Source organism: Nakamurella sp. GG22 (genome assembly GCF_052976845.2).
On record NZ_JBRIIO020000006.1, the window covers coordinates 57,422 to 172,764 of the forward strand.

90 protein-coding genes, 1 tRNA gene and 1 pseudogene (2 of these 92 running past the window's edge) are annotated in these 115,343 nt (G+C 68.8%); 52 read left to right on the forward strand and 40 right to left on the reverse strand.

Annotated features, from left to right (window positions below; translation table 11 throughout):
• The 4 genes and pseudogenes from clpB to ACVBEQ_RS08770 all read right to left on the reverse strand — a co-directional run.
• On the reverse strand, positions 1-93 hold the 5' portion of the coding sequence (clpB, locus tag ACVBEQ_RS08755; protein WP_447152695.1) for an ATP-dependent chaperone ClpB. It extends 2,544 nt beyond the left edge of the window; 93 of the gene's 2,637 nt are visible here — the first part of the coding sequence; it begins with the start codon at positions 91-93; its stop codon lies off the left edge, out of view.
• Between the two features lie 405 nt (positions 94-498).
• Positions 499-1,530 (reverse strand): Gfo/Idh/MocA family protein, encoded by a 1,032-nt coding sequence (locus tag ACVBEQ_RS08760; protein WP_447152549.1) that lies wholly within the window; start codon positions 1,528-1,530, stop codon positions 499-501.
• Positions 1,531-1,587: 57 nt separating this feature from the next.
• Positions 1,588-2,610: pseudogene (locus ACVBEQ_RS08765) on the reverse strand (Gfo/Idh/MocA family oxidoreductase).
• Positions 2,607-3,785, reverse strand: coding sequence for a Gfo/Idh/MocA family protein (locus ACVBEQ_RS08770; protein WP_447152550.1), 1,179 nt, complete (start codon positions 3,783-3,785; stop codon positions 2,607-2,609). Before ACVBEQ_RS08770 ends, ACVBEQ_RS08765 begins: the two are co-directional and overlap by 4 nt.
• Positions 3,786-4,013: 228 nt before the next feature.
• On the opposite strand from ACVBEQ_RS08770, the gene ACVBEQ_RS08775 reads away from it, so the two are divergent.
• From ACVBEQ_RS08775 to ACVBEQ_RS08800, 6 genes are all read left to right on the forward strand, one after another.
• Positions 4,014-5,039: a LacI family DNA-binding transcriptional regulator gene (locus ACVBEQ_RS08775; RefSeq protein ID WP_447152551.1), complete on the forward strand. Its 1,026-nt coding sequence runs from the start codon at positions 4,014-4,016 to the stop codon at positions 5,037-5,039.
• Between the two features lie 255 nt (positions 5,040-5,294).
• The gene (locus tag ACVBEQ_RS08780) at positions 5,295-6,944 is read left to right on the forward strand and encodes a CYTH and CHAD domain-containing protein (RefSeq protein WP_447152552.1); all 1,650 of its coding nucleotides are present in this window, start codon (positions 5,295-5,297) and stop codon (positions 6,942-6,944) included.
• 370 nt (positions 6,945-7,314) lie between these two features.
• Positions 7,315-8,061, forward strand: coding sequence for a (Fe-S)-binding protein (locus ACVBEQ_RS08785; protein ID WP_447152553.1), 747 nt, complete (start codon positions 7,315-7,317; stop codon positions 8,059-8,061).
• A complete protein-coding gene (locus tag ACVBEQ_RS08790; protein ID WP_447152554.1) occupies positions 8,058-9,575 on the forward strand; it encodes a LutB/LldF family L-lactate oxidation iron-sulfur protein in 1,518 nt (505 codons plus the stop codon). The genes ACVBEQ_RS08785 and ACVBEQ_RS08790 overlap by 4 nt, the downstream gene beginning before the upstream one ends.
• On the forward strand, positions 9,572-10,210 hold the full coding sequence (locus tag ACVBEQ_RS08795) for a LutC/YkgG family protein (RefSeq protein ID WP_447152555.1): 639 nt from the start codon (positions 9,572-9,574) through the stop codon (positions 10,208-10,210). Before ACVBEQ_RS08790 ends, ACVBEQ_RS08795 begins: the two co-directional genes overlap by 4 nt.
• 135 nt (positions 10,211-10,345) lie before the next feature.
• Positions 10,346-11,353 (forward strand): aldo/keto reductase, encoded by a 1,008-nt coding sequence (locus ACVBEQ_RS08800; protein WP_447152696.1) that lies wholly within the window; start codon positions 10,346-10,348, stop codon positions 11,351-11,353.
• On the opposite strand, the gene ACVBEQ_RS08805 is transcribed toward ACVBEQ_RS08800, so the two are convergent.
• Both ACVBEQ_RS08805 and ACVBEQ_RS08810 read right to left on the reverse strand, forming a co-directional pair.
• The gene (locus tag ACVBEQ_RS08805; RefSeq protein ID WP_447152556.1) at positions 11,276-12,628 is read right to left on the reverse strand and encodes an MATE family efflux transporter; all 1,353 of its coding nucleotides are present in this window, start codon (positions 12,626-12,628) and stop codon (positions 11,276-11,278) included. The two genes, ACVBEQ_RS08800 and ACVBEQ_RS08805, sit on opposite strands and share 78 nt — an antisense overlap.
• Complete coding sequence (locus ACVBEQ_RS08810; RefSeq protein WP_447152557.1) at positions 12,625-13,875, reverse strand: glycosyltransferase; 1,251 nt, start codon at positions 13,873-13,875, stop codon at positions 12,625-12,627. Before ACVBEQ_RS08810 ends, ACVBEQ_RS08805 begins: the two co-directional genes overlap by 4 nt.
• 668 nt (positions 13,876-14,543) lie before the next feature.
• Here ACVBEQ_RS08810 and ACVBEQ_RS08815 point away from each other — a divergent pair.
• The 5 genes from ACVBEQ_RS08815 to ACVBEQ_RS08835 all read left to right on the forward strand — a co-directional run bounded on the left by ACVBEQ_RS08815 (position 14,544) and on the right by ACVBEQ_RS08835 (position 21,175).
• Positions 14,544-17,885 (forward strand): DMT family transporter, encoded by a 3,342-nt coding sequence (locus tag ACVBEQ_RS08815; RefSeq protein ID WP_447152558.1) that lies wholly within the window; start codon positions 14,544-14,546, stop codon positions 17,883-17,885.
• On the forward strand, positions 17,882-19,060 hold the full coding sequence (locus ACVBEQ_RS08820; RefSeq protein WP_447152559.1) for a polysaccharide pyruvyl transferase family protein: 1,179 nt from the start codon (positions 17,882-17,884) through the stop codon (positions 19,058-19,060). The genes ACVBEQ_RS08815 and ACVBEQ_RS08820 overlap by 4 nt, the downstream gene beginning before the upstream one ends.
• A gap of 201 nt (positions 19,061-19,261) precedes the next feature.
• A complete protein-coding gene (locus ACVBEQ_RS08825; protein WP_447152560.1) occupies positions 19,262-19,888 on the forward strand; it encodes a ClpP family protease in 627 nt (208 codons plus the stop codon).
• Between the two features lie 3 nt (positions 19,889-19,891).
• Complete coding sequence (locus ACVBEQ_RS08830) at positions 19,892-20,518, forward strand: ClpP family protease (protein WP_447152561.1); 627 nt, start codon at positions 19,892-19,894, stop codon at positions 20,516-20,518.
• Between the two features lie 69 nt (positions 20,519-20,587).
• The gene (locus ACVBEQ_RS08835) at positions 20,588-21,175 is read left to right on the forward strand and encodes a VOC family protein (protein WP_447152562.1); all 588 of its coding nucleotides are present in this window, start codon (positions 20,588-20,590) and stop codon (positions 21,173-21,175) included.
• Positions 21,176-21,461: 286 nt separating this feature from the next.
• Here the strand turns inward: ACVBEQ_RS08835 and ACVBEQ_RS08840 are convergent, their stop codons facing one another.
• Complete coding sequence (locus ACVBEQ_RS08840) at positions 21,462-22,130, reverse strand: TetR/AcrR family transcriptional regulator (RefSeq protein WP_447152563.1); 669 nt, start codon at positions 22,128-22,130, stop codon at positions 21,462-21,464.
• Between the two features lie 63 nt (positions 22,131-22,193).
• On the opposite strand from ACVBEQ_RS08840, the gene ACVBEQ_RS08845 reads away from it, so the two are divergent.
• The 3 genes from ACVBEQ_RS08845 to ACVBEQ_RS08855 all read left to right on the forward strand — a co-directional run bounded on the left by ACVBEQ_RS08845 (position 22,194) and on the right by ACVBEQ_RS08855 (position 24,907).
• Positions 22,194-22,499: a hypothetical protein gene (locus tag ACVBEQ_RS08845; RefSeq protein WP_447152564.1), complete on the forward strand. Its 306-nt coding sequence runs from the start codon at positions 22,194-22,196 to the stop codon at positions 22,497-22,499.
• Between the two features lie 233 nt (positions 22,500-22,732).
• Positions 22,733-23,200 (forward strand): hypothetical protein, encoded by a 468-nt coding sequence (locus ACVBEQ_RS08850; protein WP_447152565.1) that lies wholly within the window; start codon positions 22,733-22,735, stop codon positions 23,198-23,200.
• 15 nt (positions 23,201-23,215) lie between these two features.
• Complete coding sequence (locus ACVBEQ_RS08855) at positions 23,216-24,907, forward strand: hypothetical protein (protein WP_473163171.1); 1,692 nt, start codon at positions 23,216-23,218, stop codon at positions 24,905-24,907.
• 45 nt (positions 24,908-24,952) lie between these two features.
• Here the strand turns inward: ACVBEQ_RS08855 and ACVBEQ_RS08860 are convergent, their stop codons facing one another.
• The 6 genes from ACVBEQ_RS08860 to dnaK all read right to left on the reverse strand — a co-directional run bounded on the left by ACVBEQ_RS08860 (position 24,953) and on the right by dnaK (position 31,793).
• The gene (locus ACVBEQ_RS08860) at positions 24,953-25,387 is read right to left on the reverse strand and encodes a helix-turn-helix domain-containing protein (RefSeq protein WP_447152567.1); all 435 of its coding nucleotides are present in this window, start codon (positions 25,385-25,387) and stop codon (positions 24,953-24,955) included.
• 124 nt (positions 25,388-25,511) lie between these two features.
• Positions 25,512-27,020, reverse strand: a complete 1,509-nt coding sequence (locus tag ACVBEQ_RS08865; RefSeq protein ID WP_447152568.1) for a polysaccharide deacetylase family protein — start codon at positions 27,018-27,020, stop codon at positions 25,512-25,514.
• Between the two features lie 138 nt (positions 27,021-27,158).
• Complete coding sequence (locus tag ACVBEQ_RS08870; RefSeq protein WP_447152697.1) at positions 27,159-27,581, reverse strand: heat shock protein transcriptional repressor HspR; 423 nt, start codon at positions 27,579-27,581, stop codon at positions 27,159-27,161.
• A gap of 221 nt (positions 27,582-27,802) precedes the next feature.
• On the reverse strand, positions 27,803-29,014 hold the full coding sequence (gene dnaJ / locus ACVBEQ_RS08875; protein WP_447152569.1) for a molecular chaperone DnaJ: 1,212 nt from the start codon (positions 29,012-29,014) through the stop codon (positions 27,803-27,805).
• Positions 29,015-29,214: 200 nt separating this feature from the next.
• Positions 29,215-29,940, reverse strand: coding sequence for a nucleotide exchange factor GrpE (gene grpE, locus ACVBEQ_RS08880; RefSeq protein ID WP_447152570.1), 726 nt, complete (start codon positions 29,938-29,940; stop codon positions 29,215-29,217).
• On the reverse strand, positions 29,937-31,793 hold the full coding sequence (gene dnaK, locus ACVBEQ_RS08885) for a molecular chaperone DnaK (RefSeq protein WP_447152571.1): 1,857 nt from the start codon (positions 31,791-31,793) through the stop codon (positions 29,937-29,939). The genes grpE and dnaK overlap by 4 nt, the downstream gene beginning before the upstream one ends.
• Positions 31,794-32,200: 407 nt before the next feature.
• On the opposite strand from dnaK, the gene ACVBEQ_RS08890 reads away from it, so the two are divergent.
• From ACVBEQ_RS08890 to budA, 8 genes are all read left to right on the forward strand, one after another.
• Complete coding sequence (locus ACVBEQ_RS08890; protein WP_447152572.1) at positions 32,201-34,273, forward strand: hypothetical protein; 2,073 nt, start codon at positions 32,201-32,203, stop codon at positions 34,271-34,273.
• Between the two features lie 198 nt (positions 34,274-34,471).
• Positions 34,472-36,424 carry a glycoside hydrolase family 15 protein gene (locus ACVBEQ_RS08895; protein WP_447152698.1) on the forward strand — a complete coding sequence of 651 codons (1,953 nt, stop codon included), beginning with the start codon at positions 34,472-34,474 and terminating at the stop codon, positions 36,422-36,424.
• A gap of 111 nt (positions 36,425-36,535) precedes the next feature.
• A complete protein-coding gene (locus ACVBEQ_RS08900; protein WP_447152573.1) occupies positions 36,536-38,683 on the forward strand; it encodes a TPM domain-containing protein in 2,148 nt (715 codons plus the stop codon).
• Between the two features lie 94 nt (positions 38,684-38,777).
• The gene (locus ACVBEQ_RS08905) at positions 38,778-40,100 is read left to right on the forward strand and encodes a diacylglycerol/lipid kinase family protein (protein WP_447152574.1); all 1,323 of its coding nucleotides are present in this window, start codon (positions 38,778-38,780) and stop codon (positions 40,098-40,100) included.
• A 179-nt stretch (positions 40,101-40,279) separates the two neighbouring features.
• Positions 40,280-40,654: an amphi-Trp domain-containing protein gene (locus ACVBEQ_RS08910; RefSeq protein WP_447152575.1), complete on the forward strand. Its 375-nt coding sequence runs from the start codon at positions 40,280-40,282 to the stop codon at positions 40,652-40,654.
• 390 nt (positions 40,655-41,044) lie between these two features.
• On the forward strand, positions 41,045-41,266 hold the full coding sequence (locus tag ACVBEQ_RS08915; RefSeq protein WP_447152576.1) for a hypothetical protein: 222 nt from the start codon (positions 41,045-41,047) through the stop codon (positions 41,264-41,266).
• Entirely contained in the window at positions 41,263-41,745 is a 483-nt protein-coding gene (locus tag ACVBEQ_RS08920; protein WP_447152577.1) for a hypothetical protein, read from the forward strand. Before ACVBEQ_RS08915 ends, ACVBEQ_RS08920 begins: the two co-directional genes overlap by 4 nt.
• Positions 41,746-41,883: 138 nt before the next feature.
• Entirely contained in the window at positions 41,884-42,636 is a 753-nt protein-coding gene (gene budA / locus ACVBEQ_RS08925) for an acetolactate decarboxylase (protein WP_447152699.1), read from the forward strand.
• Between the two features lie 73 nt (positions 42,637-42,709).
• Here the strand turns inward: budA and ACVBEQ_RS08930 are convergent, their stop codons facing one another.
• Positions 42,710-43,906 (reverse strand): cation:proton antiporter, encoded by a 1,197-nt coding sequence (locus tag ACVBEQ_RS08930; RefSeq protein ID WP_447152578.1) that lies wholly within the window; start codon positions 43,904-43,906, stop codon positions 42,710-42,712.
• A 94-nt stretch (positions 43,907-44,000) separates the two neighbouring features.
• On the opposite strand from ACVBEQ_RS08930, the gene ACVBEQ_RS08935 reads away from it, so the two are divergent.
• From ACVBEQ_RS08935 to ACVBEQ_RS08945, 3 genes are all read left to right on the forward strand, one after another.
• Entirely contained in the window at positions 44,001-44,477 is a 477-nt protein-coding gene (locus tag ACVBEQ_RS08935; RefSeq protein ID WP_447152579.1) for a putative immunity protein, read from the forward strand.
• A 131-nt stretch (positions 44,478-44,608) separates the two neighbouring features.
• Positions 44,609-45,586 carry an ATP-binding cassette domain-containing protein gene (locus ACVBEQ_RS08940; protein WP_447152580.1) on the forward strand — a complete coding sequence of 326 codons (978 nt, stop codon included), beginning with the start codon at positions 44,609-44,611 and terminating at the stop codon, positions 45,584-45,586.
• Positions 45,583-46,428, forward strand: a complete 846-nt coding sequence (locus ACVBEQ_RS08945; protein WP_447152581.1) for an ABC transporter permease — start codon at positions 45,583-45,585, stop codon at positions 46,426-46,428. Before ACVBEQ_RS08940 ends, ACVBEQ_RS08945 begins: the two co-directional genes overlap by 4 nt.
• Before the next feature lie 61 nt (positions 46,429-46,489).
• Here the strand turns inward: ACVBEQ_RS08945 and ACVBEQ_RS08950 are convergent, their stop codons facing one another.
• On the reverse strand, positions 46,490-47,539 hold the full coding sequence (locus ACVBEQ_RS08950) for an ABC transporter permease (RefSeq protein WP_447152582.1): 1,050 nt from the start codon (positions 47,537-47,539) through the stop codon (positions 46,490-46,492).
• A gap of 96 nt (positions 47,540-47,635) precedes the next feature.
• Here ACVBEQ_RS08950 and ACVBEQ_RS08955 point away from each other — a divergent pair, with 96 nt between their 5' ends.
• A complete protein-coding gene (locus ACVBEQ_RS08955; RefSeq protein ID WP_447152583.1) occupies positions 47,636-48,247 on the forward strand; it encodes a TetR/AcrR family transcriptional regulator in 612 nt (203 codons plus the stop codon).
• A gap of 3 nt (positions 48,248-48,250) precedes the next feature.
• Here the strand turns inward: ACVBEQ_RS08955 and ACVBEQ_RS08960 are convergent, their stop codons facing one another.
• Together ACVBEQ_RS08960 and ACVBEQ_RS08965 are read right to left on the reverse strand one after the other, a co-directional pair.
• On the reverse strand, positions 48,251-51,511 hold the full coding sequence (locus ACVBEQ_RS08960; protein WP_447152584.1) for a BTAD domain-containing putative transcriptional regulator: 3,261 nt from the start codon (positions 51,509-51,511) through the stop codon (positions 48,251-48,253).
• Positions 51,512-51,583: 72 nt separating this feature from the next.
• A complete protein-coding gene (locus tag ACVBEQ_RS08965; RefSeq protein ID WP_447152585.1) occupies positions 51,584-53,524 on the reverse strand; it encodes an ABC transporter ATP-binding protein in 1,941 nt (646 codons plus the stop codon).
• Between the two features lie 100 nt (positions 53,525-53,624).
• Here ACVBEQ_RS08965 and ACVBEQ_RS08970 point away from each other — a divergent pair, with 100 nt between their 5' ends.
• Entirely contained in the window at positions 53,625-54,221 is a 597-nt protein-coding gene (locus tag ACVBEQ_RS08970) for a MarR family winged helix-turn-helix transcriptional regulator (RefSeq protein ID WP_447152586.1), read from the forward strand.
• Here the strand turns inward: ACVBEQ_RS08970 and ACVBEQ_RS08975 are convergent.
• The 3 genes from ACVBEQ_RS08975 to arsM all read right to left on the reverse strand — a co-directional run bounded on the left by ACVBEQ_RS08975 (position 54,206) and on the right by arsM (position 58,077).
• Positions 54,206-56,734, reverse strand: a complete 2,529-nt coding sequence (locus ACVBEQ_RS08975) for a S8 family serine peptidase (protein ID WP_447152587.1) — start codon at positions 56,732-56,734, stop codon at positions 54,206-54,208. The genes ACVBEQ_RS08970 and ACVBEQ_RS08975 overlap by 16 nt on opposite strands.
• Positions 56,735-56,831: 97 nt before the next feature.
• Positions 56,832-57,218: a thiol-disulfide oxidoreductase DCC family protein gene (locus ACVBEQ_RS08980; protein ID WP_447152588.1), complete on the reverse strand. Its 387-nt coding sequence runs from the start codon at positions 57,216-57,218 to the stop codon at positions 56,832-56,834.
• A gap of 49 nt (positions 57,219-57,267) precedes the next feature.
• Positions 57,268-58,077 carry an arsenite methyltransferase gene (gene arsM, locus ACVBEQ_RS08985; protein WP_447152589.1) on the reverse strand — a complete coding sequence of 270 codons (810 nt, stop codon included), beginning with the start codon at positions 58,075-58,077 and terminating at the stop codon, positions 57,268-57,270.
• Positions 58,078-58,168: 91 nt separating this feature from the next.
• On the opposite strand from arsM, the gene ACVBEQ_RS08990 reads away from it, so the two are divergent.
• A complete protein-coding gene (locus tag ACVBEQ_RS08990; RefSeq protein WP_447152590.1) occupies positions 58,169-58,546 on the forward strand; it encodes a metalloregulator ArsR/SmtB family transcription factor in 378 nt (125 codons plus the stop codon).
• Positions 58,547-58,582: 36 nt separating this feature from the next.
• Here ACVBEQ_RS08990 and ACVBEQ_RS08995 read toward each other — a convergent pair whose 3' ends face one another.
• Positions 58,583-60,808 (reverse strand): (Fe-S)-binding protein, encoded by a 2,226-nt coding sequence (locus ACVBEQ_RS08995; RefSeq protein ID WP_447152591.1) that lies wholly within the window; start codon positions 60,806-60,808, stop codon positions 58,583-58,585.
• Between the two features lie 369 nt (positions 60,809-61,177).
• On the opposite strand from ACVBEQ_RS08995, the gene ACVBEQ_RS09000 reads away from it, so the two are divergent.
• Positions 61,178-62,842 (forward strand): glycoside hydrolase family 32 protein, encoded by a 1,665-nt coding sequence (locus ACVBEQ_RS09000; RefSeq protein ID WP_447152592.1) that lies wholly within the window; start codon positions 61,178-61,180, stop codon positions 62,840-62,842.
• A gap of 27 nt (positions 62,843-62,869) precedes the next feature.
• Here the strand turns inward: ACVBEQ_RS09000 and dcd are convergent, their stop codons facing one another.
• Positions 62,870-63,451, reverse strand: a complete 582-nt coding sequence (gene dcd, locus ACVBEQ_RS09005; RefSeq protein ID WP_447152593.1) for a dCTP deaminase — start codon at positions 63,449-63,451, stop codon at positions 62,870-62,872.
• A 472-nt stretch (positions 63,452-63,923) separates the two neighbouring features.
• On the opposite strand from dcd, the gene ACVBEQ_RS09010 reads away from it, so the two are divergent.
• From ACVBEQ_RS09010 to ACVBEQ_RS09035, 6 genes are all read left to right on the forward strand, one after another.
• A complete protein-coding gene (locus ACVBEQ_RS09010; RefSeq protein ID WP_447152594.1) occupies positions 63,924-64,223 on the forward strand; it encodes a hypothetical protein in 300 nt (99 codons plus the stop codon).
• 101 nt (positions 64,224-64,324) lie between these two features.
• Positions 64,325-64,395 (forward strand) — tRNA-Gly (locus ACVBEQ_RS09015).
• A 55-nt stretch (positions 64,396-64,450) separates the two neighbouring features.
• The gene (locus ACVBEQ_RS09020) at positions 64,451-65,149 is read left to right on the forward strand and encodes a class I SAM-dependent methyltransferase (protein WP_447152700.1); all 699 of its coding nucleotides are present in this window, start codon (positions 64,451-64,453) and stop codon (positions 65,147-65,149) included.
• Between the two features lie 330 nt (positions 65,150-65,479).
• Positions 65,480-68,428, forward strand: a complete 2,949-nt coding sequence (locus ACVBEQ_RS09025; protein WP_447152595.1) for an ATP-binding protein — start codon at positions 65,480-65,482, stop codon at positions 68,426-68,428.
• An 82-nt stretch (positions 68,429-68,510) separates the two neighbouring features.
• Positions 68,511-69,902: an FAD-binding oxidoreductase gene (locus tag ACVBEQ_RS09030; protein WP_447152596.1), complete on the forward strand. Its 1,392-nt coding sequence runs from the start codon at positions 68,511-68,513 to the stop codon at positions 69,900-69,902.
• Positions 69,899-70,816: an NmrA family NAD(P)-binding protein gene (locus ACVBEQ_RS09035; protein WP_447152597.1), complete on the forward strand. Its 918-nt coding sequence runs from the start codon at positions 69,899-69,901 to the stop codon at positions 70,814-70,816. The genes ACVBEQ_RS09030 and ACVBEQ_RS09035 overlap by 4 nt, the downstream gene beginning before the upstream one ends.
• 389 nt (positions 70,817-71,205) lie before the next feature.
• Here ACVBEQ_RS09035 and ACVBEQ_RS09040 read toward each other — a convergent pair whose 3' ends face one another.
• The 3 genes from ACVBEQ_RS09040 to ACVBEQ_RS09050 form a co-directional block, all read right to left on the reverse strand.
• Positions 71,206-71,679: a TIGR03668 family PPOX class F420-dependent oxidoreductase gene (locus tag ACVBEQ_RS09040; protein WP_447152598.1), complete on the reverse strand. Its 474-nt coding sequence runs from the start codon at positions 71,677-71,679 to the stop codon at positions 71,206-71,208.
• 75 nt (positions 71,680-71,754) lie between these two features.
• Entirely contained in the window at positions 71,755-73,365 is a 1,611-nt protein-coding gene (locus ACVBEQ_RS09045; protein WP_447152701.1) for a bifunctional 3'-5' exonuclease/DNA polymerase, read from the reverse strand.
• Positions 73,366-73,412: 47 nt separating this feature from the next.
• The gene (locus ACVBEQ_RS09050) at positions 73,413-73,829 is read right to left on the reverse strand and encodes a hypothetical protein (protein ID WP_447152599.1); all 417 of its coding nucleotides are present in this window, start codon (positions 73,827-73,829) and stop codon (positions 73,413-73,415) included.
• 533 nt (positions 73,830-74,362) lie between these two features.
• Between ACVBEQ_RS09050 and ACVBEQ_RS09055 the strand changes: the two genes are divergently transcribed.
• From ACVBEQ_RS09055 to ACVBEQ_RS09085, 7 genes are all read left to right on the forward strand, one after another.
• Positions 74,363-75,259: an FAD binding domain-containing protein gene (locus tag ACVBEQ_RS09055; RefSeq protein ID WP_447152600.1), complete on the forward strand. Its 897-nt coding sequence runs from the start codon at positions 74,363-74,365 to the stop codon at positions 75,257-75,259.
• 1 nt (position 75,260) lies between these two features.
• Positions 75,261-75,806 (forward strand): (2Fe-2S)-binding protein, encoded by a 546-nt coding sequence (locus tag ACVBEQ_RS09060; protein WP_447152601.1) that lies wholly within the window; start codon positions 75,261-75,263, stop codon positions 75,804-75,806.
• The gene (locus ACVBEQ_RS09065) at positions 75,803-78,232 is read left to right on the forward strand and encodes an aerobic carbon-monoxide dehydrogenase large subunit (RefSeq protein WP_447152602.1); all 2,430 of its coding nucleotides are present in this window, start codon (positions 75,803-75,805) and stop codon (positions 78,230-78,232) included. The genes ACVBEQ_RS09060 and ACVBEQ_RS09065 overlap by 4 nt, the downstream gene beginning before the upstream one ends.
• Positions 78,233-78,284: 52 nt before the next feature.
• Entirely contained in the window at positions 78,285-79,232 is a 948-nt protein-coding gene (locus tag ACVBEQ_RS09070) for an XdhC family protein (protein WP_447152603.1), read from the forward strand.
• A complete protein-coding gene (locus ACVBEQ_RS09075) occupies positions 79,229-80,125 on the forward strand; it encodes an AAA family ATPase (protein WP_447152604.1) in 897 nt (298 codons plus the stop codon). The genes ACVBEQ_RS09070 and ACVBEQ_RS09075 overlap by 4 nt, the downstream gene beginning before the upstream one ends.
• Positions 80,118-81,377 (forward strand): vWA domain-containing protein, encoded by a 1,260-nt coding sequence (locus tag ACVBEQ_RS09080; RefSeq protein WP_447152605.1) that lies wholly within the window; start codon positions 80,118-80,120, stop codon positions 81,375-81,377. Before ACVBEQ_RS09075 ends, ACVBEQ_RS09080 begins: the two co-directional genes overlap by 8 nt.
• Positions 81,378-81,456: 79 nt before the next feature.
• Positions 81,457-82,314 carry an ATP-grasp domain-containing protein gene (locus tag ACVBEQ_RS09085; RefSeq protein ID WP_447152606.1) on the forward strand — a complete coding sequence of 286 codons (858 nt, stop codon included), beginning with the start codon at positions 81,457-81,459 and terminating at the stop codon, positions 82,312-82,314.
• A 263-nt stretch (positions 82,315-82,577) separates the two neighbouring features.
• Here ACVBEQ_RS09085 and ACVBEQ_RS09090 read toward each other — a convergent pair whose 3' ends face one another.
• Entirely contained in the window at positions 82,578-84,287 is a 1,710-nt protein-coding gene (locus ACVBEQ_RS09090; protein ID WP_447152607.1) for a calcium-binding protein, read from the reverse strand.
• Positions 84,288-84,398: 111 nt separating this feature from the next.
• Positions 84,399-85,607: a mannosyltransferase family protein gene (locus ACVBEQ_RS09095; RefSeq protein ID WP_447152608.1), complete on the reverse strand. Its 1,209-nt coding sequence runs from the start codon at positions 85,605-85,607 to the stop codon at positions 84,399-84,401.
• A gap of 416 nt (positions 85,608-86,023) precedes the next feature.
• On the opposite strand from ACVBEQ_RS09095, the gene ACVBEQ_RS09100 reads away from it, so the two are divergent.
• Positions 86,024-86,662, forward strand: coding sequence for an SAP domain-containing protein (locus tag ACVBEQ_RS09100; RefSeq protein WP_447152609.1), 639 nt, complete (start codon positions 86,024-86,026; stop codon positions 86,660-86,662).
• Positions 86,663-86,839: 177 nt separating this feature from the next.
• Entirely contained in the window at positions 86,840-87,664 is an 825-nt protein-coding gene (locus ACVBEQ_RS09105; RefSeq protein WP_447152610.1) for an alpha/beta fold hydrolase, read from the forward strand.
• Here the strand turns inward: ACVBEQ_RS09105 and ACVBEQ_RS09110 are convergent.
• On the reverse strand, positions 87,654-88,604 hold the full coding sequence (locus ACVBEQ_RS09110; RefSeq protein ID WP_447152611.1) for an EamA family transporter: 951 nt from the start codon (positions 88,602-88,604) through the stop codon (positions 87,654-87,656). The genes ACVBEQ_RS09105 and ACVBEQ_RS09110 overlap by 11 nt on opposite strands.
• A 100-nt stretch (positions 88,605-88,704) precedes the next feature.
• On the opposite strand from ACVBEQ_RS09110, the gene ACVBEQ_RS09115 reads away from it, so the two are divergent.
• From ACVBEQ_RS09115 to ACVBEQ_RS09130, 4 genes are all read left to right on the forward strand, one after another.
• Entirely contained in the window at positions 88,705-89,295 is a 591-nt protein-coding gene (locus ACVBEQ_RS09115) for a CGNR zinc finger domain-containing protein (RefSeq protein WP_447152612.1), read from the forward strand.
• An 80-nt stretch (positions 89,296-89,375) separates the two neighbouring features.
• Positions 89,376-91,070: a long-chain-fatty-acid--CoA ligase gene (locus ACVBEQ_RS09120; RefSeq protein WP_447152613.1), complete on the forward strand. Its 1,695-nt coding sequence runs from the start codon at positions 89,376-89,378 to the stop codon at positions 91,068-91,070.
• A 307-nt stretch (positions 91,071-91,377) separates the two neighbouring features.
• Positions 91,378-93,231, forward strand: a complete 1,854-nt coding sequence (locus ACVBEQ_RS09125; protein ID WP_447152614.1) for an acyl-CoA dehydrogenase — start codon at positions 91,378-91,380, stop codon at positions 93,229-93,231.
• A gap of 16 nt (positions 93,232-93,247) precedes the next feature.
• Positions 93,248-94,000: a uracil-DNA glycosylase gene (locus ACVBEQ_RS09130; RefSeq protein ID WP_447152615.1), complete on the forward strand. Its 753-nt coding sequence runs from the start codon at positions 93,248-93,250 to the stop codon at positions 93,998-94,000.
• A 76-nt stretch (positions 94,001-94,076) separates the two neighbouring features.
• Here the strand turns inward: ACVBEQ_RS09130 and glpK (ACVBEQ_RS09135) are convergent, their stop codons facing one another.
• The 3 genes from glpK (ACVBEQ_RS09135) to ACVBEQ_RS09145 all read right to left on the reverse strand — a co-directional run bounded on the left by glpK (ACVBEQ_RS09135) (position 94,077) and on the right by ACVBEQ_RS09145 (position 98,407).
• A complete protein-coding gene (gene glpK, locus ACVBEQ_RS09135; protein WP_447152616.1) occupies positions 94,077-95,606 on the reverse strand; it encodes a glycerol kinase GlpK in 1,530 nt (509 codons plus the stop codon).
• A gap of 146 nt (positions 95,607-95,752) precedes the next feature.
• Positions 95,753-96,547, reverse strand: a complete 795-nt coding sequence (locus ACVBEQ_RS09140) for an MIP/aquaporin family protein (RefSeq protein WP_447152617.1) — start codon at positions 96,545-96,547, stop codon at positions 95,753-95,755.
• 141 nt (positions 96,548-96,688) lie between these two features.
• Complete coding sequence (locus ACVBEQ_RS09145) at positions 96,689-98,407, reverse strand: glycerol-3-phosphate dehydrogenase/oxidase (RefSeq protein WP_447152618.1); 1,719 nt, start codon at positions 98,405-98,407, stop codon at positions 96,689-96,691.
• Between the two features lie 379 nt (positions 98,408-98,786).
• Here ACVBEQ_RS09145 and ACVBEQ_RS09150 point away from each other — a divergent pair, with 379 nt between their 5' ends.
• A complete protein-coding gene (locus ACVBEQ_RS09150; protein WP_447152619.1) occupies positions 98,787-99,557 on the forward strand; it encodes an IclR family transcriptional regulator in 771 nt (256 codons plus the stop codon).
• Positions 99,554-101,104: a glycerol kinase GlpK gene (gene glpK, locus ACVBEQ_RS09155; RefSeq protein WP_447152620.1), complete on the forward strand. Its 1,551-nt coding sequence runs from the start codon at positions 99,554-99,556 to the stop codon at positions 101,102-101,104. Before ACVBEQ_RS09150 ends, glpK (ACVBEQ_RS09155) begins: the two co-directional genes overlap by 4 nt.
• 144 nt (positions 101,105-101,248) lie before the next feature.
• Here the strand turns inward: glpK (ACVBEQ_RS09155) and ACVBEQ_RS09160 are convergent, their stop codons facing one another.
• Complete coding sequence (locus ACVBEQ_RS09160) at positions 101,249-103,837, reverse strand: putative bifunctional diguanylate cyclase/phosphodiesterase (protein WP_447152621.1); 2,589 nt, start codon at positions 103,835-103,837, stop codon at positions 101,249-101,251.
• 649 nt (positions 103,838-104,486) lie between these two features.
• On the opposite strand from ACVBEQ_RS09160, the gene ACVBEQ_RS09165 reads away from it, so the two are divergent.
• On the forward strand, positions 104,487-105,389 hold the full coding sequence (locus ACVBEQ_RS09165) for a bile acid:sodium symporter family protein (RefSeq protein WP_447152622.1): 903 nt from the start codon (positions 104,487-104,489) through the stop codon (positions 105,387-105,389).
• A gap of 49 nt (positions 105,390-105,438) precedes the next feature.
• On the opposite strand, the gene ACVBEQ_RS09170 is transcribed toward ACVBEQ_RS09165, so the two are convergent.
• From ACVBEQ_RS09170 to ACVBEQ_RS09190, 5 genes are all read right to left on the reverse strand, one after another.
• Positions 105,439-106,782, reverse strand: coding sequence for an amidase (locus tag ACVBEQ_RS09170; protein WP_447152623.1), 1,344 nt, complete (start codon positions 106,780-106,782; stop codon positions 105,439-105,441).
• Positions 106,783-106,828: 46 nt separating this feature from the next.
• Positions 106,829-108,262, reverse strand: coding sequence for a Si-specific NAD(P)(+) transhydrogenase (gene sthA / locus ACVBEQ_RS09175; protein ID WP_447152624.1), 1,434 nt, complete (start codon positions 108,260-108,262; stop codon positions 106,829-106,831).
• Positions 108,263-108,280: 18 nt separating this feature from the next.
• Complete coding sequence (locus tag ACVBEQ_RS09180; protein WP_447152625.1) at positions 108,281-108,601, reverse strand: GroES family chaperonin; 321 nt, start codon at positions 108,599-108,601, stop codon at positions 108,281-108,283.
• Positions 108,602-108,891: 290 nt separating this feature from the next.
• Complete coding sequence (locus tag ACVBEQ_RS09185) at positions 108,892-109,146, reverse strand: hypothetical protein (RefSeq protein WP_447152626.1); 255 nt, start codon at positions 109,144-109,146, stop codon at positions 108,892-108,894.
• Positions 109,147-109,224: 78 nt separating this feature from the next.
• Complete coding sequence (locus tag ACVBEQ_RS09190; RefSeq protein ID WP_447152627.1) at positions 109,225-111,108, reverse strand: alpha-amylase family glycosyl hydrolase; 1,884 nt, start codon at positions 111,106-111,108, stop codon at positions 109,225-109,227.
• Between the two features lie 223 nt (positions 111,109-111,331).
• Between ACVBEQ_RS09190 and ACVBEQ_RS09195 the strand changes: the two genes are divergently transcribed.
• A complete protein-coding gene (locus tag ACVBEQ_RS09195; RefSeq protein WP_447152628.1) occupies positions 111,332-112,297 on the forward strand; it encodes a PfkB family carbohydrate kinase in 966 nt (321 codons plus the stop codon).
• Between the two features lie 102 nt (positions 112,298-112,399).
• Here ACVBEQ_RS09195 and ACVBEQ_RS09200 read toward each other — a convergent pair whose 3' ends face one another.
• The 3 genes from ACVBEQ_RS09200 to pdhA form a co-directional block, all read right to left on the reverse strand.
• Complete coding sequence (locus ACVBEQ_RS09200; RefSeq protein WP_447152629.1) at positions 112,400-113,824, reverse strand: dihydrolipoamide acetyltransferase family protein; 1,425 nt, start codon at positions 113,822-113,824, stop codon at positions 112,400-112,402.
• A 72-nt stretch (positions 113,825-113,896) separates the two neighbouring features.
• Positions 113,897-114,970, reverse strand: coding sequence for an alpha-ketoacid dehydrogenase subunit beta (locus tag ACVBEQ_RS09205; protein ID WP_447152630.1), 1,074 nt, complete (start codon positions 114,968-114,970; stop codon positions 113,897-113,899).
• Positions 114,967-115,343, reverse strand: the end of a protein-coding gene (gene pdhA / locus ACVBEQ_RS09210) for a pyruvate dehydrogenase (acetyl-transferring) E1 component subunit alpha (protein WP_447152702.1). The gene runs 811 nt beyond the window's last position; 377 of the gene's 1,188 nt are visible here — the last part of the coding sequence; the start codon falls outside the window, past its right edge; the stop codon is at positions 114,967-114,969. Before pdhA ends, ACVBEQ_RS09205 begins: the two co-directional genes overlap by 4 nt.

The following is a 115,343-nucleotide window of genomic DNA, read 5'->3' on the forward strand; positions in this document are numbered from 1 at the left end:
GGGCTCGACCGAGGAATGACCCGCCGTGGTCGCGGCGGAAATGGCCGCGGCGAGGACCTCGCGGCTCTTGGTGGTCAGCTTCTCCAGGTTCACGGCGGTGGGATGCCTTTCTGAGCGGGCGAATGCAAAGGAGTCCACGTCGGGATGACGAGCCTACGCGGGTGTCTGCATGGTGCAACGCACTAAAGTTGAGTGTATTCCGCTCAAGTCTCAGTTTCTACGGGCAAGACGTGCTGTCGCCGGACCCGCGCCGCCCTGGCCCCGCTGATCCAGGACGGCGCGGCGAGCCTCACTCGCCCCGCCTACGCCTTGCTCACCCTGCAGCGAGAGCAACCCGTACCCGCCCAGAGCAACGCGCGGCGCCGAGAGCAACGCGCAGAATCGTGAGCAACGCCCCGCACCCGAGAAGCGTCCGCACCGAGAAACGCCCCGCACCCGCCGAGAGCAGCGCCCCGCGCCGAGAACTACCCCCAGCACCCGCGGCGCACGTGCACGGAGCTAGACCTCCTCGTCGAACACGATCCCCAGCTGCCGCCGGACCTCATCGATGATCCGCAGCGTGCAGATGCTCTCGGCGTGGGTCCGCAGCGGTGACTCCAACGCACCGGCGCCGATCAGCCGGGCCATCGCCGCCGCTTCGAAGTGCAGGGCGTCATGCGACACGGCCGGCTCGGTGTAGCTCAGCACGGTGCCGCCTGCGGACGTGAGCGTCATGTCGCCCGGCTGGTAGAACGGTCCGCCGATGCTCAGCGTCGCTTCGGTGCCGGCGATCACGCCGGTGGTCGGCGTGCTGCTGAAGACCGTCGTGTTGAGGACCGCCTGGTTGCCGTCGTCGTCGGACAGGATTGCGCTCACCTGGCCGTTCACCCCGGCGGGATGTGCTCGGCCCGCAGCCTGCACGGCCGCCGGCTGGCCGAGCACCCACCCAGCGAACGAGACCGGGTAGGTGCCGAGGTCCAGCAACGGCCCGCCGGCCAAATCGGGCGGCAGGATTCGGTGGCCGTCGGCGAAGTACTCGCCGTGATCGGCCAGGACGGTGCGGACGTCACCCAGCACCCCATCGGCGAGCAACTGGCGGATGACGTCGAACTTCGGCAGGAACATCGTCCACAGCGCCTCGACCAGCAGGACTCCCTGCGATGCAGCGAGGGCGGACAACGCCGACGCCTGGCCGGCGTTCAGCGCCATCGGCTTCTCCACCAGCGTGTGCTTACCCGCCTCGAGAGCCATTGCCGCAAGCGGGAAATGGGCGTTGTGCGGGGTGGCGATGTAGACGACGTCGATCGCGGGGTCGTTCACCAGCTGCTCGTACGATCCGTTTGCCTGCCCGATGCCGTGCGTCGCCGCGAAGGCGCTCGCTCTGTCCAGGTCTCGCGATGCCACCGCCGTCACCTGCTGACGGGTGTGCCGCTGGACAGACCGGACGAACCGCTCCGCGATCCACCCCGGTCCCAGGACGCCCCAGCGCAATACCGGCGCGAGCATCGAATCGGAGGTACGGGGCACCGGCAAGGCGCTCGGGAAGCGCATCAGGAATCTCCTCGGGAGAGGGTGTTGAGACGGCGGGGTGGCGGGAGGGACGGAACGTCACCGACGAGCCGCAGAGCCTGCCGTCGTGACCGCGACCACGGCCCCACCGGAGCGCATCGAGCCCAGGACTGCTTCCGCGACCCGACCTGCCTGCAGGCCGTCATGGGCGGTGGCCATGACGGGATCCATGCCGCCGGAAAGTCCGTTCACCCAGGCCTGCAGCTCGGCTCGGTAGGCGTCGGCGAATCGTGGTCGCCAATCGGCGGGGTACCCGACCGTCCGGCCGCGGGACAGGTCGATCACCGTTCGCGCCGGCTCGGTCAATGCGACAGTGCCGAGCTCACCGACGATCTCGCACCGAACGTCGTAGCCGTAGGTTGCGTTGAGGAAGACCTCGACGGTGCTCAGCACACCGTCGCGGGTCCGCAGCAGCAGCACCTGCGGATCGTGCAGATCGACACCTGCCGAAGATGTCGACCGGGGCGCGTGCCAGCTCACCTCGCTGATCGGTGAGCCGAGAAGCCATGGCAGCACATCGAATTCGTGGATGGCCGAACCCGTCACGCTCGATTCACTCGTCGCGCCGGGGGCTGCGGCGACGCCGCGGCTGATGCAGTGCACCACCAGCGGCCGGCCGATCGCGCCGTCCGACACAGCCCGACCCAGCTGCTGGTAGCCGGGGTCGTACCGGCGCATGAAGCCGAGCGAGACCAGCGGCTGACCGGTTGCCGCGACCGCGGCCTACTCGGCCTCCACCACCCGCTCGCATTCGGCGACGGTGGGCGCCAGGGGCTTCTCGCAGAGCACCGGTTTGCCCGCGCGGACCGAGGCGATGACGAGGTCCGCGTGGGTGGCGTCGCTGGACGCGACCACCACGGCGTCGACCTCGTCGTCGGCGATGACCGCGAACGGGTCCCCGGTGACCCGTGCGCCGGGTATACCGGCAACGGCCGCCGCGGCACGGTCCGCATCCACGTCGGCGGCCATCGTGACGACGGCACCGGACACCGAGCGGTCCAGGGTCGCGATGTGATCGGCCCCCATGATGCCCGCGCCGATGACGCCGACCCTGACGGTCATCGCAATGACACCCAGGTCCCGGCGGACACCGACTCGGTCATCGCGTCGAGCGCCTCGGCACTGTGCACGGCGTCGGAGATGGTGCTGCCCTGCGGCTGCCCGGTCTCGATCGAGCGGAGGAAGTTGTATGCCTCGATGACCTTGAGATCGTCGTATCCCATGCTGTTCGCCGAGCCGGGTTGGAATGCGCCATAGGCGCCGTGCCGGGGCCCGACGAAGACGGTGCTGAGCGATTGGTCCTGGTAGGCGGTGCCATGACCGACCCGTAGTTCGTTCATCCGGCGGAAGTCCCAGGAGACGGCACCCTTCGTCCCGTGGATGTCGAAGCCGTAGTGGTTCTGCTCGCCGACGGCCACCCGACTGGCTTCCAGCGTCCCGCGTGCACCGGACGCGAACCGCAACAGCGCGGAGGCGTAGTCCTCGTTCTCGACCGGCCCTGGCACGCCGCCGGTCGCCAGTCCATGTCCGCTGGTCGCGCCGGTGGGCCTGGCCCGCTCGGTGATGAAGGTTGCGGTGTCCGCCACCAGCGCATCGATCTCGCCGAGCAGATGACGGGCCAGGTCGACCCCGTGCGAGGCGAGGTCGCCCAGCACACCGCTTCCGCCGCGCTCCCGCTCGTACCGCCAGGTCAGCGCCCCCTCCGGGTGCGCCGCGTAGTCGCTCAACATCTTGATGTTGACGTGGGTGATCGCCCCGAGCTCGCCGGAGGCGATCAACTCACCGGCCGCCACCACGGCCGGGGCGTTGCGGTAGTTGAACCCCACCGTCGACTGCACCCCGGCGGCGCGGACCGCATCGGCGACCGCTGTGGCGTCGGCGGTGGTGAGGCCGACGGGCTTCTCGATCCAGATGTGTTTGCCCGCCTCCGCCATCGCGACACCGATCTCCCGGTGCAGGAAGTTCGGTGCCGCGATGCTGACGGCCTGCACGTCGGGGTGCGTGGCGATGTCACGCCAGTCCCGGGTGGCTGTCGTGAAGCCGAACTGGGCCGCAGCCTCGGCCGCCCGGCCGGGTACCTCATCGGCAACGGCCACCATGGTGGGGCTGAGCGTCAGGCCCGGGAAGTGATGCAGCAGCCGTGAATAGGCCTGACTGTGCACGCGGCCCATCCACCCGAAGCCGGCCACCGCGACCCCGATGGGCCGGCGTCCGGACGACTCGGCGGAGCCGGTCACGGGGCGACCGGTACAGCGGCGTTGAGAACGGCAGTGGTCTGCACGGCGGAGCTCCTTCTATGGAATCGAGCAGTTTGATGGACCGGTCCAACAACGTCGATACTCGCGACCGAGCTCCCGCTTGTCAAGACTTCCGGCGTGAGTAGCGACTGTCGGGCCCATCGGCCACCCGGCGGCTAGGATGTACCGGTCCAACAACACAAGAATTACCCCGCGCGAAAGGATGCCATGGAGGGACCGGCCGCTCGTCCAGCCACCATCCGCACGGTCGCGGAGCGGGCCGGCGTGTCCAAATCCTTGGTATCACTGGTTCTTCGGGGCTCCCCCAAGGTCAGCGAGGAACGGCGGCGGGCTGTCGAGAACGCCATCAGCGAACTGGGATACCGGCCCAACGTCATCGCCCGGCAACTCACCGAGCGACGCACGAACACGATCGGCGTTCTGTTGAACGACCTGCGCAACCCGTGGTTCGTCGACTGCCTCGAGGGTCTGACATCGGTGCTGCGCGACGACGGCCTGCGCACCGTGCTGGCCGACGGCCGACGCGACCGCGGCACCAGTGACGACCTGCTCCGCGGATTCGTCGACATGCAGGTGGACGGTCTGGTCCTCGTGGGGAGCATGGCGGCGTCACCGGTGTTCACCGAGGTGGCGTCCCGGGTCCCGACGGTGGCCGCGGCCAGCCGGGACATCACCCTTCCGGACGTCGACGTGGTCGCCAATGACGACGAGGCCGGCACCCGCCTCGCGGTGGAACACCTGATCCATCTCGGGCACCGGGACATCGCCCACCTCGGCGGCTCGATCGGTGCGGTCGCGCTGCTGCGCAGGCAGAGCTACCTGCGGACCATGCACGACCACGAACTCGGGGATCGCGCCCTGGTGGAGACCTGCGACCTGACCGAGGAGGGTGGCTACCGCGCCGCCATCCGACTGTTGAGCGGTGTGAAACGACCGACCGCCGTCTTCGCCGTCAACGACATCGCCGGCATCGGGGCGATGTCCGCCGCCCAGCAACTCGGCCTGCGCATCCCCGACGACCTGTCCGTCGTCGGCTACGACAACACCTCGTTGGCGCAGATCCGGCACGTCTGGCTGACGAGCGTGGACAACGCCAGCATCGAGGTCGGCCGACAGGCCGCGGAGGCGCTGCTCCGCAGGATCGTCGATCCGACCACACCTGCCACCCTCCAGCTGATCGAGCCCGGCCTGCGGGTACGGGGATCCACCGCGCCTCCCCCGGGCGTCGGCTGAACCCCTGCCTCCCCGCGAGCGGCGTTTCGCCCGGCCGGCGCCAGGTAGCGGTTCGCTCAACGCGACCACACCGACCCGGCGCACCCGCCCTTGCCGCATCCCGGCGCACCCGCGACCACACCAACCCGGCGCACCGCACCGACCGGCACCGGTCCCAATCCGGGCATCGGCGGTCCAAGCGCTCAAGAAGATTGACAGCCACCCCGCGGCGAGCCCGACTGGCCAGGACCGTCGCCACCGGGTAACAACAACGCCATGGCCGCCCGTCAGAAGAAGAACGCCCAGCAGACCGCCGCCGGATCGGCCGCGGAACTGGTGGGCGCGATCTCCGTCGGGCTCACCGGCGGCGGCGCGGACGGCACCGCCGGATCCGCGACCAGGCAGGCCGAGATCGAGACGAAGCTCGAGATCGGGCCGGATGTGCCACTGCCGGCACTCGCCGGTCGGCGCCGCCTGACGACCGTCGGCATCATCAGCGCCACCGAACCGCGCACATTTCACCTCGACGCCACGTACTACGACACGGTGTGCCTGGATCTGCTGCGGTCGAAACTGACCCTGCGCCGGCGCACCGGCGGTCCGGACGCCGGCTGGCACCTCAAGCTTCCGGCCCCCATCGATACCGGACAGGACGCCAGGACGGAGGTCCAGCTGCCGCTGGCGGCGGGCGAGCCGGGTGACGTACCGGCGGAGCTGGCGACGATCGTGCGGGGTACCGCCCGCGGTCGCGACCTGATTCCGGTGGCCCGGGTCGAGAACGACCGCACGGTGCGGCATCTGCTCGACGACGACGGCAAGACCCTGGTCGAAGTGGCCGACGACCACGTCACCGCGACCCGCCTGATCGACGGCCCGGCAGAGCCTACTGCCTGGCGCGAACTGGAAGCCGAGATCATCGAGGGCACCCGCGAGCAGCTCGCCGCCACCGTGGACGTGTTGATATCGGCCGGCGCGGGTCGCGCGTCGTCGCCGTCGAAGTTGGCACGAGCGGTGGGATACGTCCCGGCCGCTTCCCGGCGGAGCAAGACGGCGGGCGCGGTCGTGATCGGCTCGCTGGGCCGTCAGCTCGATCAGTTGGTCACCGCCGACCGCGGTCTGCGGGACGGCACGTCACGCGCGCCGGACGCGCTGCATGACGCACGATCCGCGGCCCGCCGGATTCGCGCCATCCTCACGGTCTACGCGCCGCTGCTCGAGGGGGAATCCATCCCTGCCCTGCGGACGGCGTTGCGCTCGTTCGGGTCGGTGCTGAGCACCGCGCGGGACATCGACGTCGCCCGCCGCCGGCTCATCGCCCAGCTGATCGAGGAACCCGAGGACTACGCGGCCGCTGCGCGGGTCCGGCTGGCCGACGCGTGCGACCGGAGGCTGACGGCCGCCGCCACCGAGGTGAAGATCTACATCGACACCCCCGAGTACCTGCAGATGCTGCGCGATCTCGACGGCGTGGCGATGGACCCGCCGCTGTCCCGCCGGGGTGGTCGGCAGGCGTCCACCGAACTCCCGGCGCTGATCGGAGCCGCCTGGCTCGGCCTGCGCGAGCAGGCCGACGGTGCACTGAGCGACCCGGACAACGTCACGGCCATCCACGACGTGCGCAAGTCCGCGAAGACCCTCCGGTACGCCACCGAGGCCGCGATCGAGGCGCTCGGTTCGGACGCGGTGGTGTTCGCGTCGGCCCTGGAGGAGATCCAGGAGACGCTCGGCGAATTCCAGGACGCCCGGTTCGCGACCGCCTTGCTCGCGTCGCTGGCTCTCGAGGACGAGACGGACGGTGTGGCGGGCTTCATCTTCGGCCGGCTGCATGCGTTCGAACAGGCGATGGCGCACGGTGCCTTCGACGAGTTCTCCGATGTCTGGGATCGCATCGAGGACGGCGATCTGGTGGCGTCGCTGGAGCGGTGACCGCACCGACCCACGACGAACAGGTGGAACCGCACCGGCTGAGCTCTGCGGCCCGGCCGGTGCGGTGGTCATGGAGCCCGATGACGGCACGCTCCCGGCGCCCCCGAGCAGTCGCCGGCGCGTGTGTCGATCGGGTGGGTGTTTCCCATGGGGGAACAGGGCAGCGAATAAATTCTTCGACAGCTCCGCGGCAATCGTTCGGCGGCGGGGCTGTTCCCTGCAGGCTGGGTGCTCAGCAACCTCAGCCAACTCCGTGGCCGCCGAGGTGTCAAGCATGCCGCCGATGGGCCATCCGGGGACGGGTCGAGCGACGATGCCCTGCAGGCCGCACAATGGCGTCCGCGCCCGGCGCCGAATGATGGGAGGCCACATGCGAATCGCACTCATCGCCACCTGCCTCGGTGACGCGCTCTTCCCCGACGTCCCGAAAGCGACGGTCGCACTGCTGGAGCGGCTCGGCCATGAGGTCGTCTTTCCGCCGGCGCAGGTCTGCTGCGGCCAGATGCACGTCAACACCGGCTATCTGAACGAGGCCGTCGGTGTCGTCCGGCACCACGTCGACGCCTTCTCGGATGTCGACTTCGACGTCGCGGTGGCCCCATCGGGCTCGTGCGTCGGGTCGATCCGCCACCAGCAGGCGATGGTCGCCCGACGGGTCGGCGACACCGCCCTCGCCGACCGGGCGACGGCGCTGTCGGACCGCACGTACGAGCTCTCGGAATTGCTCGTCGACGTGCTGGGGTTGACCGATGTCGGTGCCCATTACCCCCACCGGGTCACCTACCACCCGACCTGCCACTCGCTGCGGATGCTGCGGGTCGGTGACAAACCGCTGTCGCTGCTGCGTGCGGTCGACGGCATCGATCTGGTCGAGCTGCCACAGGCCGACACCTGTTGCGGCTTCGGCGGCACCTTTGCGCTCAAGAACAGCGGGACGTCGTCGGCCATGCTCGCCGACAAGATCACCAACGTGCTCTCCACCGGCGCGGAGGTGTGCTCGGCCGGTGACTCGTCATGCCTGATGCACATCAACGGCGGGCTCACCCGGGCCGACAGCCCCGCCCGCACAGTGCACCTCGCCACCATCCTGGCGTCGACCAAGGAGAACCCGGCATGACGACCTTCCTCGGCGTGCCCCGGCGGGGCCACGGTCCCGCTGAATCACCACTTCGCGGGACCGAGTCGTTCCCCAAGGCCGCCCGTCGGGAGCTGGCCAACGATCAACTGCGCCGCAACCTGGCCCACGCCACGTCCACCATCCGCGCCAAGCGGGCACTGGTGGTCAACGAGATGCCGGACTGGGAAGCGTTGCGGGACGCCGGATCCGCGATCAAGGCTGACGTGATGGCCCGGATGCCGGAGTTGCTCGAACAGCTCGAGGCGAACGTGACGGCACGGGGCGGGGTGGTGCACTGGGCCGCCGACGCGGAGGAGGCCAACCGCATCGTCACCGAACTCGTGCAGGCCACCGGTGCCACCGAGATCGTCAAGGTCAAGTCGATGGCGACGCAGGAGATCGGGCTCAACGAGTACCTGGAGGAGCGCGGCATCGCCGCGGTGGAGACTGACCTCGCCGAGTTGATCGTCCAGCTCGGTCACGACAAGCCCTCGCACATCCTGGTTCCGGCGATCCACAAGAACCGCACCCAGGTCCGTGACATCTTTCTCGCCGAGATGGACGATGTGCCCAGGGATCTCACCGACGACCCGCGTCGGCTCGCGATGGCGGCGCGCGAGCATCTGCGGCGGAAGTTCCTCACCGCCCGGGTTGCGGTGTCCGGCGCCAACTTCGGGATCGCCGACACCGGAACACTCTGCGTCCTGGAGTCCGAGGGTAACGGCCGGATGTGCCTGACCCTGCCGCAGACGCTGATCACCGTCATGGGTATCGAGAAACTGCTGCCCACCTTCACCGACCTCGAGGTGTTCCTGCAGCTGCTGCCGAGATCGTCGACCGGCGAGCGGATGAACCCCTACACGTCGCTGTGGACGGGCGTGCACCCCGGTGACGGCCCGCAGGAGTTCCACCTCGTCCTGCTCGACAACGGCCGCACGAAGGCGCTCGCCGACGAGGTGGGACGGGCTGCGCTGCACTGCATCCGGTGTTCGGCGTGCCTGAACGTCTGCCCGGTGTACGAGCGCACCGGCGGACACGCCTACGGGTCGGTCTACCCCGGCCCGATCGGCGCCATCCTCACCCCGCAGCTGACCGGCATGGAAGGGCACGGCGACCCCAATTCGTCGCTGCCGTACGCGTCCTCGTTGTGTGGGGCCTGCTACGACGTCTGCCCGGTGAAGATCGACATCCCCAGCCTGCTGGTGGAGCTCCGCGGCAGGGCCGTGGACAACGACCGCGACCGGACCATCCCCGGCGGGTGGGACGCGGCCATGAAGGCGGCCGCCTGGGTGATGAGCGACGAGAAGCGTTTTGCCGCAGCCGAAAAGGGCCTGGCACTGGGCCGGGTGCTCGGCGGCCGCAAGAAGCGGATCCGGCATCTGCCGCCGCCGCTGTCCGCCTGGACCACCAGCCGGGACCTCCCGGCGCCGCCGGCGCAGACCTTCCGCGACTGGTGGAAGAACGACCACACCGACCCTGCCGCACCGACCACACCGACGGCGGATCAGACATGAGCGGCCGTGACGTCGTGCTGGGCCGCATCCGGGCCGCGCTCGCCGACGACGCGGAACCTCCCCCGCCGGTTCCCCGCGAGTACCTCCGCAGCGGTACCCGTGCGGCCGGTAGCGAGCAGGCACTGGAGCTGCTGACCGACCGGTTGGTCGATTACAAGGCGCTGGTCGACCGGGTCGACCCCGCGGGGCTCCCCGATGCCGTCGACACCGCCCTGCGGGGTATGGACGCGATCGTCATCGGCCCAGGGCTGGACCCGCGGATCGCCGACGCCTGCGGACGCAGCGGGCGCCGCGTGATCACCGATTCCGAGCCGGACACCCTGACGCCGCAGGAACTGGACGCTGTCGACGCGGTTGTCACCACCGCGCGGGTGGCCATCGCGATGAGCGGGACGATCATCCTCGACGGCGGTCCCGGGCAGGGTCGTAGGGCGATCACCCTGGTGCCGGACCGGCACATCATCGTGCTGACCGCCGACCAGGTCGTCGAAACCGTCGCAGAGGCCATCGGCATCCTGGAGCCGACGGCCCCGTTGACGATGATCGCCGGCCCGTCTGCCACCAGCGACATCGAGCTGGAGCGGGTCGAGGGTGTGCACGGGCCGCGCACATTGCACGTCATCATCGTTCGGTGAGTGGATCGGTTCGGTGAGGACATCGGTTCGGTGAGGACATCGGTTCGGTGAGGACATCGGGAAGAGCTCCGCGCGGGGTGTGAGCGCTTTCCCGGTGGGTACGGTGCAGGCGTGACTCTCCCGAAAAATGCCGACCTGGAGCAGCGCTCCTTCCCCCGCCTGGCCCGTTCCGGCGCCGCCCACTCCTCCGCCTCGGTGGTCGGATTGGGCTGCTGGCAGCTCGGAGCGGATTGGGGAGAAGTGACCGAGAACGACGCCCTCGCGGTCCTGCAGGGCGCCGCGGATGCCGGTGTCCGTTTCTTCGATACCGCCGACGTCTACGGCGACGGGCGTAGCGAGCAGCTGATCGGCCGGTTCCTCAACGCCATCGGCTCGGACGCCGACGACATCATGGTGGCCACCAAGATCGGCCGTCGGGCGGACCCGTTCGCGCCCGAGACGTTCACCGAGCAGAACCTGCGCGGCTGGGTCGACCGTTCGCGCCGCAACCTCGGCGTCGACACCCTCGATTTGGTGCAGTTGCACTGCCCGCCCACCGCGACCTACTCCGACGACGCCGTCTTCGACGTCCTCGACGCCCTGCACAGTGAGGGAGCCCTTGCCGGGTACGGGGTCTCGGTCGAGACCTGTGCCGAGGCGCTCACCGCGATCGCCCGGCCCGGCGTTGTCAGTGTGCAGATCATCCTCAACGCGTTCCGCCTCAAGCCGCTCGACGAGGTGTTGCCGGCCGCCGCCGAGGCCGGTGTCGGGATCATCGCCCGGGTGCCGCTCGCCAGCGGGCTGCTGTCCGGCAAGTATTCGTCCAGCACGACGTTCGCCGCCGACGATCACCGCAACTACAACCGGTCCGGGTCCGCGTTCGACGTCGGCGAGACCTTCTCCGGCGTTGACTTCGAGACCGGCCTGGCGGCGGTCGCCGAGCTGACCGCGACGCTGCCCGACGGCGTCCCGCTCCCGCAGGCGGCCGTCCGGTGGATCATCGAGCAGCCGGGGGTCACCACCGTCATCCCCGGTGCCCGCAACCCCTCGCAGGCGCGCTCCAACGCCGACGCGGGCCGGTCGGAGCTACCGCAGGGCTTCGCCGACGCGGTCCGCACCGTCTACGACCAGCGGTTGCGCGCGGACATCCACCCTCGCTGGTAGCAGGTGGCTGGCGACCACCGCGATCAGCAGCAGGCTCATCGCCAGCAACTGCGCGGCGATCAACTGAGCAATGGAGCCGTGCATCATCAGCAGCAGGGAGGTTTGCAGGACCGCGCCCGCCAGAATCACCCAACACTCGCGGAGCCGATGGGCGGCCAGGTGGTGGCTCGCGATCAGGTTGGCCACCGCGAACAGGGTGGTCGCCAGCGCGTACACCGCAAGCGGGACGCTGAGACCGGCGTACTCCGGACCCAGCACCATACCGAGCACCGGGCCGCCGACGAACAGCGCTCCGAGCGTGCAGGCGGCGCCCAGACCGACGACGGCCAGCACTCCCCCGGCCAGGATCCGTTGTCCGCTCTCGCCTTTCGCATGCCGCGAGGCCACCACCGGGAACACCACCGTCGCCACCGACCACGACAGGAAGAAGACCGCACGCCCGACGAGCGCCACGGCGGAGTAGAGGCCCGCCTCGGTCGGAGCCAGGAAGATCTTGGAGATCAGCACGTCGCCGTTGTTGATGATGATTTGACCGGTCAGCAGGACCGAGACGAACAGGGCGTACTTCCGGACGCCGGTGGTGTCCGCGATCCCGTCCGATGAACCCTTCGCGCTGTTACGGCTCAGCACCGTGACCGATCCCCAGGCCACCAGCAGCGAGAGGGACACCGCAGCGGTGGCGCCGTTGACGCCGAATCCCACTGCCACCAGGGCGGTTCCGAGGCCCAGACGGACGGCCATCTCGACCATGTAGGTCACAGCGAGCGGGCGGAACCTGAAGCGTCCCTGCATCACCCCGCGACCGACCGCACAGCGGAAGTAGAACGGCATGCCGCACGCCAGGATGACGAACGGCAGCGCGGAGCCGGTGCGGAACAGGTTGCTCCACAGCGGTGCACCGCCGGCCATGACGACGGCGATACCCAGGCCCGCGATGAGCGCCCACCGGCGGAACGTCCGCGCCAGTCGTTCCGCGTCGTCGTACCGGCCGGCCGCATCCCGAGTCCCGATGAACCGGGCGGAAACCAGCACCAGACACACGGATATGGACGTGAAGGTCAGCATCAGCGTGACCATCAGGTTCGCGTCCGAGAATTCGGCCGGCGTCAGCCACCGGCCGAGCAGCAGGTTCAGCAGATAGTTGCCGGCGTTGGTCACCAGGATGGCAAGCACCAGCAGGCTGCCGCCCGCGACCAGCTGGCGTGATCCAGACCCGGGTCCGTCCGACCGGACGTGCGCCTGCACATCCTCCGGGCCGGTGTCCACGGCCGTCATCGCCGCGCCGCAACTCGATTGGATGTGCGACCCAGAACCCGGCGAATGTGCACGAGGTGCCAGTGCACCACCTCCGACAGCGGTATCCCCGCGGCGGCGGCGAAGTTCTGCCGGCCCAGCTCCACCTGCAGCCCCGGATCATCCAGCAGCTTCGCGAGCGCATCGGCCAGGCTGGCCGGGTCACCCGGCTCGAAGTAGATCCCGCGGAATCCCTCTTCCTCGATGATGTCCACCAGGTCACCGATCCGAGGCAGGACGGCGGCCCGCCCGTACTCGCCGGCTTGGTGCAACACACCGGAGCTGCCCGTCGTCGAGGTGTAGGGGAAGGCGACGACCGTCGACGACCTGAACAGCGGTGCCACCCCGGCCTCTTCGACGTAGCCGGTCAGCACAAGGCCGGGCAGGCCGCGATGCTGCTCTGCGACACCGGCCATGTAACCGACGGAGTTGGGACTGTCGCTACCGGCCAGCACCAATTCGAGATCGGAGTATCCGCGATCGATCAGCTGCCGGTAGGCGGTGATCAGCATGTCGACGGTTTTGTACGTCCCCCATTTGCCGAACGCCATGATCCGTCGCGGCCCTGGGGGCACGGCGAACGAGGGCACCGCCACCTCCTCGAAGCTGCCGTGCGGGGCGAGGACCGCGTTGGTGACGCCGTAGCTCTGCTCGAGGTACTCGACGTACCGCGGGATGGTCACGGCGACCAGGTCCGCCGTCAGCAGCACCCGGGTCAGCACCCGGCCGGCCATGGTCATCAGTCGTGCGGTCATCGCGGAGCCGGCAAAGCCGGCGTCCTGCATGTCCACGTTGTCGGCGAGATTGTGCAGGATCACCACCGACGGCACCCGCATCATCTTGAGCAGCAGCGGAAGCAGCAGGCCGAGGGCTCCGGCCACCCGCCGGTCCCCGAAGGTGGCGAACTGGAGGTTCAGGAGCACGGCATCGGGCCGTGCACTCCGGACGGCCCGGCCGATCCGCAGCAGGTTACCGATGCTGTTGAACTTCCAGCACGGGACGACGCGGACCTTGGCCATGGGCGCCGGGGGTCCGGCCTCGGTCTGGTCGGCCAGCAGGATGACCTCCTGCACCTCCGGCTCGTTGGCCAGGTGCCTGACGAGGTGGAATCCGAATTCGTTGAGGCTGTTGCGGCCCGGCGGGAAGGCCGTGACCACTGCCACCCGCAATGGTGTTTCGCCGGTGCCAATTGCTGCTTGGGCATAGCGCGCTGTCATCTTCGTGACCACTTTCGGGAGTGTGGGAGTCTTTGCGGTCATATCGCCTCGATCAGCCGGCGCGACCACTGCCTTTGACATGTTCCGACGCTGACAAACAGTGACGAGACCGACTCGACAGAGTGGTGATCCGTCGAATTCCGGTCCCATGGAGGAGCTGCTCTTGCTCTCGGTACCTGCCCACTGCAATCACCCGGCGGACGGTGACACGATTTCCGGACGCATCGATACTTGGACGATTGACGATGTCAGGGAAGGGATAACGGCCGCGTGTCATACTGCAAAGTGTCGGCGCGGCGCCTCAAGTTCCGTGTGGTGCACCATCAAGCTTTGGTCAAGCCGAGGGGTGAAACGGCTCCGACAGCAACGTGGTCCGGGTGACGCCATGGAACCGACCGGCGGGGGATCTTGACCCGATCTTGAGCCTGGTCAGAGCGGATCTTGGCACCTGCCGAGTTGACTGCGGTCACGAACCGTCCGGCGGGTACGCGCCTCGCCGGTGGACATGCATGACGGGGGACAGTTTGGCGAGCGGGCTCGGTGCGTGCGTTGCCCGCCGGCGCCACCTGCCGCGTCGGACGATCATCGAGCGGGAGGGTTGGGTTTGCCGTGACTGGCCTGACTGAAGCCGTCGTGGCGTCGACACCCTGTCCACCCCAGGCGGTTTCGCGGTGATCAGCATGGTGCGCGGTCGGACATCGCCGGCGCGCAACGGCGAACCCGGCGACGCCACCTCGGCGGCCGAACCAGCGCCGACCCGGCCCGCAGGGGGCGCGGGCCTTTCCGCCAGAACGATCGCGCTCGTGGTCGGGGCCGTGTTCTATATCGGGTCACTGATCATCTTCCGACACGTTCTCACGGCGATCCCGTCTGTCCTGCGCGGTGACGCCGTGATCGCCGGCGACGAACTCGTGCCGTTCTTCAACCCGCACAGCCAGCTGCTCGACCAAGCGGAAGGCCAATTCAACGAGCTGGTCAACGGCTACGAATTTCGCGTCAGGTACGCATTCCTGACGACGTGGCTGCGGTACTACAAGGTGTTGCCGTTCGCGATTCTGCTCGTGATCCCGTCCCTTTTCTGGGCCGTGTACCTGACCGTCGCACGGTTCATGGACAAGGTCTTCACATCACTGTCAACGCAGGCGATCTATCTCGCCGTGGCTTTCCCCGTCACGCTGATCTACCTGATCATGACGTACTCGAAGGTCACGCACTTCTACACGCTCATCCTGGGCCTCGTGCTGATGACCATCTCGTCGTTGTGGATGCTGTATGCGCTGCTGTTCGCCGGTCGGAAGTGGAAGCGATACATGCTGCTGGCCAGCGTCGCGACCCTGCTCAATCCGGCCATTCACTACCTGATCCTGTTCAGCCTGTTTTTCGGCATCACCATCGTCACGCTGCTGGTCGGCGAGATCGGCAGGTGGATCCGCAGAGGCGGCCCGGCCCGGCTCCGACTGCTGCCCGGGCGGGTCCGGCGCCTGGTCGTCGAGTCGGGACGCCTGCGCAGGGCACGCGGTGCCGTCGGTCAGGCGGCCGGCACGGTCGTCGGCAGGTGCTTCCTCGCCGGTGTGCTGTACGTGCTGGTGACGCTCATCCCCTACGCGCTGTTCGTCAAGTACGTGGCACTGGCGGGCGTGACGAACCTCAGCGACACCGTCCCCGGTGACTTCTATTTCATCCAGGACGCCTCGGTGTCCTGGCTGCATCTCATCTCATGGGATCTCGCCGGCATCACCGACAAGATCCTGTTCGGCGACTACCTGGCGAAGGTACCCAGGTATCCCGGTGCCGTGTACACCGTGCTGATCTTCATCCCGCTGCTCGTCCCGCCCATCCGCCGGCGGCTGTTCCCGACCCGGCCGCACCGGCAACTCCTCGGTGTGATGTACGTGGCGATCGCCTTCGCACTCTGGGCGACGATCGGCTACGCCCAGCCGCTGTGGTTTCCCACCTTCCACCGCACCCTTGCCAACCTGGCCATCGCCGCCAACGCCAGCCACTCGTCGATCGGCAACCTCGTCGTCACGGCGGCGGGCACCGTGGTCCAGGTATTGCGATTCCCGCACCGGTTCCAGCTCATCCTGTTCATGCTCGCGCCGATGGTGATGTCGCTGACCCTGGCCTACTTCATCGACACCGTCGGTGGCCGGTGGGCGCGAACAGCGGCCCGTCCATCGAAAGGGAAAATCCGGTCCGGGGCAGACGCCGCCCCTGCGTCCCCGCCGCAGCCGCGGAATCCGGCACGGGCGACGGCGCGCAGTGGACTCCTCCTGCGACTGCTCGCCACCGCCTGCGTTGCGGCAGTGTTCTTCACGCCGTTCTGGTCGAGCAATCCGTACAGAACTGTTTTCGCGTCCGGAGACATGGCGGGCTTTCTCGCGCCCTTCCCGCTCGGCGACCTGAAAGAACTCAAGCAGGCGCTGAACAAATTGCCTGAGGGCAAAACCGTTGTCCTGCCGCCGACCGAGACCGCAAAACTCGTCGGCGACGAGAACGGTGTCGACCACAAGTTCATCGACAAATTCTTCATCTACTACCTCGACAAGCCGAGCTACTACTACGGTCTCACCGGCGACGTGAAGAACAAGTTCGAGTTCTTCCTCATCCTCCGCGGGCTCTACTACCAACAGGACTGGTGGATCAACGAGGCACGCGACATCAGCGTGCGGTACATCGTCGTCAACCGGAAGATCCACAACAACGGCGGTGTCGGCGCGGAATACCTGCCGAACGTCGAAAGCTACGTCGAGCCGGGGCTCAAGCGGCTCGAGGACGACATCGCACTTCGCTTCGAGAACGACAGCTACGCCCTCTACGAGATCACCGACCAACCGAAGCCCAACCGGCCGACGCTGCTGGTCGACTCGAGTTGGCAGAGCTATCTCAACCTGGTTTTCCACCGCCGGAATCTGAGTCGCTGCTACAAGTTCGAATACACGCCGTATTATGACGCCGCGAAAGCTGAACCCGGCGCGCCGATCCAGTTGCTCACCGACGACCCGCACACCTCGGCCATCGACCTGTACCTGCTGGATCATCCGACGGCGATCTCCCCGCCCGACACGCGGATGTTCGCCTTCAACCCGAACATCGTGGCGTCCAGCTATTACCTGTCGCCGATGTTCCGGTCCTTCCTGCTCTTCTCGAACACCAAGTGGAACCGCACCAACATGATCACGCCCGGGGTCTTCGGGACGCTGCGCGGCTCCTTCATCGGCGTGCCGCGCGCGACGCAGTTCAACCTGCCCGTCAAGGTGAAGACCGCCGGCCGGTACCGCCTGCTGATGCGCACCGCGGACACCGCGAACACGGTCCACGTCACCTCACCAACGCTTTCCTACGACAAGACGTTCGAGCTGCGTTCGCCCGCCTCGAACGTGCAGTTCTTCAACACCGCCGAGGTGTACAACGCGGACCGCAAACCCGTAGACACGGCAGCGATGTCGGTGCCGCAGCTCGAAGCGGCAATTCCGGACACGCTGGTCCCGGTCAACTTCGGATACTCCTACCAGGACCTGGGCGTCATCGACGCGCCCGCCGGAGCCCATACGTTCTCCGTCGACAAGACCGACGACAACCCCATGCTCGTCGAGGGAATGATGCTGATTCCCGAGGACACCTACGACACGCTGGCACTGCCGTCGAACGTCACCCCGATCACCGACCCCGACACGCTGGGCTGCTCGGAACACACCGAGACGGCCGGGACCACCGACGGGTACGTCGATCCCGCCGCCAACCCGGAGCACGCGAACCTGACCCAGGACGAGTTGCTCAACCTCGCCGCCGCGGACGTCTCGGACCTGACACCCGGCCCTGGTGGTGTCGTCGGCCCGACCTGGCTCGGCCTGGCAGCCACCGGCCTGCTGCTGTTCCTCAGCGGCCTGCTGGTGCGCTGGCGCGCGCGACGCGCGACCGATGACGACGACCCGGGCGACCTCGATCTGACCAAGGGTCCAGCCCAAGACGACCGAACCGACGACGCCCCACAGAACCCACCCATGGAAGCAGGACGATGACCACCACCCCGCGCAGGATCGTGTTCCTCGGGACTCACGGGCAGTACAACATCGGCGACGAGTTGCTGCTCGAAACGTTTCTCACGCAGCTCGGCGCCGAGCACCATTACGTCGTCAACAGTTACGACCCGGCGTTCACCCGGGATCAACTGGCCGGCCGGTTCGACGTCGAGGTGATCGACACGACCAGGGACCGGCTGCGACTGGGGCGCGAACTGCTGCGCTGCGAGGCGCTCTGCTTCGGCGGGGGCAGCATCATCAAGGAGCTGTACGCATCGACCGGCCGCCACCGCTACGCGACCCTGGTGATGATCCTGGCCATCGTCACCTTCACCCACTGGATCGCACGGAAGCCGATCGCGATGTTCAACGTCGGTGTCGGCCCACTCCGCAGCAGCGGTGGCAATCGGCTGGCCAAGCTGATCCTGTCGCAGGTCGACGAACTGACCGTGCGAGACGAGAAGTCGCACGCCACCTGCCGCGCCCTCGGGCTCGATCCGTTGCTGGCGACCGACGCCGTCTTCTCGAGCGACCGTGGCTGGCTGCTCGGCGAGGCCGATCCTGCGGAGCGGCCGTCGGGGGGCACCGTCACCGGGCCGCTGCGCGTGGCGCTGAACCTGAACTACGACATCGAGAACCCCGACAACTGGGAGCTCTTTCTCGAGCGCCTCGCGGCCGGACTCACCCAGGTCCATGCGACCCGTCCCATCGAGCTGCACGCGCTGCCGATGCAGGTCGGCTTCAAAACGCACGACGACGGCGAGATCCTCGAGTCCTTCGCCGCCAAGGTGCCGTCGATCCCGTTGCACCGCCACGCATTGCGAACGCATGTCGACGCCGCCCGGCTGATCGAGAGCTGCGACCTGGTGGTCAGCGAGCGTCTCCATGCGATCGTGATGGCCTCGATCCTGGGAGTGCCGTCCTACGTCCTGGCGTACGACGTCAAGGTGCGTGAGCTCGCCGGGATGCTCGGCCTGTCCCGCTGGAGCACAGACATCAACGAGCCATTTACGGCGGCGGCGTTCGCCGATCGGCTCGGTGAGCTGATCGAGCAGCGCCAGGAGATCGCCGCGCAGGTACGCGACCGCAGTGCCGAACTCGGCGAGGAGGCGCGGCGCAACTTCGGCGCCGCCCGCGAGTGGGTCAGCGGATCCAGGGCGGCCGCGACCGTCTGACCGCGGCCTGGAGCTGGTATCGGACGGTGATCCATCAACCGCACGCAGATCACGCTGGGCCGGAGCGGGCAGGGCCGGATCAACTGGGAGCAGATCAACTCGGGGCAGATCCACTGCAGGCAGAAAATCTGGGACGCCGCGCATCTCCCGGCGCATGGTCGAGGTGTGCCCAGTCGGGCACTTCGACCAGAGGGGAGCGCCATGCGCACCAGCGAGCTGCGGGCAGAAGCACCGCAGGGCGGACCGTTCGACGACCAGCTGGCCACCAGGCTGTTGCACCAGCGGATCGTCGTGCTCGGCCAGGAGGTCGACGACCCGGTGGCGAACCGGATCTGCGCCCAACTGCTGCTGCTGTCCGCCGAGGACCAGCGACGTGACATCAGTCTGTACATCAACTCTCCCGGCGGATCGGTGTCCGCCGGGCTTGCCATCTACGACACGATGCGACTGATTCCCAACGATGTCAGCACGCTCGCGATGGGGATCGCGGCGAGCATGGGACAGTTTCTGCTGTCCGCGGGCACCAAGGGCAAACGGTTCGCGCTGCCGAACGCGCGAATCCTCATGCACCAGGGGTCGGCCGGCATCCGCGGCACCGCTGTCGACATCGAGATCCAGGCCGAGAACCTGGAATACACCAAAGCTCTCATGACGCGACTGATTGCCGAGCACACCGGCCAGAGCCTCGAAACGATCGCCCGTGACGCCGACCGGGACAGGTGGTTCACCGCGCCCCAGGCACTGGACTACGGGTTCATCGACGGCGTGCTGGAGTCGGTGGCGGACGTCCGCCCGGCCGGCGACCGGCAGCGGATCGGGTTGGGCTGACCGATGGGCCATTACACCGTGCCGACCGTGGTCGAGAAGACTCCCTCCGGCGAACGGGTGGTCGACGTCTACAGCCGCCTGCTGTCCGACCGGATCATCTATCTGGGCACCGAGATCGACGACGACGTCGCCAATGTCATCGTCGCCCAATTGCTCTTCCTGGAATCCGACGACGCGGATCGCGAGATCGGGCTGTACATCAACTCCCCGGGCGGCTCCATGTCGGCGATGACCGCGATCTACGACACCATGCAGTTCGTCAGGGCGCCGGTGGCCACCACCTGTGTCGGACAGGCAGCGTCGGCCGCGGCGGTGATCCTGGCGGCCGGCGCTGCCGGACGCCGCGGGCTGCTCCCGCACACGAGGGTGCTGCTGCATCAGCCCTCGACCGGCGGCCAGGGCACCATCTCGGATCTCTCCCTGCAGGCCAAAGAGATCCTCAGGGTCCGGGCGGAGATGGAGGAGGTGTTGAGCCTGCACACCGGCCAGGACGTGGCGACGCTCCGGGCCGACACCGACCGGGACAAGATCTTCACCGCGCAGCAGGCGATCGAGTACGGCCTGGCCGACCACATCATCAGCAACCGGGTTCCGGTCGTCGCGCGACCGACGAGGGCGATCGCCGGGTGATGGCGGACACCGACCAGACGACCGAATGGCGGATGGCCAACGGGCCCGGCGGGCAGCACTGTCCATGGCATGAACCAGCTCGATCATCTGATCGTGTTCCTGCCCGGCCCGGAGCTGATCGGCGATCTGTTCCCCGGCCCGGGCGGGCTGGAACTCGACCAGGGCCGCCGGCACGATGGTCAGGGCACCCGCAATCGGCGGGCGATCTTCGCGAACTGCTACCTGGAACTTCTCTGGGTCGATGACGTCGCAGCCGCCCGGAGAAGCGGTCTGCGGTTCGAGCAGCGGTGCACCGGGGGCGGTTGCCCTTTCGGTGTGGTGTACCGGGGTGAGCAGCCGACCCGGAACGGCTTCACGAAATACACGGTGCCCGGAGGTCCGGTGCTGCAGGTGCTCGATGACCCTCAATTGCCGTTCCTGGCGGTCGATGTCGCCGATGAGCTCTCCCCCGGGCGAACACATCGTCAGATCCAGCCCGAGGCCACCACACGCCTGGCCGGCGCGGTGATCAGCTGCTCCACCACGCCCAGCCAGATCTCTGTTTCCATGGTCTCGTTCGTCGCGGGCCATCCACAGATCACGCTCGAACTGACGGGCCGAGCACCTCTGGCGCTCCGCCAGACCGCCACCGCCGGCCCACGATGGGATTGGGTCTGAGCGGCACACGAGCCGACCCACCTTGGGTGCACGCCTGGCCGGAGTCCCGGAGAGAGGCCAGCCAGGCGTGCGGCAGCTCCACCTTGGGGGGTGAGGTAGAGCCGCCTTCGTAGTCTGGATGGGAACGCAGGCCGGGGCGATCCCCCGTTCGGGTCAGCCTCGCTACGAAGACTCTTCGCCCACCCTCGGCCGCCTGCTCGACGGTGTTACTGGACCGGCCCGGTCGGCGGCACATCGGCATCCGTCTCGACATTCCGAACCAGGCAGCGCGCAATGCCCTCCGTCCTCAACGAGGACGGTCCAGCAGCAGACGAACCCATGCGTCCCGTAGCCATGCTGCGAACTGCGCGGAATCCCAGCCGCGTTCGCGCACCAGCAGGTCCCAGTACTCGGCGGAGTTCATCGTCCAGATCACGTCGGCGACCTGCTGATCCGACAGGTCGGTACGGACCTCGCCGGTGCTCCGGAGATCGCCCGCAAGCAGCAGCATGTTCGCCGCACGGCGCTGGGAGATCTCGCTCCACAGTGCGGCGCAGTCCGCATCGGTGACGGCGGCGTCCCGGAGGGCGAGGAAGACCGGCGCCAGTCGCTGCTGGATCTCGGCGATCGCGGTGGCATACAGGGCCAGCTTCTCGGTGGCGCCGTCCGCGGAGCGGATGCGGCGGACGTAGTCGCGCTGTTCGGCCGGGACCGCCTGGTCGGTGCCGGAAATCGCCGTCTCGACCAACTCCCGCAGCACGGCCGGCTTCCGGCCCACCGTCGCATACACCGTATCGACGGAAACCTTTGCGCGGCTGGCGATCTCGGCCACAGTGGTCGCCGAATAGCCGCCGAGCACGAACAACTCCCTGGCAGCGGAAAGGATCGCAAGACGGGTCTCGGCGGCCTGACGCGTACGCCGGGGTGACCGGTAGGCGCGCCTCCCGGAAACCTCACTCTTGACGCCGTCATCCATCGGTCGTACCTTCACCTTATTCATCCGAAGCCGGTTCGGATCAATCTACAGGAGGCACCCGCCGTGGTCTATGCCTACATCCAGGACGTTCCGATCGGCGAGGATCTGTACCGCCGCATCATGGACAATCTCGGCCCAGAGCCGCTTGTGGGGCAGATCCTGCACCTGTGTGTGCGCCAACCGGACGGCAAGCTGCGGTACATCGACGTCTGGGAATCCGAGCGAGCCTGCGCCGACGCGTTCGAGGAACGGATCCATCCCGCGGTGGACCAGGCCTTCGGCGGCAACCGGCCGTCGACGGAGCCCACCGTCCACCGCCTGGATGTGCTGCACGCGGAGGGCGCGCTGCTCGAGCGCAGCTGGTCCTGACGAGTGTTAGTGCGACACAGGTAGTTTCGTGCGCCTCCAGGCCACGACAAGGGTGGCGTGAGGTCAGCCGGGTCGATCGTCCTGAGCGGGGGGCACTCCAGGATTGGAGCGCCTTTCGGGCATCCGGGTCGAAGGCCTCTACAACTTCGCAACACCGCGGTCGACGATGAGGGGGTATGACCGGGAGTCCCGAGCCAGCCGTGCTCCGGGACTCGGGCCTGGGGGAGGCAGTCATGACGCAGGAAAGCACCGTCCTCACATCGGTTCCCTTCGATCTGGACGAGGACTCCATACCTGACGCGGTGGCGGTGGACACCGACCGGGACGGCGTCATCGACGTCGTCGGCTTCGATCTGGACGAGGACTCCGTACCCGAAGCCATGGCGGCGGACACCGACCGCGACGGCGTCATCGACGTCGTCGGCTTCGATCTGGACGAGGACTCCGTACCCGACACGATCGTCACGGACACAGACGCCGACGGCGTGCTGGACACGGCGTCCGGGTTCGACCTCGATTCCGACCTTGCCGACACGGTTCCGGCGGATGACGATCCGGCGGCCGATGACACCGGGATCGACGCCGACTCGTACACCCCACCCGACGACATCACCGGCGACGACCTCGAGCAGGCTCAAGGCGACCTCGAACATTCGCAATTGATGAACGAGTACATGGTTTCTCGCGGCGTGATCTCGTGACCGAAGGTGTCGACAATGAGCACGACGATGCAGGGCGGCGACACCGTCCGAGCTGAAGCAATCCTCACCGGCCGCTCGCCAACGTTCGGCGAAGTCACTCGTGCCGCCCAGGCGCGCGAGGCGGCTCGGCACATCATCTACCTGGTCGGCTCTGAACGGGTGGGGGTGCTGCCAACGGATCAGGCCGTTCTCATGGTGACGCTGGCCGAAGACCTGGCGGCACAGAGCGAGAAGATGACACAACAAGCGGATCGTCTCGCCGCTCTGACGGCATTCGCCGCTCGTCTGTCGACGGCAATGGCGTCCGCGACGGGCTCGGCGGTCCGACTGGACGTACAACCGGCCGAGGAGGACATCGCCGTCTTCCTGTTGAAGCAGGCCCGTGCCCGGGCGGCAGTGGTAGACCGGACGCGCTACCGGCACGTTTGTCAGACCTGTGGAATGACCACCCTGTCCAACCCGAAGTACGAGAAGTTGGTGGCGCACAAGCGAAAGGTCGATGCCGCGACACGCGGAATCGGTGTTGCATTCCTGACGGGCGGATCGGCGTCGCCGGTGGTCATGGCCAACTCGTTGTTCGCTTTCCGGACTCAACGGCCCGATTACCATTGCCCGCGCTGCCAAGCGCTGGAAACCGACCAGTCGGTCGTGGTGTTCTGCCCGAATTGCAAGGCTCAGTACAGTAGGCCATTGCTGAAGCAGTGTGCGAAATGCCATTACGACTTTTTGGAGCTTGTTGATCTGAGTGACCTTTGGCGGCCACTCGATTCCGTCGCCGTGCCGGCGCCGGCAGGAAAGAAGCTCAACGAACTCCAACTCGATGATGAGCCGACCTTGCTCGCGTTCCTGCCGGACGGAGATCACATGCTGACGGCCAGCTTCGCCCGGTCGGTGCAGATGTGGGACATCGGCGAGGAGGGAGGTACGGCGCGGTGTGTCTGGACCGCCGCGGTCGGGGGTTTGGTGAAGGTGAGCAAACCCATCGTCGCGGTCAGCCCGGACGGCCGTTGGGTGGCGATCGCGAAGCCACAAACGCCAAGGGTCCGCCTCCTGCGTGCCGCGGACGGCGCCGAGGTCGGCGCGATCGAGTGGGCCCTCGGTGACGGGTCCACCCCGAGCGACCTCGCGTTCTGGCCCGACAGCAGCGCCTTGATCGTTGCGAACGCCTACATCGAGACCTGGAGCCTGGCCGGCCGTCGGATGTACAGGATGAAGCTCGGAGCAATGACCTTCCCGTCGCGCGTCGCATGCAGCCCTGACGGCCGCTACATCGCTGCGGCCGGCGGTTCGTGGTCGAACAACAAGCTGCTTCTCTGGCGTGCGGCGGACGGCACCCTTGTCAACAAGGGCCCCGTTCATGGCGCGATCGGCGACCTCGCATGGAGCCCGGACTCGGCAGCTCTGGCCTTGGCCGTCGACAACACGGCGGTTCTGCTCGCAATGCCATCCGGTGACCCACTCGCGCGGTATCCGCTCGACGCTGAAGTGACGGGTGTGGCCTCGAGTCCCGACGGGGCTTACCTTGCGGCCGCATCCAAGGACCACTCGGCCCGGGTCTTCGACCTGCGCCTGAGGACGGAGGTCGCCCGGATCAGTCGTCCCGGCGTCGTCACAGCGGTGGCCTTCGCGCCGGACGGTCGGCTTGCCGTCGGCGACGACGGAAATGCCGTCCAGTTCTGGTCCCCGCCGACGGCGGGAGAGAGATGAGCGGCGGTCACGTCGGCCATCTCGACGTGACGATGAAGCCGCCGGTCAGGCGGCCAGCAGGACCGGGCCGCCGGGCCGGGCCACGGGCGAGGACATCACGGCGGCCGAGCGTTGCAGGAAGTCGGCCAGGCTGAGACCGAGCGATCCGCAGGCCGCGGCAAGCATCTCGGAGGACGCCTCCTTCCGACCGCGTTCCAGCTCCGAGAGGTACTGCACGGACATCCCGGCGCGTTCGGCGACCTGGGCGAGTGTCTTCCGCTGACAATGCCTTTCCTGTTTCAGCACCGCGCCGGTCACCTCACGCCAGAGCGGTTCCCGCCGCGCCCGGTCGCCCGAACTCTGGGCGGAGGTCGCCGGTCGCGCCGCAAGGCGTTCGGCCGCAGGGGGATCGGCCGCAGGGGGATCGGCCGCAGGGGGATCGGCGCGGTCTGCGGCGCCAGGCCCGTGCGGCCGACGTCGAAACGGAACAACCTCGCCCATCGCGCGCTCCCTCTATCGACCTGCTCCGAGCCTCAGCCGACGGTAGGCCGACACCGGCCCGGAGCGCATCGGTGTTCACCATCAGCAGACGGTGGACCGGTCAACAAGAGGGCGTCGTCCTACGCTACGGCGATGGCGGCGGGGGCGGGACGACCACCGTCGGGCAGCCCAGCCGCTGGTTCGTTCCCTCACCGATATCGATCGCGTACACACAGACCGTGTCGCTGCCCGTTGGTGCCGGCAGCGTCAGGGCGAATCCCTGGTGATCCGTGGTCACCGGGTGGGCGCGCTGGACGTCCGGACGTGAGACCCCTGTCGTACGCGCGTATCCGACGCCGTTGACATAGACATGGATGGACAGCGGCTGCGTCGGCGCGGACGGATCGAACGCCCAGCCGGCGACCCGGACAAGTCCCGCCCCAGGACTGTTCGCACGGTCCAGGTGACCGACCGGGTTCGGATTGGCGACCCGCACCGTCCTGCACCCGCCGCCGATCAGAACGTTGCTACCCAGCCCCTTGTTGATCGCGTACACACACACCGGGTCCAGCCCGGCTGCGGCGGAAACCTTGACGGCGAAGCCGGTGTGGTCAGATGCCTGCGGGTATGCCCGATGCACGTCAGGACGGTAGCTTCCGGTGGAGATGCTGTGACCGACGCCGTTGACATACACGTGGACGCGCATGGTCTCCAGTGGCACCGAAGGGTCGAAGGCCCAACCCGCGACCCGCACGGTTCCGGGTTCGGGACTCGTTGCAGAATCCAGATGGCTGACCGGGTCACCGATGTGGTCCAGGCTCCTGCCCAGCGGGTCGGTGAAGACGTAGCCGCGGGAGCGGTAGGAGTCGATGATGCGCTGGAGCGTATTCACCGTGTTCTGCCGGTAGTTACCCTGAGATCCGTCATGCAGCAGGACGATCGGGTGGTCGAACACTGGGCTGACCGCGCCGGCGAAGATCTTGGTCTGATAGGAGGGCGACAGTGAGCTGGGTGCAGCCCAGTCCACCGGGTCGTTCGACCACTGGACGAGGCTCATCCCGCGCGCGCGTGCGAGCGCCAACGTTGTCGCGTCGTAGTTGCCGCCGGGCGCTCGGAAGAAGCAGGGATCCGGACCGCCCGCCCTCATGATCGCCGCGCGCCCCGCATCCATCTGCGCACCCTGCGCGAACGCACTGAGACCCTTCAGGGTGACATGGGTGTCGGTGTGGTTGCCGATTTCACTACCCTCGGCGAGCGCCCGCCGGATCATCGCCGGGTTTTCCCTGACGTTCTCTCCGATGACGAAGAACGTCGCCCCGATGTGGTTGGCCTTGAGGATGTCCAGCACCTGAGGCGTCCAGCTCGCAGAGGGACCGTCGTCGATGGTCAGCGCCACCGTGCGCGCGAAGGTCGGTGACGACCGGTAGACGGCGTCCGCGGCCGGCGTAGGGCAGCCCGCCGCCATCGCGGCGGTGACCGCGGCGCCGGCCGCTACCGCGGAATTCGATCCCGGGATTGCTGCGGACGCCGTGCCGATCAGTGCCGCGGCCGGCGCCGACAACCCTACGACCGCGACGGCCAGCGCCGCGGTGCCGAACCGCCACAGGGCGCAATGGTGGGTACGAGGGAACGTTGGGAACTCGTGACGCGTCATGGGAGACGCCTCCTTCGGGCGTAGTCGCCCAGGCGCCGACCCGGCCCGCGACACAGGTCGGCAATTTCCAGCATCGCACCGAGCGGCGTCGGCCGGAATGGCCGAAAGTCCCGAATCGCTGAGCTGTTCCGGCCCGGATCAGCTCCGGCGCTGACGCCGCCAGGCCACCAAGGCCGTGTTGGGCTCGCGCCACGGCACGACGTCGCGACGCAGACCGGCGATGGCGTTGGCCGCCGCATTCGCCGCATCCATCCGCGATTCCATGAGATCCGCGCGCAGGGAAGCGATCTCGGTGGTCGCGTCGGCGAGTTGCTCTCGCAGGACGTCCACCAGTGCTTCGAGCTCGATGATGCGCCGGATGCCGGCGCGGTTCACGCCCTCGTCCTGGCTCAGCCGCTGCACCTCGCGCAGCAGTTCGATGTCCCGCTGCGAATAGCGGCGGCCGCCTCCGGTGGTCCTGCCCGGCGACACCAGACCCTCGCGGTCATAGGAACGCAGGGTCTGGGCGTGCATTCCGGCGAGCTGAGCGGCCACCGAGATGACGAACAACGGTGCGTCCATCTCGAAGCCGCGGGAGCCGTGCTGACCGCCGGTGGGGCCGCCCCGCGCACCCGAGCCCCTCGTACCCGGGCCACCTGACGCACTCCCGCCGGCCGGATTGCCACCGGCGGAGTTGCCACCCGAGGCAGCACCACCCGAGGCAGCACCACCCGAGGCGTCACCACCCGAGGCAGCACCACCCGAGGCGTCACCACCGACGGGTCCGCGCCGGCCGGGGCCGGTCATGCCGAGCTCCCGGCCGCCGCACCCGCTGACGCGGCACCGTCCCGCGCACGCAGCGCACGGGTGATCGCCTCTCGCGGATCGGACGTCTGCGCGGCGGCGAAGGCCTCCAACGCGGTCTTGGCCTCAGCCGATAGCTTTTGCGGCACAGCAACTTCCACCGTGACGATCAGGTCGCCGACGGCGTCCTTGCGCTGCACACCGGAACCCTTGACGCGGAACTTCCGCCCGTTGCTGGTCCCGGCGGGCACCCGCAGGCGGACCGCCGAGGTCAACGTGGGCACGGTCAACGTCGTGCCGAGCGCGAGCTCGGGGAACGTCACCGGGACCGTCAGCGTGAGGTTGTCGCCGCTTCGCCCGAACAGTTCGTGCGGCGAGACGTGCACGACGACGAACAGGTCGCCGGCGGGACCACCACCCGGTCCGGGTTCGCCCTTGCCTGCGAGCCGGATCCGCTGGCCGTCCGAAACGCCGGCTGGGATACGGGTTGTCAGCCGGCGGTTGTGCACGACGGTGCGCTCACCATGGCAGGTGGGGCACGGGTCGTCGATCACCGACCCGGTTCCGTGGCAGTTGGCGCACGGCTCCGAGAACGCGAATGAACCCTGGTTGCGGGTGGTCAGACCGGTTCCGTTGCACGCCGGGCAATCCCGCGGTGAGGTGCCCGGTCGTGCTCCGACGCCGTGACAGGTCGGGCACGTCGTGCGTTCGGTGATGCCCAGCGGCACCGTCACACCGGTGACCGCGTCGTTGAACGACAACCGGACCTCGGTCTCGACGTCCGCGCCGCGACGGGCGCGCGGCGGCCGGGCCGAACCGGTTCCTGCGCGGTTGAACAGGCCGCCGAACAGATCGCCGAGGCCACCGGCACCGCCCGCGCCACCGGCGTTACGGAAGATGTCACCGACATCGAAACCGCCGGTACCGGTGGGGTTACCGCCGGCCGGCCCGCCGAAGCCGCGGAAAGCGCCCGACGCCATCAGATCCCTGGCCTCGTCGTACTCCTTGCGCTTGGCGTCGTCCGAGAGCACGTCGTAGGCCTCGGAGATGGCCTTGAACTTGTCCTCCGACAACTTGTTGCCGGGGTTTTTGTCGGGGTGCAGGTCCCGGGCGAGCTTGCGGTAGGCCTTCTTGATCTCGGCGTTGGTCGCGCTCTTGGTCACGCCCAGCTCTTTGTAGAAGTCCTTCTCGTAATAGTCCTTGGCGCTCACCCGGAACCTCCCCTCACTCTCATTGCCGCTGTGACCGGTGCTGATGTTGTCAGCGCCGGTGCTGCTGCTGTTGATACTGCTGTCACTCGGTCTGGTCTCACTGCCTGCCGCTCGTTAGTTGGCCGACTGCTCGATGGTGCGGGACCACTGACGCGGCACAGCCGACGAGCGGAAACCGCCCGTCAGCTGCACACCGCCGCTCAACTGCCCGTGCTGCCGGTCTCGACGGACGCGTCCGCCGCCTGCTCCGCCGCGGGCTGCTCGGCCGCCGCACTCTCGTGCTCCGGACCGGTCACCACCACGACTGCCGGGCGGACCAGCCGGTCCCCCAGTGTGTAGCCGCTGCGGAACACGGCCGTCACCGTCGGCTCAGCCACGTCGGCGGAGGTACTGAACTGCACCGCCTCGTGCACGGCAGGGTCGAACTGGTCGCCCTCCGCTCCGAACGGCGCGAGTCCCAACTTGGTCAACGCCCCGGTCAACCGGTCGGCGACCGCCCCGAAGGAACCGACGAGGTCGCCGTGCGCCCGCGCCCGATCGAGATCGTCGAGCACGGTGAGCAACTCGAGCACGACGCTGGCCTTCGCCGCCGCCACGACCGACTCGCGGTCGCGGTCGACCCGCTTGCGGTAGTTGGCGTACTCCGCCGTCACCCGCTGCAGATCGGCCGTGCGCTCGGCCGCTTCCTGGCGGGCCAGGTCGAGCTCGGCCGCACTCAGGTCCACCGACAACGGCTGGGCCGCGTCGTTGGGGTTCGCCGGGTCGGGGGCGGCGTGCCGCCCCGCGCCCGGGAAGGGGCTCGACGCTTCGGTCGGGCCCGTCCCCGGCTGCCGTGGCCGGCCGGTCTGCGGATCGATCCGGCGGTTGTCCCGGATCACCGGCTCCGGCTCCTCGCCGCGCGCGCCCTCGGCGCCGAATCCGCTCACTTCTTCTCAGCCTCGTCCACGATCTCGGCGTCGACGATCTCCTCGTCCTGCGAGGAGGAACCGTCGGCACCGCCATCGGCGGACGGACCTGCACCGCCGGCCGCGTCGGCCTGGGTCTGCGCGTACAGCGCCGAACCGAGCTGCTGCGACTCGTTGGCCAGCTCCTCGACCGCCGACTTCAGCGCCGGGATGTCGGTGCCCTTGAGCGCCTCGTTCACCTTCGTGATCGAGTTCTTGACGCGCTCCTTCGGCTCCTCCGGCAGCTTCTCGTCGTTGTCCTTGATGAACTTCTCGGTCTGGTAGACCAGCGCCTCGGCCTGGTTGCGGACCTCGGCCTCCTCACGGCGGGCCTTGTCCTCATCCGCGTGCGCCTCGGCCTCGCGCATCATCCGGTCGATGTCGTCCTTGGGCAGCGCGGAGCCGCCGGTGATCGTCATCGACTGCGACTTGCCGGTGCCCAGGTCCTTGGCGGACACGTGCACGATGCCGTTCGCGTCGATGTCGAAGGTGACCTCGATCTGCGGCACGTTGCGCGGCGCCGGCGGCAGCCCGGTCAGCTCGAACATGCCGAGCTTCTTGTTGTAGGCAGCGATCTCGCGCTCACCCTGGAAGACCTGGATCTGCACGGAAGGCTGGTTGTCCTCGGCCGTGGTGAAGATCTCGGACCGCTTGGTCGGGATGGTGGTGTTGCGCTCGATCAGCTTGGTCATGATGCCGCCCTTGGTCTCGATACCCAGGGACAGCGGGGTGACGTCCAGCAACAGCACGTCCTTGACCTCGCCGCGCAGCACACCGGCCTGCAGGGCCGCGCCGACGGCGACGACCTCGTCCGGGTTGACGCCCTTGTTGGGCTCCCGACCGCCGGTCAGCTCCTTGACCAACTCGGTGACGGCGGGCATCCGGGTGGAGCCGCCGACCATCACCACGTGATCGATGTCGGCAACCTTGACGCCGGCGTCCTTGATCACCTGATGGAACGGGTTACGGGTGCGGTCCAGCAGATCGGAGGTGATTTTCTGGAACTCGGCGCGGGACAGCGACTCGTCCAGGAACAGCGGGTTCTTCTCCGCATCCACCGTGATGTACGGCAGGTTGATGGAGGTCTGCTGCGAGGACGACAGCTCGATCTTGGCCTTCTCGGAGGCCTCACGGATCCGCTGCATGGCCATCTTGTCCTTGGTCAGGTCGATGCCATTGGCCAGCTTGAACTTGTCGACCAGGTACTTGACGACCCGCTCGTCCCAGTCGTCGCCGCCGAGCTTGTTGTCACCTGCGGTGGCCTTGACCTCGACGACACCGTCGCCGATCTCCAGCAGGGAAACGTCGAAGGTGCCGCCACCGAGGTCGAAAACCAGGATGGTCTGCTCCTTCTCGCCCTTGTCCAGCCCGTAGGCCAGGGCGGCCGCGGTCGGCTCGTTGACGATGCGCAGGACGTTGAGGCCCGCGATCTCACCGGCCTCCTTGGTGGACTGCCGCTGGGCGTCGTTGAAGTACGCGGGCACGGTGATCACGGCGTCGATGACCGGCTCACCCAGGTACGACTCGGCGTCGCGCTTGAGCTTGCCGAGCACGCGTGCGCTGATCTCCTGCGCGGTGTACGACTTGCCGTCGATGTCGACGGTCCAGTTCGTACCCATGTGACGCTTGACCGAACGGATGGTCCGGTCGACGTTAGTGACCGCCTGACGCTTGGCGACCTCACCGACCAGCACCTCGCCGTTCTTGGCGAAGGCGACGATGGACGGGGTCGTACGGGCGCCTTCGGCGTTGGCAATGACGGTCGGCTCGCCGCCCTCAAGAACGGCGACGACCGAGTTGGTGGTACCGAGGTCGATACCGACGGCACGCGACATGCAATCCTCCAGCTGCTACCCCGCCGGAAATCGCTCGACGGGTCTTCCTGTTGGCGCGGCCCGATTGGTACCGCGCATGAAATCCGATCGGACCATCACATCGATCGACCGGACCGGCACATCTCTGTGTTCTGACGCCCACAATGCCTGCGTCGCCAGACCGTGTCAACTGACCTGAGTCAATCCGACTCAACTTTGCTGATCAGTCCAACCGCACTGCCGCGGCGAACATTCCCGTCCGGAACCACCGGCTGACTTGTTACGGACAGCAATCAACCGAGCACGCTATGCTACGAACGGGGAGGCGGTGTCCGGACGACACCGGGGGGACGGTCGCTGCTGCCGCAGCACTCTGCAGTGCTGACCTGACGCAGTCTCGACCGCTCATTCGCAGAACGGGGACACCGATGACCGTCCGAAACGGCCGCGATCCGGGAACCGCACGCCGACGCCTCCTGCTGTTGGCCGTCGTCGCGGCGCTGGCCGCTGCGTCCGTCGGCGTCGCGGGGACGGCCACGGCGGCGCCCGGCAAGCGCGCTGCTGCGGCGGCGTCCTGCTCGGTCGGTCAGAGCGGCGCCGCCGTCCCCTCCGCCTCCTCGGGTCGGTCCGCAGTCCGGACCACCGTCGGCGTCGCGAAGGCCATGGGTGTGCCGGTCAAGGGGCAGATCATCGCCGTCATGGTGATGTTCCAGGAATCGTCGATCCGGAACCTGGCCAACGACGGCTCCAGCACCCAGTCCGCGTCCTGGCCGGTGCCCGGCCGCGCGTACTGGATGAACGTCACCCGCCTGTCCCTCAAGTACCCGCACGACATGTTCGGCTCCCGGGACGGCGCCCATGACACCGACTCGGTGGGGCTCTACCAGCAGCGACCGGCCTACGGCTGGGGCAACTACGGCGCCAGCACCGGGACGACCGACCCCGAGGGGGTGATCCAGCGACTGCTCGATCCGCGATGGGAGGCCATGGCGTTCTTCGGCGGCGACAAGAGCGCCGCGCCGACCCGCGGCCTCCTCGACGTGGCCGGCTGGCAGTCCATGTCGCTCACCTATGCCGCAAACGCGGTGCAGGGCAGCAACTATCCGACCCTGTACGCGCAATGGGAAGCCCCGGCGACCAAGTACGTCACCGACAACCAGGACGCTCCTTCGATCACGTTGCCCTGGTATCCCGGCGGCGGCGGCGATGCCCTGGCCTGCACCAGCATTCCCACCAACACGGCCCTCGGCGAGGCGGGTCACAATCCCTTCGGGCACCTCGACCAGGTGGCGATCTCGGGGACCAGGGTCAGAGTCGCCGGCTGGGCCATCGAGCCCGACGCCATCAACGGACTGACCACCATCAAGATCACCGACCGCGGGCCGTTCGGGAACACATCGACGTCGGTGTTCGCGAATCAGGGCCGGTCGGACGTCAACCGGATCTACAACGTGGTCGGCACCTTCGGCTTCATCGCCTCCCTGCCGTGGACAGGCGCGGGAGCGCACACGTTCTGCGTGACGGTGGTCAATGTCGGTCGAGGGACGGCAGACCGCCTGCTGGGCTGCCGCGACGTGGCCATACCCGGTCCGAGGGGCGCCTTCGACCTCGCCGCGCAGAGCGGGCCGGACACGATCGCCGTCAGGGGCTGGGCTGCCGATCCGGCCGCTCCGCGGGCGGCCGTCCAGATCAGGTTCACCGTCGTCGGCCCCGACAAGGTTGTCCGCACCTCGACTCTCACCACCGGGAGGCCCAGGGCCGACGTCGAGCGCCGCAATCCGTGGGCCGGCGGGTTCACCGGCTACAGCGGCACGCTGCCGAGCGGTGGGCGCGGTGACAACAAGGTGTGCGCGGTGGCTCTCAACGTCGCGCCGCCGTACACGAACCCGTCGCTGGGCTGCCGCACCGTGATGATGCGCTACGAACGGCCGGTCGGCCGGATCGACGCCCTTTCCGTTTCGGGCCGGACCGCCACGCTCGCCGGCTGGTCATTCGACGACCTCCAGGCGTCCACTTCGATCAGGGTGCACATCTACGTCAATTCCACCGGGAAGGCGATCACCGCCAATCTGGCCCGTCCCGACGTCAACACCGCGTACCGGATCACCGGGAACCACGGCTACCGGACCACTGTCGGTATCCCCGCCGGCACCAGCAGGATCTGCGTGTACGGCATCGGTCTGAAGGGCAACACGCTGATCGCGTGCCGTGCGGTCACGTCGACCTCCACGGTGTCCAGGCTGGCCGGCGTCGGCACGTCACCGGCGGTCCCGACACAGTCAGCGTCAACGGAGCCCACAGCGTCAACGGTGCCGACGGCCGGCACCCCGCCCACGGTCACCTCCGATCCGGTGTCTCCCACGGTCGGCACCCCCGCCCAGAGCCCGGCGACATCCGCACCGGATACGTCCGCTGCCGGCGCTCCCGGATCGACACCTGGATCGACACGGCCCGACTCGACACCTGCTCCGGCGCCCGCGACGTCACCCACCGATGGCTGATCGAGGGCTCCGGCCGGCGGGAATCGCCGGACTGTCACCACGACGTGATCTCGTCGCCACACGGGACCGCCTTCCATGACTGAGAATGTTGTTGTGACCGATACGGACTCCGTCGACATCGACGCCCAGAACTCCGCGGCCGGAGCATCGGACGATGCGCTCCTCGCTCCCCTCGACGCCGCCCCGGACCCGTTCGCGATGAACGGCAAGGCCGCGGCCCGGCGCCCGGTGGTCTCCACGAGCCTGGCTCCCGAGCACCCGGCCGTGCACGGCGCCGGGAATTTCCCGGGCATCGGGGACTACGCGTTCCTGTCCGACTGCGAGTCCAACTGCCTGATCGCCCCGTCCGGGGCCATCGAATGGATGTGCGTACCGCGACCCGACTCGCCCAGCGTCTTCACCGCCCTGCTGGATCGTGCCGGCGGGTCGTTCCGGGTCGCGCCGTTCGGTGTGGCGGTACCGGCGGCGCGGCGTTACCTGCCCGGCACCCTTGTCCTGGAGACGACCTGGCAGACACCGACCGGCTGGCTGGTCGTCTGCGACGCGTTGATCATGGCGCCTTGGCACAACACCGACCAGCGCTCGAAGACGCACCGCCGCTCACCGACCGATTTCGATGCGGCCCACGTCCTGCTGCGCACCATCACCTGCATCTACGGCAACGTCGACCTGCAGATGAGCTGCGAGCCGGTCTTCGACTACGCCCGTAAGGGAGCGAAGTGGCAGTACCCCGGCTCCGGGTACTGCGATGTCGTCGCCAGCGCGAAAGGCCAACCGACGCTGAAGCTCTCCAGTTCACTGCGGATCGGACTGGAAGGCCGAACCGCGATGGCCCGGACCAAGATGAAGCGCGGTGACGTGCACTACGTCGCACTCGCCTTCTCCGAGTTGCCGCCACCGGAGGACACCGCGCAGGCCTCGGAGTGGATGGAACGCACCTGCGAGTACTGGCGGCAGTGGCTCAGCCAGGGCACGTTCCCGGATCACCCGTGGCGCTCCTACCTGCAGAGTTCGGCACTTGCCCTCAAGGGGCTGTCCTACGCACCCACCGGCGCGCTGCTCGCCGCAGCCACCACGTCGCTGCCGGAGACGCCGGGCGGGGTGCGCAACTGGGACTACCGGTACACCTGGATCCGGGATTCGACGTTCGCCCTCTGGGGGCTGTACACCCTCGGTTTCGACCGTGAGGCGAACGACTTCTTCTTCTTCATCCACGACGTCTGCCGAGACAACCCCAACGACCTGCAGATCATGTACGGCGTCGGCGGCGAGCGGCGACTGGACGAGGCCGTGCTCGATCACCTCAGCGGTTACGACGACGCCAGCCCGGTGCGGATCGGGAACGGCGCCTACAACCAGCAGCAGCACGACGTGTGGGGCGCGCTGCTCGACTCGATCTACCTGCACACCAGGTCACGCGAGCAGATGCCGGAGGAACTCTGGCCGATCGTCATCGCCCAGGTCGAGCAGGCGGCAGCCCACTGGCGCGCGCCCGACCGCGGAATCTGGGAGGTCCGCGGCGAGCCGCAGCACTTCACCGCCTCCAAGATCATGTGCTGGGTCGCCCTGGACCGCGGCGTCCGGCTGGCCAGGTTGCACGACTCACCGGCGATCGCCGACAAGTGGCAGACCGTGGCGGACGAGATCCATGCCGACATCCTGGCGAACGGTGTCGACGAGCGCGGCGTGCTCGTGCAGCGCTACGGCTCGACCGCGCTCGATGCCTCGCTGCTGCTGGCTCCCCTGGTCCGCTTCCTGCCGCCGGGCGATCACCGGATCCGGGCGACGGTGCTCGCCATCGCCGAGGAACTGACCCACGAAGGCCTCGTGCTGCGCTACCGGGTCGAGGAGACCGACGACGGTCTGGCCGGCGAGGAGGGCACCTTCACCATCTGCTCGTTCTGGCTGGTGTCGGCACTGGTCGAGATCGGTGAGCTCGAGCGCGCGCGGGCGCTGTGCGAGCGGCTGCTGTCGCACGCCTCCGTGCTGGGGCTGTACGCGGAGGAGCTGGACCCGATCACCGGCCGGCACCTCGGCAACTTCCCGCAGGCGTTCACCCACCTCGCCCTGATCAACGCCGTCACCCACGTCATCCGCGCGGAGGAGAGCTCGCGGGCGCACGGTTTCGCCCCCGCCAACCGGCAGGCCTAAGACCACCCTCCCGGGCGGGTCGCCACGACGTCCCCGCCGCCCGGACGGTCACCTCCCCGTAGCCGGCTCGGTAGGGTCGGGCAGCGCGCTCCGGACGGGGAAGGACCGAAGATGACGACTGTACGAACCCGATGGGCCGGGCTGGTGGGGATGGTCGCGGTGCTGGCCGCCGTCCTGCTGCCGACCGTCGCGGCCGCCGAGCCTCCGTTCCGGGTGCCGTCGCCGATCACCGACCGGGCCGGCGCGCTGAGCGGAAGCGACCAGGCGGACGTCCAGGCGGCCCTCAGCCAGCTCTCCAGCGAGGAGAACATCAACCTCTTCGTGGTCTACGTCGCCAATTTCGACGACCCGACCGACGGGGACGGCTGGGCCAGGGAGACGTACGCCCTGTCCGGTTTCGGGGCCAACGACATGCTGCTGGCCATCGCCACCGACGGCCGCGCTTACAGCGTCCAGGTCCCGCCGAACTTCAAGCTCAGCAGCAGCCAGCTGGCCGAGGTGGCTCAGAACGACATCCGCCCGCAGCTCGTCGAGGGCGACTGGGCGGGTGCTGCCATCGCCGCGGCCAACGGCTATCGGGAGGCACTCAGCGGCGGTTCGTCCACCTGGTGGTGGGTCGCCGGTGGGTTGGTCGTCGTGGGTGGCGGTGCCTACCTGGTCTCCCGCCGGTCCCGGCGCAAGGCTCAGGAACAGGCCGGTGGCGTCGCGCCGGGCGGCCGGGGCGAACCTGCCGAACCGCTCGATCAGCTGTCGGCCCGCAGCGTGCAGGCCCTGATCGACACCGACAATGCCGTCCGGGCAAGCGAATTCGAGCTGTCCGCAGCGGAGTCGGATTTCGGCCCTGAAGCGGTCGCCCCTTTCCGGACGGCGTTCAACGCGGCGCGGGAGTCACTCACGGCCGCCTTCGAGATCCGGCAACGCGTCGACGATGAGATCCCCGAGGACGACCTGACCAAACGCTCGATGATGAACGAGATCCTGCAGCGCTGCGCCGAGGCGTCCGCAGCCCTCGACGCGGAGAGCGACCGGTTCGACGAGCTCCGCGATCTGCGATCCCGGTTGCCGCAGGTGCTGGCCGAACTGCCGGGGGCCATCGAAGCCCAGCAGGCCCGGCTGGCCGGTGTCGGCGCGACGCTGGGATCCCTGCAGCAGCAGTACGCGCCCAGCGCGCTGACGACCGTCGCCGGAAACGTGCGGGAGGCGACGACCCGGTTGACGTTCGCCCGCACCAGCCTCCAGGAGGCCCAGCAACTGGCCGAGCCGCCGTCCGGCCCGGCGACGTTGCCCACCCCCGTCGCGTCGCCGGAGGCACCCACCCAAGCGGGATCGACCCAGGCCGGGTCCAACCAAGCCGGCGTCACGCAGGCCGAGCACACGTCTCCCGACCTTCAGGTCGTCGCTCAACAGCCGGCCGTTCGGCAGCCGTCGGTTCAACCCGGTGCGCCGGCCGTGCTCGCCGCCGGTGCAGCGCAAGAGGCCGTCGGGCAGGCCACCACCCTGCTCGACGCGGTCGAGCGAACGGCGGCCGATCTGGCCGCGGCGGCGGGCCAGCTGCCCGTCGCCTGCACCGCGGTCGACCAGGAACTCGCCGCTGCCCGCCGGGCACTGTCCGAGGCGGGCGCGGGCCCGTCGGGTCCTGCTCTCGGGGCGCAACTGGACCAGATCCAGGCGCTGCTCGGCGTCGCCCGCTCGCCGCAGGGCGCAGCCGATCCGCTGACCGCTCTGCACAAGGTGCAGGAGGCCGACGAGGCGCTCGACACGATCCTCGCCGCCACCCGGGACGCCCAGCAGCGTGAACAGCGCGCGCAGGCCGGGCTCGCGCAGGCGCTGGCCACCGCACGCGCCGAGGTGTCGTCCGCAGACGACTTCATCTCGACTCGGCGCGGCGCGATCGGCAGCCAGGCGAGGACCAGGCTCGCGGAGGCCAAGCGGCACCTGGCGGCTGCCGAGGCGGCGGCCGGGACCGACGCCGGAACGGGGCTCACCGAGGCCCAGGAGGCGGCGACCCTCGCCCGGGAAGCCGCCGACATCGCACAGCAGGACGTCGGCGGCTGGGGCGGCGGCGGTTCACAGCGCGGCGGCGGCATCAACGGCGCGCTGCTCGGCGGCATCATCCTGAGCTCGGTGCTCAACTCCGGCCGCGGCGGCCATGGCGGCGGCGGTTGGGGCGGCGGATTCGGCGGCGGCGGATTCGGTGGTGGCTTCGGCGGCGGTGGCGGTGGGGGCGGCAGTGTGAGCGGCGGCGGCGGCCGCTTCTGACCCCTCGCCGGTGGCGTCCCCGGCGCTACGAATGCGGCGAAATCACCTGTATCGGCTGATGCGGCACGTCCGGACCACTCCTAGCGTCAGCACGGTGACCACCACCGAGCCTCCATCCGCCAAGAGGTGGGCCGCCAGGATTGCGCTGATCCTGGTCGCCGCCGCAGCCATCCTGGTCTTCGCCTCGGCCGGCTATACCGGTGTCTTCCTGGTGGTGACCGGCCTGGTCGGGGCCGCGCTGCTACTGGTCGGCATGTTCTGGTTCCTGGCCCGCCGCGGGGTCGCCCGATGGGCGGGCCTTGCGGTCGCCGCACTCGCCGTGGTGGCGCTCATCTGGAGCTACGCCGCAGCCGACGTCATCCTGGTCGCGATCCTGACCCTGGCGCTGCTGGCCGCAGCGCTCGCGGCGGCGCGCTGGGCCGTCGACGAGGACGAGGACACCTGGATGCCGAGTGTCGCTGTGCCCGACGCGAAGCGGCCGTTCTTCGTGATGAACCCGCGGTCCGGCGGCGGCAAGGTCGTTCGCTTCGGCCTGCGGGAGAAGGCCGAAGCATTGGGTGCGGAGGTGGCCCTGCTCGAAGGGCCGGGCCATGTCGACGTCGCCGCAGTGGTGCGCGACGCCGTCGCCCGCGGAGCAGACCTGCTCGGGGTGGCCGGCGGTGACGGCACGCAGGCCCTGGTCGCCGGGATCGCGGCCGAGCACGACCTGCCGTTCCTCGTCGTCAGCGCTGGTACGCGGAACCACTTCGCCCTCGACCTCGGACTCGACCGGGACGATCCCTCCACCTGCCTGGACGGGCTCCGGAACGGTGTGGAGGTCCGCGTCGATCTCGGCATGATCGGCGGCCGGCCGTTCGTGAACAACGCCTCGTTCGGTGCCTACGCGGAGATCGTGCAGAGCCCGGAGTACCGGGACCACAAGGAAGGCACGATCCTGTCGATGTTGCCGGACCTGCTCACGCCCGACGCCGCAGCACTGTCGGTGCGGGTCGGCGACAGCACGGTCGACCGGACGCAGGCGATCCTGGTGAGCAACAACCCGTACGGATCCGGGCGGCTGATCGACCTGGGCCGCCGCAACCGGCTGGACCAGGGGGTGCTCGGGGTGGTCGCCGGGCGGGTGGACAGCGCCGCGAGTGCGGTGGGCCTGCTCCGCCGCACCAACGGCCAGACGGTCCGGGTGCTGACCGGCCCGGAAGCGGTCGTCGATGCGGATGCCACCGAGATACCCGTCGGGGTGGACGGCGAGGCTCTGATGGTGCCGACGCCGGTGCACTGCACCGTGCGGCCCCGGGCACTGCGGGTCCGCCTCCCCCGCAACCGCCCCGGGGTTCCGCGGCCGAAGACCAGAATTGAGTGGGACCGGTTGTGGCGGCTGGCCTTCGGGCGCACCGTCGACCCGGTCCGGGCCGGCTGACCCCGACTTCCGCAGCCCGCACCCCGCACCCCGCACCGACTGTTGATCATGGGGCCCAGCACGCGACTCGCCGACGACACTCCCGAGATCGTGTGCCGGGCCGCATGATCATCACCAGAACAGCGCGGCGAACAGCACTGTCCACAGATCAAGCCCGAACATCAGGAGAGGACCGCATCGTGCCCAAGGTCGAGTTCAAGAGGAAGGCCCTGCTCTCCCGGGAGGAGGTCGCCGAACGACTGCTGGAGTGGGGTAATGCCCTGGCCGCAGGCTCCGATGTCGAGCTCGAGTCGGGCGGCGACTCGCTCAAAATCGGGGTCGGCGACCAGATCGAGTGGGAGCTCGAGATCGAGATCGACGGTGACGAAACGGAAGTCGAGATCGAGCTGAAGTGGCGCGATAGGCCGGCCCGTTCGACCGGACCGGCCCGTGCCACCGCCGAGACGCCGGCAGTCGAGGAGGACCCGGAGCCTGACCCTGCAGCCGAGCCGACGCCGGAACCTGCCCGGCCAACTGCCCGGCGGGGCCGTCCACGGAAAACCGCGGCCAGCTGACCGCGCTGGCTGAACCTCTCCCCGGCACCGACGCAGCGAAACACCCTCGAGCGCAAGGCACAGGTTCACTCGACGTCATGGCCTAGCGAGGGGTTGCTCGCGAAATCACGCCTCACTCTCGCTACCTACGCCTACCCCACGCTGCAACACGAGCAGGGCGCGGGTAGCAAGAGTGAGGCACGGTTCAGTGAGAAAGCGTCGGCTGTTCCGGCGCTTTAGGTTCGGTTTACGCCTCCGGGCCCGCGCACCTACCCCCGCCGACGAAGCGTGCGGCGCCGATGACGAGGGATATGCCGCACAGCGCATCCGGCCGAGGTTGTTCAGCGGTAACTGCTCTGTCTGATCCTCGGGCCTCCCGCCCGACGACGAGCACAATCCGAGGAGCACATCGTGACCGATCTTCGTGCAGTGCCGCAGCAGCCGTCATCCTTCGCCGACCTGGCCCGCGAATTGTGGACCTACCTGACCGAGCGCGGCGCGGCCATCAACTACGAGTTCGTCGACATGCTGGTCGAGGTGCCCCGCGAGACGGGACCGCAGGCGCCGCGGGCAACCTGGCGGCTGAACGGCACCCTGCGCATCACCACCGCGGAGGGCGCCACGGCGGCATGACAGCTCTTGCGCCCGGCGAATCCGCGCGTGCCGCAAGCGGTGCGAAGCTCGCCGTCTTCGCGGACCTGAGGATCGAGACCGATGGTCAGCGGGCGCATCTCGTCGGGGACGGTCGGTCGCTGATCCTGCACACCGACCAGCCCTTGCGTTTCTGGTCGTCACTCGACCACGCCGCCCTGCCGGCCGGTGTCGGCAGGGTGAACGGTCCGCGGGCGCTCGGTCGGGTTGCCGACGCGCTGCACGACGCCGGAGTCACGGTCGACGTCACCGGGCCGGACGGAGTGCTCGTCCGGCTCGGTGACGGGGCCGGCTCCCGGCTCGGCAAGCTGGTGACCGGCAGCAGCGCAGTGGGTTTCGGCTCAGTCCGACTACTCGCGTCCACTCTGAGCGCGCAACTGCCGATCGGTCGGATCGCGGCGGCGCTCGGGCTGGCTGCCGTCGTCGGCATCATCGCCATCGTCCGCCGGCGCCGCCGCTGACAAACCCGCCGCTCTGGCGCACCGAAGCTCTGAGCCACGCACCGACGCCCGACCGCACCATCCGACCGCCGATTGACCCGCGTTGCAGCGGCGGGGCTGCGGGCTTTGTGGAGCGTCACCGGCCACAATGACGTCACCATGGACGAATCCGGAGATCATGCGGCGCGGCCTGTCCGCCGCCGTCGCACGGTGTACCAGACCAGTCTGATGAGCGCACTGCTCGACGGCGTGTACGACGGTGAGATGACGGTCCGGGAGCTGTTGCGGCACGGCGACTTCGGTCTCGGAACCTTCAACGCCCTGGACGGCGAAATGGTGGTGCTCGACGGGAGGTGCTACCGGCTTCGCGGAAACGGCGAGGCGTCGATCGCCTCCCCCGAAGCACGAACGCCATTCGCCGTGGTGACCGCGTTCGAGCCCGCCTACAGCGTGAGCCTGCCGGGCGACAGTTCGCGCGCGGAGGTCTCCGCCGTCGTCGGAGAGCTGGTCGGCTCGGAGAACTACCTGTATGCGATCAAGGTGACCGGGGACTTCCACCGGGTTCGTACCCGGACGGCGGCGCGGCAGACCAAGCCCTACCCGCCGTTGACAGCGGCGACGAAGAACGAGCCGGTCATCGACTTCGCCGACATCACCGGCGTCGTGGCGGGTTTCCGCACACCGTTGTACGAGCAGGGCATCGGCGTGCCGGGTGGGCATGTGCATTTCCTCGACGCCGACCATGCACGCGGCGGGCACGTGCTCGATTTCTTCTTAAAATCAGGGACTCTCGAGGTGTGCGTCGGCACCGACCTGCATGTCGCGCTGCCGCTCAACGACGCCTTCGGGCATGCGAACCTCGCACCCGCCGACCTCGCCGACCAGGTCGCGAGAACCGAGAACCACCACTGAGCAGCAGGTCTACTTACTGCGGGTGTCGACCCCGCAGGTCGATCAGCGGCTATTCAGCCGTGGCCAGCGTCAATCAGCCGCGGGCAGCCTCGGCGGGCGGCGTCTCGTCGGCCACGGGCTCGTCCGCGGGCCGATGGATCCGGGTGGCGATCAACGGGAAGATGGCGACCGACAGCACGCCGGCGCCGACGAGCGCCGCCGCGTTCTCGGGCAGCATGACGCCCGCACTCATCCCGATCTCCGACAGGGCGACGAGCAGTGGGAGCGCCGTCGCGGTCAGCAACATCATCTGCACCCGCTCGCGCAACGACAGCGTCTTCCGGTAGACCAGCAACGCGGGCGCACCCCGCACCACCAGGAGCAGCACGAAGAAGACCAGCAACCGCAGGGGATTCTCGACGATGGACTGGATGTCCAGCGCCATTCCAGAACTCACGAAGAAGACGGGAATGAAGAAGCCGTAACCGACGGCATCCAGCTTCTGCTCGAATTCGTGGTTGACGGCACCCGTCGACGTCCGTCGCAACACCATGCCGGCGAAGAATGCCCCGAGCGCGGCCTCGACGCCGAATTCCTGGGTGATGAGCAGCAGTCCGACCAGCAGCACCACCGTGATGCGCAGCGTGGATTGTGATGTGGCGTGGCTGTTCTCGCCGATGATGGCCGCAACCCGGGTGCCGGACAGCAGTTTCGCGATCCAGGCCAGGACGAAGGCCAGCGCTGCAATCGAGGCGATGATCAGCGCTTCCCACCATGTCTTGTACGCACCGAGGAAGAGCGAGATCGCGAGGATCGGGAGCAGTTCGCCGACGGCCCCGGCGGCGAAGATGAAGCGGCCGAACCGACCTCCCAGCATGTTCTGTTCGCGCAGGATGGGCAGCAGTGTGCCGAGCGCGGTGGTCGTCAGGGCGATCGACACCGGCACGAACGCGTGCACGAATCCGATGGCTTCGAGCCCACCGACGACGGCCGCCGCGGCGACGGCGCTGATCGTCCAGGCGACCAGCGCCTGCTTGCCGGCCTTCTCCCGCAGCAACATCGGATCCAGTTCGTGGCCGGCGAGCAGGAAGAGGAAGCCCAGCCCCAGACCGGCCAGCAGCTCGATGGTTGCGGAGTCCGCGAAACCCAGCACATGCGGCCCGATGAGCACGCCGCCGACGATCAGGAACAGCACCTGCGGGGGCCGCCCCGGCACGAGGCGGGTGACGATCGGTGCTATCGCGGCGACCACCATCACCAGCAGCAGGGACAGCAGCGAGCTCTGACTCATCCAACCCCCTTGGTGCGCAATGACCGATTCGTGCACGAAGCGTAGAAGATGCGAGCGTAGAAGATGGTCGCACTTGGGTGACAGACTCTCGGGCGTGGAACGCCAGATGAGCGCGCTGACCATGGACGAGGACAACAGGGGCCTGCTCGCGCAGTGGGCCAGTGACTGCGCGGAACGCGTGCTGCCCCTGTTCGAATCGGAGCATCCCGACGACCCCCGACCCAGGGCGGCCATCGATGGCGCCAGGGCATGGTCGCGGGGAGAGATCGACGCCCGCGCGGCGCAGTTGCTGGCCCTGGAGGCGCAGGAGGCCGCGCGGCTGGCGGACAACCGTGCGGCCCGATCGGCGGCACGTGCGGCCGGGCAGGCCTGCGGTGTCGCGCAACTGGGTGGTCACGCCCGGCACGCCGCCGCCTATGCCGTTGCGGCCATCGCCCAGTCGGTCCCCGACGACCACGCCGCGATGGACCGGGAACTCCAGTGGCAACGCGACCACCTGGCCCTGGAGGCACATCCGCTGGTGTTCCGCAGATCCGATCGGGACGCGGAGCGCACCGGCTCCGACGGCTGACCGTCACCGCCCGGCACCCCTCGCAAGCGGGCACCGGCAGAGCGCTGACATGGCATCTCAGCGCCGTGTGCGTGACCTGACAGCACACCGGCGCACTCTCGGCCTCACGACTATGAGCCGAGGAGACATCCATGAACAACATCATCGAAGCCGAAGGGCTGACGAAGCGTTTCGGCACCACCCAGGCACTTGACGGCGTCGACCTCGCCGCCCGCGAGGGCACCGTGCTGGGCGTGCTGGGCCCCAACGGCGCGGGCAAGACCACCGCGGTGCGGGTGCTGGCGACCCTGCTCCGTGCCGACGCAGGGCGGGCGACGATCGACGGCTACAACGTCGTCAAAGATGCGGGCGCGGTCCGCCGGACCATCGGCCTGACCGGGCAGTACGCGTCGGTCGACGAGGACCTGACGGGCACCCAGAACCTGATGCTGATCGGCCAACTGCTGAACCTCAGCAGCCGTGACGCACGATCACGGGCGGCCGAACTGCTCGAGTGGTTCGGTCTCGCCGATGCCGCACAGCGCCGCGCGAAGACCTATTCCGGTGGCATGCGGCGCCGGCTCGACCTGGCCGCGAGCCTGGTCGGCCGGCCCCGGGTGATCTTCCTGGACGAGCCGACCACAGGGCTCGATCCCGCCAAGCGGGAGGACATGTGGGAGGTCGTCCGGCGGCTTGTCGGCGACGGATCCACCGTGCTGCTGACCACCCAGTACCTCGAGGAGGCCGACGCACTGGCCGACGAGATCAGCGTCATCGACAAGGGCAAGGTCATCGCGCACGACACCCCGGACGGGCTGAAACGAAAGATCGGCGGCCAACGCATCCGGGTCAAACCGGCCGATCGCGATCGGCTGAGCGACGTTGCCTGGATCCTCGGCGAGATCGGCCGCACGGAACCGATACCCACCGGCCGGGACGAGCTGACGGTGGCCGTCAGCGGCGAGTCGGCACTGGCCGCAACGGTCGGCCGGCTCGCCGCCGAAGGCATTGCGGTGACGGAGCTCTCGCTGCACCTGCCGACACTCGACGAGGTCTTCATGACGCTGACCGGCAACGGCGCGTCGCAGAGTTCAACGACATCAGACATCCGAACGGAGGAAGCAGCATGAGCGAGACCACCGCGGTCGAACCGGCCGTCACCACATCGGCCCGCCCACCGGCACCGCCGGTACCACCGGCGACCGGCTCGGCATCGAATTCCTATCCACGCCACGTCATCGCACTGGCCAAACGCAGCCTGATCAAGATGTGGCGCACACCGGAGGCGCTGATCGACGTCACGCTGCAGCCGATCATCTTCCTGCTGCTGTTCACCTACGTGTTCGGCGGCGCGATCGGCGGGACGCAGGCCGACTACCTGCAGTTCCTGCTGCCCGGGCTGCTCGGGCAGAGCATCGCGATGGCCGGGGTCGCGTTGGGCCAGAACCTCAACGCCGACATCGAGAAGGGCGTGTTCGACCGCTTCCGGTCGCTGCCGATCGGCCGCTCGGTACCGCTCGTCGGCGCCGTGATCGCCGACATCGGCCGGTATTTGATCCTGTGCGTCGTGACGCTGGGATTCGGCATGCTGATGGGGTTCCGGATCGAGACCAACCCGCTGGCGGCGGCCGCCGGGGTCGGCATCTCCATTGCGTTCGCCCTGTGCTTCTGCTGGATCTCGGTGTTCGTCGGGATGAAGGCCCGGACCTCCGGAGCCGTTCAGGGGATCATGTTCCTGATCGTGCTGCCGCTCTCGTTCGCCAGCAACACCTACGTCAACCCGGACACGATGCCGAGCTGGCTGCAGACCTTCGTCAACATCAACCCGATCTCGCAACTGGTCACCACCGTGCGCGGCCTGATGATCGGCGGCCCCGTACAGGAAAGCCTGATGTGGACGCTGGTCTGGATGGCGATCCTGCTGGTGGTGTTCGTGCCGCTGGCCCTGCGCGGGTACCGGCGCCGCGCCTGACCACTCGACAACACGCGAAACGGCACCGGAACCCGGGATGGGTTCCGGTGCCGTTCTGCTGTCAGGCTGTCGCCGCGATGGGCGACGAATGGCCCGCCCGGCGGCCGACGATGACCCCGACCGCTCCGAGCGCCGCCCAGCCGAGCAGGATCAGCACCGGTTCCCAGACCGACGCTGCCGGGAAGTACGCGGCCGTCCGGAGCAGGGTGCCGCCCGCGCCGGTCGGCAGCCACTGGCCGAATTCGCCCCACGGGGCGGGCAGCAGTCGCGGCGAGGTTGCGATGCCGGACAGCGGGTTGCCGATGATGACCAGCAGCAGCGCACCCAGACCGGCCCCCGCCGGACCGACCAACCGGACCAGTCCCGCTACCACCAGCGCCGACGCCGCGACGGTCAGCGAGATCGCGGATGCCTCCGCCACGAAGTTGCCGGCCGAGACACCCAGCCAGGCGAGGACTCCGGCGAAGCTGACGCCGATCGCGACAGCACCGCCGACCGCTGTGCCGAGCACCCACCAACGGTTGCGCAGGGCCAGCGCCGAGGCCGCACCGAGCGCGAGGCCGGCGATGATCATCGGGAACGAACCGGCAGCGAGCCCCACGCCCCTGCTGTCCGTCGACGGCAATGGCACGGCGTCGACCACTGCCGGTCCGGCGGCCGGTGTCCCGTCCATCCGCGCCGCTGCCGACGTCAGGAGCTGGGTGACGGCCGGTGACCCGGCGCCGGCGGTGAGCAGCGTCGGCCCGTTGGCCCCGAGCACGATGGCGCCGTCCGCCGACCGGTCGGCGAGCGCGGACCGGGCGGCCGACTCGTCCGCGACCACCGTGACCTCGAAGGCGTCCGGTCCGGCGGATTGCGTCAGCCCGGCTCGGATCTGCTCGACCGCCGCGGGCGGCCCGGCGACCGCAAGCCGGATCCCGTTGGGTCCGGAGTTCACCGCCACACCGACGAACAGTGCGAGCACCAGCGAGAGGCCGGCGGTGAGGGCGAGGACGAGACCGACGGCTGTCCGCGCCTGGCCGTGCGAGCTGCCGGCCGAGTGTGCCGACGTACCGGGGGCTGCGAGGTCCAGTGCCGGCCCGGCGTGCTGATCGATGCCTGGGAGGGTCATCGTGGCTCCTTTCCGAGAAGGATCGTTCGTTTTGTAATAAGGATGCACCAGACGCCCCGACTCGTCAAGAACGAATATTCGGTTTACGGTAGTGCCATGCCCAGGGTCACAGATCAACACCGTGAGGACCGTCGCGAGCAGATCCTCGTCGCTGCGTGGAAGTGCTTTTCCCGCAACGGCTTCCACAGCACATCAATGGCCGATGTGATCCGCGAGGCGGGTCTGTCGGCGGGCGCGGTGTATCTCTACTTCCGGTCGAAGGACGACATCATCGTGGCCGTCGGCACCCAGGTCTTCAGCGGCATCCGGGGCAGGCTGGCCGACTTCGCCGCCGAGGAACCTCCGCCGTCACCCGCGGAGATCGCCGCCTACCTGGTCCGGCAACCGGTGTTCGCCCAGGAGCAGGCACCGGCGGACATCTTCCCGCTGCTGCTCGCCGTCTGGGGTGAAGCTACCCGCAACCCGGCGTTGATCACACTGGCCGACGAGATCCTGACCGACCTGCGCACCGTCATCACCGGGATGCTCGAGCGCTGGTCCGCCGCGGGCAACGCGCTTCCCATCCCTGCCGCCCAGCTGACCCCGGTGCTGCTGTCGCTGGTGCAGGGCTTCGTCGTGCAGCAGGCACTGGCGCACCGGCCGGCGTCGGAGGACTACACCGCCGCGGTGCGCTCGCTGTTCGTCGCGGCGGGGATGGGCGCGGGCTGACGATCAGTGGTCGGCCACCAGCAGGGCCGGGTCGATCCGACCGATCGCCGACGGCCGGTCCAGGGCCCGGCCCGCGTCGAAAGCCGCGTCGAACTGCTCACCCAACTCATCCCTCAGACGGTCGGTCAGCTCCGCGACCAGGGGATCCGAGCGGTCGACGCTGCCGCGCAGCCGGGCGGCCGCACCGAGGATCGCGGCCGCGTCGGCCGGCCGGCCGAGCGCCGAGGCAAGGGACGCCACGCTCACGCCAACCGCTGCGACGATCGGCATGTCACCCGTGGTGATCGCCAGCGGGTAGCTGCCGGCCAGGTCCGCGGACGCCAACTCGAGGTCCCCGCAGCGCAGTGCGACGGCCGCGGTGGTGGCACCGACGACGGCCGCCGCATGGGACAGCAGAATGCCCGGTGGCTGACTCGTGAGCCGTTCGCGAAGCTCGGCCGCCAGCTCGCTGGCGGTGACCAGGTCTCCATCCATCAATTCGACGGCGAGCAGCACCCCGTCGACGAACATCCCGCGCTCGAGTCCGTGGGAATGCCCCGCGAACTGTTCCCTGACCCCGTCGATGATGCGCCTGGCCGTCGTCACCTCGCCCGCCCGCAGGTACAGGCCGGCCAGCCGCACCTGCACCAGCAGGGTGTCGTCGGTGGACCCGAGTTCGGCCGCCAGCTTCCAGGCGAGCTCGTTGTCGGCGATGGCGCCGGCGATGTCACCGTCCTGTGCCCGCAACGTGGCCCGGGCGGACAGCACGGAGGACAGCCCCCACCGGTCCTCGATCCGGTCGAAATCGTCGTAGGCCGCATCGACGTCGGCCCGCCAGGATGGGATGTCGCCCTCGTTCTCGGCGAACCAGGCACGGTTGATCCTGGCTGCCCCGCGGAGCCACCGGTCCGGCGACCGGAGGATCCGCTCCATCGCCGCCTCCGCTGTCGGGATGTCGCCCCCGAAGTAGGCCAGCATCGGTTCCAGCACGGCCAGCGACGAGATCGGCGGCGGGCCGGCCGCGCCGAGTTCCCCGGCCAGCGCGGCGAGTTCGGCCTGCAGCTTCGGCACGTCCGTGATCTCGGCGGCGCCGCCGAACATCGAGGTGACCGCTCTGGCTGCGCGCGCCCACACCCGGCCGGGGTGATCCGTGCCCTCGGTCGCGGCGAGCGCCCGGCCGAGCCACTCGGCGGCGTCCGAGTTGGCCCCGCCGATCATCGTCCAGAACCAGGTCAGCGACAGCACCAGGTCGAGCGACGCGGCGCGGTCGGCGGGGTCCTCGGAGTCGGCGAGAAATCCCAGGGCGGCGAGGACGTTGTCCCGCTCGGCCACCAAGGTGGCGATCGCGGCCAGCTGCCCCGCCTGCCGCAACACCGGGTCCGCCTGCTCGGTGACGGCGGCGAAGTGCCGGGCATGTGCGGTGCGAGCGGCCCTCGCCTCCCCCCGTTCCGCCAGTCGGTCGATGCCGTACTCGCGGATCGTCTCGAGCATCCGGTAACGGGTCGAACGGCCGTCGATGATCACCAGCAGCGACTTGTCGACCAGCGACGACAACAGGTCGCTGATGGCCTCGCCGGAAAGCTGCTCGTCGGCGCACACCGCGACCGCCGAGGCGAGCGTCGCCCCCGCAGGGAACACCGCGAGCCGTTCCGCCAGGAGCCGCTCGTCCGGCGAGAGAAGATCCCAACTCCACTCCACCACGGCCCGCAGTGTCCGGTGCCGCGGGAGGGCGGTACGGCTCCCACCGGTGAGCAACCTGAACCGGTCGGACAACCGGGCGGCGATCTCCGCGACCGGCATCACCCGCAACTTCGCGGCGGCAAGTTCGATGGCCAGCGGCAATCCGTCGAGCCGGCCGACGATGTCGCAGACGGGGCCGACCGCGCCCGCATCGAGGGTGAAGCCGGCACTGACAGCCTGTGCGCGGTCGACGAACAGCTGCACCGACTGGTATCCGATCGCGTCCTTCGCGGCGACTCCGACCGGCGGCAGCCCGAGCGGTGGCAGGACGCAGAGTGCCTCCCCGCCGATCCCGAGCGGCTCGCGGCTCGTCGCGACGATCAAGACATCGGGACACCGGGCCAGCACCTGGTCGACCAGCGCCGCGATGGGCCCGATCAGGTGCTCGCAGTTGTCCACGACGAGCAGGCAGTCGGAGTCGGCCAGCACATCGAGCAACTGCTCCGCCGAGGGGCGCACGTGCCGATCGGCCCGCCGGTCCACCGCACGAGTGTCGAGCTGACCGAGGGCCCCGAGCATCGCCTGCGCGACGGCTGTTTCGTCCGAGACAGGTGCGAGCTCGACCATCCACACCCCGTCCGAGCGGCGCGGCAGCCATTGCCTGCCGATCTCGGTGGCCAGCCTTGTCTTGCCCGCCCCACCCGGCCCGACGAGAGTGACCAATCTCGCGGTGCCGAGCAGCGTGGTCACCCGGCTGACCTCGTCCTCGCGGCCGATGAAGCTGGTCAAAGCGGCTCGCAGGTTGCTGCGCCGGTGAGTCGGCCCGCGCTCCAAGGCACGATCCAAGACAGCGAGGTTCGTTGCACCGGACGGCATCTCGCCGCGGAGCACCGCAAGGTGCAGTTCCTGTAGCTCGGCTCCCGGGTCGACGCCGAGTTCGTCGGCGAGCTGTTGCCGCAGCCGTTGATAGGCAGCCAGCGCCTCCGCCGTTCGCCCGGTCGCCACCAGCGCGCGGATCAGCAAGGCCGTGAACCGTTCCCGCAACGGGTTGGCCGCCGCGAGCGTCTCGATGTCGGTGAGGACGTCGACCGCTCTGCCGAGCCGGAGTTCGGCCTCGATCAGATCGGCCATCGCCTCCCGCTGCAGCTCGGCGAGCCGGGTGGCCGGCGCAGCGGCGTAGGAGGCGTCGCCCGCGTCGGTCAGGGCGGCCCCACGCCACAGCGACAGGGCGCTGCCGAAGGTGGTCCGGGCCGGGTGGAGCTCGCCGCCCCGGAGTTCCCGACGACCGGCAGCGATCAGCTCCTCGAACAGGGCGGCGTCGACATCCGCGCGATCGACCGCCAGCCGGTACCCGCCCGGAACCTGCTGCACCGCAGTCGATTCACCGATCGCCTTTCTGGTCCTGGAGATCAGCGACTGCAGCGCGTTGGTCGGCTCAGCGGGCGGACCGGCGGGCCAGACCGCGGCGATGAGTGCATCCGTGGACACGACCGACGGCGCGTCCAGGGCCAGCCGGGTGATCAGCGCCCGCAAACGGGATCCGGTGATCGGCACGGCACGGCCGCCCGTCCGCACCTCGAGCGGCCCGAGGATTCCGATCTCCACCCGATCACTGTCGCAGACCGCAAAGCTCCACCCCTCCGGGATGACCCTGAGCGGTGGAGCGTGTGACCGTCGTCAGGCGGCCAGATCCGCGTATTCCGGCGCCGGCCCGCCGTCACCCGTCAGGGCGGTCGGGGTGGCGTTCGCCGTGAGCACGTCGCGGCGGACGAGCGCTGCGTATCGGCCACCGGCCGCCATCAACTCGTCGTGCGAGCCGGTTTCCACGATGCGTCCGCGGTCCATCACGACGATCACGTCGGCGTCCCGGACCGTCGAGAGCCGGTGCGCGATGGTCAGCGTCGTCCTACCCTCGAACAGGTCGGCGAGCGCGGCGGTGACGGCCGCCTCCGTCCTGGTGTCCAGCGCGCTGGTGGCCTCGTCGAGCACGAGCACCGGCGGATTGCGCAGGATCATCCGCGCGATGGCGAGTCGCTGCTTCTCGCCGCCGGAGAAGCGGTAGCCGCGTTCACCGACAACCGTGTCGTAACCCTGCGGCAGCGAGGTGATCAGATCGTGGATCTGCGCGGCCCCTGCTGCGGCCTCGATCTCCTCGTCGGTGGCGTCGTCGCGCCCGAAGCGCAGGTTGTCCGCGATGGACGCATGCAGCAGGTAGGCCTCCTGTGACACGACGCCGATGACGGAGGCGAGATCGGTCAGCCCGAGTTCGCGCAGGTCGACTCCGTCCAGGAGGACAGCCCCGTCGGTCGGGTCGTAGAGCCGGGCGGCGAGGTAGCCCAGCGTCGTCTTACCCGAACCGGTGGACCCGACGACAGCCACATGGGAGCCGGCCGGGACCGTCAGGTCGACCTGCGACAACGTGTCCGTTCCGGTGCCCGGGTAGCCGAATGTCACGTCGGCGAACCGCAACTCGCCCCGGCCGGCGGGCAGCGCGCGCGGCGCGGCCGGCTCGTCGATGTCGACCGGCTGGTCGAGGTAGTCGAACACCCGCCGGAACATCGCGAGCGAGGTCTGCATGTCGACGCCGGTCCGCAGCAGCGAGACCATCGGCCTGAACAGCTGCGCCTGCAGGGCGGTGAAGGCGACCAGGGTGCCGATCGACACCGGACCGGTCGTTCCGGAGATGCTGATTCCCGCGGCCAGGTAGATGGCGGCCGGCAGGATCGAGACGATGATGCCGATGCTGGACTGCCGCCAGCGGCCCGTCATCGCGGACCGGACCTCGAGATCGGCCAGGTCCTCGGAGGTACCGGCGAACCGTTCGCCGAGCGCGCCGCTGCGGCCCATCGTCTTGGTGAGCAGGATGCCCGAGACCGACAGCGACTCCGATACCTGACTGGACAGATCGGCCATCCGCTCCTGGCGGGTGGTGGCGATTGCGCGGCGCATGCCGCCGACCTTCCTGGAGATCAGCACGAAGATCGGCACCAGCACGAGGGAGACGAGGGTCAGCTTCCAGTCCAGCGCCAGCATCGCGACAAGCGTTGCGATGACGGTGGTCCCGGACGACACGACGCTGGTGACCGTGCTGGTGACGGTGGCCTGCATGGAGCCGATGTCGCCGGCGATCCGGGACTGGATCTCGCCGGTGCGGGTCCGGGTGTAGAAGCCGAGCGAGAGTCGCTGCAAGTGCGTGTACACCGCCGTGCGCAGCCGGTGCATCACCGACTGGCCGACGATGGTCGACTGCCGCGACTGCACGACGTCGAGCGCCGTTGTGCTGATCGCGATGGCCACCATGCCGCCGGCGAGGAGCGCGGTCAGCACGGTGTCCCGGGTGGGCAGGGAGACATCGAGCATCTCGCGCAGCAGGAACGGCGAGGCGACCGAGATCAGGGCCGAAGCGACGATCAGGATGGCGACGAAGACCAGCCGGCCGCGGTGCTCGGAGAACAGGCCGACGATGCGGCGGAGCTCACCGGGGCGGCCGGGCCCGGCCGAGACCTTCGTGATGAGACGGGTATCGGCTGCTGCGGAGGAGTTGGCAATTCGTGAAATGGCGGGCCGGCGGGGCCGGCCGGTGGATATGGGCGCCGGGTCTGTGATGGGTGACGACATATGGCGCCTCCTCTCTGAAGTTGTTATAGTGAGTATGCCTCACTGTGAGGCTCCCTCACAATAGGCTGCAGTATGCAGTGCGTCACAGGAAGTGGAAGCGATGGCAGCAGATTCACCACCGCCGGTGAGCGACGCCGGTCCGACCGACGGCTCGGACAGCGCCGGCACCGCGGCCGACGGCACCGACGAGGTCAGCCCCTCAGTAGCCAGCGCCGAAGAAGACAGCGCCGAGAAGGACAGCCCCAAGAAAGACAGCGCCGAGAAGCTCAGCGCCGAAGAGGTCAGCGCGGCCGAACTGACCGAGCGGGTGATGCGCGTCGCCCACCGGATCCGGCGGGCCGCCATGGAGACCCTGCCGCAGGATCTGACGCCGGCGCAGAGCCGCGCACTCCGGATCATCGCCAAGGCCGCCGAGCCCATCCGGATGGGTGAGCTGGCAGCGACTCTCGGGGTGGTCCCGCGCTCGGCCACCGGCCTGGTCGATGCCCTGGAGTCGACCGGGATGGTGCGCCGGACGGTCGACCCGTCAAATCGGCGGTCGGTCCTCGTGGCGCTCACCGGGCGCGGGGTCGCCGTCCAGGAGGAGATGTCCAAGGCGCGCATGCAGGCCGGCGCAGGGATGTTCGATGTGCTGAACGACGCGGAGCGCCGTCAGCTCGCGGACCTTCTGGGTCGGGTCGCTCAGGGCCCCCGGTAGTACCCCACGGCGTCGACCAGGAACTGCGTGGACCCAACGGACCCGTTGAACACGGCCAGCCTGCCCGCGGATCCGAGCCGGGAGACGAACGAGTTGGCGATCGTCTGGCCGGCCACGAAGTTGACGTTCGACACAGCCGCCTTGGACGACCCGAACGGCCACACGATCAGATGCCCACCGGATGCCGGCAGTACCGCCGTCACATTCCCGGCGACCGCGGACACCGCCGTCGCCGGAATGCCCGCCCGCCCGGCAATCGTGACTGCGGTGGTGCTCCCGCGCGCAACGGCGCCGGTCGTCCTGCGGGTGTCCACCAACCTCACCGGTGTCGGCAGGGCGACGAACGTCCCGGGGGCGGTGGCGGTGCCGGCCAGGTAGTAACCGGCCACGTCGAGCAGCAGGTGGACCGGTCGGCTGGTTGCGTTGAACACCTTGAGCTGCCCGGCCGGGATCGGCAGCATCACCAGGTTGGACCGGTTCTGCCCCGACGAGAAGTTGAGGGTCGATACCTTCGGCTGGGCGCCGCCACCCCAGGCGTCGAGATGCCCCGACGACGTCGGGGACACCGCGGTGAGCGTGGCCACCACCGCACTCGCTCCCGCCGGGATGCCACCCCGGCCGGCGACCTGCACCATGCGCGTTCCGGTCCCGGCCACCGGTCCGCCCGACGTCCGGGTGTCGAGGATCCGCGACGGTGTCACGGTGGCGAACGTGCCGCCGAGCACCGGAGCCCCGGCGCGGAAGTACCCGGCGACGTCCACCAGGACATGCGTGCGGCCGGGCAGTCCGCCGAACAGCTGGATCACGCCGCCCGTCCCGACCTTGACCACCATGGTCCCGGCGGTGTTCTGGCCGGCCGCGAAACTCAGCTGGGACACCGCGGGTTTCGGCGCGCCGGCCGCCCACGCCGTCAAGAAGCCCCTGGTAGTCGGTGTCACCGCGGTCACGTTGACCAGAACCGCTGCCACACCCGTTCGCGGCACGCCGCTCACCCCGGCGACGCGGACCGACCGGGTGGACCCACCGGCCAGCGCCCCTCCGGACTGCCGGGTGTCGAGCGTCCGGTGGGCCGGCAGCGCGACGAAGGCCCCGGCCGCGGTGACCTGCCGGGCTGCAGCGGCGGCGCCGGTGGCCGCGGCGATGTCGAGCCGGCGGCGCACCTTGCCGTCCCGGGGATCGGTGATCGCTGCCCCGGTCCCGATCAGCAGATCGGTGATCCCGTCAGGGGTCAGCGCGGGGTCGGCGCTCGCGACGTCGGCGACGGCGCCGGCGACGTGCGGGGCGGCTTGCGACGTCCCGGATTCGGTGATCCCGGCAGCCTTGACCTCCACTCCCGGCGCGAGGATCGAGAGCGTCGGACCGGTCTGCGAGAAGCACGCGACGGTGTCGGCCGCTGGTCGGGCGTCCGTACACAGGTCGAAGCCCCAGCTGATCGCAGCGCTCTCCGAAACCGGGTATGTCGCGCCGACACTGACCGCTCCGGGGGTGCACGCCGGGCTCGAGACTCCCTGCCGGGCCCGGTTTCCGGCGTCGTAGCCGGAATTGCCCGCGGACACGACGGGGATGATGCCCAGTGACCGGAGCCGGCCGAACACTCCGGCGTACCCGGAGGTGGTGCACGGCGAGGTGTTGAACGAGCTGTCGCCCAGGCTCAGGTTGACCGCCCGGATCTTCCGGGCAGGACCGTTGAGGGCGATGTCGTCGAGGGCCTTCAGGACGTCCTCGTCGGTCGCGAAATCGCCGTCGAAGACTCCGTAGACGTACAGCTTTGCCGCGGGCGCCGTCTTCGCGACGATCGCCGAGACGTTGGTGCCGTGCCCGTTCGGATCGGAGTCGCGCAGGCCCGAGCCGGCGATGTCGGTGTAGCGGGCGATCCGGCAGGTGCCAGTGCCGACGCCGCGGGAGCAGTCGCCGAACGCCGCTCCGACGCCTGTCCTGCGTTCGTCGACGCCGGAATCGATGACGGCGACGGAGAAGCCCGCACCGGTGAACCCCGCGGCCTGCGCCTCCGGTTGCCGGATCACCGTCAGGTCGGGGTCGGCCGTCAGCCGATATCTGCGCGGCGCGGTCAGCGAGAGGACGCCGGGTGTCGCCGCGAGCGAGCGCAGGGCCTCGGCCGATTCGGCCCTGACCAGCTCCACCGGCAGCTGGTCGTAGGCGCGGACGGTGCTGACGCCGGGTCCCGCCGCGTCCAGCACGTCCGCCTTCTCAGCGGTCATTTGGGTCGGCACGGCCACGGCAGGGTCGACGGCCATGATCACCTCGACCGGTCCCCGCTCGGCGAGCGCGGTCAATCCGGGCGGAATGGGGACAGGGTCACCCGGATCGTCGACCGGCGGTGCGGTCGTGACGGCACCGGTCGCCACTGCGCCGGTCGGAACAGCACCGGTCGACACGGCACCGGTTGTCCCGGCCGCCTGGGCGGAGGGGAGTGGCGTTCCCAGCAGCCCGGTGGCGATGAGCACGCCGGCCAGGACGACGGCCGCACAACGACGAATTCGGTTCACCGTCATCGGTCACACCCCTGTCATCGGGCCGACCGCGATGGTGACCATCACGTCCCCGCCCGCCCCCGAGCAGCATCCCACACGGGTGACCGGCTGACCCGGTTCAGCGACCGGCGGGCACCCGGCACTGGGCTGTGCGACCCGGCAGCCGATGCCGGTTCCGCGCCACGACGGCGTAGACCCAGGCGGCGAGGTAGGACACCGGCGGCCGGTCGATGACCCAACCGAGAGTGGTCCACCACCAACGGTTCTGCACCTGCAGCAGGGCGGCGACGGCACGGTGGCCGCCTCTGGGGGGTGCGCTGGGTTGCACCCACCACACCTGGCGGGCGGCCTGCTGCGTGGTCAGTCCGAGGTCCGTGAGCGGCAGGAACTGGAACGGCTCGGCCCGGAACGGCTCCGGCAACACCCTGGTCCCGACATCGATGCAGCGCTGGCAGAAGGCGCAGTCGCCGTCGTAGACAAGAACGGCGACATCGGAGCGGACCATCTCCCGATCATCCCCGAGCGGGAGACGGCCGACCCCCCTCCACCAGAACTCAGCCGACCGGCTTGACCGCCCGGACGACGGCGCCGTGCATGCCCGGTGCCGCCTCGTGGGTGAAGACGACCTCCGGGTCGGCGAAGCCGGCCGCCGTCAGGCCGTCCAGGTACTCGCTGCGGGACAGCGCACCGGCGATGCAGCCGACATACGAGCCTCGCTCGGCCCGGTCCGCGGGCGACAGGTCGTCCTCGGCCACGACGTCGGAGATGCCGAGTCGCCCACCCGGTGTCAGCACCCTGAACATCTCCGCGATGACGGCGGGCTTGTCGATCGACAGGTTGATGACACAGTTCGAGATCACCACGTCGATGGATCCGTCCGGCAGTGGGATGTCCTCGATGGTGCCCTTGACGAACTCCACGTTGTTCGCGCCGGCCTTCGCCGCATTCGAGCGGGCGAGCGCCAGCATCTCGTCGGTCATGTCCAGGCCGTAGGCGAAACCGGTGGCGCCGACCCGCTTCGCGGACAGCAGGACGTCGATCCCGCCACCGGAACCCAGATCGAGGACCCGCTCACCCTCGCGCAGATCGGCGACCGCCAGCGGGTTCCCGCAGCCGAGGGACGCGAGGACCGCCTCCTCGGGCAGCCCGTCGGTTTCGCCCGGCGTGTACAGGGCGGCCCCGAAGATGTCCCCCTCGTCGGTGTCGGCGATCGCCGACAGGGCGTCGGCCGGCCCGCAGCAGCTCGTCTGCGGTCCGTCCGACGGACCGCAACAGCTCGCCCCGTTACCGGCGACGACGGTGAGTGCCGCTGCCGCGTAACGATCCCGGACCTCTTCGCGGATGTCCCGCTCGGACATTGTCATGCCTACCTCCTGATATCGACGGACGTCTATGTCTCGCTCCCATTGAAGCCCGGGCATCGAGGATTGTCAATGTCTTTGGCATACTGGTCGTATGACGCCCGCCGCACTGCCCCTGGTCGACGTTGTCTGCTGCGCGCCGGTCGTCCGCGAATCACTCAGCCCCGATGACGCCGTCGCGCTGGCGCACACCCTGAAGGCGCTCGCCGACCCGGCGCGACTCCGGCTGCTGTCCCTGATCGCCGCCCACGAGGGCGGTGAGGCGTGCGTCTGCGACCTCACCGAGCCGCTGGGCCTGAGTCAGCCGACGGTCTCGCATCACCTCAAGGTGCTGACCGACGCCGGTTTGCTGACCCGCGAGAAGCGCGGTGTCTGGGCCTATTTCACGGTCGTGCCGTCGGCACTCGATGCGCTGTCGTCGGCGCTGAGCACGCAGGGCGCACCCCGCGCCGGTTCTGAGGCGCTGGTCTGACGCGCCGTTCTGACGCGCCGTTTCTGACGCCGCCGATCAGCGCTCGCCCTTGACGCCGGCGAGCAGCATCTGCGCGACGTCCAGCACCTCGACGTCGGCGATGTCCCTGCCGGTGGCGGTCGGTGTCTCGCCCTGACGGGCGGTGAGGCCGTCGGTGAGCATGACCTTGCAGAACGGGCAGCCGGTGAGGATCTTCTCGGCTCCGGTGTCGAGCGCTTCGTCGGTGCGTTCGAGGTTGATCCGTTTGCCGATCTTTTCTTCCATCCACATCCGGGCGCCGCCGGCACCGCAGCACAGCGCCCTGGCGGAGTTCCGGGGCATCTCGGTGAGCGTCACCCCTGAGGCCTCGATCAGTTCCCGCGGCGGTGTGTAGACCTTGTTGTGCCGGCCGAGGTAGCACGGGTCGTGGTAGGTGACGTCCTTCTTGGCGGCGCGGTCGGCGGGCTTCTGCACGATCAGCCGGCGATCCCGGACCAGCCGGTTCAGCAGCTGGGTGTGGTGGATGACCTCGTAGTGCCCGCCCAGGTCGCCGTATTCGTTGGACAGCGTGTTGAAGCAATGCGGGCAGGTGACGACGATCTTGCGGGTGGCCCGGTCGCCGAACGCCCCGTTGATGGTCTCGACGGTGGCCTGCGCGAGCATCTGGAACAGGAACTCGTTCCCGGCCCGGCGAGCGGGGTCACCGGTGCAGGTCTCGCCGGTGCCGAGGACGGCGAACCCGACGGCGGCCATGTGCATCAGCTCGGCGACGGCCCTGGTGGTCTTCTTGCCGCGATCGTCGAACGCCCCCGCGCAACCAACCCAGAACAGGTACTCGTGGTCCGGGTCGATGGTGTCGGCGACGACCGGGACCTCGAACGGCAGGTCCTTCGCCCACTCCATCCGGTCCTTCTGGTTCTGCCCCCACGGGTTGCCCTTGTTCTCCAGGTTCCGGAACAACCCGCCGAGCTCGGAGGGAAACTCCGATTCGATCATCACCTGGTAGCGGCGCATGTCGACGATGTGGTCGACGTGCTCGATGTCGACCGGGCACTGCTCCACGCACGCCCCGCAACTGGTGCAGTCCCACAGCACCTCGGGGTCGATGATGCCGCCGATGTTCCGGCCCTGATCGTCCAGCTCCGGCCCGCCGATCAGCGGTCGCTGCGCCTCCAGCATCGCCAGCGGGTCGGCGTGCGCGAACGCCGCGAGGTCGGACTCGGACAGCTTCTCCTCGCCGGTGGCCGGGTCGATCCCACCGCCGGCCCGCAGGTACGGGGCCTTCGCGAACGAGTGATCCCGCAGCGACAGCACGAGCAGCTTCGGCGACAACGGCTTCGCGGTGTTCCACGCCGGGCACTGCGACTGGCAGCGGCCGCACTCGGTGCAGGTGGAGAAGTCCAGCCAGCCCTTCCAGGAGAAGTCCTCCACCCGCCCGACGCCGAAGGTGTCCTTCTCCGGGTCGGCCTCGTCCAGGTCGAGCACCTCACCGCCGGACAGCATCGGCTTGAGCGCGCCGAGCGCTGTGCGGCCGGAGTCCTCGCGCTTGAAGTAGATGTTGAAGAACGCCAGGAACCGGTGCCAGGCCACACCCATCGACAGGTTCCGCGCGACGACGATCGCCCACACCATCGAGATGATCACTTTGATCAGCGCGACCACACTGACCGCCCAGAGCCAGGCCGGCAACCAGCTGCCCAGCCAGGTCGAGATCGGCGCCGCCCACGCCGGGTAGGGCAGCAGGCCGTTGGCGGACTTGAACCCGCGGATGCCGAAGATGCAGATTCCGATCGACAGGATGATCAGCTCGACGAAATACGCCTGGGCGAAATTCGAGCCGGCGAAGCGGGACTTGATGCCCACCCGGCGCGGATGCTGGCGCTGCCGGATGACGATCAACGTCCCGATCCCGAGCACCGTGGTGAGCGCGATGAACTCGACGAAAAGCCCATACCAGGCCTGATTTCCGAGCCAGGGGATCTCGAACGACGGGGAGAACGTCTCCCCCACCGCCTCGACCAGGGTCAGGAACAACGCCCCGAAACCGATCATCACGAACCAGTGCGCGGCCCCGACCACACCCCACTTGAGCATCCGGGTATGACCCAGCGACTCCTTCAGCAAGGTCGCCAGGCGCTGCCCGACCGGCGCCGCCCGGTGTGGATCCGGCTGACCCAACCGGACGTGCCGGTAGATCTGCGCACCGGCCCGGATCAACATCCCGAAGCCCACGACGATGAACCCGACGGCGATCACTCCGAGGGTCAGCGACCACCACGTCATCGGGGGTTCCTCTCGTCATGCTGCAGGGCCAGACGATCGCTGACCGGTGGAACGATACGACAAGGTTACTGGCCGGTAACTTAGGGTCGATGTGCCGGGGAGCCGTGCCGATGATCACATCATCCGCGTTCGCTCCGGCGTCGTCGCAGTTGAGGGCCGCCGAGTGATATCGGGCACCTGAAATGGCTTTTCCGGAACCCGGTTGCGGCGCATACCGTCTAGATGACTGCCGATGATGCATCGGCAGAGCACGGCCTTGATTTCGACAGCTTGAATCCGAATCCGAGGGCCACGGAAGGGCGACGACGCCACGACCGGACAGCGTTCCGGCGCGACGTGGCCTGCCTCTTTCCGAAAGTGGTTACTCCTGTGCTGACTTCCCGTTCTCGGGGACTGTTCGCGGCGTCCGCCGCCGCGTCCCTCCTCCTCGCCGGTTGCGGGACCGCCGGCGAATCCGCCACCCCTGGGGCGGGCGCTGCAGCCCCGTCGACCGGTTCAGCGGCGTCCGCCCCGGCGTCGCCCTCGTGGTCGCCTTCGTCCGCCACCGCCACCAGCGCACCCGCGGTTCCGGACACCGAGCGCTGGCATCCGGTCGCCCACCTCGCCCCGAAATCCGGCGTTGCCGGGGCACCGGGCGGACTGGTCCACCAGGACGGCACGTACCACGCGTTCTACCGTCACCAGGCCTCTGTCGACGCTGTCGACCCGGCCGACGGCGGACCGTCGGACTGGGCGCATGCGACCAGCACCGACCTCGTGCACTGGAAGGATCAGCCGGTTGCCCTGCCCGCCGGGGATGACGACGTGCTGACCGGCTCGATCGCCGTGGACACCGCCGGTGACTCCGGACTGGGCGACGGCAGCACCGCACCATGGGTGGCGGTGTACTCGACAACCGCCGGCAGCGAGACCTCCATCAGGACGGCGTACAGCACCGACAGCGGAACGACCTGGCAGCGCAACGGGACCGTGGACGGCACCTGGGGACTGCAGGACCCGAAGGTCTTCCGCTACGAGGCCGGCGACTACTGGGTGATGACGGCGGCCAACCCCGACGGGCACCGCGTGCAGCTGTACCGGTCCTACGACCTTCAGTCGTGGGAGCCGATCAGCACCTTCGGCAACGCCGGGACGCAGGCCGGGAGCTGGCACAGCCCCGACCTCTTCCCCCTCCCGCTGGACGGCAACGCCGACGACGTCAAGTGGGTGATGCTGGTCAGCACCACGCAGGGCGCGGTCGCCGGCGGATCCGGCGTCCAGTACTTCGTCGGATCCTTCGACGGAACCTCGTTCGAGGCCGAGCACACCGGCCCGGCAGGTGTGGGTGCCGTCCAGCCGACGGAGAATTTCTCCTGGCTCGACTGGGGTCCGGACCTGTTCGCGGCGACCACCTACAACGACGCACCCGACGGCCGGCGCATCGCCCTCGGCGCGCTGGGCAATCAGGCCTATGCCGCCTCCACCCCCACCGGTGCCTGGCGCGGAACGATGTCGCTGCCCCGTGAGCTGACCCTCGAGACCGTCGGCGGGATCCCGCGTCTGACACAGCAGTTGCCGGTCGAGACCGCGTCCGCGTTGGATGCCAAGGGTCCCGCGGTCACCGAGGATTCCGTCGTCACCAGCGGCAACCGCAAGCTCGACAGCGAGGCCAACGGCACGTCGCTGACCGTACAGGCAACCCTGGTTCCCGGTGACGCCGCCGCCGTCGGCGTGACCGTTCTCGGCTCGACCACCGGCCAGCGCGGCACCCGGATCTCCTACTTCACCGAGTCCGGCGTCCTGCAGGTGGACCGCAGCACCGCCGGCAAGGCCGACTTCACCGACACCTTCTCCGCGAACTCCGCGGCACCGGTCAGCCTGGTCGACGGGAAGCTCCCGGTACGGATCGTCGCCGACGGGTCGACCGTCGAGGTGTTCGCCGGCGACGTCGTGCTCAGCACGCTGGTGTTCCCCGCCCAGGGTGACGACGCCGTGTCGGTCTTCGGCTCCGGGAAGGCCACGGTCGAGGACATCTCCGTGACGCCCATCGGCTGAGCGCCTTGCATCGGCTGACCACCCGGGTCAGCGGCGGGTGTCGTCCTGCCGAAAGTTCAGGTGCGCCCGTGACGGGGTCGGCCCGCGCTGCCCCTGGTAGCGCGAGCCGTACTCCGCCGAGCCGTACGGGTGCATCGCCGGTGACGTGAGCCGGAACAGGCACAGCTGGCCGATCTTCATACCCGGCCACAGGGTGATCGGCAGGTTCGCCACGTTCGACAGCTCCAGGGTGATGTGGCCGCTGAACCCCGGGTCGATGAATCCCGCGGTGGAGTGCGTCAAGAGTCCGAGCCTGCCGAGTGACGACTTGCCCTCGAGGCGCCCGGCGAGCGAGTCGGACAGCGAGACACCCTCGAACGTCGAGCCGAGGACGAACTCCCCGGGGTGCAGCACGAACGCATCGTCGCCGTCGACCTCGACCAGCGTGGTGAGGTCGTCCTGCTGCACCTTCGGGTCGATGTGCGTGTAGCGGGAGTTGTTGAAGACCCGGAAGTAGCGGTCCAGCCGGACGTCGATGCTGGACGGCTGGATCAGTGAGGCGTCGAACGGGTCCAACCCGAGGGACCCGGCGTCGATCTCGGCGAGCAGGTCGCGGTCGGACAGCAGCATGGGTAGACCCTAATGCGGCCGCTTGCGGGATTTGGGTAGGCCTGGGCCTGGCGGCCAGCGGCCGTGCGGGGCGGGGGGCGGCGGCCGTGCGGGGCGTCCGGGGTCCACGGGTCGCCATCACCTGGCGTTCCGCACCCGCCAGCGCGGGCCCGCCACCCGCCCACCGGCTCTGGTCTCAGCCCCGCCCGCCGGCTCAGGTCCCAGCACCCGCCCACCGGCTCGGGCCCCAGCACCTGCCCGGTTCGTCGAGAGCCACGTCAGCAGGGAAAACCTGTTGCTGGAGCGGCCTTCCCTGCTGATATGGCACTCGATAATTCCGCCGGCCGTTCGCACGACCGGTGGCGTGCACCCAGAGTGACGTAGGTCGCGTTGTGTGACTGCGCCCTTTCGGTCACCCTGATGTTCACTGAACAAAAGTCAATGTGGCCTGCGATCCCGGCAGCGCCGTGCTCGCACGGACGAGGGGAGAGCCATGGTCGAGATTGTGTTCGCGACGATGCTTCTGGTCGGCTTGCCGGTTGCGTATTTCCATGGCAAGCGTGCCGGCTTCGAACGTCACCACTGCCTGTGGGTGCCGGAATCCCAGGACCGCGCGCCACAGACCTACGTCACCCTGCCCTGCCCGGCCTGCGGCCAGGGCGTGGACTGCGCGCTGCACCTGCAGCACCGGTTCCTCGACGGCGTTCCGCTGGTGAGCGCGACGGTGGACGCCACCGATCTCGAGCACCACACCCTGACGCACGTCGACGAACTGAACCGCCCCGCGGCCTGACGCGCGTCGCTGTCCCCGGCTCTGGCCGATGTCGGGTGCGGCGTGCGCTCGCGCTGCCGAGCCGGTACTCCTGCCGTCTTGGGTATAGTGGCCAGGCCTACGCGGGCGTAGTTCAGTGGCAGAACTTCAGCTTCCCAAGCTGATAGCGCGAGTTCGATTCTCGTCGCCCGCTCTCAGAACGAACCACGTTGCCGAACCAGCAACAGGACTGGCACCGCCGGGTTGCGATGGGCGACAGTTGCCGGGTGACCCACGACATCGAGGCAGACTCACCCGCGTCCAACCGTTCTCGCAATGCCGACCCGTACATCGGAGACCCCGCGGTGCAAGCGGAATGGGACGGTCGCTACCTCGACCGCGATCAGCTGTGGAGCGGGCAGCCCAACGGCGCCCTGGTGACGGAGGTCGCCGGTCTGAAGCCTGGCCGGGTGCTGGATGTCGGCTGTGGTGAAGGTGCGGACGCCATCTGGCTCGCATCCCGGGGATGGGACGTAACGGCACTCGAGGTGTCGGGGGTGGCGCTGGAGCGGGCGGCGACGCACGCGCGGGACGCCGGTGTCACCATTCGCTGGGTGCATGCGGGACTGGTGGAGGCAGCGCTCCCGTCAGCGTCATTCGACCTGGTCTCCGCGCAGTACCCGGCCCTGCTCCGGACGTCCGACAACGCGGCCGAGCGCGCGATGCTGGCGGCCGTTGCACCGGGCGGTGTGCTGCTGCTGGTGCACCACGCCGGCATGGACACCCACGTCCCGGAGGACGGCGCCTTCGACCCGGCCGATTACGTCTGGCCCACGATGGTCGCTGAGCTGATGGACAACGACTGGCAGGTCGAGGTCGACGAACAGCGCCCGCGGATCGCGCCCGACGGCGGGGCCGGCGCGCACCACACCGACGACATCGTGCTCCGGGCCCGCCGGCTTCGCTGACACGCCCTCTATCTCGTCACCCTGCACACCGCGCCCCGCCGCACATGTCCACTTCCGCCCCGCCCCGCACCTCCACACCGGCACCCCGCACCGCGTCCTACCCGGATCCAGATGTCGATTCCGGTCGTGAAATGGCGGCCGACGGAGCCGGAGTCGACGACTCGACCTGCAGCGGGGCGACATTGAGACTCGGCGACCCTGAGTACTGGGAGCTTTGAGAGTGGGCGGGCTCTGAGAGCGCGGGACCAGGGGCGGACTCCGGAGAGCGGGGCCAGCCGCCGACGATGAACTCGATTGACCGTCCCGACGACCCCCGCCCACACTGCGGGTATGGCGCTGCGGATCCGGCTGCTCGGGGCCGTCGAGATCTCCGACGACGGGGCGCCGCTGCGAATCGACTCGAGCAGGGCCACGTCGCTGCTCGCCTACCTCCTCCTCCACCGGGACGCCCCGCAGCCACGCGCGCACCTGGCCGTCCTGCTGTGGCCCGACACCACCGACGCGCAGGCACGCACCAACCTCCGGCACGTCTTGCACATCCTGCGCAGAACATTGCCCGACGCCGACCAGTTCGTGGACGTCACGGCACGGACCCTGCACTGGCGGGCGGACGCACCGTGGGAGCTGGATGTTGCCGAGTTCGACGCCGCCCTGGCCGAGACGGGTGAGGGCCCGGAACAGCTGCAGCGGGCGGTCGAGCTGTACCGGGGCGAGCTCCTCCCCGGGTGCTACGACGACTGGCTGCTGACCGAGCGCGAGCAGATCCGCCGACGCTTCGTCGCGGCACTCCGCCGACTGGTCGAGCTCCTGCAAGCGACAGGCCAGGACGCACAGGCTCTTTCGTACGCGGAGCAGTTGCTCATCGCCGACCCGCTGGACGAGAGCACCTACCGCCTGCTGATGAGGCTGCACTCCGCACGCGGCGATCGGGCTCGGGCGCTGCGGGTGTATCACGCCTGCACCTCGACCCTGGAGCGGGAACTCGGTGTCGCCCCGTCAGCGGCGACCCGGCAGGCCTATGAGGCGTTGGTCGCCACGGAGAAGCCGGGCGCCGCCACTCCTGCCCTCGTTGCGTCGCCGTTCGTGGGCCGGAGCCGGGAGCGCGCGCAGCTGACCTCGGTGTGGAAAGCGGCGGAGTCCGGCCGCGCATCGCTGGTGCTGGTCAGCGGCGAGGCCGGGATCGGCAAGACCCGGCTGGTCGAGGATCTTCGCGGGTGGTGCGCGCGCCGCGGCGCTGCCACGGCCAGAGCCCGTTCGTACGCGGCGGAGGGTGCGTTGGCGTACGGCCCGATCACCGCCTGGCTGAGGTCAGCGGCACTGCGCGGCGTCCTGCCTGCGCTTCCCAGACCGCACCTGGTGGAGCTCGCGCGGTTGCTGCCGGAGTTGCTGGCCGAGATCCCCGACCTTCCGGCACCGGCCCCGCTGCCGGAGAACGACCTGCGGCATGCACTGTTCGACGCCGTCGCGCGGGCAGTGCTCGCGGCCGGCCGCCCGTTGCTGCTGATCCTTGATGACATCCACTGGTGCGATCGGGAGACGCTGCTGCTTCTGCACTACCTGCTGCGAACGGGCGCCGGCGCACGGATGCTGGTGGTGGCGACCGCCCGGTTTGAGGATGTGCACGACGAACTCGCCGATCTCCTAAGGGCTCTGAGCCGGATGGATCGGCTCTCCACCATCGAGCTGACCCGGCTGACTCTGGACGACACCGCGTCCCTGGCCGCGCGACTGTCCGGAGCCACCGCGCAAACACCTGCGGCGGAACGGTTGTGGCGTGAGACGGAGGGCAACCCGCTGTTCGTCGTCGAGGCCGTCAGGGCCGGCTGGCCGAGTGGTGGAAGCGTCACGCCGAAGGTGCAGGCCGTCATCGAGTCGCGGCTCGCGCAGCTGTCGGATCCTGCCCGGGAGCTGGTCGGGGTGGCGGCGGCCATCGGACGGGACTTCACGGTCGACGTGCTGACCGCAGCGGCCGACCGGAACGAGGACGCCGTCGTCGAGAGCCTCGACGAGCTGTGGCGACGGCGGATCGTCCGCGAACAGGGTGACAACCTCTACGACTTCAGCCACGACAAGATCCGCGCGGTCGCCTACGCCGGGGTCAGCCCCATTCGCCGCCGGCAGCATCACCGGCGGATCGCGCGTGCTCTGGAACTCACGGCCGCAGACGCGCCGGGCCCGGTCAGTGCGCAGATCGCAACGCATTTCGAACTGGGTGGCGCGCCGGCCGATTCCGTCGACTGGTTTCTGCGCGCCGCTGAAGCGTCCCATCAGCTGTCCGCCGACACCGAGGCCGTCCGGCTGCTCGACAGGGCGAGTGTGCTGCTGGCCACCCTGCCCCCGTCGCGGGAGCGGAACAACCGGGAGCTGAAGATTCTCACAGCCCTGCCGGCCCCATTGGCGTCGGTGGAAGGGTATGCGTCGTCACGGTTGTCGCTCGCCCAGCAGCGGGCTCTCGATCTTGCCGAGGCTCTCGGCAGCGAGCTCGCTCCGTCACTGGTGTGGTCGCTCGCGTTCGCCGCGCTGTCCCGGGAGGACTTCGCCGACGCCGAACGATTCGCCGGTGAACTCCTCGAACGCGGCAGGCGTGACGGCGATGATGTCCTTGAAGTTGAAGGCGCCTGCCTGCAGGGGCTGGCTGCCTTCTGGCAGGCGGACCTTGCGTCGGCGCGTGGGCACTTCGAGCGGGCGCTGGAGCGGTACGACCCTGCACAGCGCACCGCTCACCTGCTCCGCTACGGGCAGGACCCTGGCGTGGTGTCGCTCGCCCGGCTCGGCAACACGCTCTGGTTCCTCGGCGACGCCGACGGCGCGGTGGCCCGGCGCGACGCCGCGCTGGGCCTTGCCGACGTCATCGATCACCCCTTGACAACCGCTGCGGCACTGGTGTTTTCCGTCCTGCTCGCAGTCGACATGGGTGACGAGGCGCGGATCCGCGAGTACAGCGGCAGGCTGGCCCGGCTCGATCATGAGGCGGCGCCGATCCGGGTCGCCACCCGCGCGCTCCTGGGGTACGTCAGCGTCCTGGACGGCCGCCCCGAGGAGGGGCTGCGGGCGATCCGGGACGCCCTGGTCGACGCCGGTCCGCATCCGCCGGCACCCGGCCTGCGGGCCATGCTGGAACGCCTGCGACTCGCAGCGGCGGTCGCCGTCCCCGATCCCGAAGAGGCCGCCGCCGCTGCCGATCAGCTGCTGCGACTGGGTGGTCCGGGCCGGCTCTGGGCCGCAGCGGCGCATCGATACCGCTCCGGGACCGCCTCCCGAACGGTCGGGAACGCCTGACGGAACGATCGCGGAACGCTGCCTGGGCGAACCTCTTTCCGGGCCCGAGAGTCGGGCTCGAGAAGAGGCAGGGATCTCGGCGATGGACACCAACGAATTCAGCGTGCTGCGCGGCCGCTTCCGTGGCGCGCTGCTCAGACCGGGCGAAGAGGGCTACGACGACGCCCGCCGGGTCTGGAACGGGGCGATCGACAGACGCCCTGCACTGATCGCCCGGTGCGCCGGGGCGGACGACGTGCAGGAGGCCGTGCGGTTCGCGCGGGACCGCGACCTGACTGTCTCCGTTCGCGGTGGCGGGCACTCGGTGTCCGGGCACGCGGTGTGCGACGACGGCGTGATGATCGACCTGTCCGCCCTCAAGGCGGTCGCCGTCGATCCAGCGGCGCGGGTCGTCCGGGCGGCCGGCGGATTGCTCTGGTCGGAGCTGGACCTGGCCACCCAGCGGTACGGACTGGCCACCACCGGCGGCTCGATCAGCTCGACCGGGATCGCCGGGGTCACCCTCTGCGGCGGCTTCGGTCACCTGATGCGGCACCACGGACTGAGCGTCGACAACCTGCGCGCCGTCGACGTTGTCACGGCTGACGGCAAGATGCTGCACGTCGACGAAGGGGTCGAACCGGAACTGCTGTGGGGGCTGCGCGGCGGTGGCGGCAACTTCGGCATCGCGACGGCGTTCGAGTACGACCTCCACCCGGTCGGGCCGCTGGTGCTCGGCGGACCGATCTTCTGGCCGCTGGACCAGGCGCCCGAGGTGATGCGGTTCCTCCGCGAGTTCGCCAGGTATGCGCCGGACGAGCTGGGCATCGCGATCGTCGCAAACCTGGCCCCGCCGATGCCGTTCCTGCCGGCCGACAGCTATGGGACACCGGTGTTCGGACTCCTGGTCGTGTGGTCCGGCGACATCGCCGCCGGCCGGAAAGCCCTGGCCCCGCTCCGCGCCGTCGGCACCCCGCTCGGCGAGATGATCGCCCCGGTCCCCTACCGGTCACTGCAGTCGATGCTCGACGGCAGCGCATCCCCCGGTAACCCCGCCTACTGGCGATCCCACAAGCTGCCGGACCTTTCCGACCCGGTGATCGACACCATCATGACGCTGGCCGCGTCGATCACCTCGCCGCTGTCACTGCTGAACGGCTGGGCGATCGGCGGTGCGGTCAGCCGGGTCGACGCGGAGGCCACCGCGGTCGGGCCCCGGGAGGTCGGCTTCGAGCTGCGGATGGTCGCCGTCTGGCGGCCCGCTGATCCGGAGCCCGAACGTCACCGGGACTGGGTGCGACACGGCTGGGAAGCCCTGCAGCCGTACAGCAGTGGTCAGTTCGCCAGTTTCCTCTCCGACGAGGGCGACGCCGGTGTCCGCTCGGCCTACGGTGACCGGCTCGGCCGACTGACGGCCCTGAAGGACACGTACGACCCGACCAATTTCTTCCATCACAACGCGAACATCCCCACGAGCAAAGGAGAAACCCGATGAAGGTCCTGGTGACCGGAGCAACCGGAAATGTCGGCGCCCAGGTGGTGCGGGCAGTCGCCGAAAAGGGAGTGGCCACCCGCGCGTTCGTGCGCGATCGCGGTCGCGCCGCACACGTGCTGGGCACCGACATCGAGCTGAGCATTGGCGATCTCGCCGATGGGGCATCGGTCAAACGCGCCGTCACGGGTGTCGACCGGATTTTCCTGGCCTGCGGCAACGTGCCCGGCCAGGTGGAGTACGAATCGGCCGTGATCGACGCCGCCGCCGATGCGGGCGTCGGCCTGATCGTCAAACTGTCCAGCCCGAGCCCGGCGCTGGATTCTCCGTTGGTCTTCGACCGCTGGCACGCCGAGATCGAGGACCACCACCGGCGGAGCGGCGTTCGGTCGGTGATGTTGCGACCGAGGACGTTCATGACGAATCTGCTCGCGTACGCCGACACCGTCCGGCAACTGGGAAAGATCTTCGCACCGGCCGGTGATGCGGCGATCACCTTCCTCGATCCGCGTGATCTCGCCGCGGTCGCTGCCGCCGTCCTCACCGGCCACGTGGACGACGACCAGCCGGTGGATTACACCGTGACCGGTCCGGAGGCCATCACGTTCACCCGGATCGCGCAGGACCTGACGGCTGTCACAGGCCGGGAGATCGAGTACGTGAACGTCCCCGACGAGGCGGCCCGCGGCGCGATGCTGGACGCCGGACTCCCGGAGATGGTCGTCGACTTCATCCTGGGCGTCTTCCGGTCACAGCGGGCGGGCAGCATGACCCGGACAACAGATGTGGTGCCGGCGCTGACCGGGCGGGGCGCACGGAGTTTCGCCGACTTCGCCCGGGATCACCGCGCGCTGTTCGGGGCTGCCCCGAACGACAGCACCGACATCCCTTCGCCCGCAGCGGCACCCGCCGGGTAGCGGCGGCGAGAGCTCAGCGGGGGGACGCATGAAGAACCGACATCTGTGGTGCCTGTACGTCCCGTCCCGGGCGATCACCGTCATCGCCCGGGACGGGAGTCCGTCATGTCCGCATCCGAGGTAGCCCAGTCCGACGTTGCGCTGCTCGCCGGGACGGTCTCGACCGTCATCTTCGTCGCCAGTTATCTGCCCATGCTGGTCAAAGCCTTTCGCAGCAAGGATCTGTCGTCCTACAGCGCGACGAACCTGGTGCTGGCCAACGTCGGCAACCTGGTCCACTCGGTGTACGTGTTCAGCCTGCCCGCCGGACCGCTGTGGGCGTTACACGCGTTCTACCTCGGCGGGAGCGCGCTGATGCTGACCTGGTGGTCGCGGTACCGGCGCGCCTCTCAGGCGCGGGCGGCCCGCCAGCCGGTCCAGCGGGTGACGGTGGACCCCACCACCACACCCGTGGGCGGAACTTGTTCGTACTGCTGGTATCTCACGGTCAGGGCGGCCAGTGCGCGCCGACGCTCGGTACCTTCGAGCACTGAGGCACGGGCGTCGGCACGCACCCACCAGAGCTGCTCCCAATCGTCGTCGTAACGGTCGACGAGGAAGCAGACCTGTGGGTTCGCCGCGATGTTGTCCAGCCGGCGCAGCGCCGAAGTCGACTTCGGCTTGTGATCGACGGCGAAGACGATCATCTGCGACGCGGACGACGGGCGGTCGGGATGGGCGGCCGGCACCTCCTCGACCGGTGCTGTAATGACGGCGAACGTCACCGGCACCAGATGCGGCACGAGCGCCGGGCCGACCGTCGCCAACCGGGCCACTCGGGCGTTGCCGAATATCTGCCTGGCCTGGTCGGCGGGGATGCGCATACCGGTTCCGTCCTGAGCTGCTGGGCCACTGAGCTGCTGGGGCCACTGGGTTGTTGGACTCTCAGGGACGGGCCCCTATTTGGCAGAGGCATAACAGTCGACCACGACGGGGCGTACCGGGGTGAGCACGGACGCGCCGGGAAAGACCAGTCTGCGGGCCGCCTCGGCGGCGGCGACTGTGAGGTCCGCAACCTCCTCGGCGCTGCCGTCCGGGACGTGCACGATCAGTTCGTCATGCTGGAAGAACACCAACTCGGCACCCGGCACCTCCCGCAGATCGCGGCGCAGACCGGACAGCCACACCGACGCCCAGTCCGCGGCCGAGCCCTGGACGACGAAGTTGCGGGTGAACCGGCCGCGGTCCCTGATCACCTGGTCCGTGCGGCGCCGCTCGGCGTCGGTCGCATCCTGCTGGGACCCGATCTCGACCACCTCGCGCCAGCCGGCTCCTGGCGGCGGGCACGCCCGGCCCAGCACGGAGTGCACGATGCCGCCTGCCTCCCCCCGCCGGGCGGCGTCCTCGACGCAGGCCATCGCGGCGGGGTACCGCCGGCGCAGGGTGGCCACCAACCGGCCCGCCTCGCCGGAGGTCGCGCCGTACATCGCACCCAGCATGGCCACCTTTGCGCTGCCCCGGTCGCCGCCGAACCCGTCTTCCGCCAGCGCCGTGTACAGGTCGATGTCCGCTGAGATCGCCTGCAGCGCAGGGTCCGCCGAGATCGCCGCCAGGACCCGCGGCTCGAGCTGGGCGGCGTCGGCGACGACCAGCCGGTGGCCGGGGTCGGCGACGACGGCGCGGCGGAGCGCCTTGGGGATCTGCAATGCGCCGCCGCCCCGGGTGGCCCACCGTCCTGACACCACCCCGCCGGGGATGTACTCGGGGCGGAACCGCCCGTCCCTGGCCCATTCGTCGAGCCAGTTCCAGCCGTTCGCCGAGTTCAGCCGGGCCAGCTCCTTGTAGTGCAGCACCGCAGGAACCGCCGGGTGATCGACGTCCTTGAGCACCCACGACCGGGTGCTGTCGATGTCGAATCCGGCCCGCCGGAACGCGGCGCGGAGATCGACGACCGAATCCGGGTTGACGGCGAAACCGAACGCTGCGGAAATCTCGGCCGCCAACTCCACCAGCCTGAGCGGACGCTCACCCGCCGCCGGCCGCGGACCGAGCATCTCGGTCAGCCGGTTCTGATGGATGTCCGCCCGCCATGGAAGCCCAACCGCCCCCATTTCTGCCGCCGCCAGCGTCGAGGCGGATTCCGCGGCCAGCAGCAGGCCCAGCGCCCGGTTCTCGCCCGCCCGCTCGCGCTGATCGGCCACGGCCACCCGCAACACCTCGATCGGGTCCACCGATGACCGGACGATGTCGAGCGCGTCCGGTTCGAACAGCGTCGGCTCGATGTGCGCCGCGGGTTCCGGGTCCGGCGGTACCTCGGCCCCGGTCGCTCGGGCATGAACGGCCGCGGCCGAGCTCGGAGCCCCGAAAACGCCGGCCCGGCCGAGCAGGATCCGTTCCGTGGCAGTGACGTCGTGGCAGCGCTCCACGCGAATCCCAGCGGCCAGCAGGTCCGGGTAGATCGTCGCTGTGCTGTCCCAGAGCCAGCGCTCATCCAGCTGCGCCCACTCGGCCAGTTCGGCGGCTGCCGCCACATCGATCCGCGGCCCGGTCGGCCGCCCGGCGTCGTCCATCCGCTGGAGGGAATACCCCTCGGCCGTCCGGGCGAGCGCGAGCACGGTCAGGACTGTTTGTTGTCCCGCAGCGATTGCCGGATGCGCTCCAGGGCCTCCTGCGCGGACTTCTCCCGTTCGGCTGCCCGCTCCTGGGCGGACGTCGCCTCCCAGGTCTGCTGCGCGAGTTCCGCGGCGCCGGCGGACGTGGCGTAACGGCCCTCGATCTTGTTGCGGACGAAGTCGAGTGACGGCACGCCGTACTTGTCGTAGTCGGGCGCCACACCCGGTGGGTCGGCCGGCAGCGACGGCGGCGGATCCGATTCCACCGACCGCACCGCCGGACCGGCCGGATCGGACTGCGGGCCCGCCAGCGTGAAGGTGTCCGATTCGTTCTGGTCCGCCGTGTTCGGGTCACCGGCCCCCGCGTGATTCGCGGGCGGATCCGTTTCCGGCTTCACGGTGTCGTTCTGGTGCTCGGTCATCGCGCCTCCCCGTTGACTGCACACCAACCGTACGTCCCGGGATACCCGCGCGGGCAGCACCGTCCACTGCTTGCCCATTGCACCGATGCCTGGCACGGACGGCGCTGCGAACGCAATTCTGCGAGGGACAGGTTCAGCGAACACAACAAACCGCCCCGCAGCTGCTCGTCCCGCCGCCGGAGCACCGCGTCGTGGAGACATCGAACAGGTCGTCGCTCCGACACGGCGGCGACTCTGCTGAGCGACCGGCTCACCCGTTGGTGGATCCGACAACCGGATCGGGTCCCTGCCGGGAAGAAGCAGCGGACAACGCTTCTCGCCGCGGCGCGCTCGGGGACAACGCTGTCGGGTATGGGTGGATCGTGATTGTTGTCACGAATGACAAACGGGCGCACACTGGCGGCCAAGGTCCGTCCCACCGTCGCGCAGACCCCACCCTCGATTCACCGGCCAAGCGAAGTTGATGCCGGCGTATCGAGTCGATCTGCCGACCGGGACAGGCAGCTGCAGCTCCGAACGGCGAAAGGTCCTCCATGCAGACACCCGCTCCTGTCGACTACGCCAGGGCCCACAGCGTTCAGGAAGCCCTCGAACTACTGGAGCGGTACGGCCCGGACTCGAGCCTGCTGGCCGGCGGGCACAGCCTGATCCCGATGATGCGATTGCGGATCGCCCAACCCGAACGCGTCATCGACATCAACGACCTCACCGAACTCGATTACATCCGCGCGGTCACCGACAGCCCACCCGGCGGGCCACCACCGCACCTGGCGATCGGCGCGATGACCCGGCACCGCAGCATCCTGGCGTCCGCGGTGATCGGCGAGCACTACGCGATCCTGCACGACGCCGAGCGGGTGATCGCCGACCCGATCGTCCGCAATCGCGGCACGGTCGGCGGTTCGCTCTGCCAGGCCGACCCGGCTGAGGACCTGTCGGCGGTGGCCGCCGCCGTGCGGGCCGATCTTGTCCTGCAGTCCAGGGACGGAACGAGAGTCGTTCCGGCGCGGGAGTTCACCGACGGCCCCTACAACACGGTCCTCGAGGACGCCGAGATGCTGGTGGAGGTGCGGTTGCCGATCCGGCCGGGAGCCGGCAGCGCGTACGAGAAGGTCGAACGGCGGGCCGGCGACTGGGCGGTCGCCTCCGTCGGGGCGTTCGTGGTGCTGGACGGTGACACGGTCGCCGATGTGGGGCTCGGGCTGGCCGCGCTGGGCGCCGACCACGGCTGCGTCCCGGACGCCGAGGAGTACCTCCGCGGCCGGGTGCTGTCAGAGGACAGCATCGTCGAGACCGCACGACTGGCGGCCGCGGCCAGCAACCCCAGCGCCGACCAACGCGGGCCTGTTCTCTACAAGAAGCACTTGGCCGACGAGCTCACCCGACGCGCGCTGCGACGTGCCGCGGCGCGGGCCCAGGGAAGGATCTGACATGCAGGTGAAGATCACCGTCAACGGGGTCGAGCACACCGACGAGATCGAGCCGCGACTGCTGCTCGTGCACTACCTACGCGAGGCCCGGCGGCTGACCGGCACCCACTGGGGATGCGACACCTCGCAGTGCGGAACATGTGTCGCTTGGCTGGACGAGGAGCCGGTGAAGACCTGCACCGTGCTAGCGGCGATGGCCGACGGTCATCGGGTGCGCACGGTCGAAGGGCTCGCGACGAACGGAAAGCTGGATCCCGTGCAGGAGGGATTCATGAGCGAGCACGGCCTGCAGTGCGGTTTCTGCACGCCGGGAATGATGATGACCGCCCGGCACCTGCTCGACCACAACCCCGATCCTGACGAGCAGACGATCCGGGAGGCGATCTCCGGCCAGATGTGCCGCTGCACCGGCTACGAGAACATCGTCCGCGCCGTTCGCGCCGCCGCCGGCCATCCCTCGCAGCCCTCCGGGCAGGCCGCTGCCGATCCCGCCACCAACGGCGCCAGCACCGTGGTCGCCGAGCCCAGCCAGGAGGTACCGGCATGACGGCCACCATCCCCGACGCACCGCTCACCCGGTCGGCGGTCGAGCGCTCGCCCCGGATCAGCGCCGCCGGCAACCCGATCGGCTTCGGCCGGATGCCGCGCAAGGAGGACGCGAGATTCCTTCGCGGGCAAGGCAAATACGTCGACGACGTGACGATGCCCGGCATGCTGCACTCCGCCATCCTGCGCAGCCCGTACGCGCACGCCCGCATCCGGTCGATCGACACCACCGCTGCCGCAGCACTTCCCGGCGTGCACGCGGTCATCACCGGCGAGACGCTGACCGGACTCGGTCTGGCCTGGATGCCGACGCTGTCCGCGGATGTGCAGGCGGTGCTGGCCACCGACAAGGTGCGTTTCCAGCACCAGGAGGTCGCGTACGTCGTCGCCGACACCAAGTACATCGCCCGTGACGCCCTGGAACTGATCGAGGTCGACTACGAGCCACTCGCCCCGGTGGTGGATGCCAAGCGGGCGCTGGACCCCGACGCCCCGGTGATCCGGGACGACATCGAGGGCAAGACCGACAACCACATCTTCGACTGGGAATCGGGCTCCGCCGAGGAGACCGCGCGGGTGTTCGACGGCGCGGAGGTGGTCGTCACGCAGGAGATGCTCTATCCCCGCGTGCATCCCGCGCCGATGGAGACCTGCGGCACCGTCGCGTACATGGACCCGGTGACCGGAAAGCTGCTGGTCTACTCGACCAATCAGGCACCGCACGCGCATCGTACGATCTATGCGCTGGTCGCCGGCATCCCCGAGCACAAAATCCAGATCATCTCGCCCGACATCGGCGGCGGCTTCGGCAACAAGGTCGGGATCTATCCCGGGTACGTGCTGGCGGTCGTCGGGTCGATCGTCACCGGGAAGCCGGTCAAGTGGATGGAGGACCGCAGCGAGAACCTGATGGCGACGTCCTTCGCCCGGGACTACCACATGACCGGCAGCATCGCGGCGACGAAGGACGGCACGATCCTCGGCCTGAAGGTCGACGTGCTGGCGGACCACGGCGCTTTCAACGGCACCGCGCAACCCACCAAGTTCCCGGCCGGCTTCTTCCACATCTTCACCGGCAGCTACGACCTACAGGCGGCGTATTGCAGCGTCAAGGGCGTCTACACGAACAAGGCGCCGGGCGGCGTCGCCTACGCCTGCTCGTTCCGGATCACCGAGGCCGTCTACCTGGTCGAGCGGATGGTCGACATCCTCGCGGCCGAGCTGAAGATGGACCCGGCCGAACTGCGGCTGAAGAATCTGCTGCGGCCGGAGCAGTTCCCGTACGTCTCGAAAACCGGCTGGGAGTACGACTCCGGCGAATATCCGCGGGCCCTGAAATTGGCGATGGAAATGGCCGGGTATCACGAGCTCCGCCGGGAGCAGGCCGAGAAACGTGCCCGCGGTGAGCTGATGGGCATCGGGATCTCCTTCTTCACCGAAGGTGTCGGTGCCGGACCCCGCAAACACATGGACATCCTCGGCCTGGGCATGGCGGACGGCTGCGAGCTGCGGGTGCACCCGACCGGCAAGGCGCAGGTGCGGCTCTCGGTGCAGACGCAGGGCCAGGGACACGAGACGACGTTCGCGCAGATCGTCTCGGAGGAACTGGGGATACCGCCGGAGGACATCGAGGTGATCCACGGCGACACCGACAACACGCCGTTCGGGTTGGGCACCTACGGGTCCCGCTCCACGCCGGTGTCCGGTGCCGCCGCGGCCATCGTGGCACAGCGGGTCAGGCAGAAGGCGAAGATCATCGCCGCCGCCTCCCTCGAGGTCAGTGCCGACGACCTGGAGTGGGATCACGGCCGTTGGCAGGTGAAGGGCGACTCCGAACAGGGCCGCACGATCGCCGAGATCGCCATGCTCAGCCACGGGACGCTGACCCTGCCCGAGGGCGTGGAGGGCCATCTCGACGCCTCGGTCGTCTACGACCCGCCGAACCTCACCTACCCGTTCGGGGCGTACATCTGCGTCACCGACGTCGATCCCGGCACCGGGGTGGTCAAGGTCCGCCGGTTCATCGCGGTGGACGACTGCGGCCCGCGGATCAACCCGATGATCGTCGAGGGCCAGGTGCACGGTGGTCTCGCGGACGGCATCGGGATGGCCCTGATGCAGCTGATCGCCTTCGACGAGGACGGCAATTGCGTCGGCGGCTCATTCATGGACTACCTGCTGCCGACCTCGATGGAATGCCCCAGCTGGGAGCTCGGTGAGACGGTCACGCCGTCGCCGCACCACCCGCTCGGCCTCAAGGGCGTCGGCGAATCGGCCACCGTCGGTTCCCCACCGGCCGTGGTGAACTCGGTGCTGGACGCCATCGCCCCGTTCGGCATCCGGCATGCGGACATGCCGCTGACGCCGGCCAACGTCTGGATGGCGATGCAGGGGACGCCGATGCGCACCGATCTGGCGGTCACATGACGCCCGGCTGCGCCACCCTGCCCGCCCGTCACCGGCCGCCTCGGGTTTTCTGGTGAGCAACGCCGAACTGGACGTCCGCGCGACGCAATTGCGCGAACAGGGTGTGCCCTTCGTCAGGGCACGCGTGGTGTCGGCCGAGCGGCCGACCTCCGCGAAGGCCGGTGACGAGGCCATCATCCATGCCGACGGTTCGATCGAGGGGTTCGTCGGCGGGACGTGTGCGGAGAGCACCGTGCGCGCACAGAGTCTGATGCTGCTCGACTCGAGACAGCCACTGTTGCTGCGCATCACGCCCACCGACGAGCAGTCGGTGGGCACGGTCGACAGGTCTCCGGCTGCCGGTACCCGCACGGTGCACAACCCGTGCCTGTCCGGCGGAACGCTGGAGATCTTCCTGGATCCGGTGGTGCCCCCGCCGCTGGTACAGGTGCACGGAGTGGGCCCGATCGCCGCGGCGGTCCGCCGGCTCGCCGTCGAACTCGGCTACCGGGCCGCTGACGTCGAGCCCTCGATCATCGACGGAGCAACCGCGGTGGTCGTCGCCTCACACGGCCGGGAGGAGGTCGAGACCCTCGCCGCCGCCCTGGATGCCGGAGTGCCGTACGTGGCGCTGGTCGCCAGCCGGAAGCGGGCGGCCGGTGTGCTGGCCGATCTGGCCTCCGCCCGGCCGGACCTGGCCGGGCCGCCGTCGGAGCGTGTGCGCAGCCCGGCAGGATTGGACATCGGGGCGAGAACCGCGTCGGAGATAGCACTGTCGATCCTGGCCGAGGTGGTGTCGGCGCGAGCCGGCCTCCTCGCGGCCACCGAGGATGGTGAGGAACCGGCGGCGAACAACAGCCGGCCGGCTGCTGTGACCGCTGTCGATCCGGTGTGCGGGATGACGGTGGCCGCGGTCGAGACAAGCCTGCATCTGGACCACGAGGGACGCCGGTGGTACTTCTGCGGGCCCGGCTGCCTGCGCACCTTCGCGACGCACCCCGCTGGGTACGCTGAATCGTGACTCTGCCGGCCGACCTGTCCGCGATCGTTCCCGACGTCCCGGCGTTGCGCGACGTGCTCGCCGGTGCGGGGTATCTCGCCGATGACGGGTTGGCAACGGCGCTGTTCTGTTCGGTGCGGCTCGGCCAGCCGTTGCTGCTGGAGGGCGAGGCCGGCGTCGGGAAGACCTCCGCCGCGAAAGCCGTCGCCGCAGCGCTCGGGACACCGCTGATCCGGCTGCAGTGCTACGAGGGCATCGACATCGCCGAGGCCGCCTACGAGTGGAATTACCCACGGCAACTGCTGGCGATCCGGCTTTCCGAGGCGAAGGGCGACGCCCTCGGCGCGGACGACCTCTTCCGCCGGGACTACCTGATCGAGCGGCCGCTGCTGCGCGCGGTCGAGCACCCCGGCCCGCTGCCCGCTGTGTTACTGATCGACGAGATCGACCGCGCCGACGAGCATTTCGAGGCGTTCCTGCTCGAACTGCTGGCCGAGCGGTCGATCACCGTCCCCGAGATCGGCACCATCACCGCCGCGGTCCCGCCGATCGCGATCCTCACCTCGAACCGCACCCGGGACCTGCACGATGCGCTCAAGCGGCGTTGCCTCTACCACTGGATCGACCACCCCGACCTTGCCCGGGTGGTGGCCATCGTCCGCGAGCGGGTACCCGGCGCGACGGAGGCGCTCGCGGCGCAGACCTCGGCGGCCACGGGTCGGCTGCGCACCCTGGACCTGCAGAAATCGCCGGGCACCGCAGAGGTGATCGACTGGGTGCAGGCCCTGCACGTGCTGGGCTATCCGCAGCTCGACGTCACCGCCGCGGCAGCCACTCTCGGCTCGGTGCTGAAGTACCGCGAGGACCGGGAGGTTGCCGTCGGGGCCGGTCTCGGCTGGGTCGTCGGTGAGTGAGTTCTACGCCGGGGTGGGCCGGTCGTCGGTGATCGCGCTACCCGGACGTCCGGTTGACGAGCCGGCCGCTGACCTGGCGACGGTGTGCGCCGAGTTCGCAGCGCTGCTCACTGCAGCGGGTATTGCTGTTCCGGTGCAACGGATCTCTTGGTGGGCGGAGGCAACGGTCGCCGCCGGACCCACCGGCGTCAACGAGCTGTACTGGCTCGCCAGGGTCACCCTGCTGGACCGGCCGGACCACCTCGACACCTTCGACGCGGTGTTCGCCCAGGTGTTCCGCGGCCTGGTGGACGTGGCCGACTTCCGCGGTGACCCGGCCAACTCGCTCTCCGCCCATACCGAGCCGGGGACGCCGAGCGGGGCCGGACAGCGGCAGCCCGACCCGCCTGCCGAACGGGACGGCGACACCCCGCAGCAGCAGACGGCCGCGACGGCCGACAGCAACGATGACGAGCCGTCCGGCGACGACGGCGCACCGACCGTGCTGGCCATCGCCTCGGAGACGGAGCTGTTGCGGGACAGGGACTTCGCCGACTGCGATGCCGACGAGCTCGCGGAACTGGCGAAGATCATCGCGCGGATGCAGGTCGTCGCACCGGTCCGGCCGTCCCGATGGGAGCCGACCCGTCGCTCCGGGCGATCACTGGACATGCGCCGGACGCTGCGGGCGGCGTGCCGCACCGGCGGCGACCCGATCCGCTGGAGTCATCGGCGCCGCGGCACGACACCGCGCAAGATCGTCCTGCTCGCCGATGTGTCCGGCTCGATGCAGGCGTACTCCCGGGTCTACCTGCGCATCCTGCAGGGGGCCGTTCTCGGCGCCCGCGCCCACGCGTACGTGTTCGCCACCCAACTGCACCCGGTCACCCGGGCGCTCGGCCGCGGCCGGCGGGAGGACGCGATCGGACGGGCGATGGCGCTGTCCCCGGACGCGTCCGGCGGCACCCGGATTGGCGGCGCCGTCAAGGACTTCCTCGACACGGACGGCCGCCGCGGGCTCGCGCGCGGAGCAGTCGTCGTCATCGTGTCCGACGGCTGGGAGCGCGCCGATCCGGCATTGCTCGGCGAGCAGATGCTTCGGTTGTCCCGGCTCGCCCACCGGGTGATCTGGGTCAACCCACGCAAGGCCGCTCCCGGTTTCGCGCCGCTGACCGGCGGCATGGCCGCCGCGCTCCCGCACGTCGACACGTTCGTCTCCGGACACTCCGCGCGGTCGGTCGCCGAGCTGCTCGACGCGATAGCGAGCGGCTGACATCTGCCGTTCGGCGGTCCCGGTCAGGCCGGACGGCCCCCCGCGCTGGTCGGTCGGGCCAGGGTCTTACCGTGTCCGGGTGATCGGGACACTGGCGTGGGTGACCGCCCGGGAAGCGCGGGGACGCGACGAGGACGAGCCGCTCGCGCTGGCCGCCCTGCAACAGAGCGGCGTCGCGGTGGACGTCGTGGACTGGGATGACGCGACGACCGACTGGTCGAGCTTCGACCGGGTCGTGCTGCGATCGGCCTGGGACTACCCGCAGCGGCTGCCCGAGTTCATGTCCTGGCTCGAGATGGTCGATGCCATCAGCGATCTGGTGAATCCGCTGGCAACCGTGCGGTGGAACCTCGACAAGCAGTACCTGGCCGAACTCGCGGCGGCCGGGGTGCCGATCACCCCGACGGTGTTCGTGCTGCCGGGTTCCGCGGCGACATTCCCGGCCGGGGATTTCGTCGTCAAGCCGGCGGTCGGGGCGGGCAGCCGGGACGCGTCGTCGTACGGGGCGGACCAGCACGCTGCCGCCACCGCGCACGTCGCCCGACTCCACGCATCGGGTCAGACCGTTCTGATCCAGCCCTTCGTGACATCGGTTGCGGCCGAGGGGGAATGGTCGCTGCTCTTCTTCGGCGGGCAATTCAGCCATGCCGCCAACAAGCGGGTCACCCTGCCTCGTGCCGGAGTTGTCGACGACCTGTTCGCCGCGGAGACCAACTCCGAGCACGTCGCCACCGCGGATCAGATCGAGGTGGCACGGGCCGCTGTCGACATGGTCTCGGAGCGGTTCGGTATACCCACCTACGCCCGGGTCGATCTGGTCCGGGACGACGCCGGCCGGTTCTGCGTCCTGGAGGTGGAGTTGATCGAGCCGTCGTTGTTCCTGTTCTGTGCCGATGCCGCGGCCGTGGAAAGGTTCACCACGACCCTGATCCGATAGGGCGGCAACGATGACGCCGACAGTTCCGGCGGCAGCGGAGCCCAGGCCCGATAGGTGTATTCCGATCAACCGCAGCGGCGGCGGCGGAACGTCCGCGGGTGTTGCACCGACGCAGCTCCGGTTGCTCGGACGTCCGGGGGGCTCGGGTTTCCCGGCACTGACCCGACAGCGCACCATCCCCGCCCCGGCCGGAGGCCGTGACGGGGATGGCTGCTGCGGACTACATCTGGCGGACTACAGCCGTCGTACTACAAGCCGTCGGACTACAGCTGGCCCAGTTGCGCCTGCGGCAGGGTGACGGTCCGGCCGCCGAGATCCAGCACCGTCTTGCCGTCGACCGTGCTCGCGTGCGAGTCCAGCCACTGTTGCCCGCTGGGCGCGGACGTCGACCTTGCCGAAGCGGCGACCCGGCTGTTGATCTCCACGTCGTCACCGTCGCCGCCGTCGATCACGTCGGCACCCGGCCCGCCCAGCAGGACGTCGTCACCCGCGCCGCCGGTGATGGTGTCGGCACCCAGCCCGCCGATGATGATGTCGTCGCCCGCCTGACCGTTGAGGAAGAGCCGGGCCGAACTGGCTGCGGTTCCGGCCGCGTCGATCACGTCGTCACCGGCTTGCGCGTTCACGGTGACCTGGTCGCTGCCGGGGGCGGCTCCGGTCACCGTGGTCGTGGCGGCCAACCCGCCCACGTTGGCGGTGCCCGCCTGGCCGTTCACGGTCACCACGTCGTCGCCCTGCGTGGCGGTGACCGTCACATCGTCCACGGCACCGTCATCGCCGGCCGGCGTTGCGAGATCGGTGTTGACCCGCAGCAGATCGGTTCCACTGACATCGCCCACCGCAACGGTGTCGGCACCGCCCAGTGTCTTCACGTCGATTGCCTCGAGGTCGTTGGCGTCCATGGTGATGGAGGCGATATTGCGGAACAACCGCACCCGCCCGCCGTTCGCGGTGATGTCGAAGTTCTCGGCGATGTTGGCGCCGTTGAAGAGCATGGTGTCGTTCCCGTCCTGCCCTTCGACGACGTCGCTGCCGTCCCCCGGATCCCATTGGAACGTATCGTCGCCGGTGCCGAGGAGCCCGGTGTCGTTACCCTGGTTCCCGTCGATGACGTCATTCCCCGCACCGCCGAGCAACAGATCGACACCGTTGGAACCGCGGAGATTGTCGCCGCCCGCGCCACCGTCGACGGTGATCCCGATCAGCGCAGCGAGATTGCCGGTAGCACTGAAGGTGTCGTCACCGCCGTTCGCGTTGAGCACCAGCTTCTCGGAGGTCCCCAGGTCGAGCGAGAACGGCGCCGGGGTGAGGCGATCGACACGAACCCGGGTTCCGTTGGCCGTCGCGGTGAACTGCTCCGCCCCGTTACCGCCGTTGACCTCGACGGTGTCGATTCCGGGGCCGCCCTCGTTGAGATCCGTGTCGTCGCCCGGACCCCAGATCATCCGGTCGTCCTCACCCTGACCGAACGCCTGGTCGTCGCCGTCGCCGCCGGTGATGGTGTCGATGGCGGCACCACCGAAGAGCAGGTCGGCGCCGCCCTTGCCGAGCAGTGTGTCGTTACCGCTCTCGCCGAACAGCTGATCGGTGCCCGAGCCGCCGGTCAGCGTGTCATTGCCGGCACCCCCGAACAGGTTTGCACTCGGTAGTGCACCGCTCGCCTCGTTGATGGTGATGACGTCGTTGCCGGCCAGGCCGAAGACCTGAATTCGGGTGGTGTTGGCCACCGTCGGATTCCCGCCCGCGACCGGGATCGCTCCCCCGTTGAGCCGGATTCCGCCGGCGGCGTTCCGGCTGATGGTGATCGCATTGTCGGCACTGTCACCGCTGACCGTCAGAATGCCGGCGGCGAAAGTGGCTGTCGTGGCGGCATTCGCGGGTCCGGCAGCGGCCATCATCGCTCCGCCGGCGAACACGGCTGTCGCCAGCACGGGGCCGGCCTTGCGGCGCCAGAAATGGTTGCTCTCTTGCATGGTGGGATCTCCGATCCGATGTGCCTCACCCGCCCGGGCGGGCGGCATCTATCGGTACGGGCGTTTCAGGCAAACGGTTCTCGGCCCTGCTCCCGGTCTTTCAGCGGACGCTCAGTCCACCCAGTACCCGCACGCGAATAGCGCGGTGTTCACCAGGAACAGCCCGAACCAAGCCGCCATCACCGCCGCGCGCACCCCGTTGCGCCGCGACCTGATCAGCACCCCGGCGATCAGGATCACCAGCGGGAAGACGGTGAGCGAGTTCCTGGCCAGCGAGACGAACGTGAGTGACGTCGTCAGGGCCAGCAGGGTGAGTCCGGCGTAGGTCGCCGACGGCCATTCCCGCGTCCTGATCCAATACGCGACCGCCGCGACGAGCAGCACGGCGAACACCACGTCGAGGGTGAAGGCGAGGCGGCGATCCAGCGTCGCGCCGAACACCATCTGGCCGCCCGTCCGGTACAGCGCCTCCCACGGCCAACTGAACAACCGGCCCCACCCGGAGTGCTGAGCGGTCTGCCACGCCCCGACATCCCCGGTCCGGACCGCCAGGTACGCGAAATAGCCCACGACGCCAGAGGCAGCGAGCGGCACCCAGGCGAGCACCGGTGCGACGACGGGCAGCTGTTGGCGGCGGCGGCCGATCACGAACATCACCAGCAGCGCGGCGAGGAGGAAGACCCCGTTGATCCGGGTGGCCGTCGCCAATCCGCACCACAGGCCGGCAAGCAGCCAACGATCGCGCAGCCCGCAGTACCAGGCAGCGGTCGCGAACGCGAGGAACAGCGATTCGGAATAGTTGGCGTAGAGGAACACGGAGTACGGGCCGGCGACGAACAACAGGGTGGCCATCGGCGCGAGCCTGTCCGCGCTGGAGATGGCCACGATCCGCCACAGCACGATCGCCGCGACCAGTGACGCAAGGGAACTCACCGCCCACAACGCGACAGCGAGGCTTGGCCCACCCGGCATGACGATGTCGGACAGCGACCTGGCGACGAGCGGGTATCCGGGGAAGAAGCCGGGCATCCCCGCGTCGGAGCCGGGCGCGAAGTAGCCGTCGGAGGCGATCCTGAACAGGTAATTGCTGTCCCAGTGGTGCAGCACCGCGAAGAAGCCGTCGCCGGCCGTGTCGACGGCGGCGAGCCCCGCCCGGTCGGACACCGACGGCCCCTGACGCAGCCAGAGGACCAGCAGGCTGATCGCGGCCACGACGCTGCGGGCCACCGCCCAGAGCAGCAGGCCACCGGTGACAGCCTGCCGCCACCCCGGCTCCCGCCGGAGGGTCGCGCTCCGAACCGGACTGTGTCCCAGCGCCACCGGAAGCCCTCCCGTCGTTGGAAGTTCCGGGCATCACCATCGCACCGACGGGTGCCCCTGCGCTTCACGCAGCGCCGCGTGTTGCGCTGGGACGCCGACTGAACCGCAGCCTTGCGCGGGAGGGAGTTGCGCCGCATCGGCGCCAGGGGGAGGTTCAGCCAACCCGCTGCGAGCCGGAAAGTCGGCATCCAGCACAGCCCGAGCACGCCGCACGGTGCGTTACCACCGTCCCAGAACCCAAACCGCCGAGTTCCGCGCCGATCGTCACACTGAAACCGTTAGCTAATTAGCACCGAAGCTTGCTAACCTTGCTAACAGGTGCAGGAACCGAGCACCTCATCCCCTGACCACAAGGTCAAACATCCCGACGCGGCGCAGCTCGCGTTCAGGGCAAGCCGCACCAGAGAAGGAGTGTCATGACCACCACAGCCGATACCTACAAGACTGCCGCCAGCCAGGCGCGCGAGGTCACCGACCGGTCCGTCGAGGCGTGGAAGCGCAGCGCGAAGACCGTCGTCGACCAGGCCACCGCCGTCACCAAGCTGCCGACCGTCGACATCGTTCAGCCGATCGAGCGCTACTTCGAGTACGTGCAGAAGTCGGTCGACCTGAACCGCGACCTGGCCACCAAGTGGGCCGAGCTGGTCACCAACCTGTCCGGCGTCGTCCGCGACCAGGCCGAGCGGGTCAGCAGCGTTGTCGTCGAGCAGACTGACGCCGTTGCCGGTGTTGTCGTCGAGCAGGCCGAGAAGGCCGAGCAGTTCGTCTCGGAGCAGGCCGAGCAGGCCGACCGGATCAGCCAGGACATCGTCGAGCAGGCCGAAAAGGCCGAGCAGGAGCTCGCCGACCAGGTCGAGCAGGCCCAGAAGGAGCAGGCCCGTCAGGCCCGCGCCGCCGAGCGCGCCGAGGCCAAGGCCGCGCACGCGAAGGCCCGCGAGCCCTACGAGAACCTGACCAAGGCCGAGCTGGCCGACCTGCTGGCCGAGCGTGGCCTGCCGAAGTCGGGCAACGTCGACGAGCTCGTCGAGCGGCTCGTCAGCGCCGACAGCGAGTAATTTCGCCGGTCACAGCCCCATCAGCTGGAGAGTTCCTCAGCTGCACAGCATTTCGCGCCGACGCCGGTGCGGGCGGGTTCGTCCGTCTGCACCGGCGTCGCCGTTTCCCGGCCCGTTTGGGTACGCGGAATCCACGCACCCAACACCCTGCCGACCCGACACCTGGAGGACCCACCGATGACCATCACCTCGACCACCACACGCGCCGCCGTTCCACCGCGGCTGTTCGTCCACCGGGTGGGATCGGGCGATCCGTTGGTCCTGCTGCACGGCATGGGTGAGTCCCACGTCGGTTGGCGTCCGGTGATCGACGCACTGGCGGCCGACCGTGACGTCATCGCGATCGACCTGCCAGGCTTCGGCGAGTCCCCGGCGCTGTCCCCGCAGGTCCCGCCGACCGCCGCGAACCTCGCGGCAGCGGTCCAGGCCACTCTCGATCGTGAGGGCGTCGATCGCTATGACGTCGCCGGCTACTCCCTCGGCGCGCGCGTTGCGCTGGACCTCGCCCGTTCACCGCGGGTCCGCTCCGTGATCGCCATCGGACCCGACGGGCTCGGCACGCCGTTGGAGCGGGTGGGCGGTTACTTCGGCCTGCTCGCCGGCCGCGGCGTGGCGATGGCCCTCGCGCCCGCCGCTGATCAACTGAGCAGGACCCCGGTCGGCCGGATGTTCTTCTTCTCCGGCAACCGCAGCCTGCCGTGGCAGCTCCCGCCGACCGACGCCCGCGAACTCCTCACCGGGTTCGCCGCCGCGCCGGCCTACGACGCCGTGAACTGGGTGGGCATGTTCGACGTGGCCACCCACCTGCACACCATCGATCAGCCGGTGCTGTTCCTGCAGGGCACCGCCGATCCGATCACCAGCCAGGTCCTCCGCTACCTCCCGCTGATCGCACACGCCGAGCTCAAGCTGATGCCCGGCCTGAACCATGTCCCGATCTCCGACGATCCGGCCGGTGTGGTCAGCAACATGAAGGAGTTCCTGCAGCGCGTCACGGACTGACGTCAGCGGACTGCGCCGCCGCGGCGGGTGTGCGCAGTTCGTCGATCCGGACCAGCGCCACCCCGAGAACGATGAAAGCGCCGCCGACGAGCTGCACCACCGTCGGCAACTCGCCGAGCAGCAGCCAGGCGAACAGCACGGCGAACAGCACTTCGGTCAGGCCGACGAACGACGCGAGCTTCGACCCGAGACGGCGGGTTGCGGAGATCCCCAGTACGTACGCGATCGCGGCAGCCACCAGGGACAGCCCCACGACAGGCACCAACCAGCTGACCTGGTGACCGGCGAAGTCGACGTCGTCGGTGTTCGCCGCCATCGGCAGGGCGCCGACCGCGCCCAGGATCAGCAGGGCCAGCGCGCCGATCGTCATCCCGCCACTGGCCATCGCCACCGGCGGCAGCTCACCGTCGCTGCTGGCGGACAGGATGAAGAACAGCGCCAGGCCGACCGCAGCCCCCAGCCCCCACAGGACGCCGACGAAGTCGATCTTGGTCTCCCCCGTCAGGTCGAGGACGAGGACCAGCCCGAGAACCGCGGCGATCGACCCGGCGACGGTCAGCCGGCGCGGCGGCTTGCCGGTGCGCAGCCAGAGCCAGCCGACGATCAGCACGACGCCCATGTACTCCAGCAGCAGTGCGACGCCCACCGACAGGTGCTGGACGGCGTTGAAGTACGCGACCTGACATCCGGCGACGGCGACCAGTCCGTAGACGGACACCATTCCGGCGTTGCGCCACAACACCTTCCACCGTCCGCGCAGTAGGACGACGGCCGGGATGGCGAGCAGCAGGGCCGCGACGCTGATCCGAACGGTGACCGCCGCACCGGGCGACCAACCGGCGTCGATCAGCGCACTGGCAAAGGTCCCCGATGTGCCGAAGGTGGCCGCCGACAGCAGGGCGAGGACGAATCCGACACGGGTGACGGGCTGGTTCAGCATGCGGCCCTCCTGGATCGACGGCGACGCGATCGTCGCGGGTGTCATCAGTCATGAAGCTCTATGATGATGACACTACGGTTGCCCGGCGACAGGAGTCAACATGCTTTTTGCTCATGACACCGAAGTCGCTCTCGCCGCTGCTGCTGCCCTGGTCAACACCAAGGACGTGCTCGATCCCGATCATGAGGCACTGCCCGACGTGGCCGCTCTCCGGGAGTTCGTGCGCACCTGGGGGTGGACCGGACAGCTCACCGGTGACGACGAGGAGCTGCAGCAGGTCCGCGACCTGCGGCCCCGGCTCCGGCAGATCTGGCTGTCCGACGAGGACGAGGTGGTCCGCATCGTCAACGAGCTGCTGCGGGAGGCCGGGGCATTGCCGCAGCTCGTCAAGCACGACGAGTGGCCGTACCACCTGCACGCCACCCCCGCTGCCGCGCCGCTCGCCTCCCGGATGGCCGTGGAAGCCGCGATGGCGATCGTGGACGTGGTCCGCAGCGAGGAGTTGAGCCGGCTGCGCATCTGCGATTCCCCCACCTGTGACGACGTCGTCGTCGACCTCTCGAAGAACCGGTCGAAACGGTTCTGCGACGGCAGCTGCGGCAACCGCGCCGCGGTCGCGGCCTACCGCGCACGGCGGGCGGGTCGAACCTCGGGTGCACGGCCGAAGAGCGCTCCGACCCCCCAACCCTGAGACAGACCCTGGAGCACACAGCGTGAAGCACATCCTGTAGCCGGAGAGATGCAGGCGGAGGAACAGGACATGATGGACGGGTGAGCGTCTTTGCAACGAAGCCCTGGCTGTCGTCCTACGCGCCCGGGGTCCCGGCGCAGATCGTGCCGCCGACCCAGACCCTGGTGGAGATGATCCAGGAGTCGGTACGCCGGTACGGGCAGCACATCGCGGTCGACTTCTTTGGGGCCACCACCAGCTACGAACGGCTCGGCGAGCAGATCGAGCGCGCCGCGAACGGGCTCCGTTCACGCGGCGTGCGCAGGGGCGACCGGGTCGCCCTCGTGCTGCCCAACTGCCCGCAGCACGTCGTCGCGTTCTACGCGGTGCTTCGACTGGGAGCCGTTGTGGTGGAACACAATCCGCTCTACACCGAGTCCGAACTGCGCCATCAGTTCGCCGATCACGGCGCCACGATCGCCGTCGTCTGGGACAAGCTCGCCGCTACCGTCCTGGCCTTCCCGCCCGACATGGGCGTCCGCACGGTGATCGCCGTCGACCTGCCGGCCGCGATGCCGCTGACCAAGAGACTCGCCCTGCGGCTGCCGGTGAGCAAGGCCCGGGACGCGAGATCCGCGCTGACCGCCGGTCGGATCCCGCCAGGAGCGGTGCCGTGGCGGGACGTCGTCACCGCCCGCCGACTCCCGAAGACCCACCCGGCGCCGGCCCTGTCGGACATCGCGGTCCTGCAGTACACGAGCGGCACGACGGGAACCCCGAAGGGCGCGATGCTGACCCATCTGAACCTGCGGGCCAACGCCGCCCAGGGCCAGGCGTGGGTGCCGAGCATGCGGCCCGGCGAGGAGATCTTCTACGGCATCCTGCCGATGTTCCATGCCTACGGGCTGACCCTGTGCCTGACCTTCGCGATGTGCATGGGCGCGCGCCTGGTGATGCTGCCCAAGTTCGACGAGGACCTGGTGCTGGACGCCATGAAGCACGCACCCGCGACGTTCCTGCCCGCCGTCCCGCCGATCTACGAGCGGCTCACCGCCGCGGCCGCGAAACGCAACGTCAGCCTGCGCAGCGTCCGGTTCGCCATCTCCGGCGCGATGAGCCTGCCCGTCTCCACGGTCGAACACTGGGAGAAGGCGAGCGGCGGCTACCTGGTCGAGGGGTACGGGATGACGGAGTCATCACCCATCGCTCTCGGGAATCCGATCGGCCCGAGCAGGCGCCCCGGCACGGTGGGTGTCCCCTTCCCGAGCACCGAGATCCGGGTCGTCGACGCGTCCGACCCGAGCGTGGACCGGGGCTTCGACGAGCCCGGCGAACTGCTGGTGCGCGGGCCACAGGTCTTCTCCGGGTACTGGAACCGGCCGGACGAGACGGCCGAGGTACTGCTCGCCGGCGGGTGGCTCCGCACCGGTGACGAGGTCCGGGTGTCCGCCGACGGTTTCGTCGAGATCATCGACAGGCTCAAGGAACTCATCATCACCGGAGGCTTCAACGTCGCCCCGTCGGAGGTCGAGGTGGTGCTGCGGATGCACCCCGACGTCAACGACGCCGCCGTTGTCGGATTGCCGAGCGGGGGCCACGGGGAGAACGTCGCCGCCGCGGTGATCCTGACCGAGGGCGCGGAATTGGACGTCGAGGCGCTCCGCAACTTCTGCCGCGAACAACTGACCGCCTACAAGGTGCCGCGGACCATCGTCGCGGTCCCCGAGCTGCCTCGCTCGATCATCGGCAAGGTGCTGCGCCGGGTGGTCAGGGAGCAGCTACTGGCCGCCGGCTGAGCCCTCTCGAACGGCTGAGCCCTCTCGAACGGCTGAGCCCTCTCGAACGGCTGAGCCCTCTCTAACGGCTTTGACCGCGCACGACGAGTCCGAACGACCCCGGCCTCGACCGGCCCCGAGTCACCGTTCGGGAACAACTACGCCTCCCTCCTTGCGTAAGTTACTGGCCAGTAATAACCTGGGTTAACCTGCCGCTGCGACGCATCGACTGTCGCCGGGGCCGGATCACCACCCGCATCGACCGCACATCGACCGCACGTCCTCTGTCCCGCCGGCGGGCACCACCACTGTTCAAGGAGTATCGGCCATGAGCCATTACCGTTCCAACGTCAGGGATCTCGAGTTCAACCTGTTCGAGGTGCTCGGCGCCGGCGAGCGGATGGGCAACGGGCCGTTCGCCGAGATGGATGCCGACACCGCCCGCGGGGTGCTGCAGGAACTGCAGAACGTCGCGACCGGGCCGGTCGCCGCGTCGTTCGTCGACGCCGATCGCAACCCGCCGGTGTACGACCCGGCCACGTTCACCGTCACCATGCCCGAGTCGTTCAAGAAGTCGTTCCAGGCGATCATGGACGGCGAGTGGTACCGGCTCGAACTGCCCACCGAACTCGGTGGCTACGGCGCATCGCCGAGCCTGCGCTGGGCGACCGCCGAGCTGATGCTCGGCGCGAACCCTGCCCTGTTCATGTACTCCGGCGGCCCGAACTTCGCGGCCGTGGTGCACAAGAACGGCACCCCCGTGCAGCAGCAGATGGCCCAGACCATGATCGACAAGCAGTGGGGCTCCACCATGGTGCTCACCGAGCCGGACGCCGGCAGTGACGTCGGCGCCGGACGCACCAAGGCGATCCAGCAGCCCGACGGCAGCTGGCACCTGGAGGGTGTCAAGCGATTCATCACCTCCGCCGAACACGACCTCACCGACAACATCGTGCACCTGGTACTGGCCAGGCCGGAGGGCCCGGGCATCGAGAGTCGGCCCGGCACCAAGGGTCTGAGCCTGTTCGTGGTGCCGAAGTTCCACTTCGACCCGGAGACCGGCGAGCTGGGCGAGCGCAACGGCGTCTTCGTCACCGGCGTGGAACACAAAATGGGCTTGAAGGTCTCGACCACCTGCGAGCTCAGCTTCGGCATCCACGGCACCCCCGCCGTCGGATACCTGTTGGGCGACAAGCACGACGGCATCGCGCAGATGTTCCAGGTGATCGAGTACGCCCGGATGATGGTCGGCACCAAGGCCATCGCGACCCTGTCGACCGGCTACCTCAACGCCCTGGAATACGCCAAGCAGCGCGTGCAGAGCGCCGATCTGACCCGGGCCGGCGACAAGAGCGCACCGCGGGTGACGATCATCCACCACCCCGACGTCCGCCGGATCCTGATGAAGCAGAAGGCGTACGCGGAGGGCCTGCGCGGTGTGTACCTGTACGCCGCCGGCTGGCAGGACCGGATCGCCGGCGGCGAGCTGACCGCCGACGAGCTCGTCATCGCCAAGCGGGTCAACGACCTGCTGCTGCCGATCGTCAAGGGGGTCGGCTCGGAGCGGGCGTACGAGAATCTCGCCCTCTCGCTGCAGGTCTTCGGCGGCTCCGGTTACACCCAGGACTACCCGATCGAGCAGTACATCCGGGACGCCAAGATCGACACCTTGTACGAGGGCACGACCGCGATCCAGGCGCAGGACTTCTTCTTCCGCAAGATCGTGAAGGACGGCGGCGCCGCGCTGGGCACCGTGGCCGGTGAGATCAACAGCTTCATCACCTCCTCCCTGTCGGCCAACACCGACGGACGCAACAAGGAAGAGCTGGCACTGCTGGGCACCGCATTGGCCGATGTACAGGCGATGGTCGGTGCACTGGTCGGCTACGCGATGGCCTCGGTCGACGAACCGGAATCGGTGTACAAGGTCGGCGAACACGCGGTCAGCCTGCTGATGAGCGTCGGCGACCTGATGATCGGCTACCTCCTGCTGAGGCAGGCGACGGTCGCGCAGACCGCCCTCGACGGCGGCGCGTCCGCCAGGGACGCCGACTTCTACGCCGGCAAACTCGCTGTGGCGCACTGGTTCGCCAAGAATGTGCTGCCCGAGCTCACCGCACGGCGGGCGATCATCGAGAACGCGGACCTGTCGCTGATGGACGTGGCGGAGTCCGCCTTCTGAGCCCTACCGTTGGGTCGTGACCGACGGCCCGCCCCCGGATGAACCGTCGGTGCGGCTGGTCGCCGGCGGCGCTGGCAGCATCGCCGCGCTCGACGCGCTGATCACCGGCTGCCGGGCCTGCCCGCGACTGGTCGCCTGGCGGGAAGAGGTCGCAGCGGTCAAGCGACTCTCGTTCCGCGACGAGACCTACTGGGGGCGGCCGGTTCCCGGCCTCGGGCCGGACGACGCCGCGGTGCTCATCGTCGGGCTCGCTCCGGCCGCGCACGGCGCCAATCGCACCGGCCGGATGTTCACCGGGGACCGCAGCGGCGATGTGCTGTTCGCCGCGCTGTACCGGACGGGATTCGCGTCCCAACCCGTGGCCCGGCACATCGACGACGGTCTGACGTTGACCGGGCTGCGGATCACCGCGCCGGTGCACTGTGCGCCGCCGGCCAACAAGCCGACACCGGCGGAACTGCGCACCTGCTCGGCCTATCTCGAGCGGGAGCTGGAACTGCTGGCCCCGACGGTCCGGGTGGCGGTCACCCTGGGCGCGATCGGCTGGGCGGCGCTGCTCAAGGCGCTCGGCGACGCCGGCTGGACCATCCCGCGGCCCCGGCCGGTCTTCCGGCACGCCGCCGAGCTCCCCCTGACCCATCCCGACGGCCGCCGGTTGACCGTGCTGGGCTGCTATCACGTCAGCCAGCAGAACACCTTCACCGGACGCTTGACCCCGGCCATGCTCGACGAGGTGCTGCACCGCGCCCGTCAACTCGTCGACGGGTGACCCACTCTCGACACAACAACCCCGGGCCGGACGCTGCTGCGTCCGGCCCGGGGTTGTCAGGTACTGCTGTGGGAGGTCAGTCCTCCAGGACGTCGTCCGCGTCGACCCAGTCGAAGGTCTTGGTGACGGCCTTCTTCCACTTGCGGTAGATCTTGGCCCTGGTTTCCTCGGACATCTGCGGCTCCCAGCGCTTGGACTCCGCCCAGTTCGTCCGGATGTCGTCCTCGGACTCCCAGAACCCGACCGCGAGACCGGCCGCGTAGGCAGCGCCCAGGGCAGTCGTCTCGGCGACGACCGGCCGGATCACCGGAACACCGAGCAGATCCGCCTGGAACTGCATGAGGTGCTCGTTCTGCACCATGCCGCCGTCCACCTTGAGCGCGGTGAGGTTGACGCCGGAGTCGGCGTTCATGGCGTCCAGCACCTCTTTGGTCTGGAAAGCGGTGGCCTCGAGGACGGCCCGGGCGATGTGCCCCTTGTTGACGTACCGGGTCAGCCCGACGATCGCACCGCGGGCGTCGTCACGCCAGTACGGCGCGAACAGACCGGAGAAGGCGGGGACGAAGTAGCAGCCGCCGTTGTCCTTCACGGTTGCGGCGAGGGTCTCGATCTCCGGTGCGGAGCTGATCAGGCCGAGGTTGTCCCGCAGCCACTGGACCAGCGATCCGGACACCGCGATGGACCCCTCCAGGGCGTACACGGTCGCCTTGTTGCCGATCTTGTAGCAGACAGTGGTCAGCAGGCCGTTCTTCGACGGGACCTTCTCCGTGCCGGTGTTGAGCAGCATGAAGTTGCCGGTGCCGTAGGTGTTCTTGGCCTCGCCCTTGGACAGACATGCCTGCCCGAAGGTGGCCGCCTGCTGGTCACCCAGGATGCCGGCGATGGGTACGCCGTTGAACGAGCCCTTGGGACGACCGTTGCCGTAGACCTCGGACGACGAACGGATCTCCGGCAGCATGGACAGCGGAATGCCCATGTCCTTGGCGATATCGGCGTCCCAGCTGAGCGTGTCCAGGTCCATCAGCATCGTCCGGGAGGCATTGGTCGGGTCGGTGACGTGCAGGCCACCGTCGACGCCGCCGGTCATGTTCCACAGCGTCCAGGTGTCCATGTTGCCGAACACCAGGTCGCCGGCCTCGGCCTTCGCCCGTGCACCCTCGACGTTGTCCAGGATCCACTTGACCTTCGGGCCGGAGAAATACGTCGCGAGCGGGAGCCCGACCTTCGCCTTGTAACGGTCGGCGCCGCCGCCGAGATCACCGAGCTCGTGCACGATCGCGTCGGTGCGGGTGTCCTGCCAAACGATCGCGTTGTAGACGGGCTGGCCGGTGTTCCGATCCCAGACCAGCGCGGTCTCCCGCTGGTTGGTGATACCCACGGCGGCAATGTCGGACTCGGTGAGGTCGACCTTGCCCAGTGCGGCCGCGGCGACAGCCCTGGTGTTCTCCCAGATCTCGATGGCGTTGTGCTCGACCCAACCTGCCCGGGGGAAGATCTGCTCGTGCTCCCGCTGATCGACCGAGACGACCCGACCCTCACGGTTGAACACCATGCACCTGGTCGATGTCGTTCCCTGATCGATTGCTGCGACGTACTTTTCACTCATCTGCGCTTACATCCCTTTCGTCACTTCATCTTTGGAGGACTGATGCTTTGAAATCGCGCCGCGATGTTGACGACCGGGCGCTCGTGAATCGAGGCCGGCGGGCGGGACCAACTGGGATCCGCCACCGGCTTCGGGCGGTGCATCTGTCAGGCAGGAGGGGGCACTTCGGCAGCGGGCGCCGGCGTGGGGACCGGGAAAAATTGAGCCCAGTCAAGTGCCTTGAACGCATAGGCGGCCAGGGCTGCCCCGATCAACGGCCCGACAATCGGCACCCAGGAGTAGCCCCAGTCCGAGCTGCCCTTGCCCTTGATCGGCAGGATGGCGTGCGCGATACGCGGACCGAGATCGCGAGCCGGGTTGATCGCGTACCCGGTGGGGCCACCGAGAGAGGCACCGATGCCAACGACAACCAGTGCAACGAACAGTGGTCCGAGACCGGAAGGTGTGCCGCCCGACACCAGGATGAGGAAGATCAGCACGAAGGTGCCGATGACCTCGGTGACGGTGTTCCAGCCGTAGCTACGGATGGCCGGACCGGTGGAGAAGACGGCGAGTTTCTTGCCCGGGTCCTCCTCAGCATCGAAGTGATCTTTGAATGCCAGCCAAGCGAGGACCGCACCGATGAAGGCACCTAGAAATTCCGCTGCGTAGTAGATCAGCGACTGCTGGAACGTGATGTCGCCGGTGATCGTCAGCGCCAAGGTCACAGCAGGATTGAGGTGAGCCTTGCTCTGGAAGGCCACGTACACGCCCATAAAGACGGCAAGTCCCCAGCCGAAGTTGATCAGCAGCCAGCCACCGCCCTCGCCCTTGCTGCCCTTGAGGATGGCCGTGGCCACAACGCCACAGCCGAGCAGCAGCAGCATGGCTGTGCCCGTCACTTCCGAGACGAAAATCGTCCCATTCGAGATGTCCAACGCTGACCTCCTAGAGAGAACCATCCGGCATCGGCGCCGATACCGGAAAAACGGGCATTGTTCATGCCAATCCCCGTGGAACCTACGCCACTTCGGTGACCTGCGTCACGGATGACGCGGTGCTGTTATTGCACCGTGACGAGGTGATCCGCGCTCCGAAGATGATCACCCGGCGCCCACCCGGACGTCGGGCGCGCCGAGCCGTGCGGCGTCGGCGGTGCGATCGTCCGGCTGTACCTGCGACTCTCGCTCCGCGGCCACCCTGGCCCGGTAGTGCTCCACCTCATCGGCGACCGCCGCGGCGTCCCAGCCGAGCAACGGAGCGACAAGATCGGCCACCTCCTGGGCGGCGGCCTCACCCCGGTCCCAGGTGTCGATCGAGATCCTGGTGCGGCGGGCGAGGATGTCGTCCAGGTGCAGCGCCCCCTCGTGCGAGACGGCGTACTTGGCCTCCACCTTGAGGTACTTCGGCGCGGTCGAGAGTGGTTGGCCGAGTTCCGGATCCGCCTCGATCATGTCCAGCAACTCGCTGACTGCGCTGCCGTACCGGCCGAGCAGATGCTCGATCCGCGGAAGATCCAATCCAGTCCGCTCCGCGAGCCTCGCTCGGGTCGCCCACAGCGGCTTGTACCCGTCGGCACCGATCAGCGGGACCTTGTCGGTGATCGACTTCTCCACCGTCCCGGGCAGTCCTTTCGCGGCCTCGTTGACGGCGTCCTCGGCCATCACCCGGTAGGTCGTGTACTTTCCGCCGGCCACGATCACCAGTCCCGGTACCGGCGAGATGACGGCGTGCTCCCGGGACAGCTTGCTGGTCTGATCCGACTCACCTGCCAGCAGCGGACGCAGCCCGGCGTAGACGCCGACGACATCCTCACGGGTGAGCGGCTTTTCCAGCAACGCATTCGCGTGCTCGAGGATGTAGTCGATGTCCGAACTGCTGGCCGCCGGATGCGCGAGGTCGAGGCTCCACGGGGTGTCGGTCGTGCCGATCACCCAGAAGTCCTCGCTCCACGGGCACGGGATGATGAACAGCAGGCTCTTCTCGGTTTCTGTGATCAGGCCGGTCTTGGATTTGATCCGATCCCGCGGAATGACGATGTGCACGCCTTTCGAGGCCTGCACCCGGAATTGGCCCTTACCGCCGATCATCTTCTGGATGTCGTCGGTCCAGACACCGGTCGCGTTGACGGTCTGCTTTGCTTTGACCGAGATTTCCTTGCCGGATTCCAGGTCTTTCACCGTCGCACCGATCACCCGGTCGCCGTCGCGCAGCAGCCCGACAACACGAGCACTGGTCGCGACGTGCGCACCATAGGCGGCCGCCGTGCGGGCGATCATCATGGTGTGCCTGGCATCGTCCAGTTGGCCCTCGTAGAACTTGATGGCGCCCTGGATGTGTCCCTTCTTCCCGTCGGGGAAGCTCTCCAGGGTCTTGGACTTGCTCATGTGCTTGTGGTGCGACGGCACGCCCTTGCCGGCACCGAGAACGTCGTACACGCCGATTCCGAGGCCGACGTAACCACGGTCGATCCCTTTTCGTTCCAGCGGATAAATGAACTCCACCGGCTTTGCCAGGTGCGGGCACAGCACATCCAGGATCAGCGAACGCTCGCGGAGCGCCTCGAACACCAGAGAGAAATTGAGCTGCTTGAGATAGCGCAGTCCGCCGTGCACCAATTTGGAAGAACGGCTGGAGGTCCCGGCCGCGAGATCGCGGGCCTCGACGAGGCCGACCGTCAGCCCCCGGCTCGCGGCGTCGAGCGCCGCACCCGCGCCCACCACCCCGGCGCCGATCACCAGGACGTCCAGTTCACCGGCCGCCATATCGTCCAGCGCCTGCTGCCGGGACTGCGGGCTCAACTGCGTTGTCGTGAAACTCATCCGTCACGCTCCTACCGAATCGTTGTCGCTGGGGGGCCAACTGTTCCTGACGGGATCAACCGCGCTCGCGCGGTACCCGTGTCTGCGGTGGGTCGTCGGCTGCTGACCGTCCGCTATGGGGTGATGACGACATACCGGCGCGCTGGAAGAGTGCGGGAAAATTCCTCGTGCCCGCGGACCGCGAACGCCGCATCCCACCGCCTCCTTGCGCCGGTTCACATCATTGCCCAGCAATCATCGGCACGCGACCGTATCCGCGCATCTCCCGCAGCCACAACACGCACCGTTCGGCAATGCCGAACCGCGGACGGCACTCGCGGCCGTCGGCGAACGGTGAACACGGTGCGACGACCCGACAGCGGGCGGCTAGCCTGGGCTGGTGCCGGGCAGCGTGCAGTCGGTGGAGCGAGCCGCCGCGATCCTGCGTCTGCTGGCCGAGGAGGACGAGCCCGTCGGCCTGTCCCAGATCGCCGCGGCGCTCGGACTGGCCAAGGGGACCGTGCACGGCATCATCCGGACGCTGGAGGATGTGGGCTTCGTCGAACAGGATCGCGCGTCCGGCCCGTACCGGGTCGCCACCGAGGTCTTCAGGTTCGGCTGGACGCGGCTGGATTCCAACGAGCTGCGGTCGAAGGCATTGAACTGGACCGACGCGCTCGCTGCCCGGACAGGGGAGTCCGCCAGGGTCGCCGCCTTCACCAACGGCAGAGCCGTGGTCGCCCATCATGTTTTTCGTGGCGACGGCGGCAACCAGGTGCTCGTCACCGGATCGGTGGTGCCGCTGCACGCCAGTGCGCTCGGAAAGGTGCTGCTCGCCTTCGATCCGGGAGCCGCACGCAGCATCGCGCATCACCATCTGCCGCTGCTGACCAGCCGGACGATCACCGACAAGGTCGCGCTGCAACGGGAATTGGCGTCGATCAGGGACGAGGGCTGGGGTGGGTCCGTCGGCGAGGAGCAGCCGGGCATCGCCGGTATCGCCGCACCCATCCGGGACCGCGGCGGGTATGTGGTGGCGGTGGTGGGCATCGAGGGCTCGGTCGACCGGATCTGCGACGAGCGATCGCGGCCGCGCAGCGCGCTGGTCAGCCAGGTGACCAGGGCCGGGCGGTCCATCTCCCGCGAGCTCGGGCACGGGCGGGACTGGTGAACGCCACCTACGTCGCCGCGCTCGACCAGGGGACGACGTCCACCCGCTGCATGCTGTTCGACCGGCAGGGCCGGCTCGTCTCCATCGCCCAGCGCGAACACCACCAGTACTTCCCGCGGCCGGGATGGGTCGAGCACGATGCGGCCGAGATCTGGTCCATCGTGCGGAGAATCGTGCCGCAGGCACTGGCCGAAGCCGGTGTGGAACCCCGCCAGGTGGTCGCGCTCGGGGTGACCAACCAACGTGAGACGACGGTGGTGTGGAACCGCAGGACCGGCGTGCCTGCCGGCCGGGCGATCGTCTGGCAGGACACCAGGACACGCGGGCTGCTCGAGCGGATGGGCCGCGAGATCGACACCGACGCGGTCCTGGCCACCACCGGATTGCCGATGGCGGCGTACTTCTCGGGCTCCAAGCTGCGGTGGATGCTGGACAGCGACCCGACGCTCCGGCCGGCCGCCGAACGCGGCGACCTGCTCTTCGGCACCATGGACAGCTGGATCACCTGGAACCTCACCGGCGGGCCCGGCGCGGGCGGCCGCGGCGCCGGTGGCGAGGAAGGGCTGCACGTCACGGATGTGACCAATGCCAGCCGGACGATGCTGATGGATCTGGAGACGCTGGACTGGGATGACGGCCTGCTCAGCGCCTTTGGCGTCCCGCGAGCGATGCTGCCGCGGATCGTGCCCAGCATCGGCCGGATCGGCACCACCGTCGACCCGCTGCCCGGCATTCCGATCGGGGCGGTCATCGGCGACCAGCAGGCATCGCTGTTCGGCCAGACCGCCTTCGAGGCGGGCGAAGCGAAATGCACCTTCGGTACGGGCAGCTTCCTGTTGCTCAACACCGGGACCGAGATCGTCCGTTCCACGCACGGTCTCATCACGACGGTCGCGCACAAGGTGGACGGTGAGCCGGCCGTCTACGCATTGGAGGGCGCCGTCGCCGTCGCCGGCGGCCTCGTGCAGTGGTGCAGGGACAACCTCGGGTTGATCCGGTCGCCGGCCGAGATCGAGACCCTCGCCGCGAGCGTGCCGAACAACGGCGGTTGCTACCTGGTGCCGGCCTTCTCCGGCCTGTTTGCACCGTACTGGGACACCGCCGCACAGGGGGTGCTCGTCGGTTTGACGTCCTTCGTCACCAAGGCACACATTGCGCGGGCGGTCTTGGAAGCGACTGCGTGGCAGACCATGGACGTCCTCGAGGCAATGAACGCGGACGCCGGCATCCCGGCTCAGTCGCTGGCCGTCGACGGCGGCATGACGGCGGACAACCTGCTCATGCAGTTGGTCGCCGACGCGCTCGACATTCCTGTGGTGCGGCCGATGATGGCCGAGACGGTCGCCCTCGGCGCGGCCTACGCGGCCGGACTCGCGCAGGGCTATTGGCCCGACCGTCAGGTGCTGCGCAGCCATTGGCACCGGGCCGGCGAGTGGCGGCCGAAGGTTGATCCCGCACGGCGGGCAGCGGAGGCGGCCAACTGGCGGCATGCGGTCGGAATGGCCAGGGCGTGGGGTCAGCGCCCGGGAGTGTCAGACCCGAACTAAAAATGATGGTGCCGTCGGGAGGAATCGAACCTCCCGCATCGCCCAAGCTCGACTGCCGCGCGCAAAAAGCACACCGTCTGTCGGCAGTAAACCACCATCGCATCCAGGGCCGGCCATGTAGTACCAACGGTAGACGCAGGTGACCTATTCCCGCGCTGCCCGAAGGGGTAGACCGGGTGTGCCGTTGGCGACATCGTTATCAAGAGCAACATCGTGTGCCCGGCGGCCGTCCGGCTCCAGGCGCCCCATGGGCGCCTGGGTGCCGTGCGCGATCAGCGCGTCCAATTCCGCGGCCGGCGCCGGCCGGGCGTAGAGGAAACCCTGGACGAGCTGACAACCCAACTGCCGCAGGATGTCTGCCTGCTCCACCAACTCGACCCCCTCCGCGGTGACCAGCAGGTCCAGGTCGCGCCCGAGGGCCAGCAGCGCCCGCAGGAACCGTTCGGCCGACGGATCGGTGTGGATGTTCGCGACGAACGCGATGTCGATCTTCACGGCCTGCAGTGACATCTGACGCAAGCTCAGCAACGAGGAGTAGCCGGTGCCGAAATCGTCCAGCCAGAGCTGCACACCCATCCGCCTGAATCGCTCGGCAACCTGCTGCGCCAGCGCTGTTTCCCCGAGCAGTGCGTCCTCGGTGATCTCCAGGATCAACCGGTCCGGCCCGAGGCCGTGCCGCCGCAGGATCGTCGCCACCCGCCGCGGGAAGTCCCGATCCGTCATCAGGCCGGGGGGTGCGTTGACGCCGATCCGAAGATCCGGCCGGAGGCACCGCAACGACCAGTCGGCGAGTTGTGCGCACGCCCTGTTCAACATCAGGTCGGTGAGATCCGGCAGCAGGCCGAGCCGGCCGGCGAGTTTGATGAAGTAGTCCTGCGGCACCGTCTCGCCGCCGACCCGCCAGCGGGCGAGTGCCTCCACCGAGTGCACCCGACCCGTGCGCAGGTCGATGATCGGTTGGTAGACGCACTCGATCGCACCGGACTTCATCGCCTCGATCAGCAGCGGCCGGTAATGCAGATCGGCCGCCTCCGGCAGCACCATCGACGGGTCGTAGATCGCCAACTGGCCCTTGCCGGCACGTTTGGCGGCGTACATCGCGATGTCGGCCCGGGAGAACAACTCGTCAAGGGTCGGCGTCAGCTGGCTGTCCTGCACCTCCGCGATGCCGATGCTCGCACCGATCGACAGTTCGTCACGGCGCAGGGTGAACGGCGTCCCCAATGCCTCGACGATCCGCGCGCCGACCGTCACGGCGTCGAGGTCGCCCTCGATCAGCACGGCGAACTCGTCTCCGCCGAACCGCGCAACCGTGTCGCTGGTCCGCATGGCGCCGCGCAGCCGCTCGGCCACCCGGATCACCAGTTCGTCACCGACGGGGTGACCGAGTGTGTCGTTGACGGCCTTGAAGTCGTCGAGATCGATGAAGAGCAGGGCCAGCGGCCGCAGGCTCCGCCGGTGCAAATCCAGGGCGTGGGTGACGCGATCGGTGAACAGCGCGCGGTTCGGCAGGCCGGTCAACTGGTCGGCGAAGGCCTGCCGCTGCAGCTCGCGTTCACGATTCTCCAGATGACGGGTCAGCGCCTGGTTGTCGCGGATGGTCAGGTACTGGCGCAGCAGCACGCCGATGAACGTCAGGATCAACAGGACGCCGGCAACCCGGTCCACACCCATCTGCACCCGGGCGACGCCGACCACGACGAGGGCGATGGCCAACGGCACGTAGGGCAGCGAGCTGGCCCGCCGCGACCGCTCCGGGAAGTCATCACCGCCGGTAGCGGTCAGCATGCTGCGCACGTGTTCGTCGGGTGACGGCCGATCCCGGCCGGCCACCGCCGCGCAGGCGATCAACCCGAACCCGACCGTCCACCCCAGCGTGGTGATCGACCCCGCGGCGAAGTTCCCGGACGCGGACTCGAAGGCATAGAAGCCGTCGGACACGGCGATCAGCGCCATCGCAGCGGCGACCGCGGCGAGGCTCGACCGTCCGTCGCCGACCCGTCTGCTCGCTCCGAGGATGACCATCGTCAGCACGACGACGTCACCGCACGGATACGCGAGATTGATGAACGTGGCCAGCCGGTCGGTCCCATTGGCCGCCTCGGCCAGCGCGCCGACCGACGTCACCCAACTGATCACGAACAGCGAGCTGCCGATGATGAACGCGTCGAGCAGCGTCCGGATCTGGTCGGTGTGTCGGCCGTCCGACGGCCACACGGCGACAGCCATCACCGCGGTGAACGCGAGGAAGAAGAAGTCGGCCGCCGAGACATCCGGGACTTCCACCGCCTGCACCAGCTCCACGTAGCACCAGTACAGCTGACCGATCGCCCAGAAGCCGCACGCGATGGTCACCAGCAACCAGGCGCGCCGGTGAGACCGGGTGTGCCGGCGCACCACCATCGCGGCGGCGACGGTCGCGAAGACCGCCATCACCAGCTGGGCGAGATTGTTGACCCAGGCCGCTTCCAGCGAGTCCGGCCCCGCGATGTACGACACCAGGTAGCCGCTGACCGCGACGGCCGCGACGAAGATCGCGGCGACGATGACCTGCGGCCGGCGCCAGCGCGAACGGGCCGCTGCATCCCCAGGGCCGATCCGGTTCGCCTCGGTGCCGGTGAGCGGCAACCCTGACGTTCCCCGGTTCGGCAACACAGTGCCCGACGGCTGTGGGTACGGTGCATCCCCGTCGGGAAGGGTCGGCGCAGCCAACGGGACGTCGGACGTGGTCACCGGACATCCTCCGCCTTCACGCCTCGTCTCGGCCGTGAACGGGATGGTCCCGTTTCGGCGGATTGCGTGAATCCTCAGGTTGTCTGGCCCGGAGCCGTCCGGGCAACGCCACGCGCGGACTTCCATCGCCGGAGCCGCAGACTTCACTCTCTTCAGCGTTGCGTGACCAGTCAGTTACTTAGCGTGCACAGGCGTGCCCGTTGAACAACTCGCTCCTGCCCAGGGCGCATGCCATCGAATTCGACTGGGACCAGCTGACAGCCGAACCCGGCCTGTGAATGATCGATGCTTCTCTGACGGTCAAGTGGCACGGGCGGCCGCGATGAGTGGGTGCAGCTCTCGTGCGAGGTGCCGCCTGATGCACCGCATGATCTCTCGTTTGCTCTGAACGCTCGTGTCTGTGCCTGTCACCGCGATGTGTGCCACCTCCGGTGTGGACAGGATCGGGTGGCGGGCCGCTCGGGCGGGTCGACAACACAGTGCGAAAGGGTCAGGCCGTCCCAGCGCTCGCAGGCATTCTGAATGTGGAAGTCGACAGCTTCGGGGTCGGCGGACTCTCACGGACGCCGACAAGGACGCTGCACATGACAAATGGCAGTGTTGCCCTTCCGTGCTACCGCCGAGGCTGCCAAAAGGCCACACTGACCCAATGGGCTCATCCTTGACGACCATCGGCTTGCCCGTCGCGCTTGGCATCATCATGTTTGGGCTCGGCCTCACCCTCACACGCGGCGACTTTGCCAGGATCGCAAAACAACCCAAAGCCGTTCTGATAGCTCTCGTCTGCCAAATTCTGCTGCTGCCGGCCCTGTGTTTCGGACTGGTGCTTGCTTTCGGGCTGCCGCCGGTCTTGGCAGTCGGCATGATGCTGCTGGCCGCCTCGCCCGGTGGGACGACGGCGAACCTCTACAGTCACCTGTTCCGCGGCGATGTCGCGTTGAACATCAGTCTCACCGCAATCAACTCGGTCATCGCCGTCCTGACGTTGCCCCTGGTCGTCAATCTTTCCCTTTCCTACTTCCTGGCTGCGGATGACCAGATCACATTCCCGATCGGCAAGGCCGTCGAGGTCTTCGCGATCGTGCTCGTGCCGGTCGCGGCCGGCATGTTTGCAAGATCGCTGCGACCGGCCTTTGCCTCTGCCATGGACAAGCCGGTTCGCATTGCGTCGGTGGTGATCCTGGCGGTGGTGATAGCCGGGGCGATCGTGAGTAACCGCGAGCTCCTGGTGGAGAACTTCAGGCAGCTCAGCCTCATCACCGTGGTGTTCTGCCTCTGCAGTCTCACCGTTGGCTACTGGGCGCCCCGAATCCTGGGCGTTGGCAAGAGCCAGTCGATCGCGAGTTCCTTCGAGATCGGCATTCACAACGCGACGCTGGCAATTGTGATCGCCCAGACGGTCATAGGCAGCATCGAGATGTCCCTGCCGGCTGGAGTTTATGGCGTCTTGATGTTCTTCCTCGCCGCAGGATTCGGGTTCCTCATTCGAGACAGGTCGGCCACAGCCGACTCCGCAACACCGACCTCGGGGTCGTCGACACCCGCGCTCTAGCCTGCACTGGCACCGCGATGACGGCGATCAGAACGGCGCGCTCCGAGAGTCACCGTCCCGGGCTCACTCTCGGCCATGGACGGTGCTGTTGGATTTGTGCAGCAATGGACAGAATCAGCGATTCCTGACCCGGCGGGGCGGCAATCTGCACCGCCATCGGGGTGTCGGAGTGAGGATGTAGCCCAGTCGGCACACTGGCGGCCGGCCACCGGAACACGTTCCACTGCGCTGAGTACGGCGCAAAACGCATGTCGGAATACGTGTTGATCGGCCAGGATCTCTTGCTCCGCAAGGTGGCGCGCGCCGGCGGGTGGGCCAGCGCGGGAGTGATCACCGCGTCGAACGTTTCCAGCATGTCGCGCACCCTTGCTTCGGCACGGGCCAGGCGCATTTCGTCGACCAGTCCACCCCGCAAAACGAGCCCGCCGATGGCAATGTGGGTGCGGGTCCGCCGTTGCAGCAGACGCCGGTCAAGTCCCCGCGCATCGATGGCCGACCCCCCGAGCCAGCGGGCAATGGGTGCCATCACCGGGTAGTACAACCGGCAACCAACCGTGGTGTGTCCGAGATCTGTGAGCAGCCCAGCGATGTCATGAGTGGTACCTACCCAATGCGGGTCAGTCCGCCAGAACGCGACCGGGGAGCCGGCGGCCACCGCGATCCGCAGGTCGCGGGGCGGCGCGATGTCGGACAGGTCGGATCGATCGGCCAACACCGAGAGCATCAGCGCTGCATCTTCGACAGTGGTAGCCAGCGGGCCGTTCTCTGCCACCCCGAACCACGAGTTCGGTCCGAGTTCGGCCGGCACCACGCTCTGTCCCGGCTTGATGCCGAACACGCCGCAACTGGCCGCCGGGACCCTGATCGAGCCCATTCCGTCGGCTCCGTGCGCGATCGGCACCATTCCCGCGGCCACCGCGGCCGCGCTCCCTCCCGAGGATCCGCCAGGAACCCGGTCGGTGTTCCACGGGTTCCTGGTGATCGCTGCCGGCGAGTCCGTGCTGCCCCAGATACACAACTCGGGGACCGCGGTGATCCCGACAACGATCGCCCCCGCGGCCCGTAACCGGGCCACAATCGGGTGATCAACCACCATCGGCTCGGCCGATGTCGCTCGCGAGCCGTTGCGCAGTGGCTCACCGGCGACCGCGACGTTGTCCTTGATGGCCACCGGCACTCCGGCGAGCGGCAGCCGTGCGCGGTCCGGGCTGCGATCAATCGCCGCGGCTTCGGCCAGCGCCGCTTGGCCGCGAACGATCACGAACGCATGAATAGTGGGGTCCCGATCGGCAATCCGATTCAAGGCTTCGGTGACGGCCTCGACGGCCGTGATCGACCCGGCACGCACCCGGGCAGAGATCGCAGCCGCTGTGAAATCGCCGGTCCACGCCATCGGCCGATTATCACCGCAATCGGATTGCCGGCGGTCAGCGGCAGCGTTACTCCGGCAGCGGCGTGAAGGACCCCGTCTGGGTGACCTTCGCGATCGCACGCATCTTGTTGACCGCATCCAGTGCGGCGACCTTGTACGACTCGGCCAGCGTCGGGTAGTTGAAGACCGCGTCGACCAGGTAGTCGACGGTGCCGCCGCAGCCCATCACCGTCTGCCCGATGTGCACCAGCTCGGTGGCGTTCGTGCCGAAGACGTGCACGCCCAGCAGTTCGCGGGACTCACCGTGTACGAGGATCTTCAGCATGCCGTAGGAGTCGCCCAGGATGGCCCCGCGGGCGAGTTCGCGGTAGCGGGAGATGCCGACCTCGAACGGCACGTTCTGATCGGTCAGCTCCTCCTCGGTCCGTCCGACGTAGCTGATCTCGGGGATCGTGTAAATGCCGATCGGCTGTAGGTCGCCCAGCTTGTTCCCGACCGGTTCCCCGAAGGCGTGGTACGTGGCGCGCCGGCCCTGCTCCATGGCCGTGGCCGCGAGCGCCGGAAAGCCGATCACGTCACCGACGGCGTAGATGTGGTCCACCTCGGTCTGGAAGTGCTCGTTGACCTCGATGCGGCCCCTGTTGCTGGCGGTGACACCGGCCGCGGCGATGTTCAGCTCGTCGGTGACACCCTGCCGGCCGGCCGAGTAGAGCACTGTGTCCGCGGGGATCTTCTTGCCCGACTCCAGGATGGTCAGCGTCCCGGCGGGGTGCTTCTGCACCTCGCGAACCGACTCGGAGAACCGGAACGTCACCGCCAGCTCGCGAAGCCGGTACTGCAGCGCCTCGACGATCTCCTTGTCGCAGAAGTCGAGCATCCATGCCCGCTTCTCCACGACGGTGACCTTGGTGCCGAGCGCCGCGAACATCGACGCGTACTCGATGCCGATCACGCCCGCGCCGACCACCACCATCGAGGAGGGCACCTTGTCCAGCCCCAGGATCTGATCGGAATCGACGATGGTGCCGCTATCGAAATCCACCGAGGACGGTCGTGCCGGTTTGGTGCCGACGGCGACGACGATCTTGTCCGCGGACACCTCCTGCTGATGCCCCGCCTCGTCGGTCACCGTCAGCGTGTGGGGATCGGTGAAGACACCGGTCCCTCTGATCAGCGTCACGTGATTGCGGGTGAGCTGGTTACGGATGACATCGATCTCGCGTCCGACGACGTGTTGCGTCCGCGCCGACAGGTCAGTCACCGTGATGTCGTCCTTGACCCGGTAGGACTGCCCGTAGAGCTCGCGCTGGTTGAGACCGGTGAGGTAGAGCACCGCCTCGCGCAGGGTCTTGGACGGGATGGTGCCGGTGTTGATGCAGACCCCGCCGACCATGTCCCAGCGCTCGATCACGGCAGCCTTGTAGCCGAGTTTGGCGGCGGCGATGGCGGCCTTCTGACCGGCGGGCCCGGACCCGATGACGATCATGTCGTAGTGATCCATGTCGATCGCTCCCTCTCGCTATAAGTAAAGCCCTGTACCGCCGCGAGCGCGCTCGCTGGCCACCGCCTGGAGGTCACGTTCGCGCAGCACCAGGTAGGTCTCGCCGGCGACCTCGACCTCGTACTGGTCCTCGGGGCTGAACAGCACGCGTTCCCCGAGTTTGACGGACCTGACATGCTGGCCGACGCCGGCCACCTCACCCCACACGAGCCGCTTGGCCATCTCGGCGGTTGCCGGGATCAGGATGCCGGTCCTGGTGGTCCGCTCGCCCGCGCCACCGGTCATCTTGATGAGGATGCGGTCGTGCAACATCTGGATGGCGAGCGGGGCGTCGGACATCGGCCGAGCGTAACCGGCCCCGGATACAGGTCGACCCCGGACGGCTGCCAGGTCGGGGGTCCGGCAGCTGTCCGGGGTCAATGGTCATATCGACGGAAGTCCGTCTGGCGTTACACCGTGCCAGACAGGAAATTCTTCGTCGGACATCTGCGCCATCACAGGGTCACGCGACGCACGTGCGCGATCACCCGGAGCGGGAGTTCCTTGCTCCAGGTGGCCGCGAGGTGCTAACGCCTGCGTGGTGCGAACGTCGATGTTCTTCGAGCAACGTTCAGATCAACGATTGTTGATCAGCGCTGCCAGAAGCCCTGCGCCTGCGCCATGGTGCGCAGCTCGTCGCGGACGGCCGGGGTGGCGGCGCCGTCGATGGCCTTGTTGATCTCGCGACGGGTGCGTGCGCTGTCGCGGTGGTTCCGTACAACCTGACTGATGCGGCTCATGATCGTTCCCTTCTGATGCACTGCTGTGGTGCGGTTGGTGCTTGCACTGTGTATGACGCTCGGACCGACCAGAAAGATGCCAAATCGTCCGGTGAGGCTGGACACATCCCGATGATCTTCCGGTGATTGCCTACTTCTACACTCTATTCGCCGTCAGCAGGTCTGTCATGCGGATGTGAGGGGTCAGGCATAGGCGGCGAAACCGGCGGCGGGCAGGCTCACCTGGACGGCCATTCCGTTGCGTTGCTCGACCCCCACCGTCAACGGTGGGCCAGGCGTCGTGGCGTGCAGTAGCCGCAACGTGTCGGCGGGGCGGTGCAGGCCCGCATCGACGGTCACCCAGGCCTGACGCGCGCCGGCCGGGTCGGTGTTGATCAGGCACAGCACCTCGCGGTCGGCGAGGATCCGCGACCAGCCGATCACCCCCAGGAGCGGGCCGCCGAAGCCGGTGGGCAGCCCGAACGCCGACCCGTCGCCGGAGATCTGCCGCAGGTACTGCCGTCCGCGCCGGAGCGCGGGCTCCCGGCGGCGCAGCTCGAAGAGGCCCGACATCACCCGGTAGCCGTCCGACGACTCGTCGAACAGGTGCCGGTCCCGCGAGCGGAACGGCCCGAACTCGCCGCCGAACAACGCCTCCCTGATGTAGCGGTCGGCGTTGGTCCCTCCTCCACTACCGTCCAGATGCTGCTCGGTGCCGTAGTAGAAGCACGGGATCCCGAGGGTCGTCGCGTTCATCGCGGCGATGGCCGGCAAGCGGGCGCGGCCGTCCGTGATGGCACCAAACCGTGATTTGGTCCCGCCCTGGCGGACCTGGTCGTGGTCGTCGAACGAGGTCACCACGGTATTGCGCAGCCACGTGTGCGAATCCTTGCCGATCAGCTCCGAGTTCCGGAACAGCGAGAAATACTCGACCGGATCGGCAGCGCCGGTGGCCGCGTTGTTCAACTGCTGCTGCACGTCGGCCAGCCCGAGCGCGGCATCCAGACCAGTGAGCTGCATGGTCGCGACGGCTTCCGGCCGGGAGCCGGTGATCTCGCCGACCAGCAGGAACCGGTCCTTGCCGATGGACTGCGCGAACTCGTGGACCACCGAGCTGAAGTAGCGGGTGGCACCGCGGTCCATGTGCTTGACGGTGTCGACCCGGAACCCGTCGAGATCGGCGAACGCGATCCACCAGCAGTAGGCCCTGGTCAGCGCCCGCAACGCAGGCGACGGCCGGTAGTCGTCCAGCGGGCCGCCGCCGTGCGCGATGTCCTTGAGCCCGATGAAGTCGCCGTCCAGGTACTCCGGCGAATGGTCCCAGTCCGAGATCCGGCCCTTCCGGGAGAACGCCTCCGCGTCCTGCAGCTCGGCGGGAGACACGGCGCCGTCCGGCCACAGCGCTGCCGCGGCCGCCGGGGTGAAGGGCTCGATCCCACCGGTGGCCGAGCGCCAGCCGGCGACCGGATACGGCGCCCCGTCCCACCGGGGGTCCACCGGGGTGATCGGCGAGGTGCCGGTGGCCGGGTAGCGCGTGGGGTCGGACAGGTCATAGGCGAAGACATCGCCCGCGTGGTTGAGCACCACGTCGAGGATCACCCGAAGTCCCGCGGCATGGGCCGCATCGACCAGCGCGGCAAGGTCCGCGTCGGTACCGAAGGCGGGCTCGACCGCGAGAAAATCCTGGGTGGCGTAGCCGTGGTAGTTGCTCTGCTCGCCGGCCGGCGGGACGGACTGCTTGAGGACCGGGCTGATCCACAGCGTGCTCACGCCGAGCCGGCGGAGATAGCCGATCTTGCTCCGCACCCCGGCGAGGGTCCCGCCGACCCGGTTCACCCCCGCCAGTCGCCAGCGCTCGGCGTCGCCGGCCGACCCGATCGCGTTGCCGTTGTCGGCGGGCTGGAACGGCGGTGTCGTGCCGGCCACCGGTTGCCCGTCGAGCCCGCGGTAGCCGTCCTCGCGGCCGTCGGAGAAGCGGTCGACGAGCAGGAAGTAGAGGACCTCGTCCTCCCAGGCTGACGGCGAGGGCGTCATGGCGCGGGCGGTGACCGTCGCGAAGTCGAGTTCGGCGACCCGGCGAACTGTCATGGTGGTGTCCTCTCGGTGACCGGATCACGTCGATCCGGGTCGGGCGATCCAGTCATGCGATCCGGCCGGGCGGTGCGGTCGGGCGGTGCGGTCGGGCGGTGCGGTCGGGCGGTGCGGTCGGGCGGTGCGGTCGGGCGGTGACTCGCCCGCCGGCCCATGGTCAGGACACGGCCGGGCGCACCCGGATACACCGCATCCACGGTTGAACCGGAAGGATTGCAGGGTGCCCGCGCCGACCGCCTCCGGAACGCCGCTCGGCGTCTTCGTCGGCCTGTGCACGCTGGACGTCGTGCACCGCGTCGATCGGGTCGCGGGAGTAAACGAGAAGGTGACGGCGCACCGTCAGGACATCGCCGCCGGCGGGCCGGCCGCCAATGCTGCGGTCACCTTCGCGGCGCTCGGCGGCCGGGCGTTGCTGATCACCTCGCTGGGCTCCGACCCGCTCGCCCGGCTGATCGGTGACGAACTCGGGGCCAGCGGTGTTCGGGTCTTCGACGTCACCCCGGATGGGACCGACGCACCCGCGGTGTCCGCGATCGCCGTCAGCGAGTCGACCGGGGCGCGATCGGTCACCTCGATCGATGCGACCGCCAGGACGGTGCACCCGCCCGAAGACCTGCAGGGCCTGCTCGACGGTGCTGCGGTGGTGCTCCTCGACGGGCACCATCCGGCACTTGCCAGGGCCGCGTTGCGGGCCGCGGGCCGGCTCGGCATCCCCGTCGTGGTGGACGCCGGCCGGTGGAAACCGGTGATGGCCGACCTGCTGCCGCCCGCGGCGCACGTCGTGTGCTCCGCCGACTTCCGGTGGCCGGGCAGTGCGACTGCCCAGGACTCCGCGCTGGCGATCAGATCCGCCGCGGTCGCCCCTCCAGCCCCCCCGACCGACGGCGGGCAGGTGGTCGCGGTGACCCGCGGGGCGCAGCCCGTCCTGTGGTGGCAGGGCGACGCATCAGGACAGGTTCCGGTGCCCGCCGTCCGGGCCGTGGACACCCTCGGCGCCGGTGACGCCTTCCACGGTGCCTACGCCCACCTCGTCACCGACCGCACCCTGACGACCCCCGAGCGGCTGGCCGGGGCGGCGCAGGTCGCCGCCCTGCGGGTATCGGTGGTCGGCCCGCGCGCGTGGTTGCCCCTGCTGCCGGGTGCCGGAGCGCCCGATCCCACAACGACCCAGGATCAGCGCGGTTGAGCCGCGCCTGGCAGGAACACCCGCATCGTTCCCGGACGTGCGCCATCCGGAAAAAGCTCGCGCGTCCGGAGAAAACTTGCGCGGTCAGAAGGCCAATGCCGGTCAGAAGGCCAGTGCCAGCCCCGGATCACTGATTAACGCACCGACGTCGGCCAGGAACTGGGAACCCTGCTGCCCGTCCACCACCCGGTGGTCGAAGGACAACGCCAGCTGACACACCTTGCGCACGGCGAGCTGACCGTCCACCACCCACGGCGCATCCTTGATCGATCCCAACGCCAGGATCGCCGACTCGCCCGGACTGATGATCGGGGTCCCGGTGTCGACCCCGAACACCCCGACGTTGGTGATGCTGAAGGTGCCACCGGTCATCTGTGCGGGCGTGGTCGTGCCGGCGCGTGCGGTCGCGGACAGCTCCTGCAGCGCGGTGGCGAGACCCGCCAGATCCAGGGCGTCGGCGTGCTGGACGACCGGTACGAGCAGCCCGCGTGGCGTGGCGGCGGCGATCCCCAGGTTCACGTACTCCTTGACCACGATGTGGTCCTGACCACCGGCCTCGGCGGCGTTCTCGAATACTGCGTTGATCTCCGGGGTACGACGCGCGGCCAGGCAGACAGCCCGCGCGACGAACGCCAGTGGGGTCAGCTTCACCTCGGCGAACTCCGGCCGGCGGCGCAAGCGGTCCCGAAGCTCCATCATCGGCGTGACGTCGACCGTCAGGAATTCCGTCACATGCGGGGCGGTGAACGCGCTGCTGACCATCGCGGCCGCGGTCAGCTTCCGGACCCCCTTGACCGGGATCCGCCGTTCGGGCCCGACCGCACCCGACGTCGTCACCGATCCGGAAGCCGTTGCCGCGGCCGCGTTCTCGACGTCCGTTCGGCTGATCACACCGTCGGCCCTGGTCGGCGTCACGGCTGCCAGTTCGACGCCCAGGTCCTTGGCGAGCTTGCGCACCGGCGGCGCCGCCAGCGGTGCGCGGCCGGACAGGGACGCCGGTGCGGTCGGTTTCTTGTCCTTGTCGTCCTGCATCACCGGGACCGACGACGCGGCCGGGGCGGGCAGGACCACCGGGTCGAGCGCCGCTCCGGACGCCCCTCGACGCGGACGGCGGGAGGTCGACCCGGCCGCCGAGGTGTATCCCACGAGGGTCGCGATCCGGCCGTCCGCCGACACCTCGCCGATCTTCGCGCCGGCCGTCGTGGACGGGCCGGGATCGCCAGGTCGGCCGGCCTGGGCGGCCGCCGCAGCGCCTCCGTTGCCGGGAGATTCCGCGGCGCCGTTAGTCTCCAGTGGGCCGGCGGCAGGATCGGTGTCCACGGTGATGATCGGGGTACCCACCTGCACCGTCACCCCGGGTTCGACCAGCAGTGCATGCACCCGCCCGGCGAACGGTGACGGCAGTTCGACCGCCGCCTTCGCCGTCTCGATCTCCACCATCACCTGATTGACCGTCAGCATGTCGCCGACCGCGACCCGCCAGCTCAGCACCTCCGCCTCGGTCAGCCCCTCCCCTGCGTCCGGCATCGAAAAGGTCTGCAAGCGAACGGATGTCGGGCCCGCTGCGGTTCTCGGCTCTGTCTGTGTCACTACTTCTCCTCAGTACGCGAGCACGCGGTCGACGGCATCCAGCACCTTGTCCAGGTCCGGCAGGTACTCGTCCTCCAACCGGCTCGGCGGGTACGGGGTGTCGAAACCGGCGACCCGGATGACCGGGGCGGCCAGCGAGTAGAAGGCCTCCTCGGTGACCCTGGCCGCGATGTCGGACGTGATCGACGCTTCCCTGGGGGCCTCGGAGACGACAACCATCCGCCCGGTCCGGCGGACCGATTCGAGCACCGGCCCAAGGTCGAGCGGGGAGAGGCTGCGCAGGTCGATGACCTCGAGGGACCGGCCTTCGGTGGCGGCGGCATCGGCCGCGGCCAGCAGGATCGGCATACTCGGTCCGTAGGACACGACGGTCACGTCGGTGCCCGGACGGCGCACGACACTGCGGAACGAGGCCGGCGGCCATTCTCCGAGAGTTCCTCGGTGCAGCGCGATGTCGAGTGGGCCCTTCTCCCAGTAGCGCCGTTTAGGTTCGAAGAACACCACCGGGTCGTCGCAGGCGATGGCCGCACGCAGCATGTCGTAGGCGTCCTGCGGCGTGGAACAGGCGACCACCCGGAGCCCGCCGATGTGGCAGAAGAACGATTCCGGTGCCTCGGCGTGATGCTCGACGGCACCGATGCCGCCGCCGAACGGGATGCGGATCACCATCGGCATCGACCAGGCGCCCTGCGTCCGGTAGGTGATCTTGGCGACCTGCGAGATGATCTGGTCGAAACCGGGAAACACGAAGCCGTCGAATTGGATCTCGGTGACCGGCCGGTAGCCGCGCATCGCGAGACCCACTGCGGTGCCGATGATCCCGGACTCCGCCAGCGGCGTGTCCAGCACCCGGTGATCGCCGAAATCCTTCTGCAGCCCGTCGGTGACCCGGAAGACACCGCCGAGTTTGCCGACGTCCTCCCCCATCACGATGACCTTGGGATCGTCCTCCATGGCGGACCGCAGCGCGGTGTTGAGGGCCTTTGCCAGGGTGCTGTTCGGCGGCGGCGGCGCGGTGCCGAGAAAGCTCTGCAGGCCTTCCGGAGTCGGGCCGCCGGGGCTCGATACCTCAGGCGCGCTCATGCCCGTGCCCCCGTCTGCGCCGCGCCATCATCGGCGAATCCCGCGATGTACCGCAGGTACTCGCGTTCCTGGTCCTCCAGTTGCCCGTGCGGGTGGCTGTAGACGTTGGAGAACATGCGTTCCGGTGGTGGCTTCTCCATCGCGATGCAATGCGCCCGGAACCGGGCGGCCAGCTCGTCGGCGTCGGCGGAGACGCTGTCGAAGAACTCCTGGTCGGCGAGCCCCTGCCGCGACAGATGCGCGCGCACCCGCTCGATCGGGTCGAGCAGCTTCCAGTGCTCCTCCTCGGCGGCCATCCGGTAGCGGGTCGGGTCGTCGGACGTGGTGTGCGCGTCCATCCGGTAGGTGAACGCTTCGATCATCACCGGGCCGT

What these genes read in the sequence shown, in the direction of transcription:
- ACVBEQ_RS08805 (WP_447152556.1), bottom strand. Translation starts at nt 12,628, where the DNA reads ATGACGGCCGTGGACACCGGCCCGGAGGATGTGCAGGCGCACGTCCGG.
- ACVBEQ_RS08790 (WP_447152554.1), top strand. Translation starts at nt 8,058, where the DNA reads ATGACGACCTTCCTCGGCGTGCCCCGGCGGGGCCACGGTCCCGCTGAA.
- arsM (WP_447152589.1), bottom strand. Translation starts at nt 58,077, where the DNA reads ATGACAATGTCCGAGCGGGACATCCGCGAAGAGGTCCGGGATCGTTAC.
- ACVBEQ_RS09140 (WP_447152617.1), bottom strand. Translation starts at nt 96,547, where the DNA reads ATGGTTCTCTCTAGGAGGTCAGCGTTGGACATCTCGAATGGGACGATT.
- ACVBEQ_RS08850 (WP_447152565.1), top strand. Translation starts at nt 22,733, where the DNA reads ATGACGCAGGAAAGCACCGTCCTCACATCGGTTCCCTTCGATCTGGAC.
- ACVBEQ_RS09010 (WP_447152594.1), top strand. Translation starts at nt 63,924, where the DNA reads ATGGTCGAGATTGTGTTCGCGACGATGCTTCTGGTCGGCTTGCCGGTT.
- ACVBEQ_RS09190 (WP_447152627.1), bottom strand. Translation starts at nt 111,108, where the DNA reads ATGACAGTTCGCCGGGTCGCCGAACTCGACTTCGCGACGGTCACCGCC.
- ACVBEQ_RS08760 (WP_447152549.1), bottom strand. Translation starts at nt 1,530, where the DNA reads ATGCGCTTCCCGAGCGCCTTGCCGGTGCCCCGTACCTCCGATTCGATG.
- ACVBEQ_RS09200 (WP_447152629.1), bottom strand. Translation starts at nt 113,824, where the DNA reads ATGCCGGACGCAGGGGAGGGGCTGACCGAGGCGGAGGTGCTGAGCTGG.
- ACVBEQ_RS09115 (WP_447152612.1), top strand. Translation starts at nt 88,705, where the DNA reads ATGCTTTTTGCTCATGACACCGAAGTCGCTCTCGCCGCTGCTGCTGCC.
- ACVBEQ_RS08890 (WP_447152572.1), top strand. Translation starts at nt 32,201, where the DNA reads ATGACCGTCCGAAACGGCCGCGATCCGGGAACCGCACGCCGACGCCTC.
- ACVBEQ_RS08945 (WP_447152581.1), top strand. Translation starts at nt 45,583, where the DNA reads ATGAGCGAGACCACCGCGGTCGAACCGGCCGTCACCACATCGGCCCGC.
- ACVBEQ_RS09060 (WP_447152601.1), top strand. Translation starts at nt 75,261, where the DNA reads ATGCAGGTGAAGATCACCGTCAACGGGGTCGAGCACACCGACGAGATC.
- ACVBEQ_RS08860 (WP_447152567.1), bottom strand. Translation starts at nt 25,387, where the DNA reads ATGGGCGAGGTTGTTCCGTTTCGACGTCGGCCGCACGGGCCTGGCGCC.
- ACVBEQ_RS09025 (WP_447152595.1), top strand. Translation starts at nt 65,480, where the DNA reads ATGGCGCTGCGGATCCGGCTGCTCGGGGCCGTCGAGATCTCCGACGAC.
- ACVBEQ_RS08835 (WP_447152562.1), top strand. Translation starts at nt 20,588, where the DNA reads ATGAACCAGCTCGATCATCTGATCGTGTTCCTGCCCGGCCCGGAGCTG.
- ACVBEQ_RS09050 (WP_447152599.1), bottom strand. Translation starts at nt 73,829, where the DNA reads ATGACCGAGCACCAGAACGACACCGTGAAGCCGGAAACGGATCCGCCC.
- ACVBEQ_RS08870 (WP_447152697.1), bottom strand. Translation starts at nt 27,581, where the DNA reads ATGGACGCACCGTTGTTCGTCATCTCGGTGGCCGCTCAGCTCGCCGGA.
- ACVBEQ_RS08855 (WP_473163171.1), top strand. Translation starts at nt 23,216, where the DNA reads ATGAGCACGACGATGCAGGGCGGCGACACCGTCCGAGCTGAAGCAATC.
- ACVBEQ_RS09180 (WP_447152625.1), bottom strand. Translation starts at nt 108,601, where the DNA reads ATGTCCGACGCCCCGCTCGCCATCCAGATGTTGCACGACCGCATCCTC.
- ACVBEQ_RS09165 (WP_447152622.1), top strand. Translation starts at nt 104,487, where the DNA reads ATGGGCTCATCCTTGACGACCATCGGCTTGCCCGTCGCGCTTGGCATC.
- ACVBEQ_RS08815 (WP_447152558.1), top strand. Translation starts at nt 14,544, where the DNA reads ATGGTGCGCGGTCGGACATCGCCGGCGCGCAACGGCGAACCCGGCGAC.
- ACVBEQ_RS08795 (WP_447152555.1), top strand. Translation starts at nt 9,572, where the DNA reads ATGAGCGGCCGTGACGTCGTGCTGGGCCGCATCCGGGCCGCGCTCGCC.
- ACVBEQ_RS08780 (WP_447152552.1), top strand. Translation starts at nt 5,295, where the DNA reads ATGGCCGCCCGTCAGAAGAAGAACGCCCAGCAGACCGCCGCCGGATCG.
- ACVBEQ_RS08830 (WP_447152561.1), top strand. Translation starts at nt 19,892, where the DNA reads ATGGGCCATTACACCGTGCCGACCGTGGTCGAGAAGACTCCCTCCGGC.
- ACVBEQ_RS08995 (WP_447152591.1), bottom strand. Translation starts at nt 60,808, where the DNA reads ATGACGTGGTGGTCGCTGACCCTCGGAGTGATCGCCGTCGGGTTCATC.
- dcd (WP_447152593.1), bottom strand. Translation starts at nt 63,451, where the DNA reads ATGCTGCTGTCCGACCGCGACCTGCTCGCCGAGATCGACGCCGGGTCC.
- ACVBEQ_RS08840 (WP_447152563.1), bottom strand. Translation starts at nt 22,130, where the DNA reads ATGGATGACGGCGTCAAGAGTGAGGTTTCCGGGAGGCGCGCCTACCGG.
- ACVBEQ_RS08975 (WP_447152587.1), bottom strand. Translation starts at nt 56,734, where the DNA reads ATGACGGTGAACCGAATTCGTCGTTGTGCGGCCGTCGTCCTGGCCGGC.
- ACVBEQ_RS08900 (WP_447152573.1), top strand. Translation starts at nt 36,536, where the DNA reads ATGACGACTGTACGAACCCGATGGGCCGGGCTGGTGGGGATGGTCGCG.
- ACVBEQ_RS09090 (WP_447152607.1), bottom strand. Translation starts at nt 84,287, where the DNA reads ATGCAAGAGAGCAACCATTTCTGGCGCCGCAAGGCCGGCCCCGTGCTG.
- ACVBEQ_RS08920 (WP_447152577.1), top strand. Translation starts at nt 41,263, where the DNA reads ATGACAGCTCTTGCGCCCGGCGAATCCGCGCGTGCCGCAAGCGGTGCG.
- ACVBEQ_RS08950 (WP_447152582.1), bottom strand. Translation starts at nt 47,539, where the DNA reads ATGACCCTCCCAGGCATCGATCAGCACGCCGGGCCGGCACTGGACCTC.
- ACVBEQ_RS09045 (WP_447152701.1), bottom strand. Translation starts at nt 73,365, where the DNA reads ATGGACGACGCCGGGCGGCCGACCGGGCCGCGGATCGATGTGGCGGCA.
- ACVBEQ_RS08970 (WP_447152586.1), top strand. Translation starts at nt 53,625, where the DNA reads ATGGCAGCAGATTCACCACCGCCGGTGAGCGACGCCGGTCCGACCGAC.
- ACVBEQ_RS08930 (WP_447152578.1), bottom strand. Translation starts at nt 43,906, where the DNA reads ATGAGTCAGAGCTCGCTGCTGTCCCTGCTGCTGGTGATGGTGGTCGCC.
- ACVBEQ_RS09040 (WP_447152598.1), bottom strand. Translation starts at nt 71,679, where the DNA reads ATGCGCATCCCCGCCGACCAGGCCAGGCAGATATTCGGCAACGCCCGA.
- ACVBEQ_RS08895 (WP_447152698.1), top strand. Translation starts at nt 34,472, where the DNA reads ATGAACGGCAAGGCCGCGGCCCGGCGCCCGGTGGTCTCCACGAGCCTG.
- ACVBEQ_RS09065 (WP_447152602.1), top strand. Translation starts at nt 75,803, where the DNA reads ATGACGGCCACCATCCCCGACGCACCGCTCACCCGGTCGGCGGTCGAG.
- ACVBEQ_RS09020 (WP_447152700.1), top strand. Translation starts at nt 64,451, where the DNA reads ATGGGCGACAGTTGCCGGGTGACCCACGACATCGAGGCAGACTCACCC.
- budA (WP_447152699.1), top strand. Translation starts at nt 41,884, where the DNA reads ATGGACGAATCCGGAGATCATGCGGCGCGGCCTGTCCGCCGCCGTCGC.
- ACVBEQ_RS08825 (WP_447152560.1), top strand. Translation starts at nt 19,262, where the DNA reads ATGCGCACCAGCGAGCTGCGGGCAGAAGCACCGCAGGGCGGACCGTTC.
- ACVBEQ_RS09030 (WP_447152596.1), top strand. Translation starts at nt 68,511, where the DNA reads ATGGACACCAACGAATTCAGCGTGCTGCGCGGCCGCTTCCGTGGCGCG.
- dnaK (WP_447152571.1), bottom strand. Translation starts at nt 31,793, where the DNA reads ATGTCGCGTGCCGTCGGTATCGACCTCGGTACCACCAACTCGGTCGTC.
- ACVBEQ_RS09035 (WP_447152597.1), top strand. Translation starts at nt 69,899, where the DNA reads ATGAAGGTCCTGGTGACCGGAGCAACCGGAAATGTCGGCGCCCAGGTG.
- ACVBEQ_RS09100 (WP_447152609.1), top strand. Translation starts at nt 86,024, where the DNA reads ATGACCACCACAGCCGATACCTACAAGACTGCCGCCAGCCAGGCGCGC.
- ACVBEQ_RS09105 (WP_447152610.1), top strand. Translation starts at nt 86,840, where the DNA reads ATGACCATCACCTCGACCACCACACGCGCCGCCGTTCCACCGCGGCTG.
- ACVBEQ_RS09110 (WP_447152611.1), bottom strand. Translation starts at nt 88,604, where the DNA reads ATGCTGAACCAGCCCGTCACCCGTGTCGGATTCGTCCTCGCCCTGCTG.
- ACVBEQ_RS09055 (WP_447152600.1), top strand. Translation starts at nt 74,363, where the DNA reads ATGCAGACACCCGCTCCTGTCGACTACGCCAGGGCCCACAGCGTTCAG.
- ACVBEQ_RS08775 (WP_447152551.1), top strand. Translation starts at nt 4,014, where the DNA reads ATGGAGGGACCGGCCGCTCGTCCAGCCACCATCCGCACGGTCGCGGAG.
- ACVBEQ_RS08940 (WP_447152580.1), top strand. Translation starts at nt 44,609, where the DNA reads ATGAACAACATCATCGAAGCCGAAGGGCTGACGAAGCGTTTCGGCACC.
- ACVBEQ_RS08980 (WP_447152588.1), bottom strand. Translation starts at nt 57,218, where the DNA reads ATGGTCCGCTCCGATGTCGCCGTTCTTGTCTACGACGGCGACTGCGCC.
- ACVBEQ_RS08785 (WP_447152553.1), top strand. Translation starts at nt 7,315, where the DNA reads ATGCGAATCGCACTCATCGCCACCTGCCTCGGTGACGCGCTCTTCCCC.
- ACVBEQ_RS08865 (WP_447152568.1), bottom strand. Translation starts at nt 27,020, where the DNA reads ATGACGCGTCACGAGTTCCCAACGTTCCCTCGTACCCACCATTGCGCC.
- ACVBEQ_RS09170 (WP_447152623.1), bottom strand. Translation starts at nt 106,782, where the DNA reads ATGGCGTGGACCGGCGATTTCACAGCGGCTGCGATCTCTGCCCGGGTG.
- ACVBEQ_RS08990 (WP_447152590.1), top strand. Translation starts at nt 58,169, where the DNA reads ATGACGCCCGCCGCACTGCCCCTGGTCGACGTTGTCTGCTGCGCGCCG.
- ACVBEQ_RS09125 (WP_447152614.1), top strand. Translation starts at nt 91,378, where the DNA reads ATGAGCCATTACCGTTCCAACGTCAGGGATCTCGAGTTCAACCTGTTC.
- sthA (WP_447152624.1), bottom strand. Translation starts at nt 108,262, where the DNA reads ATGGATCACTACGACATGATCGTCATCGGGTCCGGGCCCGCCGGTCAG.
- ACVBEQ_RS08965 (WP_447152585.1), bottom strand. Translation starts at nt 53,524, where the DNA reads ATGTCGTCACCCATCACAGACCCGGCGCCCATATCCACCGGCCGGCCC.
- ACVBEQ_RS09145 (WP_447152618.1), bottom strand. Translation starts at nt 98,407, where the DNA reads ATGAGTTTCACGACAACGCAGTTGAGCCCGCAGTCCCGGCAGCAGGCG.
- ACVBEQ_RS09205 (WP_447152630.1), bottom strand. Translation starts at nt 114,970, where the DNA reads ATGAGCGCGCCTGAGGTATCGAGCCCCGGCGGCCCGACTCCGGAAGGC.
- ACVBEQ_RS08955 (WP_447152583.1), top strand. Translation starts at nt 47,636, where the DNA reads ATGCCCAGGGTCACAGATCAACACCGTGAGGACCGTCGCGAGCAGATC.
- glpK (WP_447152616.1), bottom strand. Translation starts at nt 95,606, where the DNA reads ATGAGTGAAAAGTACGTCGCAGCAATCGATCAGGGAACGACATCGACC.
- ACVBEQ_RS08820 (WP_447152559.1), top strand. Translation starts at nt 17,882, where the DNA reads ATGACCACCACCCCGCGCAGGATCGTGTTCCTCGGGACTCACGGGCAG.